A 115343-nucleotide genomic window follows, 5' to 3' on the forward strand; every position below is an offset into this window, starting at 1 on the left:
CAGAACCCAGCAACTGCACTGTACCTTTAGCGCCTTCCATGCTTTCCAGCTTGTAGATACCCTTACGGATACCTTCTTCAACGCCTGCTGGCATTGCCGGCATGTGATAGTTTTCGTTCAGGGTAGTGATGTAGTAATAGATGTTCTCTTGTTTCTCACCATACATGCGCTCCAAGCCGTCATGCATGATAACCGCCACTTCATAAGCAAATGCGGGATCATAAGAGATACAGTTAGGGATAGTCAGGGACTGAATATGGCTGTGGCCATCTTCATGCTGCAAACCTTCACCGTTCAGGGTAGTACGACCTGAAGTACCGCCGATCAGGAAGCCGCGAGCCTGTTGGTCACCTGCCGCCCAGCACAGATCACCAATACGCTGGAATCCGAACATGGAGTAGTAGATATAGAACGGGATCATTGGCAGGTTGTTGGTGCTGTAAGATGTTGCAGCCGCCAGCCAGGATGAAGCCGCACCCAGTTCGTTGATACCTTCTTGCAGGATCTGACCTTTAGCGTCTTCTTTATAGTATGCAACCTGCTCACGGTCTTGCGGAGTATACTGCTGACCATTCGGGCTGTAGATACCGATTTGACGGAACAGACCTTCCATACCGAAAGTACGTGCTTCGTCGGCAATAATTGGAACCAGACGATCTTTGATCGACTTGTTTTTCAACATCACGTTCAATGCACGAACGAAAGCGATAGTGGTAGAAATTTCTTTGGATTGTTCTTCCAGCAGAGAGCTGAAATCTTCCAGAGCTGGGATTTCCAGTTTGTCGTCGAAGTTCACACGACGGCTTGGCAAATAACCACCCAGTGCATTACGACGCTCGTGCAGATATTTGGATTCTTCAGAATCTTTATCGAAAGTCACGTATGGCAGGTTTTCAACTTGCTCATCAGAGACAGGTACATTGAAACGATCACGGAATTGGCGAACCCCTTCCATGTTCATTTTCTTGACCTGATGGGCAATGTTTTTACCTTCAGCGGTATCACCCATACCGTAACCTTTGACGGTCTGAGCCAGGATTACCGTTGGTTTACCCGTCGTGTCCTGTGCTTTTTTCAGTGCAGCGTAAACTTTCTTCGGATCATGACCACCACGGTTCAGGGCCCAAATTTCGTCATCAGTCATATCTTTGACCAATGCCGCAGTTTCTGGGTAACGACCGAAGAAGTGCTCACGAACATAAGCACCATCTTTGGACTTGAATGTCTGATAGTCGCCGTCCAGCGTTTCGTTCATCAATTGAACCAGTTTACCGCTGGTGTCTTTACGCAGCAGAGCGTCCCAACGCTCACCCCACAGAACTTTCAATACCTGCCAGCCAGCGCCGTCAAAGATCCCTTCCAGTTCGTTAACGATTTTGCCGTTACCGGTTACCGGGCCATCCAGACGCTGCAAGTTACAGTTGATGATAAATACCAGGTTATCCAATTTTTCACGGGTTGCGATGGTGATCGCACCTTTGGATTCTGGTTCATCCATTTCACCGTCGCCCAAGAAAGCGTAAACAGTTTGTTTAGAGGTATCTTTCAGACCACGGTGTTCCAGATATTTCAGGAACTTCGCTTGATAAATGGCAGAGATTGGCCCCAGACCCATTGAAACCGTCGGGAACTGCCAGAAGTCAGGCATCAGTTTAGGATGCGGATAAGAAGACAGACCATTACCACCGATTTCCTGACGGAAGTTATTCATCTGCTCTTCAGTCAGACGACCTTCAAGGAATGCACGCGCGTAAACGCCCGGAGAAATGTGGCCCTGGAAGTAAACCAAGTCACCGCCATCATTTTCGCTACGAGCGCGGAAGAAATGGTTGAAACAAACGTCATAAACAGTAGCAGAAGACTGGAATGAAGCCATGTGCCCACCCAGTTCCAGATCTTTCTTGGACGCACGCAGAACGGTCATCACGGCATTCCAACGAATAGCAGAGCGGATACGGCGCTCCAAATCCATGTTGCCAGGGTAAGCAGGCTCATCCTCAACAGGAATAGTGTTGATGTAATCACGGCTTGCAGTACCTGCAGCAACGTTAATGCCACCTTTACGAGCTTCATTCAAAACCTGATCAATCAGGAACTGAGCACGCTCAACACCTTCTTCACGGATGACCGATTCGATCGCCTGTAACCAATCGCGAGTTTCGATCGGATCCACGTCATTTTTCAAAATATCTGACATGGTGTATTCCTTATCTGTTATCTATTTCTAATGATTGTTGGAGCCTATCTTCTGGTCATACCCTTTGACTAACCGCCCGTTATGACCGGAAGATAGGCCCTGCTATATATTGCCGCTAAAACTCTTGGATAAAGAGTTGACGAACTGTACAAACGCAGCAGTCAGGATCTGTACAGTCAAGTTTAGAACCTATCCATTCGGGAATTTGATTTGTCAATGACGTCCCCAAGGGACAGGCTCTTATTCCTGATGTTGCTGGAGCCGCCTCAATGAACGCTCACGACGAGTATGTTCACGAGTCAGATCCAATAAAACTTCTTCAATAAAGGCCAAATGGCGATGAGAAGCCTCTCGGGCTTTTTCCGGTTCTCTCGCCATGATAGCGTGAAAAATCTCAGCCCTGTGGTCACTCACGGCTGCCAACATTTCTTTTCGGGTATAGATGAATTCGAAATTGCGCCTGATATTTTGTTCTAACATTGGGATCATACAGCGCAATAAATGTAGCAATACCACGTTATGGGCAGCTTCCGTGACAACAAGCTGATATTGCAGGACAGCCTCAGATTCCGCATTCACATTCCCGCTCTGCTGGGCTTCTTGAATTGCAAGATGGCTCTGCTCAATGCGTTTGAAATCTTCATCGGTTCCCCTAAGGGCTGCATAGTAAGCGGCAATACCCTCTAACGCATGACGCGCTTCCAGGAGATCGAACTGGGATTCTTGATTCTCTGCAATAAGTTGGACAAGCGGGTCGCTGAAACTTTGCCACAGATTGTTCTGTACGAAATTTCCTCCCCCTTGACGACGGAAAAGAAAGCCTTTGGCTTCCAGTTTTTGAATGGCTTCGCGTAACGAAGGACGTGATACCTCAAACTGTTTCGCCAGCTCACGCTCAGGCAGCAGCTTTTCTCCCGGGCGTAGCGAGCCTTCGAGAATGAGCTGTTCAAGACGCTGCTCAATCACATCTGATAACTTTGGTTGGCGGATCTTGCTATAGGCCATATCTGCTGTAAGCCATTCAATGAGTAAATGTTGCTTCGGACTGTACCCTGGCTAACTCAACCTTAACGATTGAGCCTTACCTATCGGGGCTAAAGTCAATTGGTAATACCAATTTAGAATACAGGGTCTTAAAGTAACAAAGTATTCACTAGCTGTCTATAAAGACCTTGAGCTAAATCATAAAAATCTGCAAATTTTAACAAATTATTTTAAATTTTATTGGAAAATTATAACCAAAAGGGATTTTAAGGCGGGAAAACCAAGGATAATTTAACGTTTTCTAAACGTAATAAATAGGCTGGCTGAAACGTTATAGCCAAAAGATATGTGCATAAAAAATTAACAAAAATGAACTAAAATTCAAAACAGAACAGCCCGAAACAGCGGTATAGACAAAAGCGTGTCAATGAACCAATGTGACTTAACCCGTGTAACCAAAGCCAAAGAATCATCCCCAATAGATTTCAATTTGTAACAGCCCGGTAAGCAAACACAATCCGCAAAGCCACCACTTGAAAAATAGAGGGGATAAAAATGAAAGTGGGTTAACCAAATCCACTATGGTTAAATGATTGCCCCATAAATCGTTAACAATGCAACAACAATCAAAATAGTAAAGGTCGCCTTTTTAGCTAATGTTACCGCCGCAACAGGGGTTTCTAGCGGGTTAAGGTGAGGCTCTTTACTTAATGCGAATTGGGCCAGTTGGCTGATTACCCTATATTGTGATGTCCGAAAATCACTGAGAGAAGCGATCCAGGCCGGCAAAGCCTTTTCACCATGCCCCAACAAAGCATAAGCAATACCGGCCAAACGAGCCGGCAGCCAATCCAACCAATGCAGTATGCCATCAACCCCCGATTGCGCCCGCTGCACCGCCGTTGCATGCTGTGCCAGCCATCCCTGATAAGCCCTGAGGCAACCATATCCCATCAACATGGCAGGCCCAAATTTCCCCAACACGACCAACCAAAAAATCGGGGCGAGATAATAACGGAAATTGATCCAAATTAAGGCATTCTGTATCTCACGCAACCGCCCATCCTTTATTGTCTCGGATAATGCATTAACAGGTGCTAGCGTATTAACAGGGATTGCCGTATCTGGTAATTTTCCTTGAATCATCATCAAACGGGCAAGATAGATATTCTGCTGTTCAATGTCATCATGACGCACAGCCTGAAGATAGCCACGATAGTCATGACGCAGCTCTCCCGCCCCAATACATAACAGGCTGATGATAATACCCAATAAAATCGCGGGAATACTAAAAGCAATAGAGTCAGAAATATCAATCAGTTTCCAAGTCAATAAAGCGACCAGAACAGTCATGATCAAACTGCCCCATAATGAATATGATTTTATTCTGGCAAAAAGCGGGGATAAGTAGCGTTCCAACTGCCAACGGTCACCCATCTTAAACACACGTTCCCATGCCAGTATTAACAAAAGAATAAAGAGAGTCATCCAACTCACTCCTTCAATAGTTGTCGATAATAATCCCAATAAAAATAGGGTCCGGGATCCGTTTTTCTACCCGGTGCGATATCACTGTGCCCCGTGATATTATCGCGGATATCGGGATATTGGCGGATAAGCAACTCAGTTATTTCTGCCAGTTTAGTGTACTGAGTCTCAGTAAACGCCTCATAATCCGTGCCTTCCAACTCAATGCCTATCGAAAAATCATTGCATTTCTCACGCTCACAGTAACAGGAAACACCTGCATGCCAAGCTCTTTTATTGAAAGGCACATATTGAACAACTTCCCCGTCACGGCGGATTAAACAATGAGCAGAAACACGCAGGTGGACGATCTCATTAAAAAAAGGGTCATCCTTTGGATTCAGTGTCCCCATAAATAACTGATCGATATAAGGACCGCCAAATTTCCCCGGAGGTAAACTAATGTTATGAATAACCAGTAATGATGGCACTTCACCTTCTGGACGCAGATCACAATGTGGAGAAACCACTTTTCTTGCAATATCAATCCAACCTTCATGCAACTTCACTCTTTTGTCCCTTCCTTAAATTTCAATATCACACGGTTGTCACGCGGCTATTCCGACATCCATAGCCTGCCCATACCAAGTAAAACGTGAACATTTAAAGTGTAACAGGTTAGCATGTCACTACCTCTCATTGAGCAATGTTTGTGGCGTTTTTTTTATTTACGGGCAAGCTCGAAAAGTTTCTGCAAAAAAATGTAACACCTAATTATTTTTTCAGGCCAGCTCCATAAATATAGCTAAAGCTATTTTATTTCTCTCTGTTTACTTCATGCTTATTCACCTCAGCATTGACCTGCAAGCAAATTTAATAGCCCGACTCAATACGCACCAATACACATAAGGAAGAAAAATGAATCAGCAAGGATTTACATTAATAGAGTTGATGGTTGTTATGGCGATTGTGTCCATCCTCGGCGCGATTGGTATTCCCAGCTATCAGGGATATATCCAAAAAGCCGCATTGACCGATATGCTACAAGCCATTGTGCCTTATAAATCGGGCATAGAGCTTTGTCGCTTTGAAACTGAAAACTATGGAGACTGCCATTCGGGTCAGGCATCCATTCCATCAGGCCACAATAGTCGTTATATCAGTTCCATCACAGTAAAAAATGGCGAAATAACGGTCGCAGGGCAACAAAACCTTAGCGGACTCAATGCTATTTTAAAACCGACTCAAGATACGAAAACCGGGATCACCCAATGGAAAACCATTTGTGAATCGAAAAATGAATCATTAAAACTAAAATGTCAGGAAACCTTAAAATTCTAAAAACACGCTTCGCAATCGCTATTTTCAAAAATAAGATGATTAAGTCACTGCCATATTAATGTTAAAGGAAGATCATTAATGAAAAATAAGGAATACCTCTTAATGGAAAGAGAAATAAGGGATTTATGCCAACGAAACCAAGTTATTATTATAAAAAGAGATCCCAACACGATTACTATTGCCAGTAGTCAATCACCCAATGAGGATTTCATAGCCGCATTGCGCTTTATTTCCGGATTAAGCGTTAATATAGATATCTGGCCACAAGCAAAAATAGAATCGCTGTTGATACAGGAAAACCCAGTGATATCAGAGGAAAACCACTGTGCAGAAAGTGATCGGATGGAATCTTATCGTATTCATAGTCTGGATAGTCATTATTCCCATCATCATACGATACAAAAAGACGACATCCAGAACGAAGACCTCGATATCCCGGTTATTCAATTAATTAATCAAACGATATTAACCTCAATCCAGAGAAGGGCTTCGGATATTCACTTTGAACCTTCCCAACAGGGTTATCAAATACGCATTCGAGTGGATGGGATCTTACATACCATGCAGACGCCACCGCCTGAAATGAATACCAGTATTCCCGCTCGCTTAAAAATCATGGCAAAACTCAATATTGCTGAAAAACGCCAACCTCAGGATGGGCAATTTGACTGGGGTGAGAGTAAAAACAGCTATGCAATACGCATATCAACCCTACCGACATTGCATGGGGAAAAAATAGTCCTGCGCATTTTGAATACGATACATCAATTGTCCTTAGAGCAACTGGGTCTGCCTGAATCACAGTTACTGCTGTTAAAACAGAAGATCCGTTTACCGCAAGGAATGATTCTGGTGACAGGCCCGACGGGTAGCGGAAAAACCGTCACACTCTATAGCTGCCTGCAATATTTAAATCAGGCTAAAAAGAATATTTGTAGTGTCGAAGATCCGGTTGAAATCCCATTGAATGGCATTAACCAAACACCGGTAAACAACAAGATTGGTTTAGACTTTGCCAAAGTTCTCAGGGCATTATTACGGCAAGATCCCGATATCATCATGGTGGGTGAAATTCGCGATAATGAAACCGCCGAAATATCGATGAAAGCGGCGCAAACAGGCCATTTGGTTTTATCAACGCTGCATACCAATTCCACCATTGATACCTTATCCCGCCTGAAAAGTTTGGGAATTTCTGGCTATACTACAGCTTCATGTGTGAAGTTGATTATTGCACAGCGACTGGTTCGCAAACTCTGCCCCCATTGTCGCCAGCAAGACAAAATACCCACCATCATACCTGATAGTATCCATGAGATAGACGTCACCCCATCGGTAAAAAAACACGCTGCGACAGAAAAATCTATTTCCATCAAACAGCCGATCTCTGTCAGAAAGTGGAATGCCGTTGGCTGTGACTACTGTTTTTCTGGTTATTACGGCAGGACTGCCATTTATGAATTCCTTGAAATAAAACCAGAATTCCAGCAAGCCCTGTCTGAACATGCAAGTAATAACATTTCACATTTACTTGCCTCACAGCAGGATGCAACACTTTTCTCGGCAGGGTTGTCATTAGTGGAAAAAGGGATCACCACTCTTGAAGAGATTTATCAGATCACAGGCCATGAAACAGCATGAAAATAGAATATCTTTATGAATGGCAGGCAATTAACGGTAATGGGAAAGCCATAAAAGGAGAAACCATTGGCCACAGTAAAAAAAGTGTATTCCAACGCTTAAGCTATCTCGACTTGCAACCCTATTCGATTAAATGCAAAAAACTTATTCATTACAGTGAAAAAGAAATGGCTTATCGCCTGCATTTCATTCACCAGCTAAGTACATTGCTGACGTCAGGTATTCCTCTACTCCGGGGATTAATTATCTTATTGCAAGAGTGTAAGCATGATCTTTGGCGATGTGTATTAACTGATATGATTCAAAAGATTAGTCAAGGTGAATCATTCTCCGCAACGTTGGAATATTATCCGAAATTATTTCCCCCCTTACTCTGCCAGATTATCGCGGTAGGAGAACAAACCGGCCAGCTTGAAAACTGCTGTCAATTAATTCTTCATCGATTGGAACAGCAAGATATGTTGCAGAAGAAAATTCAGAAGGCTTATCGTTACCCCTTGATTGTCGCTTTTGTGACCTTTCTGGTTATTATTCTTATGCTGACTTTTGTCCTGCCGGAATTCCGACAAGTTTATTCTTCCTTTAATGCCGCCTTACCTCTGTTAACTCAGGGCGTTTTATTATGCTCTGATTTCTTGATTAATCATGGGGGGCTATTGCTAATCGTAATATTGACATCGCTGATGAGTTATCTATGGCTACGCCATCATTTTCCCATAGTGAAAACAAAGGAAAAAATGTTTCTGTTGAAAATCCCCCTGTTTAAGCAACTCACGATTTACCAACAAACCCATCAAATATTCCACATTCTGTTTATGACACAGAAAGCCGGATTAACATTAACGACCGGGCTAGAGTGCGCACTAAATGCCACTCATCATCCGGTTTTTATCACCGGAGTACAGTATTTGCATCGGCAAATCCAACAAGGAATTCCGATGAGTGATGCGTTAAAAAAAGCAAAATATTTTCCTTCATTGTGTCAACAATTTGTCACAATAGGTGAAGAATCCGGGGAATTAGAATTATTTTTATTTAACCTTGCAAAATGGTATCAAGAAAAATTCATCAACCTTGCTGATGGTTTAACCCAATTACTTGAACCCCTATTAATGCTGATAATGGCATTCGTGGTGGGTTTATTATTGCTGGCTATGTATTTGCCTATTTTTCAATTAGGCACAATATTGTCCTGACCATATTTTTATACCCAAAGGATTTCAAGATGCAACGCGGCGGCAAGGGAGTGAGCCAACAAAGAGGCAACTTGAAGTGTGACGGGTATACGTGTTTGTTTATAGCCCATACGGCTCCCTTGAGTTACAATTTAATTATGCTATCAGAAATATTTTAAGGGATAGAATGACTTATATTGTTGCACTCACAGGTGGAATTGGTAGCGGTAAAACGACTATCTCTAATGTATTTTCATCCCTTGGTGTCCCGCTTGTTGATGCTGATATTATTGCCAGAGAAGTTGTTGCTCCCGGCACTCCCGCATTACAAGCAATTACAGAGCACTTTGGTTCTGACGTATTACTGGCCGATAACAGTCTTAATCGCGCGCGGCTGCGTCAGAAAATTTTTGCGGCCCCGGAAGAAAAACAGTGGATCAATGCGCTCTTACATCCTCTGATACAAACAGAAACACAGCGACAACTCAACCAAGTGACTGCTCCCTATGTTATTTGGGTCGTTCCTCTATTAATTGAAAATAATTTAAGCCATCTGGCAGACCGTATTTTAGTGGTTGATGTTCCAGAAGAAATACAGATAAACCGAACAATGGCCCGCGATGGCGTGAGCCGTGAGCAAGTCGAAAATATTCTGGCTGCACAAGCCAGCCGTCATGCCAGACTGGAAAAGGCAGATGACGTCATCTTGAACCACAACAGTGAGCAAAATATTACCTCCCGTGTGGTCGAATTACATCAACAGTATTTACAACAAGCAAAATCAGTCAGACAGGAAAACCACAATGAGTGATGCAACCTCCTCTATTATTTTTGAACATCCACTCAATGAAAAAATGCGTTCATGGTTGAGGATTGAGTCTTCACTGCAACAGTTGGAAAAACAGCGTCACTTGGACTCTCAGGCAAGTAGCCTCGCATTTTTCCGTACCATTGCCGAATTGATTGAGATCTTAGAACGCGGCGAAGTCCGCTCTGAACTATTAAAAGAGCTAGATCGCCAGCAGGCAAAATTGAAACAATGGATCGGTGCTCCCAATGCTGATGCGGCCATGATCCACAACCTGGCAGAACAGCTTAAGGAACGCAGTGTTGCTTTGAATCAAGCCCCCCGGCTCAGTCAATATATCAAAGAAGACCGCATTATCAGCATGGTGCGCCAACGACTCAGTATCCCCGGAGGATGTTGTAGCTTCGATTTGCCGACATTACATCTGTGGTTACATTTACCGCAATCTGTCAGGGATGAGGCCGTCAAAACCTGGTTAGACAGCCTTCGTCCATTGCAACAGGCATTGGAAAGTATTCTGGGACTGATACGCCACTCAGCAGTATTCACGCCTAAAGCGAGTCATAACGGGTTTTATCAGGGAAATGCTGATGAGGCAGACCTATTGAGATTAAAATTAGATGTCGTATTAAGTACATTGGTTTATCCACAAGTCTCTGGCTATAAGACACGTTTCGCTATCCGTTTCTTGCCAATGGACAGTGAAAATGGCGTGGTACCCGCCCATTTGTCATTTGAATTAGCCTGCTGTTAACATAGAATTCAAATCAAGCAGGAGAAAGTAAGATGTCTGAAGTATTGACTGTCGAATGCCCGACATGCAGCAACACAGTAATATGGGGAGAAATCAGCCCATATCGTCCATTTTGCAGTAAACGTTGCCAATTGATCGATTTAGGTGAGTGGGCCAGCGAAGAAAAGAAAATACCGAGTCAAAGCGACTGTTCAGAAAATGATAGCTGGAGCGAAGATCCCGATTTTTATCAGTAATAGGGTTTAACTTTTGTGATCGATGTATAGCTGCGCCAGTTTTATTTGGCGCGGCTATACATCACCTCCAATAAACATCGCATCCAATAAACATCACATCCAATAATTTAAATAAATACGTTTTCATCATAGTGACACACTGAAATTCCTTACTCCCGCAGTGCGGGGAGTAAGGAAATGTCCTACAATTTTGAAATTTCATTTATAACTAATATTTCAATATAACCAATAAATAGTTAATTCGAGTCACCTCTTGTCAGAAAATCCACAATAGTACGGTTTGCCGGAGGAAATTCATCCGCAATTAATTCTGATTGTACAACCCAGCGAGAGGGTTGCCCTTCTTTACCAAATGGCTCATCTTTCCACTCATCAACCAGAAAAAAGTAAAGTGTGATATTTCTGTCAGGAAAATCGTATGTGATGGTATCCATCACTTCACAATGAGTGACCGTGATCCCAACTTCTTCCTTTAACTCCCGAATCAATGCCTGTTCCGGCGTTTCTCCCTGTTCAAGTTTTCCACCGGGAAACTCCCAAAAGCCGCCCATATGTGAATCAGCACTGCGCTGTGTGATAAAAATTTCATCATTGCTATTTTTAATAATACCTGCTGCAATATACAGATGTTTTTTTTCCATAATCGTTTTTCTTGCTGTTGATTATTTAACTTGGGTGATTATCTCTTGCAGACTACATTAAAATTAGCTTAAATCGCAAACGGGTATTTCCTTTAATCGATTCCTATTGCCAACAACCTCACCATATCCAACATATCATGTAAAAACAGACTGCAAACAGTGTAAGAAATTAGCCGACAAATAGCTTCAACCTACTATTTTTACTATTTGAAAAATTTAGGAAGCAACGTTATGCAGAATGATGTTCAATCATTGATCGAAGCAAAACAGATCGCCCATCAATTTTCTGGTGACGCGAAGCCCCTGTTTTCTGATATTGATATGTTCTTAAATGCAGAGCAACACGCGTTAGTGGGGCGTAATGGAATAGGTAAATCCTGGCTGGCATCAATACTGGCAAAACAGATACCTTCCTCAGCAGGTAGTGTGAAACATTTCTGTGATGTGGGTTACTTGTCACAGGGTTTGCTCCCTTTCTCCGGTAATACCGCAGATATGCTGGGATTAACCAACATCATGAGTGCCAACAAGCGTGTTCTGGCGGGAGTGGGTGATGCAGCAGATTTTGATATCATGGAAGGTCACTGGGATTGGCAATTTCAGGCCGAATCTCTGCTTGCCGAAGGTGAACTCAATCCAACCATCTTAGAGCAGCCTTTTGATTCCCTCAGCGGTGGTGAACAGACACGGGTCCGGCTATTGGCGCTAAAACGGCAAGGGGCGGGTTTTATGATTCTGGATGAACCCAGTAATCACCTTGACCGACAAGGGCGTCTTTGGTTGGCTCAATGGCTCGGGACTTTCAGTGGGGGTATTTTGCTGGTCACCCATGATAGCCAACTTTTACAACATGTATCGATTGTTTACGAACTCAGTGGATTGGGATTATCCCGCAGTATCGGTGGGTGGGATACTTGGCTGGAAAGTAAAGAGCAACTCAGGCTGGGTGTTCAACGCGAAGTCGATCAAACGCGAAAAAACCTGAAACAAGTTTTGCGTGATAAGCAAAAAGACCTTGAAAAAACCAGTAAAAGGCAGAGTCAAGGCAAGCATAAACGAGAAAATGCCAATCAGGCCAAAATCCTCCTTGATCGTCAACTTGGGCGTTCAGAAGCCACATTGTCACGGCAGGCAATACAACACAAAGAGCGAATTCAAAGACATTCATCACTCGCTACAGATGCCAGGGAGAAACTGGAAATCATCGATCCATTGTCAATTGCGGTTGCCACCCCACAAGCAGCCACCTCCCCCTTGCTTTACTTACAGGATGTCATTTTACCTTTTGGTTCAAGTTCTCCGATTAGCTTGACCATCAATAATGGTGAACGTCTTGCGGTCGTTGGAAAGAACGGTAGCGGAAAATCGACCTTATTAAAAGTGATAACAGGAGACATCCCTCCCAAACAGGGTCGTTATCGGATAACACCTTCGTATCGTCTGATGGATCAACATTTTTCATTCCTCGATAAAACCCAATCCGCGCTCTATAACTTCCAATTGCAATCACCGGGCTGGACTGAGGATCGTTACCGTACTCGATTGGCACAATTACGTATTCGCGGCGAAGAGGCGTTGAAGCCGGTTGGTTATCTGAGTGGAGGAGAACAACTTAAGGTCGCATTAGCGTGCTTGTTCTGTGGGCCATATGCCCCCGCCCTGCTGTTATTGGATGAACCGGATAATCATCTGGATATTGAATCACGCGAATTACTTCAGCAAGCATTGCATGATTATGCCGGAGCTATGGTTCTCATTTCCCATGATGATCAATTCATTGAAAATATAGGCAATATGCAGGTATCGGTATTGAATGATGGAGAAAATACTTTTTATTAATCAATTTATTAGCTATCAATACTTGTACTCTCGCCCACCTTGGGCGAGAGTTTAGCGGATAAGTTTAATTATAAGCGGCCATGACAATGCTTATATTTTTTACCAGAGCCACATGGGCAAGGATCATTGCGGCCCGCTTTACGCTCTCCGCTTGCCATCTGAGCCTCAGCTTCTGACATCAATGCACCTTGCTCAACTTCATGGCTCAAGTGCTGCTGTCTTGCCAAACGTTCAGCTTCTTCACGACGCTGTAGTTCAAGCGCTTCGACTTCTTCCGGCATTCTGACCTGAACTTTGCTCAAGGTACTGATCACTTCATATTTCAGTGATTCCAGCATATTGGCAAACATGGCAAAAGATTCACGCTTGTATTCCTGTTTCGGATCTTTCTGTGCATAGCCGCGCAGGTGAATACCCTGACGCAGGTAATCCATTGCTGCCAAATGCTCTTTCCACAGTGTATCCAAGGTTTGCAGCATGATACCTTTTTCAAAGTTACGCATCATTTCTGCACTGACAATTTCTTCTTTCTGTTTATAAACTTCAATCGCCTTCTCAAAAATGCGTTCACGCAGCGTTTCTTCATGCAATTCCGGCTCTTTGTCCAGCCATTCTTTGATTGGAAGATCCAGATCGAAGTCGTTGATTAAACGTTCCTGCAACCCTTCAATATCCCACATTTCTTCCAGCGATTGTGGCGGAATATAAGCATCAATCGTGACTTTGAAGACATCTTCACGGATGCTGGCAATAGTTTCACTGACGTCACTCACATCAAGCAAATCATTGCGTTGAGCATAAATCGCCCGGCGCTGATCGTTGGCAACATCATCATATTCCAGCAATTGCTTACGGATATCGAAGTTACGGCTTTCAACCTTACGTTGAGCATTGGCAATCGCTTTAGTCACCCACGGATGTTCAATCGCTTCCCCTGGCTGCATACCCAGTTTACGCATCATGCCTGTAACGCGGTCAGAAGCGAAAATACGCATCAAAGAGTCTTCCATTGAGAGATAGAAGCGCGAAGAACCCGCATCTCCCTGACGTCCCGCACGACCCCGTAACTGGTTATCAATACGGCGGGATTCATGGCGCTCTGTGCCGACAATATGTAACCCCCCTGCCGCCAGGACTGCATCATGGCGTGCTTGCCATGCCGCCTTGATTTTCTCGATTTCTGCTTCGCTTGGTTCTTCCAGTTTAGCGACTTCGGTTTGCCAACTTCCGCCCAACACGATATCAGTACCACGACCCGCCATGTTAGTCGCAATCGTCACTGTGCCGGCCTGACCGGCCTGAGCGATAATGTCAGCTTCCATTGCATGGAATTTCGCGTTCAAGACGTTATGTGCAATGCCGGCTTGAGTTAATGCCTTAGAAACCAGTTCAGATTTCTCAATGGAAATGGTTCCCACCAAAACAGGCTGGCCGCTGTTTGTGCGTTCTTTGATATCTTGAATGATTGCCTCGATTTTTTCCTCTTCTGTCATGTAAACCAGATCGGGTAAATCTTGCCGGACCATTGGGCGGTTTGTTGGAATGACGATGGTATCCAGTTTATAAATGGAGCTGAATTCGAAGGCTTCTGTATCCGCCGTACCCGTCATTCCAGCCAATTTTTCATATATACGGAAATAGTTCTGGAATGTGATCGAAGCCAGCGTCTGGTTTTCATTCTGAATTTCGACGCTTTCTTTAGCTTCCACCGCCTGATGAAGGCCATCAGACCAGCGACGCCCCTGCATGGTACGCCCTGTATGTTCATCAACAATGATGACTTCACCCTCTTTGACGATATAGTCCACATCACGGGTAAACAAAACGTGGGCACGCAGGGCTGCGGTCACATGGTGCATCAGCATGATGTTGGTCGGGGAATACAGGGATTCACCTTCCTCCATCATTTTGGCTTCCACCAGTAATTCTTCAACCCGTACCAGACCACGTTCTGTCAAATGGACTTGACGTGTTTTTTCATCAACAGAAAAGTGCCCTTCACCTTGGAATGTGTCTGAATCTTCTTTTTCTTGCCGGATCAGTTGCGGGATCAGCTTATCCACTTTGATATAAAGTTCAGAGCTATCTTCCGCCGGCCCGGAAATAATCAATGGGGTGCGAGCCTCATCGATCAGGATGGAGTCAACCTCATCCACCAGTGCATAGTGCAGTTTGCGTTGGACTCGTTCTTCCGGACTAAACGCCATGTTGTCACGCAGATAGTCGAAGCCATACTCATTGTTGGTGCCATAAGTGATGTCGGCGGCATAGGCTTCACGTTTCGCAGGCGCTGGCATCCCGGGCAAGTTAATGCCCACGCTCAGGCCAAGAAACTCAAAAAGTGGACGGTTGTTTTCAGCATCACGCTGTGCCAGATAGTCGTTCACGGTAACAACGTGGACGCCTCGTCCACTTAAGGCGTTAAGATAAGCGGGCAGCGTTGCGGTCAGCGTTTTACCTTCACCAGTACGCATCTCCGCTATGCAGCGTTCATTCAATACCATCCCGCCCAGCAATTGCACATCAAAGTGACGCATACCAAAAACACGTTTACTGGCTTCACGCACGGTAGCAAAGGCTTCCGGCAGAATTTTTTCCAGTGACTCTCCTGCCTTCAGACGAGCACGAAATTGATCCGTTTTCGCTTTCAGTTCTTCATCAGAGAGTTTTTCAAAATCCGGTTCCATATGGTTGATGACATCAACCACTTTGCGCAAACGGCGCAGAGTACGGTCATTACGGCTACCAAAAATTTTCGTCAGTAATTTAATCAACATAGTGAGTACTTCTCAGATAAGGCCACTTTTGTAGCCAATCAATCATTTCCTAAAAACTGTCTTATTAATTAAAAGAAAAGTAAGACAGAGGCATTAAAGTAAAGATGATTGGATGGTGATTGGCCCTGCCCTGATGCCCTGAATTTTGGCTACCCAGAGTGCCGGGGTATAGGTATCAGGATGTACAACCTGCGCCATTGCTATACTTGAGATAGTTTCATCAAAAATAGTTTCATCAAATGGCATTGGTGTCTGAGTCAGCATCGCATGCAGCGTATCCAGCATCAGTTGCTGCATGGATGGGGATGAGATCTGGCGACTTTCTTTTGCGGCTTCGTGCCTGACAGGTTCTGTCACCGAAAAAGCAAAAGAAAGTTGACGGATCACATTACGAACAGCATGTTGCTGCCAGTAATTTAAATAATTAGCGGGTTGACGTTGAACACTTTTTAATTGAAATAAATGTAATTGGAACAACTGCTCGAACGAGGAAAATGCTTGGTTCTGGTTTTCCTGAGTAGAGGAAGTATTTGTATGGGAAAGATTTTCTGTCACCCCGGCAAAAACAGTAGGAACACCAATTCCTGTAGCAACCATGCCCAGTAAAAGGTGAGACCAAAAATAACGCCTACCAAATTGTCGCCAAAGATTTAAAATACTCATTAATCCTTCATTAATAAATACTGGAACTGCCTGTATTATGCGAGATAGCCGCCCACAATCACTGGATACGCTGTTTGAAGATGCGGCGACTGTCGGAAAAAGCCCACTTCAAGTTATTCAAAGACATGCCATCGCATTATTGAAACTCAACCGTGCCGTTCTCAGTTTGCTTCCTGCCCAATTGCACCCGTGGTGTCGGGTCGCCAATTATCGCAAACAAATTCTGGTACTGGAAGCAGGAAATGCCAGTTGGATGACTCGGCTGCGTTATGAAATTCCGGTTTTGCTCTCTACTTTGAGACGCGAAATTCTACCATCTTTATCCTCAATCGACATCAGGATTAATCCATCATTAATGGTTAAGTGTGATAATAATGCGCAGGATGTCTCAAAATCGTCAATAAAGGCATTCAATAATGATAATCAGGAATTACCAAAGCGCCAGCTCACTCATGAAAGCGCCGAAACATTAATGATGTTGGCTGAACGTAGCCCTGAAAAATTGAAAAGAAGATTGGAACGATTGGCTGCACTGGCCGGAGAGGGTACCAGTACAGCCAAGAAGAAGCGCTAACGCTGGATAAAAAACATCAGCGAAAGGAGCGTAATAGATAACATAACCCACTGGTGCATCATAGGAATGATCTCAACACTCTTTAGTTAACACGCATGAGTTAATAAGCATGTTAACAGTGCGTACATGAGCCATTACGCCAACACCAAGGATGGAGCACGGAAAGCCAGTGGCATTTCAGCTTCATCTTCAAATGTGACAAACTCCCAAGCGCTTTCCTTCGCCAGAACAGTTTGCAGCAACTTGTTGTTCAACGCATGGCCTGATTTGAACGCCGTAAAGGCGCCAATGATGTTGTAGCCACACATAAACAGATCGCCGATGGCATCCAGCATTTTATGGCGAACGAATTCATCTTCAAAGCGCAGACCATCTTCATTGAGTACGCGGTAATCATCGACCACAATCGCACAATCGAAGCTGCCGCCAAGACACAAGCCTTTAGATTGCAGGTATTCAATATCGCGCATGAATCCGAAAGTACGTGCCCGACTAATCTGGCGAACAAATGAATCTGCGGAGAAGTCCAAACTATAACGCTGTGAACCGGAGTCAATCGCCGGATGGTTAAAATCGATGGTAAAATCCAGGCTAAAACCGTGATAAGGCGCCAGTTCGGCCCATTTATCGCCCTCTTCCACACGAACGCTTTCTTTCATGCGCACGAATTTTTTCGCCACATTCAGATCTTCGATACCTGCGTCCAATAGCAAGAAAACGAACGGGCTGGCACTACCATCCATAATCGGGATCTCTGGCGCATCAACTTCAACCACAATGTTATCAATGCCCAAGCCAGCTAACGCGGCATTCAAATGCTCAACGGTTGAAATCCGCACATTATGCTCGTTAACCAGACAAGTACAGAGCATAGTGTCACGCACAGATTTGGCGTCTGCCGGAAAATCTACCGGGGGATTCAAGTCAGTACGACGATAGATGACCCCGGTATTGGCCGGCGCTGGACGCATTGTCAGCGTGACTTTCTTCCCGGTGTGCAAACCGACGCCGGTCGCTTGAACAATACGTTTTAATGTCCTTTGTTTGATCATCGTTTATATCTCGCAATGTTACTTATCCTGCCAACCACTATAAAACATGACTGGCAGGATAGTTTAGCACAAAAAGCGGAGAAACCAATTTTTTGGCTATCAATCAGCCTGCTTACGCAAGAACGCAGGAATGTCCAGATAGTCAGGTTCTTTGCTCGTATGCGCATTTTGGTCATTGACGACTTTTGCTGCTGTTTTGTTCTCATCAGACAAAGCAGGAATTCCACCGGGCATCTGCGGGTAACGGCGCTCCATCGTGTTTGCCTGAGGTGCTTTGTTATTGGTCACCAACGTAATTTCCGGACGCTTATCCATCCCAATGCCGGTGGCGACGACCGTCACACGCAATTCATCGTTCATATCCGGGTCCAGTGACGTACCGATAACAACCGTGGCATTATCAGAAGCGAATGCACGGATGGTGTTACCCACCGTTTCAAATTCATCCAGACGCAAGTCGAAGCCCGCTGTAATGTTAACCAGAACGCCACGGGCACCAGAAAGATCAATATCTTCCAGCAATGGACTGGAGATAGCCATTTCCGCAGCTTCTTCCGCTCTATCTTCACCTTGTGCGATACCCGAACCCATCATGGCGTAACCCATTTCAGACATCACGGTACGAACGTCAGCGAAGTCAACATTCATCAATCCTGGACGGGTAATCAGCTCTGCAATACCTTGCACCGCCCCTTTCAGGACATCATTGGCTGCACCGAATGCATCCAGCAAGGAAATACCGCGACCCAGAACTTTCAATAACTTGTCATTTGGAATGGTAATCAATGAATCCACATGCTTGGAAAGTTCAGTGATCCCTTGTTCCGCGAAGGCCATACGTTTTTTGCCTTCGAAATTAAATGGCTTAGTGACAACAGCAACAGTCAAAATGCCAAGTTCTTTGGCAATTTCAGCCACAACAGGCGCCGCCCCTGTTCCTGTACCACCGCCCATACCGGCAGCGATGAATACCATGTCAGCACCTTCCAGTGCGGTACGCAGTGATTCACGATCTTCTTCCGCAGCAGTACGGCCAACTTCAGGGTTTGCTCCGGCGCCCAATCCTTTCGTAATGCCGTTGCCAATCTGGATAGTCTGACCAACAGCCGTCTTACGCAGAGCCTGAGCATCGGTGTTGATCGCAAAGAAGTCTACACCTTCAATACGCTCACGCACCATGTGCTCCACAGCATTACCGCCGCCGCCGCCGACGCCGATGACTTTAATCACCGCGTCATTGGTTAATTCCAGTGGTTCAAACATAATTTCTCTCCGTTTTGTGCCTTTATATCGAGGCCGGCGATATTGTCGTAGCCTCTGTATAAAAAATCAAAATTCTTTTTTCAGCCAGTTGCTGATTTTCTTAAACCAGCCGCTCACTGACGTTCTTTTATCGGCATCAGAATCTCCGCCAAGGTGGGATTCTTTGCCATAATGCAGAAGCCCGACCGCTGTTGAGTAGCAAGGCTCCTGCACATAATCTGTCAGTCCAGTGATGTTCAGCGGCCGACCAATGCGCACCTGGGTATGGAATACCCGCTGGGCACAATCGGCAAGACCATCAATCTGGGCTCCTCCCCCTGTCAGGACAATCCCTGCTGCCAGGTGGTGCTTGACTCCCTGCTGACGCAATTGCTCCTGCAATCGCAAAATTTCATCATTCACTAAATTCAGCAGTTCCGTATAACGAGGCTCGATCACCTCAGCCAATGTCTGGCGTTGCAAGCTACGGGGAGGACGCCCTCCCACGCTTGGGACTTCGACACTTTCGTCCTTGCTGACGATTGAACCCAATGCACAGCCGTGGCGAACCTTGATGGTTTCCGCATCACTTGGCGGCGTACCAAATGCATAAGCGATATCGCTGGTCACGACATTGCCGGCATAAGGGATAACCTTGGTATGGCGCAATGCACCGCCAGTGTATACCGCGATATCCATCGTCCCGCCGCCAATATCAACGACGCAGACTCCCAGTTCACGTTCATCTTCCGTGAGCACAGCGTAACTGGCTGCCAGTCCGGCAAAAATAAGTTGGTCAACTTTCAGGCCACAACGCTCAACCGCTTTTACGATATTTTTCGCCATGTCGTTATGGCAGGTAATCAAATGGACTTTCGCCTGCATACGCACGCCGGATAGCCCTACTGGATTTTTGATCCCTTCCTGATAGTCAATCGCGTATTCCTGTGGGATCACATGCAAAATACGGTGCTCATCACGAACACGAACCGATTTAGCCGTATGGACAACGCTGTCCACATCATCCTGCGTGACTTCTTCTTCCGAAATAGGCACCATGCCGATTTCGTTCTGACAACTGATATGCTTGCCGGAAAGCGCCAGATAGACTGAAGAGATTTGACAATCCGCCATGAGTTCAGCCTGATCGATGGCACGCTGTACGCATTTAACGACCGATTCAAGATCGTTGACACCGCCTTTATCCATGCCACGGGATGGGCAACTTCCTACTCCGATAATATTAACCATACCATCGGGCAGAATTTCACCAACCAGGGCAGAGACCTTTGCTGTCCCGATTTCAAGGCCAACCACCAATTTTCTGTCCGTTGATTTGATCATCGTTATTCTGCCTGTCTCTGTTTTATTACCAGTCACTGTTTGTTTTCTTGCCCGTTCATTGAAACCGGAGCGTCAGTTAATAAAGGAGCCCAACCTACCGCAGCACCACTGTCATAACGTAAGTCAACATAATCCACACGTTTCTCCGTGTTCTTCAGCAACAAGGGAGAAAGTTCAATAAAACGTTTCACTCGTTCCTTTTGATATCGACTTCCTACCTCTAATTGGATATTGTTATCCAATACCAATCGCCAGGAGTTACGCGCTGTGATGCTCAATGCTTTCAATTTAATGTGATGTTTTTCAAGCAAAGCTGACATTGTGCGGTATCCATCTAATACATCATTTTCTCTGCCTTCTGGCCCGAAAAGCATTGGATATGACCCACTTGCACTGCGTTCCATCGGTAAACTGAATACCCGGCCTTCTGCATCCAGCATTTGGGTATTATTCCAGCGCGCATAGGGCACGTATTCTACCAGATGTATTTTCAGTTCATCGGGCCATTGTTTCCGCACAGTGACTTGCCGAATCCATGGCAACTGTTCAATCTTTTCTTGAATGACGTTAACATCCTGGGTCATAAATGTTCTGGGGGCACCCAGAGACAAAATAGACTGTCTGACATCATCATTCGTGGTGTAATGACGTGTCCCTGTCAACACCAGTTTTGAGAGCGGTAACCTGTTCGAATCCTTCATCCAGTCCAGCGTCATCCAGCCTCCCCATATGATGGTGCCAATCACCATCAGGAAGAAGATCATCCCTAGCAGATAATAACCATTACTGGGACGGACTCCCTGAGCTTCACTCTCCCGCTCCCGGATCTTCCGGGCTGCCTGTGACATATCAATCAGCCAATTCCAAAATTCTCGCGACGAGTTGAGAAAAATTGAGTCCGGCCTGACGTGCTGCAATGGGCACCAGACTATGGCTGGTCATGCCTGGAGAGGTATTCGCCTCCAACAGGTAGAAATTGCCATTGCCATCATCCATGATATCAACCCGTCCCCAACCACGACATCCCAGCGTTTTATACGCCCTTGATGCGATATCTACCAATTCCTGCTCTTTTTCCACACTCAAGCCACTTGGACAGAAGTATTTTGTTTCGTTGGAAAGATATTTCGCATTGTAATCATAAAACACATCCGAGACCTGAATGCGGATAGAAGGAAGCGCCTCATCCCCCAAAAAACCCACAGTATATTCAGGGCCAAACAACCATTTTTCAACCAATACATTCGTGTCATACTGGAAAGCCAGTTCCAATGCACCACGCAGGTCAGCATAATCATTCACTTTGGTCATCCCGACACTGGAACCTTCCAGATTGGGTTTAACCATGAGCGGTAACCCTAATTCTTGAACATATTCTTTGATTTGAGAATCATTAACTTGTTCAAATTTTTGCGAATTAATGACGACATAAGGAGAAACAGGCAGTTTTGCCCCTTGCCATAGATGTTTTGTGCGCAATTTATCCATTGACAACGCAGAGGCCATCACGCCACTGCCGGTATAAGGGAGCTGCAGAAATTCCAGTAAACCTTGCAGGGTGCCATCCTCACCGCCACGACCATGTAGTGCGATAAAGACTTTATTGAATCCTTCTTCTTTGAGTTTAGTCACATCAAAGTCTTTTGTATCGACCGGATGAGCATTAATGCCCGCTTCTTTCAATCCAGCCACAACAGCCTGCCCTGATTGTAATGAAACCTCACGTTCAGCAGATGTTCCACCCAACAGAACCGCGACCTTATCAACCATGATGTTCTCCCTCATTAAAAGATGGCTGTAATTTTGTTTCAGCCAGATTGCGCGCTATTTTACCGATATTACCGGCACCCTGTACCAATATTAAGTCATTGTTTTCTATTACTTGTGATAGCAGAAGCTGAATGTGTTCGGGATCTGACACAAAAATCGGTTCCAATTTTCCACGGCTACGGATAGTGCGGCATAAAGAGCGGCTATCCGCCCCCGGAATGGGCGTTTCACCTGCGGCATACACATCCAGTATCAACAAAACATCTACCTGACCCAGCACATTGGCAAAATCATCATATAAATCACGCGTTCTTGTATAACGATGCGGCTGAAATACCATCACTATACGTTTATCGGTCCAGCCAGCCCGTGCAGCTTTAATCGTGGCATCAACTTCGGTTGGATGATGACCATAATCATCGACCAACATCACACTGCCTTCTTTGCCATTGACATGCTTAAGGGAAAACTCCCCCAGAAAATCAAACCGACGCCCGGTTCCCTGAAATTCGGCCAGTGATGCCAGAATGTCCGCATCATTGATGCCCTCTTCGGTCGCAACAGCCACGGCAGCCGTCGCATTCAGGGCGTTGTGGCGTCCGGGCGCATTTAACACCACATGCAGGTCTGGCAGATCATGCCGACGAATGGTGAAAAAACCCTGTGCTCCTTTCTGCTCATAGTGGGTAATGCGAACGTCCGCTGCCTCACTAAAACCGTAGGTCGTGATATAGCGCCCGATCCGGGGAATGAGTTCTTGCACCACAGGGTCATCACCGCACATTACCGCCCGACCATAAAATGGCAGGTTATGCAGGAAGTTCACGAACGTCTGTTTCAGATTTTCGAAATCGCCCTGATAGGTATCCATATGATCGGCTTCAATATTAGTGACAACTGCCATCATCGGTTGCAAGTGCAAAAATGACGCATCACTTTCATCGGCTTCTGCAATCAGGTAACGGCTGCTGCCTAACCGGGCGTGAGTGCCCGCAGCCTTCACCAGCCCACCATTAACAAAGGTCGGGTCAAGCCCCGCCTGCGCATAAATGCCGGCAATCATGGCGGTTGTGGTCGTTTTTCCATGCGTGCCCGCAATGGCAATACCGTGGCGGTAACGCATGAGTTCTGCCAGCATTTCCGCACGGCGGATCACAGGGATGCGAGCCTCACGAGCCGCTATAATCTCTGGGTTATCCGCAGAAATGGCAGTGGATGCAACCACTACGCTGGCATCCCGTACATTTTCCGGGCGGTGATTAAAATAAATCGTTGCACCCAGTGCAATCAGTTGCTGTGTGACAGGATTGGGTGCCAGATCAGAACCACTTATCTGATAACCTTCATTAGCCAACACCTCGGCGATGCCACCCATGCCAGCACCACCAATGCCGACAAAGTGGATATGCCTGACTTTTCTCATTTCAGGCACTGAAACTCTTAATTTCGCCAATTGTTGTGTATTCACGTTTTAATCTTCACTCGTTATGTTTACATCACCGTTCTACTTGGAACGGCCTGAATGCTTTTCAACAGCATTTATCAGCGCTGCTGACACGCGCTCGGTTGCATTGATGATAGCTATTGAGCGCGCTTTTTCTGCCATTTCCAGCAATTGTGGGCGTTGCCACTGCGTTAACAACTCTGCCACCGCTTCCACCGTAAATGCGGGTTGTTCGAGTATCTTGGCTGCCCCGACGTTTTCCAATGGCAAAGCATTCCAATATTGCTGGCGATCTTTATGCTGGAATGGAACAAAAATCGCGGGTAAACCGGCGGCAGAAATTTCGCTGACCGTCAACGCCCCAGAACGACACACAACAACATCTGCCCACGCATAAGCCTGCGCCATATCATCAATAAATTCAGTCACCTTAAATTCAGATTTGACCAAATTTTCATATTTTTTCTGGGTTTCTTCCTGAGCGCCCTTACCCGCCTGATGCCATAATGTTATTTTATCGCCCAAGCGAGCGGCGACTTCTGGCAGGGTTTGGTTCAGAATCCTCGCGCCCTGGCTGCCACCAACAACCAATACCCGCACCGGGCCTTCACGCCCAGCCAAACGCTGCGCAGGCAGAGGTAATGCCAGTACATCTTCCCTTACCGGGTTACCGACAACCGGTGCGTTAGGAAATGCCCCCGGAAATGCCTGTAAAACCGTTCTGGCGATTTTCGCCAGCCAGCGATTAGTCAGCCCCGCAATACCATTCTGTTCATGCAGGACAACCGGGATGCCACAGAGCCATGCCGCGATCCCACCCGGCCCAGAGACATATCCTCCCATCCCCAGTACCACATCCGGCTGATAACGGCGCATAATCGCTTTTGCCTGCCGAATCGCTTTAAAAATTCTAATCGGGGCAGCAAGCAGTGCTTTTATCCCTTTGCCCCGCAATCCTGAAATCTGAATAAATTCGATATCAATGCCATGCTTCGGCACCAAATCAGCTTCCATGCGATCAGCCGTTCCCAACCAGCGAATATCCCACCCCTGCTCTTTCAAATGATGAGCAACCGCCAGCCCCGGAAACACATGACCGCCAGTCCCCCCTGCCATCACCATTAAACGCCGGTTTTTGCCACTCATTTAGGGCTCCTTACGAACGCCTGTGCTTTTGTCAGGCGCACTTCATAATCAATTCGCAATAACAAAACGATGGCGGTTGACATCACAATCAGACTCGAACCACCATAACTTACGAGAGGTAATGTCAATCCTTTCGTTGGCAGCATACCTGCCGCTGCGCCAACATTGATGAAAGCCTGAAAGCTGAACCATATACCAATGGCGCAAGCCAGAAAGCCTGAAAACCGTTGGTTAAGTTGTAATGCCCTGCGGCCAATCATCATTGCGCGGAAAGCGACGAAGAATACCATTGCCAACACTAAAACCACACCGAAATAACCTAATTCCTCAGCCAGAATGGAGAAAATAAAGTCAGTGTGAGCTTCTGGCAGATACTCCAGTTTTTGGACTGAATTTCCCAACCCCTGCCCAAAGAAACTGCCCCGGCCAAATGCCATTAATGACTGGGTTAGCTGATAGCCACTGCCGAAAGGATCCTCCCACGGATTCAGAAAAGAGGTTACCCGACGTATGCGATAAGGTTCAGCGACAATCAACACGCAGACGGCAAAGATCCCACAGCCAATGATGGCAAGGAATTGCCACAATTTGGCCCCCGCCAGAAACAGCAATGCCAATGTGGTCACAAACAACACGATCACGGTTCCCAAATCCGGCTGTGCCAACAGCAAGATAGCCAATGCAATCATGACGCCCATCGGCTTGCCGAATCCCCAGAAATTATTTCTGACTTCCTCGACCTTTCTGACCAGATAACTGGAGAGGTAGCAAAAAAGCGACAATTTCGACAATTCGGCAGGCTGGATACGCAGCGGACCCACCGCCACCCAACGTGATGCACCATTGACCGAACTGCCGACAAATAGCACCAAAACCAACATGATAATGGTGACCAACAACATGACATTGCTATAACGCAGCCAGAATTCCATCGGAATGCGCAGTGTGATCAGCGATAAGCAAAAACACAGCAGCAAATAAATCGCATCACGTTGCGCAAAAATAAACGGATTGTTAGTGAGGCGCTGACCCACTGGCATTGAGGCTGACGTCACCATGACAAAACCAATAACAACCAACCCCAATATCATCCAGACCAGGGTACGATCATACATGACGATATCTGTGGTATCTGCTTCCACATTTCCCGCCAGCCAATGTTTAAATTTACCAAGGCCCGGAATGGTCATCAGCCTAACTCCTCTGCCAGACGGGCAAATTCATGACCACGATGTTCAAAACCATTGAATTGATCGAAACTCGCACAGGCGGGTGACAGCAGTACCATGTCGCCAACAACCAGTCTGGGTGCAATGTCTCTCATCGCCTGTTCCATCGTTTCTGTCAGTATTGAGATTTCAGGACACAATCGTGCCAACTGATCCCCATCACGACCAAAACAGTAAAGACGCATATTACTGCCAGATAAATAAGGCTTCAGCGGGGTAAAATCTGCCGCTTTTCCATCTCCACCCAATAAAAGATAGAGTGTGCCTTCCAGTTTCAATCCACTCAGTGCCGCTTGGGTGCTGCCAACATTGGTGGCTTTAGAATCATTCACCCAGCGAACGCCATTTCTCGTATGAATCACCTGAAAGCGGTGTTCCAGCCCGGAGTAAGTCCGTAATGCCTGAAGACTGGCTGCACGGGGGATACCAACAGCATCCGCCAACGCCAGTGCTGCCAGTCCATTAGTGTAGTTATGTTGCCCGGCCAATCGCATGTCACGGGTTGACAACACCGGGGCGTGATTAACCCTCAGTTGTTGGTGTCTGCTATCCAGTTGATATTCACCGCTATCCACACCCACATTATCCACACCAAAACTGACACAACGGCTATCTTTGCCTGATTCCGGTAACGTCAATACATCTTGTTCATTCACGACACACACTTTGGCTTGATCGTAAATGCGCAATTTCGCCGCACGGTATTGTGACACCCCTTGCGGATAACGTACCATGTGGTCTTCGGTGACATTCAGCACTGTCGCGGCGGCAGCTTTCAGGCTGTAAGTCGTTTCAAGCTGAAAGCTGGAAAGCTCCAACACATACAACTGACAAGGCTTTTTCAGTAATTCCAAAGCCGGAATACCAATATTCCCCCCGACGCCAACCTGCCATCCGGCCTCTTTTGCCATCTCGCCAACCAGAGTCGTCACGGTGCTTTTACCGTTTGAGCCGGTAATGGCAACTATCGGGGCGATGGCTTCACGACAAAACAGTTCAATGTCTCCCACAATTTCAATGCCTGCATCCGCCGCCGCCTGCAATTCAGGCGTTGCCAACGCAATGCCCGGACTGGCAACGATTAAATCGGCATCAAGCAGCCATTGTTCATTTAGGCTGCCGGTGTGACATTCAACGCCATCAGGCAGCTTATCGCTGCCCGGTGGCACGGTACGGGTATCCATCACTCGCGGAGTCACGCCGCGAGTGATGAAAAAGTCAACGCAGGAAAGACCGGTCAGCCCTAACCCGACAATGACGACTTTTTTACCCCCGTATACCGTCATGAGTTGTTCAGCCATAATTAACGTACCTTCAGAGTTGCCAGGCCAATCAATACCAACATCAGGGAAATAATCCAGAAACGCACGATAACCCGCGGTTCTGGCCAGCCTTTCAATTCATAGTGGTGGTGAATCGGTGCCATGCGGAAAATGCGTTGCCCACGCAGCTTGAACGAACCCACCTGCAAAATGACAGAGAGGGTTTCCACCACAAATACCCCCCCCATGATGACCAACAGGAATTCCTGACGCAGCAATACCGCAATGGTGCCCAGCGCACCGCCCAAAGCCAGTGAACCCACATCGCCCATGAACACTTGTGCCGGATAGGTGTTGAACCACAAGAAGCCCAATCCGGCGCCGACTATTGCAGTACAGACAATCACCAACTCACCCGCATGGCTCAAGTAAGGGATATGCAGATAGTTGGCAAAATTCACGTTACCCGTAGCCCATGCCACCAAAGAGAAACCGGCGGCAACCAGTACCGTTGGCATGATCGCCAGACCATCCAGCCCATCGGTCAAATTCACTGCGTTACTGGTGCCTACAATGACGAAATAGGCCAGCAGAATGTAAAGCATTCCCAGTTGTGGCATCACTTCTTTGAAGAAGGGCACGACCAATTGGGTTGCTGATGTCTCTTTGCCGATACTGTACATTGCAAATGCCACACCCAGAGCCAGCACGGACTGCCAGAAATATTTCCAACGGGCAATCAACCCCTTGGTATCTTTGCGAACCACTTTGCGATAATCGTCCACAAACCCGACAATGCCGTAGCCCAGCAACACAGCCAGTACGCACCAGACATAGGGGTTATCCAAACGCGCCCACAACAAAACAGAGAGCGTGATGGAGAACAGAATCAGCAATCCCCCCATCGTTGGTGTCCCACGTTTGCTGAAGTGAGATTCCGGGCCGTCATTACGTACAACTTGACCAATCTGTAGTTTTTGCAGGTAAGCAATCAGGGTTGGCCCCATCCATAACGCAATGAACAGTGCTGTCAGCAAGCCGACAATGGCCCTGAACGTCAGATAAGAAAAGACGTTAAAGCCTGTGTGATACTTAACCAAATATTCGGCCAGCCAAACTAACATTGGAAATTCTCCTTCAGTGAGTTCACTACCTCTTCCATCGCGGCACTGCGTGAACCTTTAATTAATATGGAAATCATTGCATGTTGTTCCAGTAAGGAAAGCAGCGCGGCCACTAAATCAGCCTTGTTCGCAAAATGCTGCCCCCGGCCACTCGCGTCACTGATATGGGTACTCAGAATGCCAACACTCAAGACGTTATCTATGTCTGCAGATGCGATGGCCTCTCCCACCTCACGGTGACACTGAATTGCCTGTTCGCCCAGTTCACCCATATCGCCGACCACCATGACCCGATAGCCGGGCATCTGCGATAACACATTCGCCGCTGCAATCATTGAGCCGGGATTGGCGTTATACGTGTCATCCAAGACCACTTTTTCCCCGGTGAGGTGAATGGGGAACAGGCGACCTGAAACGGCTTTTAATTCCGCTAATCCGACACGAATATTTTCTAACGATGCCCCAACCGAAATTGCGAGGGCACTGGCTGCCAGCGCGTTGGCAATATTGTGTTTACCCGGCAATGGTAATGTCAGTTCCACATTGCCGATTGGGGTATGAAGGCAAAAATGGGTTGCCAGTGGTTGCTCAACAATATTTGTCGCGTAAAAGTCGGCCCCTGCCATTGATGAAACAGAAAAACGCCATACTGTCTGTGGATCACGGATGCTGTGCTGCCAATGTTCCCAATCATGGCTATCGAGATTGATAATGGCCGTTCCGGTTGAGGCAAGCCCTTCAAAGATCTCACCTTTTGCTTTAGCAACTCCGGCCAGAGAACCGAATCCTTCCAGATGGGCAGAAAACAGATTATTGACCAGAGCACTTTCAGGGCGCGTCATGTCAGTGGTATAGGCAATTTCACCGATATGGTTGGCACCCAGTTCAATCACGGCAAATTGGTGTTCGGCCGTGAGCCTGAACAGCGTCAATGGCACACCGATGTCATTGTTGAAGTTACCTGCCGTATACAGGGTATGTCCACATTGGCGCAGGATCGCCGCCGTCATCTCTTTGACGGAGGTTTTGCCCGAAGAACCCGTCAGGGCCACGATCCGCGCTTGACTTTGCTGACGAACCCAACCCGCGAGTTTTCCCATCGCCAGACGTGTATCTTCAACGATCACCTGAGGACAATTCACATCCAGCCGACGATTGACCAATAAAGCCCCTGCGCCCGACTGCACAACATCCGCAGCAAAATCGTGGGCGTCAAATTTTTCACCTTTCAGGGCAATAAACAGGCCGCCGCGCACGATCTTGCGGCTATCGGTTTCTACGGCATGAATCTTGAGGATCTCTGCCTGCTGTGCAGTTATCTGATCTAACGTTCCACCCGTTATCTGAGCCAATTGCCGGAGAGTCAGAGGGATCATGCGATTACCCCCAGCAAACGGGCAACGGTCAGGCGATCTGAATAATCCAGACGACGGTTGCCAACCAGTTGATAATCTTCGTGGCCTTTCCCTGCCACAAGCACAACATCTTCTGCAGTTGCCTGCATAATGGCGCTAGTGACGGCTTCAACGCGCCCATGAATCGCCATCGCCCGGCCTGGATCGATAAATCCGCCCAGAATATCAGCCACAATGGCCTGAGGTTCTTCACTGCGGGGATTGTCATCCGTTACTATCACGCGATCCGCGCCCTGTTCCGCAACACCGCCCATCAGTGGGCGTTTACCTTTGTCACGATCACCACCACAGCCAAATACGCACCAGAGTTGCCCCTTACAATGCAGGCGAGCCGCAGACAGCGCCTTTTCCAAGGCATCTGGCGTATGGGCGTAATCGACGACAACGGTAGGACGGCCAGCCGCAGAAAAGACTTCCATGCGCCCGCAAACGGGTGCCAAACAAGAAGCGGCTGCCAGCAATTTTTCCAAGGGATATTCCAGTGACAGCAAAGTCGCAAGAGCCAATAACAGATTACTGACATTGAATGCCCCCATCAGGGGGCTGTTGAGCGTTCCCTTTCCCCAACTTGAAGTAAACGCAATAGAGGCGCCTTTGTCGTGATAATGGACTTCACCGGCCGATAACCAGCGCCCCGGCCAATTTTCCGGCAAGCGATCCTCCATCGTGACAGCCACCGCATCCGGTAGGCGAGACAACCATTTCTGACCCACAGCATCATCAGCATTGATGATTTTTTGTTTCACATCATGGCTGCTGAACAACATCCATTTGGCCTGTTCGTAATTTTCCATATCACCATGATAATCAAGGTGGTCACGGCTCAAATTAGTAAAAACGGCCGCCTGGAACGGCAACGCCGCCACTCTTCCCTGAATCAAGCCATGTGAAGAGACTTCCATCGCAGCAAACGTGGCGTGCTGATGAATAAGCTGCTGTAAATCAAGCTGAATATCAACGGCTGATCCGGTGGTATTTTCGCCGGGTACGACCATGCCCAACAAACCATTGCCTACCGTCCCCATCACCGCACTGGTTTCGCCAAGCCCTTGGCTCCATTGTGCCAGCAATTGTGTTGTGGTCGTTTTTCCATTGGTTCCGGTAACACCGACCAATTTCAGCTTATTACCGGGATGTTGGTAAAACTCACCCGCCAGTTTTGATAATTTATTATTTAAATCATCCAGATAGATAACCGGGATACCGTGTATTTTTTGTATCGTGCCGTTATCCGCTTTTCCCTTCGCTTCTGCAATCACCGCAGCGACGCCCTGAGCGATGGCTTGAGGAATATACTTTCGACCATCCGTTTGATGCCCTTGAACGGCAACAAACAGATCTCCGGCAGCCGCCTTGCGGCTGTCCAATGTCATTTCACGCAGCGGAAGCTCCGGTGTATCAACACCCCAGGGAGCCAATAAATCGCGTAAATTACGATCTGCCACTTTCATCCTCTTTATTTATCAATCACAAATTCGTTTTTATCGCCCACAGGCAATGCATCAGGTTCAACATTCATGGTACGCAGAACACTACTCATGATGGCACCGAAGACCGGCGCGGCAACCGCACCGCCATAATATTTACCAGCCTGTGGATCATTGATGATCACAACCAATGAAAACCGTGGATGACTCGCAGGAGCAATCCCCGCAGTATAAGAAATATGCTTATTATTGAGGTAGTTGCCATCCTGCCCGACGATCCTTGCCGTACCTGTTTTAATCGCAATGCGATAACCTTTTATCGCCGCCCGTACACCGCCGCCGCCCGGTAATGCCACGCTCTCCATCATGTGCACCACGGTTCGCATGATAGGTTCAGGAAATACCCTGGTTCCTGATACGGGGGGATCGACCTTGGTAATTGACAGAGGGCGATAAATGCCCAAACTGCCTATCGTTGCATAGACTCGCGCTAATTGTAGCGGTGTGACCATTAGCCCGTAGCCGAAAGAAAAGGTGGCCCTATCAAGATCCGACCACCGTTGTTTATTTTTTGGAAATAAGCCACTGCTTTCTCCGACCAGCCCCAAATTGGTCGGTCTTCCCATTCCGAAGCGTAAGTAAACATCTACCAGCTCGGAAGCGGGCATCGCTAACGCCAGTTTGGAAACACCAACGTTACTCGACTTCTGTAAAATTCCGGTGATGGTTAATTCAGGGCGGGCGGCGACGTCTTTGATTTCATGCCCGCGCGAACCATACGTTAATCGATATGGCCGGGTATCCAACACCGTATTTTCTTTGACTATGCCACTGTTCAGCGCACTCATCACCACCAACGGTTTCACCGTCGATCCCGGCTCAAAAATATCGGTGATGGCACGGTTGCGCATCGCATCTTTCGGCGTTCCAGCCAAATTATTCGGGTTATAAGAGGGGCTGTTTGCCATTGCCAGGACTTCACCTGTATTCACATCAACCAGTACGGCGGTACCGGATTCCGCTTTGTTCAGTGAGACGGCTTTAGTCAGTTCCCGATACACCAAAGTTTGCAGGCGCTCATCAATACTGAGTGTCAGATCGTGAGCAGCCCGGCTATCCGTAGAGGCGATATCTTCAATGACACGCCCTTTGCGATCTTTGCGTACCGTCCGGCTTCCCGGCATACCGGTCAGCCAACTGTCAAAACTTTTTTCCACCCCTTCAATGCCCTTGCCATCAATATTGGTTACCCCAATAATGTGCGCGGTCACCTGCCCTGCCGGATAATAACGGCGAGATTCCTGACGCAAATGGATGCCAGGCAGTCTCAATTTCTCGACATAATCACCGATGGAAGAATTGACTTGACGGGCAAGGTAAACAAACCGCCCATTAGGATAGTCACTGATTTTATTGGTCAATTGTTCAAGCGGAATGGATAACGCATCGGCCAATGCCTTCCAGCGGGTATCATCGGTGATGCCACCTTTCTCAAACACTTCTTTGGGGTCTGCCCAAATCGCATCAACCGGCACACTGACGGCCAGAGGACGCCCATTGCGATCATTTATCATGCCACGGGCGGTCGGGATAGCCTGAACGCGCAGGGAGCGCGAATCCCCTTCTTTTACCAAATGGTCGGGATTGATTATCTGCAAATAAGCAACACGAATCAAAAGCCCGATCAAAGCAAACCCAATGCCCCCACACAGCAAGGCAAAACGCCAGCTTACAAAACTTGCTTTATCTTCTTGCTTTTTCAACTTTAAAGAGCGTGCAGCTTTCATCGCCTACCTTTTGATTGTCAACTGGACTCATTGAGTTATCACAATATTCTCTTTACCTGGATCAACGTGTTGCATATGCAATTCGTCAGTCGCAATCCGTTCAACCCGACTGTGATCACCGAGAGCATTTTCTTCAAGGAGCAGGTTACGCCATTCAATATCCTTAGCATCAATCTGAATCACTTGACGCTCTTTCTCCGCAGTCAATAAGCGGGTCTGATGAGTGACCGTCACAACGCTAATGGCTGAAACCACAACAGCTACCAGCAAAATCAGTGGGATTTTGGCATTGCGGATGATATCCCCGCCAATCACCCCGACTAACCCATGACGTTCACCCGCCATTACTCACCCGCCTTTTCAGCAAATCGCAAAACCGAGCTTCGCGCTCTTGGATTTGTGGCCACTTCATCCCCTGAAGGCTTCATTTTGCCAATGGATTTCAGACTTCTTCCCCCCAGTGCTTTTAATTGCACTTCTGTGAGAGGCAAACCGGCTGGAACCTGTGGCCCTTGGCTGTGTAGTCGGATAAAGCGTTTCACTATGCGATCTTCCAACGAATGGAAACTGATGACAGATAATCGCCCTTGTGGTGCAAGAACGCGCAATGCGCCATCCAATGCACGTTCTATCTCTTCCAGTTCACTGTTAATGTAAATCCTGATAGCCTGAAAGCTGCGTGTGGCCGGATGTTTATGTTTTTCCTTCACTGGACTTGCCTGAGCAATGAGTTCTGCCAGCTCCCGGGTGCGGGTCATCGGCTGCTCCTGATTGCGGGTCACAATGGCTTTTGCAATACGCTTGGCGAAGCGTTCCTCACCAAATGTTCTCAGGACCCATGCGATGTCATCGGCTTCCGCTTTCATCAACCACTCTGCGGCAGACAGTCCACGCGTCGGGTCCATCCGCATATCCAGAGGCCCGTCACGCATAAATGAAAAACCCCGTTCCGGATCATCCAATTGTGGGGATGAAACCCCTAAATCCAGCAATACACCATCAATTTTCCCAAGCAGACCGGCCTCTTCTACATAGGCGGCCAATTCAGAAAATGGCCCATGGGTGATAGAAAAACGCTTGTCAGCAATCGATTTTGACGCTTCAATGGCTTGTGGATCACGATCAATCGCCATTAAACGTCCGTCAGGCCCTAACTTTGACAAAATCAGGCGAGAGTGTCCTCCCCGCCCGAATGTCCCATCGATGTAAACTCCATCTTCTCGAATGTTCAGTCCATTGACCGCTTCATCCAGTAATACACTGGTATGTTTAAAATGACTGTTTGCCATGTTTATAGTGATAAATCCTGTAGCCGTGCTGATAAAGGTTCTTGCGCGGACTGTTCAGCGGCAATGTCATTCTGTACCTGCTGATACCAAACTTGCTCGTCCCACAATTCAAATTTATTAAATTGCCCAACCAACATGACCTCTTTTGTTAGCCCTGCGTGCTGACGCAGTGTATTGGCTAATAAAAGACGCCCTGCATTGTCCATTTGACATTCACTGGCGTGTCCCAATAACAAACGTTGAACGCGACGTTCGGCTGGATTCATGCTGGATAAGCGAGATAACTTTTCTTCGATGATTTCCCATTCGGGTAATGTATAAAGCAACAGGCACGGCTGATGGAGATCAATGGTACAAACCATTTGACCTGTTGATTCCTCATTCAGCGTTTCTCTATATCGGGCTGGTACAGTGAGCCGCCCTTTACTATCGAGATTAACCAGTGTTGCTCCACGAAACATACTCAGGTTACCCCTTGATGGCCCAAATCTCCACATTATCCCACAAATCACCACAATTAAGAGTTTACGGATGGTATGAAAACCTTGTCAAGCCAGAGCCTGTGCGCTTTAGCCAGATTTACAGAAAGATTGGGAAGAGAAAAAGCAGGATTTTTGAGATTTGGCTATATTAATAATAGATAACACCATGATAATTTTGAATAAATTAATAAACATATCGAGAGCCAATTTAAGAATGGGATTTATAGCAAATACTTACCACTTAAATTAATTTATGTAACTTATATCTCATTGTTGCCCAATTGTTAATCAACACAAACCTATCAATAATAAAAGTATATTTAAGTTATAATAGTGTAAAAAATAATAACCCAATGAAATGCAATCTTCCTCAAAAGATAAAAATTTATTATATATCAATCAAATAATAAAAATACCCACAAGAAAAAGATAACCCACATAAATATTGTGGCTTAAGGGAAGGAATTATTCATTCTGTCAACTTAAATAACCCATTATCGTTTTTACCTATCATAAAATGAGGTTCAAAGGCATTTTAGTCAGAATAGTCCTAAAGTGACGCGAAAAAGTCTATTTCGCTGATTTTGGCAGAACAAACAGTACCCTCATCTTCAATGAGGGCACTCAATCAGGCTTTTCGACTCAGTTTACCGCGACGACATAAATGACGGCGCATTCGGGTTATTCCGGGAACCGGCCGTTGTTTCTCATCTAAACTGGCCAATACCAATCCCAAAGCACATTCCGCAACATCACGATGGCGCTGTGCCACAGACAAAACAGGGCATTCAAGGAAATCAAGCAACTCATGATCGCCAAATGTGGCAATGACCCACTGATCCGGCAAACGGCCACTGCGCTTGAGAATGGTGTCCATGACTCCCTGAAGCAAGGCAAACGAAGTGGTATACAGTGCCTGGGGAACGGGGTTGGTTTCCAGCCACGACGCAAAGACTTCAGCGGCGGCTTCACGCTCATAGCTATTGGCATACAGGTAGTTGACTTCCCGTGGATCATTTTCCCACGCTTCACGAAAACCCTGCTCACGCAAAAAACTTACCGATAATTCAGGCAGTGCCCCTAAATAAAGAACAGAATCTGCTGTGAATTGACGTAATTCCTGTGCCAACATCTTGGCGTCTTCAAAATCATCCCCAACAACGCTGATAAAATGCTCACTATCCAGCGCACGGTCAAGTGCAATGATCGGCAATGAGCGATTGGCCCAACGCTGGTAAAAAGGATGTTCAGGAGGCAAAGCCGTGGAAACAATGATGGCATCAACCTGACGTTGCAGAAGATGCTCAACACAGCGCATTTCATTATCAGGCTGATCTTCAGAACATGCGATCAATAGCTGGTATCCGCGCTGCCGCGCCTGACGTTCAAGATAATTGGCAATGCGAGTGTAACTCGTATTTTCCAAATCGGGTATGACTAAACCAATTGAACGGGTACGCCCCGCCCGAAGACCAGCGGCAACAGCATTAGGATGGTAGTTATGCTCCCTGACCACTGCCATCACTTTTTCAACTGTTTTATCACTGACCCGATACTGCTTGGCTTTGCCATTGATGACATAACTGGCCGTAGTACGTGAAACACCTGCTAAGCGGGCGATCTCATCCAGTTTCACATTAACCCCTCAGTAAGATGATAAAAAACCCTACCTTACAGTAGGGCTGAATGAATATCTGTATTTTAACCCGCAGATTACGATTTTTCATCGCATAATTTTATCTCCGCGAGAGATGCCAACAATGCCTGAACGCACGACCTCCACAATTTCAGCCGCCTCTCTCACGGCATGAATAAAAGCATCCAGCTTTTCGCTGGTTCCCGCCAATTGGACGGTATACAGCGTTGAGGTAACATCAACAATCTGCCCGCGAAAAATATCCACGCTACGCTTGATCTCTTCCCGACCATATCCGCTGGCTTGTAATTTCACCAACATAATTTCACGCTCAACATGAGGGCCGGCGGTTAATTCACTGACCCGCAGCACATCCACCAATTTATGCAGTTGCTTTTCGATTTGTTCCAGCACCTTGGCATCACCCTTGGTCTGAATGGTCATGCGCGACAATGTAGGATCGTCGGTCGGCGCGACGGTCAGGCTTTCGATGTTATAACCCCGCTGGGAGAATAAGCCCACCACGCGGGATAAGGCTCCCGATTCATTTTCAAGTAATACAGACAAAATCCGGCGCATGATCAGGTCCTCTCTGTTTTGCTTAACCACATTTCATCCATTGCCCCGCCACGGATCTGCATTGGATAAACATGTTCTGTTTCATCAACGATAACATCCACGAAAACCAGACGCTGATTTTCAGTGACTTCATGCAGAGCCTGAGCCAGCTTCGTCTCCAGCTCATCGTAAGTCTGGATGGCTATGCCAATATGACCATAAGCCTCAGCCAGTTTGACGAAATCAGGCAAGGATTCCATGTAGGATTGGGAATGACGGCCAGCGTATATCATGTCCTGCCATTGTTTGACCATTCCCAGGAAACGGTTGTTCAGATTCAGCACCAGAACAGGCAAACCATACTGTAAGGCGGTGGACAATTCCTGGATATTCATCTGAATACTGCCATCCCCCGTGACACATACGACCGTTGCCTCCGGTTTTGCCAACTTCACGCCAAGCGCTGCGGGCAGGCCAAATCCCATCGTGCCCAATCCACCAGAATTGATCCAATGCCTCGGCTTATCAAATGGATAATGCAGGGCAGCAAACATTTGGTGCTGACCCACATCCGATGCAAGATACGCATTCCCTTCGGTTAGGCGGTACAGGGTTTCAATGACGGCCTGTGGTTTGATCTTCACGGTCGTGTGATCATAATCAAGGCACTTGCGGCTGCGCCACTGTTCGATGGACAGCCACCAATCTTTCAGGGCATCAGGATCTTGAGTCTCTTCCGTAGAGTCCAACAGTTCCAGCATCTGCCCCAGTACCTGTTTGGCATCCCCAACGATAGGGATATCTGCCGCCACCGTTTTTGAAATCGAAGTCGGGTCAATATCAATATGCAATATGGTTGCTTCTGGACAATACTTTGCCAAATTATTGGTGGTGCGATCATCAAAGCGCACTCCAACAGCGAAAATCACATCAGAATTGTGGATCGCTTTGTTGGCTTCGAACGTGCCATGCATTCCCAACATGCCCAGACTTTGCCGATGCGTGGCAGGAAATGCCCCCAATCCCATCAGCGAACTCACGACCGGAGCATGCAAACTTTCCGCCAGCGTCAATAACTCCGCAGAACATTCTGAATTGATGGCACCGCCACCGACATAAATCACCGGTTTCTTCGCACCCAGCAGGGTTTTCAGTACCCGCTTGATCTGCCCTTTGTGCCCCTGAATGGTGGGGTTGTAAGAACGCAGCTTAATTTTTTCAGGGTACACATACTGAAATTTCAGGGCGGGATTGACGGTATCTTTGGGGAAATCGATAACAACCGGCCCGGGGCGGCCACTGGCTGCCAGATAAAACGCTTTTTTAATTGTATTTGGGATATCTTCTGCTTTTTTCACCAGAAAACTATGTTTCACGATGGGGCGGGAAATCCCCACCATATCGCACTCCTGAAAAGCATCATTACCTATCAGGGAACTGGCGACCTGACCTGACAGAACCACCATGGGAATGGAATCCATATAGGCCGTTGCAATTCCCGTGATGGCATTCGTTGCTCCCGGCCCGGATGTCACCAAAACAACCCCGACTTTTCCCGTAGACCGGGTATATCCATCCGCCATATGAACAGCCCCTTGTTCATGGCGAACCAGGATATGTTCAATTCCTCCCACCGTATGCAGGGCATCGTAGATATCCAATACCGCCCCGCCCGGATAACCGAACACATGTTCAACGCCTTGGTCAATTAACGATTTAACGACCATTTCGGCTCCTGACAACATCTCCATCGAGTTTGCCTCCAGGCTCTGTTTGCAAGTTATAAGTTAATCATCGGAATTTCATACGGCTACGGTAAATAGCCCTATTTACTCCATTTTTATTGATATAAAGTGAATTACGGCTTAACGCTATCCTGTAACGCTAAGTTAACTAACATAACGTTAGACACCAACGTTATCAAACATCAATTCACATCTTGGAAACATTTATTGAATGAGAGCCTGTTTTTTTACCCGTTATCGATCCCGATACATGGATTCAATTTCGTGCTGATAATGTTGGGAAATAATCTTACGGCGCAATTTCAATGTCGGTGTTAATTCTCCTTTTTCCATGGAGAATGCGTCAGGCAGGAGAATGAACCGTTTGACCTGATGAAACTTGACGATATTTTTCTGCATTTTTTGCAAACGCTGTTCAAATAACGCAATAATTTGATGGTGTCGCAGTAATTCAAGACGATCACGATAATGAAGATTGATCGATTTTGCATATTCCTCAATGGCTTCATAACTGGGGACAATCAGGGCGGAAACAAATTGGCGGGCATCCGCAATCACCGCAATATGCTCAATAAAGCGATCCTGACCCAACATGCCTTCAATCATTTGGGGCGCAATATATTTGCCTGTTGATGTTTTCATCAAATCTTTCAGGCGCTCAGTGATAAACAAGTGACCATGATCATCTAACCCACCAGCATCACCGGTTTTCAACCAACCATCCTCAGTAAAAGCATGTACAGTTTCCTCTGGCCGGTTGAAATAGCCTTTCATCACAATCGGCCCACGCACTTGGATCTCGCTCTCAGTACTGATACGAACTTCAATACCGGGCAATGGCGTACCAATCGAACCCAAAAGATAGTTTTTTTCTTCCCAGCAAGACACGGTTGCACAGGTTTCTGTCATTCCGTAACCATATTTGATATTGAGGCCGATAGACAGGAAGAAACGGGTGATGGCATCATCAAGGCGGGCGCCCGCTACGGGCAGAAAACGGACTCGCCCCCCCAACAGATTGCGCAGTTTGTTTAACACCAGTCTGTCAGCCAGTTGGTCGCTACAACGTGTGAATGGGCAACCTTTTTTATTCTGTTGTTGGCGCATCCGGCGGTTGTCTCCACGCTTTAATGCCCAATTAAAAATCATCCTGCGCCAAATCGGGGCTTTGGAGACTTTCTCCAGAATTGCGCTATGGACTTTTTCATAAAAACGGGGCACTGAACACATGACCGTTGGGCGCACATCAACCATCGCCTCCCGGACAAGATTTGTATCGGTTAAATAGACATTCAGGGCGCCAGTATGCATGACATAATAGCTCCATGCCCGCTCGAAGATATGAGATAACGGTAGAAAACTGAGGGAAACATCCTGTTGAGTCAGTGTCAATCTTTGGTCATGCAGGTAAAGCTGTGCAGCAATATTGCGATAATCCAACATCACACCCTTTGGCTCTCCCGTTGTACCGGAGGTATAAATGAGAGTGAAGAGATCATTCAAATTTTGATCGGCAATGCGGCTATCAAGTTCGGCTTGATATTGTGCATAATCATGGTCAATGAAAGTGGATAAATACAACGCTTGCGGGCATCCATTCAAGTCCACGGACTCATCCATGACAATCAGATGAGTCAGTGCAGGGCACGATTCAATCAATGCCATGGCAATATCATATTGCTCCTGCCCACCAACGAACAAGACTTGTGCACCGGCATCATTGAGAATAAATGCCGCCTGATCACGGGTATTGGTGGCATAAAGCGGCACGGTCACCGCCCTGAGCTTAAGAATAGCCAAATCAGCCAATGACCATTTCAGGCTATTTTGTGCAAAAATACCGACTTTTCCCTGCACTTTCACCCCCAATGACAGCAACGCTTTTGCCATGGATTCCGTTGTGCGTTCAACCTCACGCCAACTCATTTCGAATTGTTCTGAGGGTGACCATTGTCGAAAGGCAATTTTTTCCGGAAACTGATTGGCTTGCTGCTGTAATCGATTGATCAAGTGATAGGAATGCAGAGAGTCTGTTATCACAATATATACCTGTATAAATATTTTGTTCAGCGTATTCAGTCAGCATAATGCCCACTTTTCAGCTTACAGATGTTAGCTATTTTATCGCAGTCTACCTATTCCTAGTAAAAGGGGAAAGGGTATTTTTAATATCTTCTCCCTTTGAAGGACGAAATGTTTGCAGGATTTATCGAATAACGATGGATAAACAGAGATAAATGTTGTGAGGGACCCATCCGGTGAAAAGAGTCAAAAATCCTAAGCAAGAGCCTTATGCCAGTCATCATTTACCAGAATAAGGCGCTTCGGGTATGTTATTTTATTCCTGTTCGCCAAGATGACTCAGCAATGATTTCATCCACTGGTGGCCTTTATCCCGATCTGTTGCACCATGCCATATCAAATAGCAAGGGCGAGAAATTCGACCATTGGGCAAAGGTACTGAACAAATATTTAACTGTTCGGAATAATGCTCAACCATCCATTTTGGCACGATGGCAACTAAATAAGTCTGGGATACGATATTAAGAACACTATTTAAATCCGTTCCCTGATAAGAAACAGACCGCAATAATTCATTACTTTCATAGTAAGGCTTACTAAATGAATCTGCATTATCCAGTGCAACAATAGCATGTCTTTCATCCTGCAATTGCTGCTGGGTAATTCGTTTGCCAATTCTAGGATGATTTTTGGAAACGGCCAGAACCAATTCGTCATTAAACAAAGGGGAATTATGAAAATCAGCGGTATCTAATTTGGTATAACTGATGACAAATTCTATTTCCTGATATTTTAACTGCTTCTCGATATCATCACTAATTTGTGTTTTAATGACAACTTCAATATTCGACGAGTGTTTTTTTATTTGCCCGACAATTTGGGCAGCCAGACGAATATCAAGCGGGCTACAAATAGAGAGGTTAAATACCCTGGTACTATTATCGGGATCAAACCCCACGCCGGGCAGTTCATTATGCACTATTTGCAGTGCTTGCCTGAGTGGTCCGAAGAGCTGTTTTGCCCTGGCCGTCGGCTGAATACCTCGTCCATAACGGACAAATAATTCATCATCAAACATGGTCTTCAAACGTGCTACCGCATTACTGACAGCCGGTTGTGACATTCCCAATATCTGGGCTGCACGTGTAATATTCTGCATTTGCATTACAGCATCAAAAACAGTAAGCAAATTGAGATCTACGCTGCGCAATTGAACATCGCATGATTCTTTTTTTTCTGTAGTTACTGAGTTGTATTCAGTCATTATTTCACTCCACTAAACTTATGGCAGTGATCTCACTAAATAATGGAATACTGGCGGCATTTTCAATGCAACATTTCGACATCGTAAACCACCTTCCATTTAATAAGATCTACTCTCCCAATTTGTTGAAAAGTAAATTGAGATCCGTCCTTGTACAAAAAACAAATAAGCATAACCAATACATTCTTATCTACGTAGCCGTAATGTTTTTATAATCATGAATATTAATGCGTTATATATGAATAGAAATAACTCAACTTACACTAACGACTTACGCTCGAAACGACCAGCCAATAATGACAGAATGAAGAGTAGAGATAATTCATAATAAAATGACTGTATTCCAACGAGTTATCAGAACTTTCTATTAAGATCTTCTATCAGGGAAATAACCCGAAGCATTAATCAAAAATTAGTTCCTCTAATATATCGAGACACAATTTATTAATATTCTATATGGTTATGATTTATTAACCTAGAAATACCATACCTATAAGTACCATTACCTATAAATACCATGCTCAAAATCCATCTTATCTTTGTTCCTTCAAATCCATCAGTGCATACTCGCATTCACACCGTCACATTTAAACGATTGTATGAAAAAATCACATGAAAGTGACTGTATAAAATAACAGGTTACACATTTATCATCCATCAGTGCCGGATTTTACTCCATATATAGATATGAAAAATAGATAAAAACATCGCTAAAAATGTAAAAAATAGTCACTAAGCCCAAATGGTGCTCAACAAACAATCAACAGCGGACAGAATTAACGTTGAATTTATTTTTATCCTGCTTGACATTATTTTTCAGATAACGTATCTATAAATACACCGACAGTTAAAACTCGATTAACAAATTTATAAAGGTTAGCTCACATGATCCACGCTATTCGCCTACTAAGCCTACTCCTAATCGCCTTTAATGTGCGCGGTACGCTGGTAGGTGAAAGAAGAAAAAGTTGAGCTGACTTCATCTCCACCAGATAAAAAAAACCCGCGCATAGCGCGGGTTTTTTTTATCTGTACGACATCCAAAAATAAAATACCATCGCCTATTTGACAGGAGCACAACATGAGCCAGCAAGTTATTATCTTCGATACCACACTGCGTGATGGGGAGCAGGCATTGCAAGCCAGTCTGAGTGTAAAAGAGAAACTGCAAATCGCTTATGCCCTGGAAAGGCTGGGGGTAGATATCATTGAGGCTGGTTTTCCCGTTTCTTCCCCGGGCGATTTTGAATCCGTCCAAACTATTGCCCGTGAAATCAAAAATAGCCGTATCTGTGCTTTATCCCGTTGTGTTGATAATGATATTGATGTTGCTGCCGAAGCCCTGAAAGTGGCGGAAGCCTTCCGTCTGCACATGGTTCTGGCGACTTCCAATCTGCATGTCGAACAAAAATTGAAAAGAACGTTCGATGATGTTGTCGAAATGGCAGTTCGCTCTATCAAACGGGCACGTAAATATACCGATGACATTGAGTTTTCCTGTGAAGATGCAGGCCGCACCGATATCGACAACCTGTGCAGGATTGTTGAGCAAGCAATCAAAGCCGGCGCAACCACCGTCAACATTCCCGACACCGTGGGTTACACCACTCCTTACCAATTTGGCGGGATTATCAGCACATTATTTGATCGCGTCCCCAATATTGATAAAGCAATTATTTCTGTCCATTGCCATGACGATTTGGGCATGTCTGTCGCTAACTCCATCACCGCTGTTCAAGCCGGTGCACGGCAGATAGAAGGCACCATCAACGGATTGGGGGAACGCGCGGGTAATTGTTCACTGGAAGAAGTGATCATGACTATCAAGACACGCCAGAAAATGTTGGGGGTTCACACCAATATCAACCATCAGGAAATTTACCGTACCAGCCAATTAGTTAGCCAAATCTGCAATACGCCAATCCCCGCTCATAAGGCCGTTGTTGGCAGTAACGCATTCGCTCATTCATCCGGTATTCACCAAGATGGTGTCCTGAAAAACCGCGAAACTTACGAAATCATGACGCCAGAATCCATTGGCCTGAAAGATACCCAGTTGAACCTGACTTCACGCTCCGGCCGTGCCGCCGTAAAACATCGCATGACGGAAATGGGTTATCAGGAACACGACTACAATTTGGATGCGTTATATCAGGCATTCTTGAAATTGGCAGACAAAAAAGGACAAGTGTTTGATTACGATTTGGAAGCACTGGTGTTCATCAATCAGCAACAGCAAGAACATGAACATTTCCGGCTGGATTATTTCAGCATCCAATCCGGCACCAATGTCGTTCCCACAGCAACCGTGCGTCTGGCCTGCGGGGATGAGATCAAATCTGAAGCCTCTACCGGCAACGGTACAGTCGATGCCATCTATCAGGCCATCAACCGAATTACAGGTTATCCGCTTGAATTAATCTCCTATCAATTATCCGGTAAAGGACATGGGAAAGATGCCCTCGGTCAGGTTGATATTATTGTGGAATGTTTTGGCCGTCGTTTCCACGGAATGGGATTGACAACCGACATCATTGAATCCTCCGCCAGAGCCATGATCCACGTGCTGAATAGCATTTGGCAGGCTGAACAAGTAGAAAAAGAGAAGCAACGTATCTCCCAGGCGAATCCTTTGGACAACAACACAAAGGAGACAGCATAATCATGTCTGCAACTCGATCTATTTCAAATCAATCTATTTCAAACCAACCTGTTTCAAACCAGGCGATTTCCAGCAAGCAGGAGGCAATCCACCACCATATTGCTGTCTTGCCCGGTGATGGCATCGGTCCCGAAGTGATGCAGCAAGCCTATAAGGTGTTGGATGCGATCCGTCGTCGTTTCAATATTCGTATCACGACCAGTGAATATGATATAGGTGGGATAGCCATTGATCGGCATGGTTGCCCCCTGCCTAAAGAAACCATTTCCGGTTGTGAAAAAGCTGACGCGATCCTATTTGGTTCCGTCGGTGGCCCTGAATGGGAGCATTTACCTCCCGACGAACAGCCAGAGCGGGGGGCATTATTGCCATTGCGCAAACATTTCAAATTATTCAGCAATTTAAGACCCGCGCGTTTATACCCGGCTTTAACGTCATTTTGCCCGCTGCGCCATGATATTGCCGCAAAAGGCTTTGATATATTGTGTATCCGTGAATTGACGGGCGGCATCTATTTTGGACAGCCAAAAGGACGTGAAGGCAAAGGAAAATATGAACGTGCTTTTGATACTGAGGTTTATCACCGCTTCGAAATAGAACGGATCGCCCGCATTGCATTTGAATCAGCCCGCGAGCGCCGCCATAAAGTCACCTCGATTGATAAAGCCAATGTTTTGCAAAGCTCCGTATTATGGCGTGAGGTCGTCAGTGAAATCGCCAAAGATTATCCTGATGTTGAAATCAACCACATGTATATTGATAATGCCACCATGCAGTTGATCAAAGATCCGGCACAGTTTGATGTCCTGTTGTGTTCCAATATTTTCGGCGATATTTTATCCGATGAATGTGCCATGATCACAGGTTCAATGGGCATGTTGCCTTCTGCCAGCCTGAATGAGCAAGGTTTTGGTTTATATGAACCCGCAGGCGGTTCAGCGCCCGACATTGCCGGCAAAAACATCGCCAATCCGATTGCCCAAATATTATCCACGGCGCTGTTATTGCGTTATAGCCTTAAACGCAGCGATGCCGCAGAGACGATTGAACAAGCTATCAACCACGTTTTGGAACAGGGCTATCGTACCGCAGACTTAGCCGGTCATGGCAAAACCATCACGACGGATGAAATGGGTGATATCATTGCCCGTTATATCACCGGGGGAAATATTCAATAAAACACCATGGCAATAGTTTTTAAAAGGCAATCGTTTTTAAAAAGCAATAATTTCTAAAAAGCAATAGTTTTTAAAAAAATAGCCTCCTAAAAAAATCACTGCCCGAATAAACAATTTCATTCGGGCAGTCAGTGATTATTTTACTGGGGTCAGGGAAAAGGTTAACGTCTCCAATGGCTGGAGGATAATCAGCGCTGCTTTATTGATAACTTTCGGTACCGAGGAGTTTTCGCCATAGTCTATCTTAACGTCATATACCAAAGGCTGATTATCCGGCAATTCAAGATCGGTTTGCAGATCCAGATAATAGTGTGTGACTTCATCAGCCGGGTTGCGCAACGTAATAATCGACTTTTTCGGACTCCAGGCTGCCCAGCCATACACCTCTGACTCTTTGGGATCTTTACCAATCCAATGCGTATCAAACAGCACATCTTTATTTTTCTCCGACCATTTCGCCGCGTTTGCCAGCGTATCCCAATCCGCTATAGTCAACAGTTCAGGCGTAATATACATTTCCTGTAACTGAGTCCCGCTACCAAAATAGCTCCAAACCTGATCGGCAAAATCTTTGAGTAACTGTTTGTCCAGATGTTCAGCCTGCTTAGCGTAAACAATACCATGCAGCGTCAACGAATTCAGTGGGAACAGCGGCCCCTTTCTTACGACATTATGATAAGTTTCCGCATCACGATAGGTCAGCCACTGCTGCACTTTGGAACCCGCACCGTAAAATCCCACATCATGACCATCACGCCAAATAGAATCGGCGAAAAATAGCCAGGAAGGCGTGGCTTGCGGGCCTATCGTCAAGTTGATAAACAGATCCTTTCCGGTACTGCGCATATCTTCCATAAGATGAATAACGGCATCAGAATCACGGCTGAATGAACTCCCTTTAATCACGCGTTCAGTGTTATCGATTCCATCCAGCTTAAACATGGAGACGTTCTGTTGTTGAATCAGGTTGAGTACCCGGTTATGGAAATTGGCGTAGTAATTAGGGCCTGACAGCGCAAATCGGCCATTTATCACTTCATAACCAAATTCCGCCGCATGAGAAACACGTTGCTCAGCAGGTTCACTGTATCCCCCCCAAGGCGAAAGCCAAATACCTAAACCAACGTGATATTGATCGGCGGCCTGTTTAAGATTTTTGAACTCATAAGGAAACTCCTGACTAAAACCCCAGTCTCCTTTGAGGTTATCCCAACCATCATCAAACAGATAACCACTCAACGTCACACCGCGCTTAGTCACCAGCTCCTGCCCGAACTGTTTGATACGGGTCAACGCCTCTTGTTCGGTATAAAGATTGAGGAAACCAATATCGAACCAAGAATTGTAATGTAGATAAGGACTATACTTACGCGGACGTGCATTGTTCAAAAACTCATTGACGTTGCGCCGCAATTGCCTTTCCTGATAAACGCCAACATACGTCTTATAATTTAACGTCTTCCCCGGTTCTAACGGGATAGAGAGTGCCATTTTTTGCGAAGTGCTCCCTTTGTTAACCTCAGTGTTAATCAATGGATTACCGGGAACAATAAAAAAACTATCGCTGATAATCGGTGAACTGACGATAGTCCCGTCAACAAAAGGGTTTTTAGTGCGAAATGGCATCAACGAAACGGAGCTGAGTGCCAACGCCTTTTCCTGTGGTGTAATGGTGATTTCAAACGAACCGTACTTAGCTTTATCCCCCACAGTTATTATATTTTTTACCTGAATGTCGTCATATTTCAGGGAGACAACTATCCGATTGTGCTTTTTGCTGATATCAGTCACCTGAAAATCTTGAGCCGCGAGCTTTTCTCCTGATTTCAGGGTAATTTCAAACAGATTGTCAGTGATGATTTGATCGTGGTTTTTAGTATTTTCAAACTTTAATTGCGTCACCTTACCGTGTTCGTCGCTCACTGTTACACGATAATGGTTCCCCTCCAACCGCCAGCTATCAGCCCAGACCGGAGCATGGTACAGCACGGAACTCGCTAATAAACTCAACGTGATTTTCTTTAACGTTTTTATTTTCATCGCAGTTTCCTCATAGTCAAAATGAAAAAACAAAACCTTCACGCATACAGCTTGCCTGCACTACCTCAAATTCAGGATCTTCTCTTCGACTACGGCCTACATAGCCTGTTTCCCCGGCACGATATGTTAGCCTCTCAAAATCCAGATGCGGTTCACCATGATACACACCATGCGTAGAACCAAGCGCGACCACCTGAACCGTTTCCAGATTATGAACGTTAAAAGCAGGAACCGCATGGCCTTCACGCAGGGCTTTTTAAACACTTTATGACTATAAATCATAGATATACAAGATACTTAAATGCCATCCAGATTCGGGCTGTCATACCTTTTTTTCTGCTGTTCATGCCACAGGCTGGTTAATCCCCGCCGTCCACATTCCAGCGCCCTATCACGAAATGTTTCCAAGGTTCTATCTTCACGATCCAGTATCATCTCTACCGCCAATTGCATATTCGTACCGGCAATCACTTCATAACACGGCTTCGCTATTGCCAGTTGTGCCGCCTGCCGGAACGGTGATCCCCCCAGTAAGTCACTGAGAATAACCACCCCCTTACCACTATCACAGGCGGTGCAGGCTGCCTCTAACCACACCAATAATTGTTGCGTGCTGATCCCTTCAGAAAAATCAACCGCGCAGCACTGGGGTTGTCGTCCGACGATTTGTTCCACTGCCTGCAACAATCCACTGGCGAAATATCCATGACCGGTGATGACAATACCTAACATTCCCTCTCCTCAGTGCCGTTGATTAAAGAAAACCCAAAAATTTCCCTACAAGACCGAACACAACGGTCAAACCAATTAACTTGACCGGGGAAAATCCTTTTTTCATCAACCAAAACACCAATAGGGTGAAACACAACGGCAATAAATTAGGCATCAGTTTGTCCAGTACATCCTTCTGCAACGCCACACTGGCCTTACCCGCATTGACCACTATTGGCGTCGAGAGATGGACATAGGAAGCCACCAACGCCCCGATTACCGTCATTCCCACAATTGAAGCCGCATGGGAGATCTTTTTGGTGTGCTTTTTCAATAAGGTCAACGCACGGGTCCCTGTTCGATAGCCATAATGCGCCAGACCAAAGCGCAAGCCGAAATGCACCACATTGAACAGCAACAGGAATATGATGGGGCCGAACAGACTGCCCTGTAGCGCCAGAGAGACCCCGATACCCGCGCAGATGGGCAGCAGAGTAAACCAGAACAAGGCATCACCAATGCCACCTAACGGCCCCATTAACGCCACTTTCACGGCCCGGATCGTAGAAATTTTCTCCTTATTCCGCTCCATTGCCAGCACCAATCCAGACAAGAAAGTGACGTCAAACGGGTGCACATTGATAAATTCCATATGCATCTTCATTGAATTCGCCAAATCTTGCGGATGCTTGTGGATCTTGCGCAGACCCGGGATCACGGTGTACAACCAGCCCCCCGCTTGCATACGCTCATAGTTAAACGATGCCTGTAGCAACAAAGAGCGCCACGCCATCCGGTTCAAATCGCCTTTGGTCAGATCCTCACCCGGCATACTGTCCTGATAATCATCTTGTTCAACCTGACGGGTTGCCGGTGCCTGCGCCATCCTGTTCTCAGCTTTGGCTGCCATAGCCTCATCGGTGTCGTTAAATGCCATCTTCCATCTCCTTAGATTGGGTGGTAGGTACGCTGCGTTCAGCGGCTTCCTCCATACGGGAACGGTTAAAGAAATCGATCAATGCAATCGCGAAAGCGCCAAGCGCTACAGCAATAATCGGCATATTAAGGAACGTGACTGAAATGAACCCCAGAATGAAATAAGCGATATAAGTCTTTTTCATCATGATTTTCATCAACATAGAAAAACCGATAGCAGGCATCATGTCACCCGCAACCGCCAGACCTTCCAACAACCATTGCGGCGCTTTCTGTACCATGGCGCTGGCGGCGTCAGCACCGAAATAGACCGGCATAAATGCCACAATAAAGTAGAAACAAAACAGAATGGTGATCCCCAGATAGTTCACCCGTTCCACACCACGCCAGTTCAACGCTTTCACCATCTGATCGCACTTATGCATCATGGGTGAAAACACGGTAAACAGCAGGGTAATACAGCCTTGTACCGCAATGGAAAATGGCACCGCGATACCAATCGCGACCTTAGGATCAGCATGCGTTAAAATGGCAAATGCCGTACCAATCACCCCGCCAATCACCACATTTGGCGGCTGGGCACCTGCCAGTGGCACCATTCCCATCCAGACCAGTTCCAGTGTCCCGCCCACCAACAAACCCGTCTGTACATCCCCTAAAATCAGCCCGACCAACGGCCCAATCACCACTGGACGATGAAAATGAGTCAACCCATCGAACAGATCCACCCCCGCCAATCCGGCCAGTAATCCAATCAATATCGCATCAGTCAGCATAACTCCCCCCTAAAACCAGCAACTTGGCGATAGGTTCTCCCGCTTCATCCGGAACTCGCCGTATTTCGCAAGTGACGCCCAGTTGTTCCAGTTCACGAAACACCACCACATCACTGTCATCTACCGAAACCGTCTTATGGATTTGACGCTTTCCTTCAGCAAAATGCATGTTACCCACATTCACGAAGCGGATCGGTACTCCTCCTTTTACTAACGTCAGTACATCCTGCGGCGTTTTACAGACAATAAAAATCTTCTGGCGCTCTGCCGCCTTATAAATCACATCAATGGTTTTTTGCAGGGTGAAATAGCGAGTCTGAACCCCATCGGAAACCACCATATCCATCAAATCTTGCTGTATCACATCACCGGCAGCTTGATCGTTAGCGACCAATACCAGGTTGGCCCCCAGTGAATTAGTCCAGGTCACACCGACTTGACCATGCACCAACCGGTTATCAATTCGGGTCATTAAAATATTCGGTATCGACATCATCACTCCTGCTACATTTTTATTCTTTGTGAAGACGGTGGAAGATAGGGATAAATTTCGACCCCCTTCACCACACGGTTGACTTCCCCTGTCGGGCATGGATTGTCTGGCGTTATACCCAGAGCCAGCGAGGTTTCAAACGCTAACATCTGCAAAAATATCAAATAGGGGAACAACAGCCAGATATCGTCTTGCTCACTGTTAACCACCGTGAACCCTTTCCCCGGTGTGCCACTGAGTGCCACGATGTGACACGCCAATCCGTCATGATCCAGTTCATGCCACAGATCGAGATCATAGCGACGACAATACGGATCAGCGGAGAGCATCATCACCACCAGCGTATCCCGTTCGATAATAAACTTCGGCCCATGACGCACCCCCATTGACGAATCGTAATGGGTAGTGACATGCCCGGCGGTCAACTCCAGCATTTTGAGCGCCCCCTCCTCTGCTACCCCAGTAAAACAACTGGAACCCAGACACATCATGCGGTTAAAACCGCTACAGGCCAGTCGCTTAATCTGGTCCTGCCACTGCCTCCTTTCCCGCTCACACAACGCGATCATCGCCATCAATGGCGCATCACACTGTTCCAACGTCAACGGCCCCAGCAGCAGGACAGTGGCTAGCGTCATACAACTAAAACTGGAGGTCATAGCAAAACTCTGGTCATGAGAACCCGGCGGCATATTCAACGAACAGACGTGAGGGCACCCTTCGGCATAATGCGCTAATGCACCATCAGGATTACACGTCAGCATCAGGTGATAACAGCGTGGCAGGAGCTGATCCGCCAGTTTTACCGCCGCCACACTTTCCGGGCTATTGCCCGATCGCCCATAAGAAATCAGCAAGGTTAAACGCATTGGATTAAGATATTGCAAAGGAGAAGGCACAATGTCTGTCGTGCTGTACGCGACCGCATTCAATCCACACTCCCCACGCAACCAAGGTGCCAGTGTGCGCCCGATAAACGCAGAGGAACCGGCACCACACAACACTATCTGCAACTCTGGATCGGCTAACAAAGGCAGCAAAAAAGGTTGCCACCCCTCTTCCTCACGTTGCAGATTTTGATATAACTGACGCCAAAGCTCAGGCTGTTGATGGATCTCTGTGGCAGTATGCAACGCATGATGATCACGCAACCAGACTTCGGTATAGGAAAACAGCTCATTCATACAAAAGCTCCTTGTACCTCAGGCTGACAAGCCGGCGCATAAATCAAGAGCACAGAACGAATTTTATCCAACTTTCCGGCATTCACGGCCTGCGCCTGCTCCGGCAGATACTGACTCAACGGTGAAAGCGAAACCGGGCGACAACGCAGGTTATCTATTAAGGTATTCACAACCCTTCCGTGAGATCCCTGACTCCCCGCGCTACGGGGGAATCAGCGATCTTCAGGAGTTAAGCGCCTTACTATTATGAAAAGATATTTAAATGAAATTGTGATCAGCATTACAGTCTATTAAATAGACAAAAACAGGTATAAATGATTTCCACCAGAAACCAAACGAAAAAAAGAGTAAATCTTCTGATTACTAACGGATTACCCAACAATCCGTTTTCAATCATCAGTTACAAGGTTTTATTTCGTCAGGTGATAAGGATCACAAATTGAGTATTGGATGTGAAAACACTGAATTGTCTTCTGATTGTGATCCATTTTTGTTGACCACAGCAACCTTTGGAGGGTTTGATTTTAAATCTGCCTGATTTACGCCCCCAGAAGGATAATTCACAGGAAAAGCTAAAGTTATAAACATTTATTGTCTGGCAACAACCATTTTATTCACTTTTTCTGTGGATATGTTTGTGAAAAAGTGAGGGGTAAGGCGGGTATACTTTTATTGTCTGTTTTCTAACGCTCAATAAGCGATAATAAATACCCATTATTTTTCATTATGTTAATCTATTTCACCCCCCTTTTTGCGACGCAGATCACTCGATAAAATGTCCATCTTTGCTCACACTGGGCAAATATCAACCAATGGTGATTTTATCCACAGGATATGCCTTTTAGTTAAACAAAAATCGCCTATTTTTGCAGAAAACCCCCTTCATTAGCGCTGTAAATCAAACCAGTGATCGTACTTTTTATCACTTATCCCATAAATCTGTGGATAACATGGTGTAAGATCCTGTTTATTATTACTGGGAATCCGTGAACAATCATAACAAGTTTATTTTTAATCCAGAGAACATAAATTAAAAGATCTTTTATATCATGCTATTATCAAAATAATGATCATAACGATAAATTAGCAATGACTTTCAATCATCAACAAGAACATTTTTTAACCAGAAAAAAATATACTTTATAACATGTACTTTACACCTCCGACACCACCTGAAAACGAGCAACAATTATTCGAACGCGCCCATTGTCTGGCCGGTTTATCCATGGGTGAACTCGCTACACAAGCCAATCTCGCCATTCCTCCCGATTTAAAGCGTGACAAAGGCTGGGTTGGTATGTTGCTGGAATATTATTTGGGAGCGAGTGCCGGCAGTAAACCCGAGCAGGATTTTGAACACATCGGTATCGAATTGAAAACGATCCCGGTGGATAGCAAAGGCTCCCCATTGGAAACAACCTTTGTCTGCGTTGCCCCTTTAACGGGTAACAGCGGCATTACCTGGGAAAATTGTCACGTCAGGCGGAAATTATCCCGTGTCCTGTGGATACCCGTTGAGGGGGAAAGAAGTATTCCACTTTCTGAGCGCCGCGTGGGTTCCCCGTTACTCTGGAGTCCGAATGTCATTGAAGAAGCGTTGCTGCGTCATGATTGGGAAGAGCTGATGGACCTCATTGTATTGGGTAAAGTCGAGAGCATCACCGCCCGTCATGGTGAAGTGTTGCAATTGCGCCCGAAAGCCGCCAATAGCCGGGCAGTGACAGAAGCCATAGGAGAATACGGTCAGCCAATCATGACGTTGCCCAGAGGTTTTTATTTGAAGAAAAACTTTACCGCACCGTTATTGGCTCGCCATTTCTTCTATGAGTAACTACTTGTAAACCTTAATGGGCGCAAGCCCCCTATTATTTTAGTACACAAATAGATTTAAAATTGCAGCTAATCCCTGAATTTCCTAAACGAGAATTGTAATGGTTTGCTACGCCAGTTTATTCCCAAAGGGACGGACTTACAGAAAGTCAGTGATGAAGAGATACAGAGAGTGGTTGTCTCCATCAATTATCGGCCGAAGAAACGTCTGGGTTTTAGGCAACCCAAGTGGTTTTTGACGAACTACGGCAGGTAGCATAGGTGGCGATTGCACTTGAAAGTTGAATCCGCCAATTCATCCCAGATCTATTGGCCGCCCTTTGATAAATTCAGCTCCATTAGTGATCACCTTCCCCTTGAATAGCCTCATCTGCTAAACCAACAGTATTACTTAAAGGAGATTTTTACTCAGCTAGAAGCAGAACGATAGCCACGCAATGCGCGTTTCCAAACTAATCGTGACACGATAAAGAAAAAGGTAGCTATTCCTAGCGAGCCCAGTGCTAGAGGTAAGGTCAATCCCCCTAACAGCGCCATAACTGGTGCACTGGTCATGACACCAATGGGGATCAGAAAACTAAAGATTATCCGCCAAGGCATACCAAATAGGTGGATAGGCCAGCGAGCAAAACCCAATAACGAAGAGATAACATTGGTCAAGTTTTGTATGCGAATTAATGTAAAAGAGGTAGCAATCGCCAGAACAAACAATGCGTAAGCTGTGGCAAGTCCACCGATTGATAAAATGATAGCCATAGTGACGTTAATAAATGATGGTTGAATATCGAGCTGTATAAAAGCATAAATAATCAGGCCAAGCCCAAAGAAAAAATCGATCACTTTCCATAGCCTGATATCAATAAGTGAACAGAGGAAAAGCGAATCAACCGGGCGGATTAAAATATAATCAAACAAACCTGTTCGAATGCCTGAAATGGCAGAGGAAAGACTGGGAGCAATTAAGCCTTCGACGGTAGCAGTTAACATCATATACCAGCCCATTAATACCAGCATTTGCTCAAATGACCAACCTGCAACAGAACCTCGTTCGTTAAACAACACGAACAACGGTAAGAGTTGCAATACCGCCATGGTAAGTGAGAGTAAACCGTCTATTATAAAATCCCACCGGTATTGCATTGAACGTTTTACACTTAAGAGAAACGCCATACGAATGACTGAAAGAGAATATCTCATTATCCAAACGCCAAATAACGGCGGACGCCTTGCCGCCAGACAAAAAGTGCAGTAGCGCACAGCAGTGCTACTAGTATGAATTGTAAAGTTACCCATTGGGCAGCAATAAGCAGGGAATGTTTTCCGGTTATTATCTCTACTGGCAGAGAAATCACAAATCGGAACGGTAGCCAAGTGGCAATCTTTTCTACCCATTCTGGTAATAAGGCCAAAGGAAACATATAACCTGATAGAACACTACTGGCAGCCACATACATTTTATGTATAACCAATGAACGCTCGATCCAAAAAGTCAAACTCCCGATCAGCAAATGGATACTTTGATTGATTAAGAAAGCCCCCAATAATGCTAATATAAATAAACCAAATTGAGGTAAAGTGAATGGTTGGCTCAGGAAACTCATCACCAGAGCCAGTATCAAAATAGGTATCGCAACAATCAGGCTTAATATCAATTCGGCAATGGTAATTGCCAGGTAGTTGATAAAAGGATGAATAGGCCGCATTAACCAAAATGAAAGTTCACCAAGACGGATATTTTCGTTAATTTCCCAGACACTATTACAACTGGTTAATATGGTGGTAACAAGGACGGCAATGTAGTAAAGATTAAAATCCTCAGAGCTATAGCTCTGAAAAGGACCATTTTGAGTTACCGATCTCCAAAAAATTAACATTATTAAAGGCATACTGAGTGTTACTAGCCAGAGTAAAAACTCGGCTCGAAAGGAGAAGGTTTCAAATAATCGGGTTTTTATAAGAGCAAAAATCATGTTAGTTCACCTTGATTAGTCAATATATTGTTTTCGATTTTATTTTGACTAGGATGACCAAAAATCTGGCGCAATATTTCTTCCAGTGGAGGATCTTCTATGGTGAGATCAATTGCCAGTTGCTGTTCAATCAGAAAATGTATAAGTTTGGGGACATGGTCACGATGAATCCGAATTTGAGAACGCTCTTCTGTTTGTGAGATAAGTACGCCAAAACGTGCAAAATCGGGAATATTGATCTGACGATTCATAGAGAAAGATATTATTTTTTCAGGGGATTGTTTCGCCGTGAAGGTTCGCAGGTCTCCATCATAGAAAATCGTACCGTGGTCAACAATAATAATTCTTTGACATAATACTCGTACATCTTCCATATAGTGTGAAGTCAGCAGAATAGTGGCGTTATGGCGGTGATTATATTCAGCAACAAAATCACGCAAAGCGGCTTGCATGGCGACATCAAGTCCAATAGTTGGCTCATCAAGAAAGAGCACCTTAGGTTGATGTATCAATGAGGCCGCCACTTCACATCGCATACGTTCCCCTAATGAAAGCTGACGGGTAGGTTTGGTCATGATGGTACTTAGTTGCAGTAATTCGCCCAATTCTTTCAGCGTTTTTTTATGTACAGGTAAGGGAATTTCGAACAGTACTCGGATCATTTCAAACGTATCAATGGGCGGCAAATCCCAGATTAATTGTCCCTTATTACCCATAACAAGACCAATGCTATGCAAAAAAGTTTTTTCACGCAGATAGGGTGTGTGTCCCTCGACGGTGATTTGTCCACTGCTGGGATGTAATAACCCACTGAGTAACTTTACTAATGTGGTTTTGCCTGCACCATTGGGACCTAGTATTCCCACTCTCTCGCCATCTTCTATCTGGAAGCTGACATTTTTTAGCGCAGCAACTGTTTCATACTTCCTTTGCCAGAGTGAACGTAGTGCAGAATGGAAACTTTCGTTACGTTGATGCACTTGATAAATCCTAGAAACTTCTTCTGCTCGGATCATATTCAGTCAACTCCAACAACATGTTGTGCAACACGTAATGCATTTGCTTGAATAGTGAGAGTGGGATTTAATCCACCGGGAAAAGGCATAAAGCTGCCATCCACAACATAAAGATTTTCGAGTTCGTGGACTCGACAGTTAGGATCTAAAACCGAGCGGGTCGGATCTGTACCACTGCGGCATGTGCCATGCAGATGGGTACTTCCTTCTTCAGAACGTGTGCGCTTAGAATGAATTTGCGTGGCACCTGCTGCATGGAGTATATCTGCACTGCGTTCTGCCATATAGGCTATGCGCGCCAGATCACAAGGTGCAGCTTTATAGTCGATCATGATTTTAGGGATACCCCAAGCGTCACGATGGGAAGAGAGTTTTACTCGATTTTCATAGGCAGGCGTATCAGCAATGATGGCTTCGAGTTCTAATGGTATCTGCTCAGGAAATTTTGTGGCAGCAGGGAAAGTGCGTGCCTCGTATATTAATCCTCCCATTCTACTTGGGCAATGAGCATCAAGGTAGTGATCCAAAATAGCCATCGTGGAAAATGGGCCGCGTAGCCCAACCCCATGATCACACATAGCATGAGTCACTGGTACCATGCCACGTATACGCTGACTGAGCTTCATACACAATCCACGTCCAACGAGGTCATGTCGATTTCCAATGCCGTTGGGTGCAAAAGGCGTTGTTGATCGTAATAAAAGCGCTGCACTCTGTATTGCGTTACAGGCCACAAAAAAATAACGAGCTTTCACATTACGAATGTTGCCATCTTCCAGATCTAGGCATCGTAGCGCACTGATTTGTTCGGAGCGTTCTTGTTCCAGTGCGACTCCTCGGACACCAGACAGGAGAATAAAATTGTTGTGAGTGATCAGTTGATTGATATAAATGTTGAGAACATCACTTTTGGCACCGCTGGGACATTGGAAGTCAATACAGCGTTTTTCCTGTGTACAACGTTTAGGATCAATTGCCATCGGTGTCGGGAAAGGATGATAGCCTAGTTGTTTTGCCGCTGTTGCCATGATATCAGCCGGTAACGACATTGGCAGGGCATTACCCCCTTCTTTCACAGAAGCGGCATGTGGCCCGCCACAGATATGTAGCTGCTTTTCGATAATGGCATAGTATTTTTCTAAATCTTTAAGATGAATTGGCCAGGCAATATCAAGGCCTATTCCTGATAACCAAGGTCGAGCATCGAAATCACAATCCTGATAACGAAAAGAAGCACCACCATAAAAGAGCGTTCCCCCACCTACGTTTCGTGTACTCCAAGGCCACCCTCTCTCTTCCCAGCCATTTTTGCCCTTAATCTCTGCCATCGGAGAAGAACTATCTACCTCTTCTTGTGTTACTTGAGGTGCAAGTAGGTTTCCTTCTTCTATCATAATTACCGACCAGCCACATTTTTGCAGTGCATTAGCGACTACTGCACCACTGGCACCACTACCTATCACACAAGCATCGGAAATTAACTCATCAGGTGCATGTTTGAATCCATGAAAATGGTGTGCCCCTAATAGTAATTTTTCTTGAGTTGACATTTTGTTGTTTTCTCCATGATCCGTTATCACTACCAATGTTCATTTCGGTTGAGTAAGCTGTTTTCATTGGTATTGTGCTGCTATGTTGTTTAGCAATTGGCTATAAGCAACCCCCACGTCATTCCATGACCAGTCAGATCGTGGAACTGGAGTCAGCCTTTTAATACCGTCTTCTTTCAACCAATCAAGTAAAGCGTTGTTATCTTCAGCAAGATGAGCCGCAAAACGACGAGTCGCGCCCGAATGGCTATAGGCCACAACGGGTATGCCTAGTTGTACGGCTTCGGCGGACAGAAAATTGAAAGTCTCGTAATAATCACTTAATACCAGTGCGGCGCAAGTTCCACCAAAGATGCGTTTATGGTCTTGTTCCAGATCGTAATAATCAAAAATCTTGTGCCGTTCATCCAACTTTAAGCGATTAAAATAGCGTTTGGCTTCTTTACCTCGCTTCGACCAGTTGTTAAATAGGATATGCAGATGCATCCCTTTCGCCAGACACGCCTCAATAATCGGAGAGAGCTTCTCAAGCCCCACTTTGCCTGCCAGTAAAACAACCGGGCCGCTGGGAGAATGATAATTATGAGCGGGGATATGATTAGCTGCCCAAGGGATGTAATGGCGTTTGGGGAAGCAATATGTCCAAGGGGCTTCATAAAAAAAGATATCAGCAGCATAAGCATCTGGGGATACGGCACTTGCTAAGCAATCTGCGGAATTTGCTCTGGGCTGATGAGCATGACAGGCAGACAAACTGACATGAGAATGGGTGAGGAACGAAACATCATGCCAGATTCGGATTGTACGCTGTCTCAGAAATTCTGGCGCTTGTTGGCCAGCGCGAAATAGCTCACTTTCCATTAAAGGAAATAGGGCAGTGATATTTTGGAGTGAGACTTGCTCTGCTAACTTATTAAGTGTGTTGTATTCTTGAGCAGAATACCAGATAACCTCAATACCATAGAGAGGTAATATATGCCCAAGATTCCAATAAGCTGTTTCTATTCCTCCCCATCCACGGCGATCAAAATTATCTGGATACCGCTCTATCAATACCGTATGTTGTGGTGTTTTTTTAAAGGACATAATCGAACGCCTCACTTTTTTGATGTGAGCGATTATTGCAACGACGGCAAATTTCCGTTGCATTTCGATTTCCACATGAGAGTGCTTCACGAGCCTGACGGAATTGAGGTGAATTCCAGATTTCCATGATAGGGCTGTCAAAGATATTGCCGAGAACTACTTCCTCTTTGTTATCCTCATAGCAAAGCACGACATTCCCTGTGATAGTGATAATCAACATGTCTGAGGGAGCAAAACAGGGAAGATTTGAGACAATTTCTGGTCCGGCGATCACATTGCCCGCACGATTGGTTAGCTATAACTGATCAGGAATAAGCCAGATAAGATCAGGTTTGGGTGCGCCGGGTTTGCTGTCGTGCTGAGTGATAATAAACTGTTTAATGCCATTTTTATGTAACAGTTGATATTTTTCATCCGTCAGATAATCACCATTACTATACAGGATTTGTCTGACTTCCGGCAGCCGTTCAGTGACTCGGGAGACAAATTGCGGTAACTTAGGATGTAGTAGCGGTTCATTATAAAAATGGTAAGAAAGTCTCCCGGTAAAATTCGCTTCTTCCAGTCTGTCGATAACACGCTCAAATTGCTCGGGTTTCATTCTGTTAGGAGCATCCCGTGGTGCTATGACATTAGGACAATACACACAACGTCGGTTACATCGTGAATTGATTTCAATCTCTACCATAGAAAACATATACTTTATCCTTACGAGAGTTATTTGGTAACAGATTGCTCTACTAGCTCTTGATAGATATTTTTTAATCGAGGCAGTACAGTGTCTGGTGCAAAGATTTCTATCGGATTTTTATTGTCATCACTATCGTTGATGATGGGAGAGCGCTGAGGTTGAGTCAGTACACGGTTAATACAGTTAACTAATTGGTTTATATCTCCGGCAGGAGCGAGCAGTTCAGGTGAAATTTTTCCCAGTATTTCGTTAATACCGCCAACAGCATAGGCCACCACCGGTACTCCTACCGAAGTTGCTTCAATGGAAACACCACCAAACTCTTCGTGTTCTGACGGCATAACAATGACATGACATGCAGCAATTGCGGTTGCCACTTGATCATTGGGGATAAATCCCGTGATAGTAAATTGGGACTCTAGATGATGTTGAGCAATAGCCTCTTCGAGTCTATGTCGTTGTGGGCCATCCCCCACGACTAAAAAATGTAGATCAAGATGACGCAGCCGATCAGCCACAGCAACAAAATGTGTCCAACCTTTTTCTTTTGCTATACGCCCAATAAATCCAATGTTTTTTGATTTTAATCCATATTCTTGCCGAAACGCCTGTATTGCTGATTCACCTGGATGTCGGAACTGTTTGGGATCGACAACGTCAGGAATGATCTCTACACGACGAGCATAGGGACGAATGACATCAGTAGTGCGTTCAGGTCGTTGTTGCAAGTTTTACCGCTTTACGCTCCAGAAAACGAGCCAATTTATGTGTCATGCGATCCCAGATTGACATCGGTTGATAAACGGAAAGCCGTGAACAGTGGATTGTCAGTATCAGTGGACAAGGTAACAATTTAGGAACTAGATAAGCGACCAACAATGCAGGGATTTGCCCATCAAGATGGAGATGAATCAGATCAAAGGGTTTTTGTCGTGCTTTCTTGCGGATCGTAAATAACGTCGCCAGTGCCCAGGATAGAGTGAGTCCCTTTAACCCAGATAATTCTGAACGGAATTCGGGTAACTGGATATAAGTCCGCTCTACACAGAGTTCGGGGTGTAAATGGCGTTCGCGTGGTAGTCCAGGAAAACCGATGGTCATTACATGCTGTTGTACCCCTTGTTGAGCCATCCACATTGCTTGTCGCCAAATTTGGATCTGCATTCCCCCTACGGAGTCATATTTAGCGGGCCAGTTCTTGACATCGGGGTGGTGAAAAAAAGGTGTTAACCGCAATACACGCATTACTATTTCCTCTCTAGCCATTTAATCATACAGAGCCATACGGTCACGTTGGTTATTAAATTCCTGATGAGAAAGACAAGTACCACATGGGAAGTTGTTGTATTCTCGTTCGTCCTGTAATCCTTCAATTTCTAAATGACTGGGAACGGGGGAGTAACAATCACACTTCACCATGGAGATATTTTCACCCTCTATGTAATAGTTGAAACCATTGCGGATCTGGTCACAGATGAAATCACCACGGCGCCCATGTTGATAAATATGATCCCAGCGATCGAAAAATGCCTTACGCTCCAAAAAGGGCGCTTTATGGAGTTGTTCGTAATTGAGATGTACAGTGAGTGGCCGGCCTTTAGTTGCTAATAGGGGTAAAAAATGCAGACGACCAGTGAAATTACGAGCCTGTAAGGTATCTATAAATTCATTGATCTCTTCAATGGATTGACCGTGATAGACGCATTGTAGTTCAGCAGAAAGGCTAATGGCATGGTCTAAAATAATATCGATTTGTTTTTGTTTTAAGCCACGAGCCTTATTCATCTGCTCAGTATGTCCGTCAACAGAAATGACCCAGAGCAAATCAGGACGCAGACAGGCAGGAAAACGCGTGCCATTTGTGAGCACTTCGATGAAATATCCTTTTTCCACACATTCTGCCAGAAAATCGAGTATTTTTGGGTAAAGTGTAATCTCTCCATCCGCTTCAACCCGAAAGAGCGTATCACTCGGATTAAAACGTGCCATAATTCGTGTTATTGAATTAATAACCGCTTCCGTGTTCACTTTAGCTCGCTTTACCTCACAATAGCTGCAACGTAAATTACAGGAGGTTTTAATCACAATATTACGATAACGGCGTACCCTGCGGGTTACGGGAGGCCAAGCTGAAGGTGGTTGAATACTATGTATTACATTAGTTATATCTGACATAACATCCCCTAAGAATCTGGTTACTGCGTATAGAACACATTTGTAATAACCTCTAGAACGGGAGAACGCTAATATGGTACTGATCAGTTTTAACTTCTTTTCTGCGCGTTTCGTTGAACAAGTGCCGGACAGACTGTAATCAGATTACGATTAAACTTTCAGATTACTTAAAAATATGCTGCCGCAACATTGATTCAACTAAATCAACAGGCACAAGCGTTAAGGGATGCCCTTCATTACTCCAAAGGGGGACCCCTAATTCATTTAACAAAATCATCGGAATTTCATTGGGATTAGCGTGTAAATAGCCACGTTTATTATCAGATTGCAGTATCTGCATAATAGCTTCTGGTGTTGTTCCTACTGGTGCCTTGATATCGACGCCGTTAAGGTGAATCAGACGGTAGTGCATATCGCGGGCTTGTGATGTCAACAAACCAAAGGCGTGAGAAATTTCGGCGGCAACTATCATGCCAAGTGCCACGGACTCACCATGAGTCAGTCTTCCATTACAGCTTAATTCGATAGCATGCCCCACCGTATGGCCATATTCGAATATAAGAGCATGATGCTTTTCCCTCTTATCGTTAATCATGGCTTTTTGTTTGGTGAGAACACCCGCTTGAACGATGTGAGCAAGTGTTTGTTCGTCGTAATGCGCTTCTGCATTCAGAGTGCGGATTAAAAATGGGATATTTTCGGTTTCTAATATCAACACATTTTTAATGATTTCGCATAATCCTGACCGCAAGTGTTGGGACGGTAAAGTCAGCAGAAAAGCAGTATCGGCAAAAACGGCTTCGGGTGTATGAAAACAGCCCATAAGGTTTTTGCCTTGTGGCATGTTCACTGCTTGTTTAAGTGAAATAACAGAATCGCTCATTGCAATCAGGCTAGTGGGAATATGCACGAAGCGAATACCACGGAAGAGTAGCGCAGCCAGCAATCCTGCTATATTTCCGATGACCCCCCCTCCCATCGCGATAATCACACTTTTGCGGTCAATACCGGCGTTAAGCAATTTATTTGCAAGATAATCTAATGTGTTTAGTGATTTGTTGGCTTCTCCTTCTGGAATTGACCAGACCCAAACCGGCACCTTTGTTTTTAGTGTTAGCCGTTTTGCGAAAGGTGTAGCATGAAGCTGGTTGACGGTATCGTCAGTAATGATATGCAGAGAAGATGCCTCCATTTCAGCTAAATATGCTGAGATCTCCTCTGTGCAGTGCCCCCCTATCCAGAAAGGGTAAACAGCATCTTCAAAGTGCAATTCAATTTTATTCATAGAATGCGCATTATCTTGAGATGAACAGGATAATATATTGCTTTTGTCATTTGGCTTATGAGTATTAATGGATATGGTAATGCAATTTTTTTCATTATTTATCATGTTATTACCTGTGATTAAGGTGATAATGGCATAAGGTCATCAGATGATTGTGCATTAAGTTTCTTGTTTATTATTTCCGCGAGGTGATTAATTTCCATTGATAGATGTTCGTATTTCGACCAGCCCAGAGTGCAGTCAAGGAGGGCTTCCAGACGTACCATAAATTCAATGGCATCCCGTGCAGGGATCTCTAACCGTCCTCGCTCGATTAATACTTCTGCATCATCTCCCGTTGTTTCACAGGCGATTTTTATAATTAATCGACGAATATAACCTACTGATATTGACATATTTTCTCCCAAAATCTTTCTGCATGGTGAACGGTTTTCCCTGTATGGAAATACATCTGTGCCAGACGCTGTGCATGAGCAATGATTGCATTAATCGTTTCCTGATCGGTTTGGCTAGCATAATTAGATAGTGCTGTGTACTTATCCGCTAATGTTTGATCAATACTGATGGTTTCTAGTACTCTTAATTTTCGTTCCGTCAGCTGCTTTTCCAAAATATCCAGTGTAAATTCATATGCATAGGGTAGATCTTCATAAAAAACGAGTTGCCATTGATTATTCTGTAATGAGCAAATAGCATGATGGACAATCTGGTGGTCGATATGATGACCAATGGCGGCTGGCGCAATCACAATATCAGGTCTAGACTCCGCTAAGACTTGATGTAGCTTCTCCAATACGATTGAAGTTCGTATGTCATCAGTAAGTTGTCCCTGAGTAAATTCCAATTGGCGTTCATTTCCATCGTCATAGCCAGACAAGCTGGAATCGGATAGCCCAAGAGGGTATAACTTCATCTTAAAATTTTGACAAAAAGTCTGCTCTTCTTTTACCCGTACTTTACTAATAATAGCGGCCCCCGAATTGCGCAGTGATTTAGGAAGCGCCCATCGGCTTTGGGTAAATACGGTCACAACCTCTAATGTAGATACAGCCGCAAGTTGTGAGACGAAGCCGCCTATCGAATAAGCAATATCATCGGGATGTGGAGCAATTAGGGTCAGGCGTTTACCATACCAGTCTTTTATTCTGCTCATATTGCATTCCTTTGTAACCAATGGATAGCATCGGCAGCAGGCATAACATCACTGGCACCATCGATCATATTGAATGCAGCTTCCATTTGCCGTTCAATAGAGACATGGATTTGATTATGCATAGAAAAGTGCTGAGCAAGTTCTGAAAATACCTGCTTGAAACGTATCTCCAATTCAGTTAAAACGGCTTCAGTTGCCAGCGATATAGCCTGATTATCAAACTTATACAGTAATAGCCGGTGCTTAGCGCAAGCCATATAGAAAGCTTCATCCAATTCTGGCGTTGCACAAATAAATTGTAGTAATGGCCCATCTCCCATCACTTTTATTGGCAATTTTGCCTGTGCAATCAGTGTGCGTAATGTGTTTGCCAGCATTGACCCACATGTCGCTAGACGTTTATAACCTTGTTCGTTATGCATATATTTCAATGTGGCTAAAGCTGCAACAATAGGTACGGTGTCAAAGTAGGCGGTATAAGTCATGTGTTTAGTTTTTTGCATCATGTCAGAAGGTCCGACGAGACAAGATAAACGTTGCCCATTGCATAGCCCTTTGGCAAAGGTATAAAAATCAGCCTGTTCACCAAGAACCAGTGATAACGCAGAACCCGCCACTGAACGATAACCATTCTTGACTTCATCACTGCAAAATAGAACTCCATATTCACGGGCAAGATAGGCTATTTTCTTTAATGTTTCTGGTTTGAGATGTACATAATCAGGAGAAATCATCACCATTGCGACTTCGCCATGATAGTTTTCTAACACATCTGCCAGTAATTCGGGTATGAAGTAGAAATCGATAATGCCGCTTTCATTTGGTTGCAAAAAATGGGAAGACGAAGACCATAAATCTCCCCAACCGTGGTAACCTGCGCTGACGATGATTTTTTTTCCTGTTATCTTCCGGGCACACTGGACAGCGGCACGGCAGGCTTCAGTTCCTGAACTGAAAAAAGCAACTTGCCCATTGGGGATACCACTGTCAGCAATAATAATCTCTGCGAGAGCTTCAAAAGACTCTGACCAGCAGGTGGAAGATCCCAGTTTATTATTTAAACTAGCGATGATTGCTTCTGTGACTGCCGGATGATGGTGTCCCAACGTGATGCTACCTTTGCCATTCATTAGGTCAATATAGTCTCTTCCATCACTCAGTCTGACAGTAGCGCCACTTGCAGATAAAGCATGTAAGTTTGGTGCTGGAACGGCGACATCAGAAGCGATTTTTTCAGATTTACTCATAGGCACTCCTCAATATTTCAGTCGGTTGCATACTTTCGATAATCAAGTCGTGATACTGGGTCAAAGTTTGAAATAATAAGGTGATATCTTCACATAACCGTATCTTACCTATAGGGCTAAATTGACGTACATCCCGGCGGAAACCGTCGAGTAGTAAAAGCAGTGCAACAGGTAAGGAGGTATATATCACGGGTGAATTATCATTCTCTGCCTTGTTATCGCTGTACAGCAGCTGTAACGTGGTGGGCGGTAGCTGATATACCAATAGAAAAACTGCCATCTCCAGTTCTGGCCAGCTTATACCTCCCCAATTAGCCTCTTGCTGAAAACGGTAGAGATGCCCGTCATTATCAATTTGCCAATGCCAATCACCAAAGGCATGACTAAGGGAAGAGCGTCTTGGTCGGGTACTTCCTGCAAAAAGAGGAATATTGAGCGAATTTAGCCAGATAGGTAAGTCAGGTAATTTGTATTCACCTATTTTGTGTTGTAAGCGTTCCCATGCATGACGAATGGCTGCGCCTATTGGAATCTGAGGTAGCTGGCCGGAAATAACCATCAATGGTGATTGGCTAGTAGACTGAATAACAGTGTTGCACTGTGTAAACCAAACCTGCTGATTTTCATGAGATGTTTCAGCTATCAGATCACGTAATGGACGTAATCCCGGAAGATGTTGAGATATATGATAACCATCAAAAAACCACGCCTTAGGATGGGCAGTGTTGGCTTGCTTTATTCGATTGAATTCAGTCAGCCCATAGATACTTTCTCCTATAAACCTCAAGTGCAACAAGGGTTTTTCATGTCTGTCCGTAACTAACAAGGGAGTTTTTTTGGGGTTAATCAGCCTTCTTGCATATTTTTCCATTGCGGACGAATTCCAGGGCAACCAAGCCTCACCCAAGCCATATCTCTTTTCCATTGTTGGACAATGGATAAATATTTGTGTATCAGTGTCGTTTATTACTGCCGGATTCAGTAAATCAGATGGAGGTATTGTGGACGCTAGCGTAGAAAGAAAGTGGCAGTGATCATTTTTTAACAAGAGTTGCCAAAGTGGGCGCTGTTCACGTACCATCAGCGGTGATCGCGAAAAAACGGTTGACCATGAAGCGGATTTTGTGATTTTTCTCACATGCCCAATGCTAGCAAACCAGATGTTTTCAGCTTTAAAGGCTAACGATTGCGCAAGTATTTTAACAGTACTGCCGGTATCGGGTTGATCATCAACAATCACAACGTCTGGACGTTCCGATTGCGTGTCAAGAAGACGAAATAGAGAATCCAGCTCCGAATGGTGATATTGACAATAAGCATTAATATTCCTTAAAGGGCGTAATGTTAGCCATTCAGGGGACACTCCATTAATCTGCGTTAATCCTGCAACCCAACGTGGAGTGAGAAAACTCCCACCACTGCGGAGGCCGACAACCACGATGGGGCGCCCGGAGGCAAATTGGTGGGCGAAACGAATTGCATCATCCACACAAACTTCAGTATCCCCTAAATCATAGCCATAACACTCTGGCAAAGGGAGAGCTAAAATACGGGTTAGCAAGTCCATCCAAGGAGAAAACTGCCCCTGCAATACAAGGCTTATTTGTTGGGAACACGTCGTTTCTGCCGTGATTTTGTGGCCACAAGCGATAGATAAAGCAGCCTGTTGCGCATGTATAGCAGAAAATTTGGTTTGATGGCGGATTGATGACGACTGTTGACTCGCTTCAGCAAGAAGATTCAGATCACTCCATATTTGTCCTAGGGCGCAAGCTGATACATAACCATCGCCATTTTGAGCATATTCGGTGGTGAATAATTTCGCCACTAATTCTGAGGGGGTAATCTGTATTCTGGCGATATTGTCAGGATGTTTGGTCATTTTGCCCTCATTTTGTGCGTATCGCACTAATAATCGCAATCGGATCAACTTCAGACAATTTAAAACGACCTTTCTCCTCTACAGCAATATGAATCAAAGCTTGTTGAATACACATCTCAATTTCTTCTGTTACGCCATAGGGGACAAGATTGAGTTGCCTGACAAACTGTTGACGCTGACTCTCAGTAAGTACATTCGCATGATAGGCAAGTAAATACTCCTTGCAGCGTTTAAATTGACTTTGCCAGATAGCTATTTCATCTGCGATAGCAGCGGCTGAGTTAGCATTCACTGCAACATAAGGAACGTGATGCAAGACTAAATTACGCAATCCCGTATTTTCTGGTGCGGTAATTAACTGTTGTAACGTGATCACCAAATCACGACGATGTAACAGACTGACAGCAATGCGTTCAGCAGCAACAAGAGATAAGGGTTCCTGTACCATCCGCATAAGGGTTTGCTCTGGCCATTTTGCTGAAAAGAGCAATCCTATTTGTCCGGCGGTGGTATGAAGACACTCCCACTGTTCCTGATCATCTTCTGTTTTTTCCAATTGCTCAATAATACGGTGAAAAATCTCCCAGGCACGGTCAAAACCAGCAAGGTAAGCGCGAGTGACCTCATCACGAACAAATTCATTCAAGCAGAGTGCAGCGAGCATTGACGCAAAGGGCAATGAATAGACTGTGATACGTTGGACAGAGAAATCAATCACAGATCGATAATCGACATAAGTCTGGAACAATTCACGCCAGGGAGAATGACCCAGCATTTCATGCACATGTAAAACTTCATCGTTAGGTACATAGGAGAAATCATAAGCGGTATCGAACAATACCCGCAGCCAAAGCACCAATTGTTCCAGATCGTTGTCCTGCCAATGCAAACCATCAAAACGCTTTAAGCGCAGGAAAAGTGTCCAGGTGCCGAACTGACAGACCTGATTTGATGATATCTGCCATTGAGGATTCCATTCTGCGATGCGTGACGCTAAGGCATTGAAGACATGTAAACGACCAATATCCTCTTCCGGTGCATTTGGAAGTTCGCAAAATTCCACAACCAATTCTTTCTGATTAAAGAGAAAGCCAGCTTTGTGTACGACAAAGGGGAGTGAAATCTCAAAGAGATTATTGGATAACCTTAACAGGCAAGAACGAGCATCACCAAAACCATCTGCGATACTGATCAATTTGCGCAAGCGAGTAGGTAACTCAGGTCCTGATTCAGCCCGGAAACGAACTAGCATCCATTGATGTAATAAATTATGCAACTGGTGCGCATTTTCTATCGGTAGTTGTTCCGGTGTCATATTACCTGCAATGGGTATTAAGGACTGCCAACGTAAGAAATCATCCCCCAAAAGTTCCACAGTATCTTCTTTTAATTCAAGGTAAAAGGTGTCAGGCACTGGAAAATGACGCGCATGTTCTATCCAGTTTTGAAAAGAATATAGTGCTGCTTTTTCAGTGACAGAAAGTGTTGATAGCCGGGCAAATGCCATCCAACCACTGAGTAAATCCAGATAATTTTGATACGTTTTCACATCGCGTCTATCAACCAAATCGGCTAACACTGCCTTGAGCACCTGATCATAAGTATCCACTAAACCTATACGGCAAAGTGCTCTCAAAGTGGATAATTTCGCTTGATATAGCGTTTTCATCATACGGTCTGTGGATTGTAGTAAATCGGCAGCTTCACTTGCTTCAGCCAGTGCAGCGGCGGCTTTAAAACGTCTGAGTGGTGCCAGAAAAGCAACATAATCAGCAAATGCTTTGGGGGTACAGACCAAATTAGCCAGTGCGGTAGGTGGTAGCTGACCATGATGAATGACTTCAAGCAGTTCGTGAACAGAAAGTGAGGATCCCACTTTATCAGCTAACGCGTGTAAAATGTTTACTCGGTCAGTATCTTCATAAATGGGAAGAATCTCTGTATCTGCAAGCACATGAAGCATACATTCCAGTAATAGAGGTCCATCCCCATTTGGGGACATTATTGCCGCATCAACCCATTGTGCTAATGGTAGAACAGGTATTTTCTCAATCCATGCTTCGGTTTTGATGAATAACATAAGCAGACGCAGATCATTTAGTTGATTAACCTTCTCTGCTAACATAGGGATCGCCTTGCATAAATGCGGTAATGTCGATTGAGGAGCTGTTTTGGCTCTGAAAGCACAGAGATAATAGGTTGTTTCTTCCGTTGCTGACCAATAAGAAGGGTAAAGCGTCATCACTTCCTCGCCCATTTTTGCGAGCAGCCAACCCGTTAAACTTGGACTGCGGACAGTATCACCATGATGTATCCAAGCGTCCGTTGGGAAAAGGCTACGTTGTCTGAGTTCAAGACCTACTTTTTCCTTTAAAACTGGCAATCCCGCCAGCGTATTTTGTAAGACATCAGAAAGATATTGAGAAGTCAGCTCTGTAATAGGTGGTAAGGACTCACTATCGTCAAATATACGCTGCACAGAAGCAGGCAAATTAACCGTTTCAGTGGATTCTGTTTTCAATTCGATAAGCGGTTTTTGTGTACTGAAGTAGGCTTGCTCTCCCACACTATCAATGACAACCCATGAAACCGATGGGATATTGGCTAACTGGGTAAGAAAAACCGGTAATTTTTGCTGGCGGAACATGATACCGGCATGTTCACTGGCAACACCGGATTCAACGAAGACAGCAACAAGCGTGGATTGTACTGACGGGGAAAGACTCAGGTAACGCGACCATGCATCGTCTAATGTTGATGTTGAAAGAAAAGCGCCTAAAGCGGGCTTGGTAGGATGCAGTAATGCTGCCACAGGAAATACTTGCATACAGCGTGCCAGATCCGTTTTTATTTCAGAGGTTAATTGTTCAACCTGACGTTCAAGTGCATATCCCGGTGCGGGGCGAACCTGCACTAACCAAATCTTATCCACATGAACCTGGCGTAATTGCGTACCATGCCACAGGGGAGAGGTTAAAGTTGGCCAATGATAAGCAACAGAATTAACTCTCGAGCCGGGAGATTGTGCAGACGCAAAACCAAAACCGAAGGCCAATTCTCCCCGGACTCCTTCAACGCCATTTAACGTTAATCCGGTCACGGATACCAGACCATGATCTGTTTCCAATACCCACTCAGTATCTAATGCTGTTTCAGAAAAATATTGATGTAATTTATTGATAATTTTATATAAATTATGACATTCATTAGCTATAAGATAAGGAGCCTGTAAGGAATCCATGATAGGCGGAATATCTTCTGACGGTGCATCTTCAATCAATTTTTGAACGAAACAACTGATAGGTTGTGGTTGATAATCAGGATCACTTAATCTCTGTTGTTCAATGGACTGAGATTCAAATCCACTGAAAGTTACCGCAGAAAGTGTATCGCTAAAATCTGCCGAGCAATGACAGATGATACTGGCATAACCTCCGGCATTGACGAAGGTATTACCATCTTCCAAACCGGCACTACGAATAATCCAGGGGGGAGGGCCACAAACTTCCTCTACCTGTTTAATCCAGTCAAGGTGTTCAGCGATGTCATTACTGTAGAGAGTGCGTAACAACATGTTATCAACATGTGGGTGACTTTCTACAATGGCAAGCGCTTTATCAGCTATAAATCCCACTAAAGGTGGAATAAATGTTGAAAAATCAGGGTGCCGGGAAAGTTGTTGTAATCGTTCAAATTTAACCGTCATACGTTTCTCTTCTTACCCTTAAAGCCATAATCTCAAGTGATTTTTCGCGTTAGTAAGTACGAGCCGCGATTTTCCACCTATCTCTTCATTCTCTATAATATGCAAGGCACTATTACTGATGCGTATACGCCAATGGCGCAGCAGAGAGACTTCTAATCCCAGCAACACAAAAATTGCCAGTTCTATAGTGAATGCATGGGAAACGATCACAGTGACTTTTTCCTTGCCGCGCTCTTGGTGTCGTTGGCATAAAAAATCAGTCACCCGTGCTTTTTGTTCAGCGACAGTTTCTACTTCGGGCCTTACATTAATTGTAGGGTTATCTAAACGCTCTTGTAGCATTGCATCCCATTCAGACAGAGTTAATGCTGGTGTCAGTGAGGGTTCTATGCGTACTTCTTCCAAACGCTCATCAGAGACCAACGGTAAATTATGTCGTGTTGTGAGGAAGTTGGCAGTTTGCATTGCTCGGGTCATTGGGCTACTAAATATCTTTCCTCCAATTAATTCCTTGGGGATACTATTGGCCAATAACTGTGCTTGTTGCTGACCAACCGTAGTCAACGAAGAGTCCGGCATTACTGAACTGATTAATACATGTTCATCCTGTAGATTACATGTTGCTTCTGCATGCCGGATGAAGACAAAACGATGGTTCTTTGTTGAAGCCATGTTGGCTGATGACTCACAATTGCTCAGCATGGTGCATGACCTTATTCAGAGCACGTTGTACATCAAGCATGTCTGGTTCTTCAGCAAGCAAAAAGCGATGTGGTAATGTAATATGGCTGTGAGCAAATGCTTCCGCTATTGGCAAACTAAAACGCTGCGGCTGAACAGCTGACTGAAAGTCTTGGTTTAATGCGAAACGCCGTCTACTCGAAGGTTGGTATAAAGAACATTGAGTTAGTGATGCATACATCGGTTTACAGGGGAGATGAAGCTCTGCTGATAGAGCTTCTGCCAGTTTTTCCACTGAGGATTTCGCTAAGACCGATTCAGGTAACCTAATGGCATAGTTATAATAAACACGCTCTGTGGTTCCCGGAGTAGTTTGCTGAGGAACACAGCCAATCTGCTGCATTAATCCATCCAAATATTCGGCATTGCGACGCCGGGTTATATTTTCTGCATCAAGCTTTTCTAACTGAGCGAGTAAAATGGCGGCATGAAATTCAGACAGGCAATAGTTTGAACCCATCAGTTCAGCTGTTTCTAATAGCTCCATATGATCTAACGGAGGTGGCACATTGCTAATGTGTGCGTCCATCTGCACGCAGGTGGGCTAATCGTCTAGCAATTTGTTCATCATTAGTCAGAACTGCACCTCCTTCACCACTTGTCAACAACTTGCTGTGTTGCATGCTGAACGTTCCAGCTATCCCAAAAGTACCAACATGTTGACCAGCAAAACGAGCCCCATGCGCCTGAGCGCAATCCTCAATGAGTGGCAGATTGTATTTTTCTGCGATATGTAACAGGGCATTTAAGTCAGCAACTGCCGAACCGAGATGCACAACGGTAATAGCACGGCAGCGAGGAGTGATAGATTTTTCAACAGCATTTGCATCTAAGCAACCCGTCATCGGATTCACATCAGTGAGCACGGGAATAGCATTAATGCTAAGGACGGCTGATGCTGAAGCAACCCAAGATAACCCTGGTACAATCACTTCGTCACCAGCACCAACACCAATGGCTTCTAGAGCTATAGCTAGACTAGCAGTTCCGCTGGAGGCCGGAATACAATAATGAGAATTGGTATAACGAGCATACATTTTTGCAAAACGTTGTTCAAAAGAAGGTGTTCCGCGATAAGGGCCACTTATTGACCAACGTTGACTGTCTAAAACAGAAAGTAAGTTATCTACAGTCTGGGGAGTACTTATAGGCCACCCTGGCCAGGACATTGTTCGAGTAGAAGAACCGCCATGTATTGCAAGTTGGGACACCATAAATAATCTCCTTTTTAATTAAGGCGATGATTAATTAGTTTATGTTATATGAGAAGGACTAATTATTTAAAAAGTGACAAAGTTAAATACTTTACTAATTAAAACAAACATAATTTTGTTCTGATTTATACTATATACTCAAGAGAAATAAACAACATGTTAATTATTTAATGTTGAATATTGTGATTTTCATCATAATAACTGATGAAATTGATTAACATAAATTATAAAGTGTTTTGCAATATAGACACCAAAAGGAGTAAATTTCATGAGTGGATCATCCAGTCATCAGGAAGCAAAAAGTTCCTGCTTTTAAGGACTATAAAGTCGGAAATTTGTGAGGATCAACGCCTCATCTCACAATTACGGCACTGTGCCAAGGGCTAATTTGTTGAGATACGTTCATTACATTCGCCCGCAAGGGGATGCATTGTAATGTGATACATCTGTGCACTTTTGGAAGCAGATATCGTCGAATATTTAACCCACCGTCTGGCAATGAAAGTCCTCCAATGTTACTCATAATCGGCTTATCCACGTAATAGAGACAGAGCACACACCACTCTGTCTCACGCTGGGCGGCCAACGTCCAGAACACGTCCGCACAGGTTTTACGAACCATTGGATCCACGCCTTACTCAAAATAACCCATTGTCTCGGGCATTTTTCTGCTGATCCATTTTATTCCGTTTGCTCTTAAACCCTCCCCCCTTCAACAGGCTGATGCAGTAAAAAAAGAAATCACACGCTGGATTAACACAATAAGTGCAGCATACAATCTTTTTTCTTTCAGGCATTAATAATATTAGTTATTTTAACTTTATTGATATTTGTGATTATTAAGATCCACTTATTTTATTTATATAGGAAATACTAATGCTTTATAAGTATGCAAAAAAATTAATTAAGTTTTTTAGTGTATTTCTAATTTCAGGAACGAGTTTGTCCACATGGGCTATCACTAGCTTAGACAAAAATGGGAGCGAATTAGAAGAAAATGTAATAAAAGTAGGTATTACCGAATTTGGGGGAGCCCGTAGACTTATGCAAGATCAAACGGAAGCACTTCGTACTGCATTGAATAATAAAAAAGCTCAGAATGTTATTTTGTTCATTGGTGATGGTATGGGGGATTCTGAAATAACTCTAGCACGTAATTATGCTAAAGGAGCAAGGGGAAGATTCAAAGGAATTGACGCACTACCTTTTACAGGACAATATACTCATTGTTCTCTGGATAAAGAAAACAAAAAAATAAATTATGTTTCGGATTCTGCATCCTCAGCTACTTCCTGGGCGACAGGGATAAAAACTTATAATGGTGCACTATCGATTGATGTTTTTGGTCGGCCTCATCAGACTTTATTTGAGTTAGCAAAAAAGAATGGAAAAGCAACCGGTAATGTCACTACAGCTGAAGTTCAAGATGCCACACCTGCAGCATTATATGCTCATGTCACAGAGCGTGGATGTTATGGGCCAATAGAAACATCAGAAATATGTCCCAATGATGCTCTCGAAAAAGGTGGTAAAGGTTCTATTACGGAACAACTTCTGGCTATACGTGCAGATGTTACATTAGGAGGGGGAATTGATATCTTTTCCCAGCGGTCAATGGCTGGCATTAATACAGGAAAGACTCTGAAACAACAAGCGTTGGAACAAGGATATCAATGGGTAACAGATGTCGCATCATTGAACATGGTTAAAGGTGTAAATCAAAACAGCCCATTATTGGGATTATTTAATGAGGAAGTTTTGCACGAAATGTGGGTGGGACCAAAAGCGATTTATCATGGAAATATTAACGAAGCTCCTGTGAAATGCAAACTGAATTCGAAAAGAAGTCCACAGCAGCCGACACTAGTACAGATGACTGAAAAAGCGATTGAACTACTAAAGACCAATAAAAATGGCTTCTTTTTGCAAGTAGAAAGCGCGTTGATTGATGATTATGAGCACTCGGCAAACCCGTGCGCACAAATTGGTGAAGTAATTGCTTTGGATGAGGCAATACAAGCTGGTTTGAAATTTGCAAAACAACATGGGGACACATTAGTGATTGTCGCTGCAGATCATGGACATTCTAGTCAGATTATTGAACCTAATGTTAAAGCTCCTGGTTTGACCCGTTCACTGATTACTAAAGATGAAGCCGTTATCACAGTCAGTTATGGTAATTCAGAAACAACTTCTCAGAAACATACTGGTACACAATTACGTGTAGCAGCTTATGGTCCACACGCTGCAAATATTGTTGGATTAACCGACCAGACTGATCTGTTTTTTACCATACGGGATGCCATGGGTTTGAAATAATATAGATATAACAGTTTGTTATATAATCAACTCGCACAACATTCATGCTGCAATAGTGATCTTATTTACCCCGAATTCTGCCTAAGCCATCACTGGAAAATCTTCTTCTGAGCAGAAAAATTTCAGTGATGGTTTTTTCCATTTAAGGTATTAAGCAATTACACCATCTAGAACGGCCAATAAAAATCCTTTTAATGTGTATTAGTTCAGATTAGATCTGACACTTTGTTGTGGCACGACCTTGAAAACGTTAAAAAGCGCCTACTGGCACTTGAAAAACATGTTGCTTAAAGCGGGTCATTTCCATTCGGATAGGAGGAATCAATACGCCAGTCATCATTATCACAACAAAATGAAATATAACGCATTAATCTGTTCAATAAGAGGGGAAGGTTGTTGTGATGACAATGCGGCGATGGAAAGCGTCTACCACACGCTGAAAACGGAGTTGATGCGGGGTAAAAATTTTATCCGACATTCCGCAGCTATATCTGTAATTCATTGATCTTAAAATGATTGAATGTATTTTGACCGTGCATTAATTCTTAATAAAAACAATAAACTATGAATAAGGTGCGGAATGACGGTTTTATCAGCAGAGAACAGGCGATGAGTGCAATATTCAATTATATCGAAATGTCTTACAATCGCCGCAGTAAACACTCGACTCTAGGCTATCTGACACCAGTGGATTATGAGATAGCGGCCTAAATTAGGTGAGAATAATTTCAGGAACAGATCAATTTTTCCTACTATTGAGATATTTCTTTACTTTTTTCAGAGCCATCTGCCTTTTCAGTGGTGACAAATAATCGATAAAAATAATGCCCTGTAAATGATCGATTTCATGCTGCATCACTATCGATAGAAAATCCTCACGCTCTATCGTTATCGGCTTACCATACCGATCCCATGCCTCTACCTTCACTTTTTCAAACCGTTCAACATCGGCATAATATCCCGGTACTGACAGACAACCCTCTTGATTCAACACCCGGCGCTCTTGTTCAACAATCTTAGGATTGACCAAAACTAACGGCTGATCGCGGTCTGGCGAAAGATCAATGACCAAAATGGCTTCTTTCCGCCCAACCTGTGGCGCTGCCAGCCCAATACCATTATCGGTGTGATACATCGTCTCCAACATATCATCAATCAGCGTCTGAACTTTATCAACATCAGTGACATCAACGCATTTTTGCCTCAGCCTTTCATCCGGAATGGTGAGAATATCTAAAATTGCCATAACTGATTATCCTCTTTTGGAAGTTGAACATATCTTATTCGCAATAAAAATGCCAAACGAAAATATCACGTTTGGCATAATGTCTTTGGTTATACTCTTTTTACTGTTATACGTTCGCTTTCTCAAACGCCTGAGATAAATCCGCAATCAAATCATCAGCATTTTCAATGCCTACGGAAATACGGATCAACTGCGGCGTAATACCGGCCGCCAGACGTTTTTCCAACGGAATGGACGCATGGGTCATGGTAAATGGCTGACCAATCAAACTTTCCACTCCCCCCAAACTTTCCGCCAATATGAATAATTGCAATGCCTTAATGACCCGGCGCGTGTAATCCTCATCACCTTTCAAAACAATGGAAATCATGCCGCCAAAACCCCGCATCTGACGTTTCGCCAGTTCATGCTGAGGATGGGAAATAAGGCCAGGATAATAGACTTTTTCAACCTGTGGCTGCTGCTCTAACCAATGCGCAATCTTCCCTGCACTGTCAATATGGCGTTCCATACGCAGTGCCAGTGTCCGAATGCCACGCAGGACAAGGAAGCTGCTAAACGGATCAAGGATGCCACCAATGGAGTTTTGCAGGAATGCAACCTGCTCTGCCAATTCTGTGTTGTTACCCACGACAGCAAGGCCCGCAACAACATCAGAATGTCCGTTAAGGTATTTGGTTGCAGAATGAACAACAATGTCAAAACCCAAATCGAGTGGACGCTGAATGTAAGGGGAAGCGAAAGTATTGTCTGCGACACTGATAATGTTGTGACGCTGCGCAATCTGTGCGACAGCTTCCAGATCAACCAATTTCAACAGTGGATTGGTTGGCGTTTCCACCCAAATCATTTTCGTATCGGGCTGAATCGCGGCTTCCAGAGCTGCAGTATCTCCGGCTGCAACGTAAGTGACCCGTAAACCCGCTGTCCGGCGACGCACTTTCTCCAAAAGTCGATAAGTCCCCCCGTAAAGATCATCCACGGCAATGATATGGCTATCTTTATCCAGTAACTCAAGAATGGTTGAACTGGCCGCCAGGCCAGAACCAAAAGCATAACCACGAGTTCCATTCTCCAGTTCAGCAATCGCTCGTTCCAATGCATCGCGCGTCGGGTTTCCACTGCGGGAATACTCATACCCGGTATGCTCGCCGGGGGCGGGTTGGGCATAAGTCGATGTTGCATAGATAGCCGGCATTACGGCTCCCGTATGATCAGGAACATAGCCTGCATGAACGCTTTTTGTATCAAACTTAATCTGATTAAACTGAGTCTTATTAAACTTAGTCATTAATTTATTCCTGAAAGAGAAATGGTTCAATTGAGTTGTTGACGCCATGCGTTCAGCACATCGGTACGAGTTACAAGGCCAAGGAAGCGATTGTCATCATCAACAATCAAAGCGACATGACCCGCATCAAAAGTCGCAATCAACTGCGCCAAGGGTGCTTTTTTATGCAGAGTCTGAATCTGACTGGTCATCGCTTGAGTCACAGGCAGGGAAAAATGGCGGGAATTAGCCTGAATGGTATGCATGAGATCCCATTCATCAATAATGCCGACAACCTGATCGTTTTCGATCACCGGCAGTTGTGAGATGTCATAAAGACGCATGCGGCTATGGGCGAGTTGCAGAGTGTCCTGCGGTGCAACTGAAACCGTTGCCCCATCCCGATAACGATAGGTGATGTAATCACTTAAGTTATTTTCTTGTGGCAGTGAACGTAGCCCCTGCTCCAATAACCAGTAATCATTAAACATCTTCGACAGATATTTGTTGCCGCTGTCACAAGCCAGCGTGACCACCCGTTTCGGCGTTGTCTGTGCACGGCAATAACGCAGTGCCGCCGCCAGCAATGTCCCCGAAGAAGAGCCAGCCAAGACACCTTCCTTCAGTAATAAATCCCGCGCACTGGAAAATGCCTCTGCATCGGTAATGCTATAGGCGTGATTAACCTGAGAAAAATCACCAAGGGGAGGAACAAAATCCTCTCCGATACCTTCCACAAACCAACTGCCCGCTTCGTCATAACGACCATGTTCAACATAATCGACCAGAATGGAACCCTTGGGGTCTGCGAGGACAAACTCAGTCTGGGGGGAAACGTCCTTAAAATACTGACTCAAGCCACCCAGCGTCCCCCCCGAACCCACACCAACGACTATCGCATCTACATGCTGTTCCATCTGCTGCCAGATTTCCGGGCCTGTCGTTGCAGCATGAGCGGAGGAATTCGCAGGATTGTTGAATTGATCAATATAATAAGACCCGCTGATTTCTTTCGATAAGCGCAGCGCATAATCCTGATAATATTCTGGATGCCCTTTCCCCACATCAGAGCGTGTCAGGCGCACATCCGTTCCCAGTGCCCGCAGGTGATAAATTTTCTCCCGACTCATTTTATCCGGCACGACCAAAATCAACTTATAACCTTTCATTGCGGCGACCAATGCCAGCCCGATACCGGTATTACCCGCCGTGGCTTCAATGATAGTCCCCCCCGGTTTCAACAAACCCTGATTTTCGGCCTGTTCAATCATTGAAAGCGCAACACGATCTTTAATCGATCCACCCGGATTTTGGTTCTCTAACTTAATGAACAACCGGCATGGACCGGTATCCAGATGAGTAAGTTCTAGTAACGGTGTATTCCCTATAAGTTCAAGAACCGAACGTGGTACTGCCATTATTAGCCTCTTGAGAATCGGTAAAATTTGCAAATAAAACGTTTAGATTGGGGGAGAATAACGCCGCATGGCAATTAATATGAAAGAACAAATACAAACTACATATAACAAAAGGTAATTAACTAATTCGATATTGGTAGATAAAAATCGCTTTGGCGACAGACTTGCCCTAGTACTACAGTCGTAATTGCTCTGTCATCATAGGGTTATTCCGACGACGATAATGACATTGTTGTGCATAGTATTGGTGTCGTCGCCACCAGTCTGACCAATGTAAAATCGGTTCGACTGCCTCTCCCGTTTTTTTCCTCAATTTTGACAACAGCTTACGTAGTTTCGGGATACCCAGGGCTACCAACCCCGCCGGTGTTTTTTTCTCCTGTATTCGCAAGACGCCAGAACCGCATGAGCCAATAGCGATAAGGTAATGTGCCGATACCAACTGTGCCATTGCCGCACTTCATCATGATCCAAGCCACATTCCCCTTTCGTTTCCTCAAAACCACTTCCAATTTCCCAGCGACACCCTGCCACCTGAACCAGGGTTTTCAGGTCAGCCTGTTCTCTGCGGGCATAGACGATATAATAAGCCCGCTCCTGTTTCTCATCCCGGCGGCACCCAAACCCAGTCGTACCAACGTTCTCCCTTGGTCCCCGATCCCGCAGAGTGTTTTTCCCAACACGGGAAAGGCAAACTGTCCACAATCCTGTCGGCTCGGGTATACATAGGTCCTTGCCACCACACGCTTTCATTTTGGTGATTGCCGATAAAGGGTATGATAGTGAAGCACTAAGAAAAACGATCAGAAAACAAGGTGCTGCTCCCGTGATCCCGTATCGAAAAAACACCCGCGAAAAGAACAAAAATATCGATAAAGGATTATATCTCTATCGGCATTGGGTAGAAAATGTCTTTGGCAGAATTAAACTTTTTCGAGCAATAGCAACAAGATACGATAAATTAGAACGAAACTATGCCAGTCAGGTAGCACTGGCATTTATAGTAGTTTGGCTACCAATGTGGGCTGTGTAAATGATGAACGAAAAACGTCAACAGCCCCTAGTATTCATTGGTTAGTTCCCCATCAACGCACGTAACGCAAGAAAAACCAGATAACCCACTAAAATGATGCCGAAGAAGTTTTTCATCCGCGTCGCAATGACAACAGTTATCAGAGTCGCCAGCATAAAGGCATTACCCAAAGAAAGGTTCAATGTTTCTGTCTGAGTGTCCATCATCACGCCGTTGGCGATAATAACGGTTAGGATGGCTGGTGGCAGTAGTTCAAATGCATCCTTAATTACCGATGGCAGCGTAATATAATTAGCAAAAATAAACGCTACGCTGCGCACAGCAAACACTGTTACGCCCATGGCTAGGATCACCATCATAGTATCACTCATTACTTCTCCTTCTTTATTATCTGCCGTTGACGCTGGCGCAAATTTTGTACCAATTTAACAATAATCACCGAAGCAGCACAGGCAACCAAGATGCCAAGGTTATAAGGCAGATGAGCGCACAACATCCACACCACTAGCGCAACCAGCGAAACTGCAAAATTGCGGGGTATCCTCAGATAGGGAACTAACATGGCGACAAACGTGGCGTAGGCAATAAACTCTAGTCCCCAAGCAGACGCAAAAGCCGACAACATATCACCGAGAAACAGACCGATAGCAGTGCCTATAATCCAGTTAAAATAAAAAATCAGCACACAACTCATAAAATAGATATTCTTATCAGCCTGCTGCCCTGATTCACTAAAGCGTTCTTTCGCCATCACAAATACAGCATCGATCAGGCCAAATGCCAGTATAATGCGCCAGCTGAGAGGGATCGCCTTCACTTCATCAACCAACGAGATGGCATAAAGAAAAAAGCGCAAACTCAGAAGCAAAGTAGTGATCAGTGCTACCGTCAGTTCGGTATGAGATAGAATCAGTTGAAGTCCGACAAACTGGGCTGCCCCGGAATAGATAAACCCAGACATTACCAGGCCGTCTTTGATAGTGAGACCACCGGCGATCACCAAAGCTCCAAACACTACTCCGGAAAGAGTTGAAGAAATCAGAAGGGGTGAGGAGCGCCTAAAAGCCAGCATTACTTCACGTTTAATCACATTACTCATGTATCGATCAACTCCCGCTATATGCGTCAGGGAAAAAGTCATAAATGCATACTTTATCCTCAGTATTGAGAGTCTCCAGTAATTGTTGCGCTACAGCCAGATCGAGAATCCCCATACCAAACGGCGAGAATATACGTGGTCGGCTGTTATCTGGAGCAACACGTCGTTCAATTAAATCAGCGATTCCTCCCGCCATAAAATCATGATGACCTACTTGCAGGCTGGCGAGATGGGGTGAAGTCTGTGCCTTCAGGCAGTGGCTGACATCATCCGCTATGTTCTGCCCTACCAGAATGATTTCCGGTGCCAGATCACGCAACGACATATGCAGCACGGTCGGCGCATGGCTGAACCAAGCGGGAGAAGTAATATAGGGCTGGGTTGCTGAAGTAGCAATCAGCACCATATCTGATTCACGGATGGTGGATTCCAGAGGCGCACTGTAACTGGTGCCGGTCCAACCAACAGACTTGTCGCGAAACATCTGACTACGGGTTTCACTGAGATCGCACATACAGAGTGTATCGATTTCCCATCCCAGCTTTACTAGCAGTTCCAAGGTACGGTACGCAATAGGTCCGCAACCTACCACGCCCAGCTGTTTAATTTTTTTCGGTGTCGGATGCAAATAACTGGCTCCGAGTATCGCCGAGGCGGCGGTACGCGCCGCGCTGATCAGACTACCTTCAAGACAAGCGCGGGGATAACCAGTGTGTCGGTCATTTACAATCAACACTGTCGAAGCACGATCCAATCCCTTATCAATATTTTCTGGGAAGCTGGATATCCACTTAATGCCCGTAATCGGATTGTCGCTTTCAATAGAAGCAGGTAGAGCGATAATTCTCTGTCGTGGGTGATCTGGAAAACGCAGGAAATAGCTGTCTGGGTTGATAGTATTATCATGTGCGTGTTGCAGGTAAGCCTGTTTAACTGCCTTCACAAGTGCATCAGGGTTCGCATCCAGCCAAGGGGCGATTTGTGCAGCACCAATTACCGTAAAAGAAGGTGTAGTATTTGCCATAATTACTCTTTATTTGTGTGTTATTCAAAATGTCTCAGGTAGATTCTGCGACTGGCGACAGAGTAGGAAAGTGAGTTTTGACCCAATTAGGGTTATAAATGGTATCAATACAACGATCGCCCATGTCCGGTAAGATTGCCACTACACATGCTCCTAAGGGCAGCATCGGTGTATATTGTTCAACACCCGCCAGTACCGTACCTGACGATCCACCTAACAGCAGACCACGTTGAGCTAACCGATGACACATAGCCACGGCATCAATTCCTGGAATCATCAGCAATTCATCAAAGTTGGAGTGGACACGGATTGCAGGAGGATTGCTAGTGCCAAGACCTGGAATAAGACGTTTTCCTGCTGGTTGACCAAAAGTGACGGAGCCTTTACTATCCACCGCGATTATACGGGCACTGGGCGCATGTTCCCGAAGATAGCGTGATACCCCGCCTAATGTGCCGGTTGTACCGGCACCGATAAAAACATAATCTGGTGTGGGAAAAACGCTCAGAATCTCCGGTCCGGTTGACAGGTAGTGGGCTCTGACATTTTCCTCGTTTTCATATTGGTTAACCCAGAGCAATTGTTCATCCTGCGCAAGCATGGATTTGATCAGGTTGATACGGGTAGCAAGAAAACCGCCATTTTCATCCCGTTTCTGAACTATAATCAACTCTGCGCCGTAGGCCTCAATAATGCGTGCGGTCTGCGGTGAAATGTTCGGGTCGCTGATACAAGTAAATTTGTAGCCTTTAGCGGCACAAATCATTGATAATGCTAAACCCAGGTTTCCCGAAGAGCTCTCAATAATTCGCATACCCGGAAGTAGTTTTCCTTCATTTTCCAGTTGCGTTATCATATGCAGTGCTGACTTAAATTTTATCGATCCAGTGGCCGAAAATCCTTCTAGCTTCAGGTTTACATTAATTCCGTCAGCAATATCTATCTTTATAAAAGCCTTTGAAAACAGTAAATCGTACGGGTTGTCAACAATCATTTATTCTTTCCCATTCACTATTTTTCTACACACCTGGATGATGTGAAGCATGTTAAAGATAAAATAGAAACATGTGATATTTATTAAAATATTATTAAAATAAATGACACTTTTTTACCATGTATTCTGAAGATAAAAAACAGAATATAAAAAAAACAAAATATTTTTTAATACAGGAATAATACCTTGGAAAAGACCAAATGATGGGTCACGTATTCAACCCGTTGATGTTTGTACATAATCGCCATTTTTTCGGAGAAATGAAATGGCGACGGTTGAAGTAAGATATCGATTTTGTCAGCAAATTGAATGCGTCAAAAAGCATGGCAAAGGCGATTCGGGGTATCAACACTATCGCTGTTTCTCCTGCAAACGAACCTTTCAACTTGATTACGCCTATCGGGCGTGCCAGGCAGGTATAAAAGAGCAAGTCGTTGATTTTGCCATAAACAACGCCGGTATCCGTGATACTACCCGTGCATTACATATCAGTATTAGTGCCCTTGTCCGTGTTTTAAAAAACTTAAACCGCAATGCGTAACGCCGCTCCCCCTGGATAATGTAAACGTTCAGCTTATTTGTGAAGTTGATGATGCGTGGTTATTCGTCGGGAATAAAAAATGCCAACGCTGATTATGGTATGCTTGCGAGCCTCATCCGGAACGGATCATTGCTCATATGTTTGGAGCGAGAAGCAAAAAACACTCAGGAAACTTCTCAAAAGCTCGCCTCGTTCAATGTTGTTTTCTGGTGTACAGATAATTTCAAGGCTTACAATCTATTACCAAAAAGCCAGTACTTTGTCGGAAAAACCTTCATGCAGCGTATCGAGTGGGAGAATTTGACATTACGCAACCGACTTAAGCGACTCAATCGTAAGATACTGGGGTATTCTAAGTCGCCGGAAATAATGGATGGATGTTCTCATTCAGCAGTCGGCATCAATGTGCCAAAATGGCAGAGTTAAACATAGTCATTTGATTACGGGAGCGTCCAGGTAGATGAAGCTCGTAATTTAGGGATCAACTTATCAGCGACACTAGACAAACTGTTGTCCTATGTTGTTCATGAGAAAAGAAGACAGCAATGGAAAGCTGAAAATAAAGTTGGTATCGACGTTTTCAATGAATTTTAGCGTGATGCAAGGCTATTTACCGATGATGATGAATATGGGGTTATTTGATGACTCGGTACGCTGTTTACCGTAACAAATATTAGTCGATTATGATTCACGGGTAATAATGCCGATTGCTTTACTGTCAGATAAAAATACACGCGTCAAAATGTTAACACTAGTACTACAGTCGTAATTGCTCTGTCATCATAGGGTTATTCCGACGACGATAATGGCATTGTTGTGCATAGTATTGGTGTCGTCGCCACCAGTCTGACCAATGTAAAATCGGTTCGACTGCCTCTCCTGTTTTTTCCCTCAATTTTGACAACAGCTTACGCAGTTCCGGGATACTCAGGGCTACCAACCCCGCCGGTGTTTTTTTCTCCTGTATTCGCAAGACCGCCAGAACCGCATGAGCCAATAGCGATAAGGTAATGTGCCGATACCAACTGTGCCATTGCCGCACTTCATCATGATCCAAGCCACATTCCCCCTTCGTTTCCTCAAAACCACTTTCAATTTCCCAGCGACACCCTGCCACTTGAACCAGGGTTTTCAGGTCAGCCTGTTCTCTGCGGGCATAGACGATATAATAAGCCCGCTCCTGTTTCTCATCCCGGCTGCGCCGAACCCGCAGATAATGACCATAATTCCGTTCTTCCTCACTGAGTTGCAAACGCCAAAGCGGCACCCAAACCCAGTCGTACCAACGTTCTCCCTTGGTCCCCGATCCCGCAGAGTGTTTTTCCCAACACGGGGAAGGCAAACTGTCCACAATCCTGTCGGCTCGGGTATACGTAGGTCCTTGCCACCACACGCTTTCATTTTTGAGGCTCGCCAGTACAAACTGTTGATATCGGGATTCCAACCCGCACCGTAGGCGACGATCTTGACCATAAACCGTATCGGCGGTCACCCAGCCACAAGGAACGCCGGCATCTAATGCACGTTCCAGCATCTGTTGGGCAAGTTGGGGTTTGGTGGCAAAGGTGACCGCGTCAGGAATGCCGGCGGCTTTACAGCGGGGCCGGTCATCTGTCCATCGTTCAGGCAGGTATAAGGCCCGGTCAATAAAAGCATGGCCGCCCTGACTGGCATAACAGAGAAAGACGCCTGTCTGACTGTTTTCTACCCGTCCGGCGGTACCGCTATATTGGCGTTGGACGCCAGCAGAATGGGTGCTTTTTTGATAAAACCGGTTTTATCAACGATAAGGATCCCTTGCTCATCACCGAGATGGTCAGTCACATAGTCGCATAAGATATCGCGGGCCGCCTCGACATCCCAATGGGCCCGTTCCAGAAAATACTGAATGCCATCAGGCGAGGCTGCGTTGCTGTGGACTGGCATGGTGAAATAACGGTATCAGACGCGTATGTAATGAGAGCTGTTCTTGTTCCCAAAGGTTGATAGGTGAGTGTATTGAACACCTCCCCCTATTTTCAGGAAAAATATATCATGAGCGATCATGCCACAATGGAGCGTACGACTGTAGTACCAGGCAGGAGTTTACGACGATTTTCGTTAAACAGAACGTCACTCAATCTGTTTTATCGCCTTTACCACCCGCAAAACGCCCAGAGAAATCTACAATTAAATGACAAAAACAAAACAATCACACAGCAATGACACAACTATAAGAATAAAAGGATCATGATATGTATACAGAAAAAGAAGCCGCCGAACTTGCATCGTTAGTGTTATACGCATCGGATATGAACGCTCAATACTACAATGATCCGACTCCCCCTCCTGATCCGCGCATTGAAGAAGATGAATGGGAACTCAAGGGGTATATTTGGGGGAATGATCTGACGACCAAAACAGATCCGGAAACGCATGAGAAAACACTTTTCCATCTGCCGACAAATGTCTGTTACGGATACGTTGCAGAGATGAAGCGGGGCAAAGGAAGATATGTCGTTGTTATCCGTGGGACAGACCCGACAAACTTATTAGAGATCATCCAAAGTCTGGATAGCAAGTTGGTTTCACCGTGGATTAACGTTCCAAACCAAAAAGTGCATGCGGGTTTTTTTAAGGCATACAGGAAGTTAAAATTCAAGCCACGAGAAGCCATGCCCGGTTATGATTACAATCTGGTGGATTTACCCAATGGACTTGCTGGTTTTATCAGCTTAAAGGGGGGATACACAGTAACGATCATCGGCCATAGCCTTGGGGCAGCAATCGCCTCTTACCTCATGTATGATATCGCCCCCCTGTTCCGCCGTCGTTTTGCCTGTTTGTTTGCCTGCCCACGGCCAGGGAACCAAACATTTGCTAACAGCATTCAGGAATGTTTTTTCAACAATGCAGCCAATTATGAAGTAATTAATTATACAGAAGACCTCGTTCCTCATTACCCGCCAGAGGTTTCAGGTTACGCTTCACTATCACATACCACCCATCTCTCTACACCGGATAATGTGAATATTCCTGATGGACTGGTATGTAACCATATTTTAGCCAGTTACATTGCCCGATTGGATTTTGATAAATATAAAAAGATCATGGCAAGCAGCCATACCAAAATACGAGATTCTTGCGTGCGCCTTTAGTCAAAAAGCAAGTAGTTAAAAAGCAAGTAGTCAAAAAGCAGGCAGTCAATAACAACACCATAAATAATGAATGGAATCTTGATTTTTCTCCCGACTGCTGCGATACCTATTTGATGTTAGAAAGGGTGAGAACCTCATAAATAGGAGCATAAAGATGAATTGGCGTGGTTACACATGCAATGCAATGTTATTGGCAAGCAGCCTGTTTACTCCGGCATTATGGGCAAAAGGGGAAGCTCATTTGCTGTTTCACATGGGGTTGGGTGCCAATGGTCAGTTCTTTGTAGGGGGTACATTGCAAAATAAAGGCGATCAACCTGTGGCGGGTGGATATCTGGCCGTTTTGCCGCTCAATGCTAAATGTGAACCCGGGACACTGGCCGTGCACGCATTTGAGCCATTGGCTGTGGGGGAGAAAAAAGAGTTTCGTGTCCCAGTCAATTCCCCGTTAAGTGGTTATCGTTTAATCGGTTTTGGGGCTTATGATGATATGGGCTTTCCACTTCCCACCGTAGATGAAACAGCAAAAATCATTCAAGAGCGTGAACCCGGCGAGCGTAAAGCGTGTCAGTCAGCCCGGAAATCTACACCGGCAAATAAAGCCGAATCCCAAAAACCAGAATAGGTTTTTTTGCATCATCTCAGGATGGTTTACTGCTTAAATCATCCTTTTTGTTACCCATTATTTTCTGTCACTCATTATTTTCTGTCACTTAAAAAAATAATTGGGTAAAGCCAGTTGGCCGGCCCCTTTTACTGCCTGACATCGATAGAGGGTGGCTTTCAGACCTGTTTTCGCTTCGTAGTGCTGTTCGATCGCTTTTCTCACGTTTTCCACTAAATCAGGGGCAACCAATGCGACGACACAACCGCCAAAACCGCCCCCCGTCATGCGAACACCCCCACGATCACGAATGACGTTTTTCACAATATCAACCAGCAGATCAATTTCACTGACCGTAATTTCAAAGTCATCACGCATGGAAATATGGGATTCCGCCATAAGCTGGCCCAGGCGAAATAAATCGCCGGCTCTCAAAGCCTCTGCTGCTGCTTCAGTGCGCGCATTTTCTGTAATCACATGACGGGCACGTCTGGCGAGTAGCGCATCGAGCCGCCCCCGTTTAGCATTAAAATCATCAAGGGAGATATCACGCAGTGCCTTCACTCCCAGAAGACGGGCGGCCTCTTCACATTGCTGCCGGCGAATGTTGTATTCGCTACCCACCAGACCACGCCGTTTATTGGAATTAATGATCATCACCATCATATTATCCGGCATGTGCACAGCCTGAGTTGCCAACGTGCGGCAATCAATCAACAAAGCGTGGTTTTCTTCTCCACAAGCGGAAATTAATTGATCCATAATACCGGAATGGCAGCCCACAAATTGGTTTTCTGCCTGCTGCCCATTTAATGCAATCATTTTGGCGTTGATATCGAGCTGATAAAGCGATTTGATCGCTTGCCCAATGGCAACCTCCAACGACGCTGACGAACTCAAACCGGCCCCCTGTGGAATATTGCCACTGACGGCAATATCCATGCCACCAAATGAATAGCCGCGCTCCCGCAAATATTTCACGACACCACGGATATAGTTCGCCCACATTTTTTCTGGTTGGAACAAAATCGGCCGGGAGAGATCAAATTCATCGCGCGCATTGTAATAATCAACGGCAATAACCCGAATCCATGTATCCTCACGTTTCGCTGCGGCAACGACTGTCCGGAAATCAATGGCACAAGGTAAAACGAAACCCTCGTTATAATCGGTATGTTCACCGATAAGATTCACCCGCCCCGGAGCCTGACAAAAGTGCGTGGGGGAATAATCAAAGCACGCCTTAAAAGATTCAGTGACGTTTTGGATTAACGTTTTCATGCTATTGTTTTTTATCTTTTTATTTTTCATAACATCACTTTTCCTCCCAAAACGGGCTTTATCAAGGACTAGCGCATTTTAAAATGGATATCACTGACATCACGCAACCGCTCCGCCGCTTGTTCCGGTGTCAGGTCACGCTGAGGTTCCGCCAACATTTCATAACCCACCACGAATTTGCGGACAGAGGCTGAACGCAATAACGGCGGATAAAACAGTGCATGTAATTGCCAGTGATCGATATCGTGTTTTTGGGTCTTGAGAGGGGGATCGCACTGATGTTCGAAGAAAGGCGCAAAATGCCACCCCATCGAATAGGGAAAAGCACATGCAAACAGATTGTCATATCGGCTGGTCAATTTTTTAATCGCCACCGCCAAATCATCACGTTGTGCTGCTGTCAGTTCATTCATGCGACGGACATGGCTTTTCGGCAATAGCATGGTTTCAAAAGGCCACATCGCCCAATAAGGCACAACCGCCAGCCAGTGTTCGGTTTCCACAACGGAACGTGAACCCTCTTTCCGCTCTGCCTCGACGTAATCCATCAATAAGTTAGAACCTTGTTGGCGATAATAGTGTTGTAACAATTCATCTTTACGTACCAGCTCATCGGGCAGGAAATCACTGGCCCAAATCTGGCCGTGGGGATGCGGCTGAGAACAGCCCATCATTTCCCCTTTGTTCTCAAAAACCTGAACCCAGGTATAACGCTGGCTCAGTTCTTCAATCTGCGCATTCCACGCATCAATGACATGGCGGATCTGCGCCAATGGCAGTTCCGGCAATGTCTTGCTGTGATCGGGAGAAAAACAGAGTACCCGGCAAACGCCGCTCGCGGGTTCAGCTTTAAACAGCGGGTTATCGCCAGATGCAATGCCAAAGGCTTCGGGTAACAAGGCAGAATAATCATTCTGGAAGACATAAATACCCGGATAATCTGGATTGCGGTCACCAGAAACCCGGAGGTTATTCGGGCATAAAAAACAATTTTCATCATAACTTGGCACGACCGCGTGGAGTGGTTTTTCATCAATGCCACTCCACGGCCGTTTAGCCCGGTGGGGTGAGACAATAATCCATTTCCCTGTCAAAGGGTTATATCGCCTATGTGGACAATCAACCGGGTTGAACGACATCTTTGACTTTGACATAGTGGGTTTCTCTTGATCTTCATCAAATCGGGTCTTCACCCAACCGAAAACCGGGACTTTTTATTATTTCACGCTATAACCATTGGGATTCTGGGACTGCCAGCGCCACGCATCGGCGGTCATGTCCACGATGGTGCGATTGGCTTTCCAGCCCAACTCACGCTCGGCTTTTTCCGGGCTTGACCAGCACTCGGCAATGTCCCCCGGGCGACGCGGACAAATTTCATAGGCAACGGGCTTGCCACAGGCATTGCTGAAGGCTTCGACCATCTCCAGAACGCTGGTGCCTTTTCCGGTGCCCAAATTGTAGATATGTAAACCCGATTTTTCCCCCACCGCATTCAGTGCAGCAATATGTCCGTCAGCCAAATCCATAACATGAATATAATCGCGAACCCCAGTACCATCAGGGGTCGGATAATCATCGCCATAAACGGACAGTTTTTCCCGGCGGCCTACCGCGACTTGGGCAATATACGGCATCAGGTTGTTAGGGATACCCTGTGGATCTTCCCCCATCGTGCCCGAAGGATGAGCACCAACCGGATTAAAATAACGCAATAACACCACAGACCAATCATTTTCTGCGTGATGAAGATCAGATAAGCAGCGTTCCACCATATATTTGCTGGTGCCATAAGGGTTAGTGGTATTGCCCACCGTGGATTGTTCGGTAATCGGCACGACATCCGGATCGCCATATACCGTTGCGGATGAACTGAAAATGAGGCTTTTTACCCCGGCTTTATGCATACTGCGCACCAGCACCAGCGTTCCATTGACATTGTTGTCATAATATTCGACAGGTTTAGCGACAGACTCCCCAACGGCTTTCAGGCCGGCAAAATGAATCACGGACTGAATTTGATGGCGGGCGAAAATGGCATCAAGGAATGATTCATCACGAATATCCCCTTCATAAAACAGAGGCTGCACCCCCGTCAATGCCTCGATTCGGGCCAACACTTCACGATTGGCATTGCACAGATTATCGACGATGATCGGCGTCATCCCTGCTGCAAGCATTTGAACACAAGTATGGCTACCGATATATCCCATCCCACCTGTCACTAATATTTCCACATTGACCTCTTTTTTAAAATGATAACAGGCAAAGTATAAAAAGAATCAGAGCACTAGTGAACAAAAACCAAAATCAGGCAATAATCATTTTCACATGCTCTACTACCGATAATCACAACTCATAATAAAAGCCAATGATGAAAAAAATTACGTTTACCCCTGCCCAGATGACCACCACTAATGACAATTTTTTCAATGAAATACAAACAGGGATACTGTCAGGGTGTCCTGATATTCCAATCATGCTGACCTACTTTGATCCGGTTTGCTATCGGGATAGCTTATTTGATGAATATGGCATTGCCTACCCAGACAAATTACAGAATGCCGTCAATAAACGGCGGGCGGAATATCTGGCCGCCCGCTATTGCACTCAACACGTTTTAAACCATCTGGGTTACCCCGGCTTTCAGGTCACCAATGCTCAAGATCGTTCCCCAATCTGGCCTGATAATATTTGTGGTTCCATCTCCCATTCCACCCACTGCGCCATTGCATTTGCCGCTTCCTGCGATCAATACCGAATGATCGGCGTGGATATCGAACAAGAGATTAAATCAGAGACCATCGAGAGCATTGCAGGCAGCATCATCAATGACCATGAAGCGGCATTACTGACTGAATGTGCATTACCTTTCGAACAGGCATTTACCCTTGCGTTCTCCCTCAAAGAAAGTCTGTTTAAAGCACTGTATCCCCATGTCAAATGCTTCTTTGATTTCCACGCGGCTGAGATAACGTCAATCGATGGTGATGATCGCACAATGAAGATTAAGCTGTTGAAAACATTATCTGATGAGTCTCGGGCGGGGGCGCAATTTTCTGGCAACTTTGCCCTGATGCCCCGGCAACAAGTGCTGACGTATATTGTCGGCTGATATGCTTCGCCCGCAAGAATTTGAATTTTCACAAGGGAAGCGATGTTTCATGCAGATGACGCCATATCACCTGATTCTCTTTCCCTAATTCAAACACGACGGTCGAAAAGCGCAATGTCGCATCCTGATCAGGAAGCTGCTGTCGCTCCTGATAAGTCACCGTGGCTCCTACTGAACTTGCGGAAATCACTTGCATGTTTTCGATTTCAATTTCCAACCCAGCTTTTGCGCCACACTGAGTGCTGAAGAATGCCCTGAGCGCCTTGTAGTCTAGCTGACCTCCACCTGGCGTCACCATAGAATACGCCGGACTAAAACGAGCCAGTAAGTTTTCACACACGTCTTTGGACGTGCTGGCATCTCCTAACCAGCGGCGAATCAGTTCATGCGCATCTAATACTTCCTGAAAATAACGATTCATTACTTCTCCTGATTTAGCGTAAGGATCACGTTGCGGTTGGCTATCCGAAGACAAATTAAAACGGGAATGATGACGCTGCTGGCAGCGAATACAAAGCACAGGTGATAGGCTTGATTTTGGGGAATGCCCGAACTATTAAGTAGTACGTTGAGTAATAGACTGATCAGCGTGACCCCGAAACAAAAACTCACCTGGCGGTTAATGTTCCATAACGCGCTGGCATCAGCCAGTTCGGGATTTTTTATATATATAAAGGCTGAGCTTTGTGCTGTACTACTGCATAGACTCCCCCCGAAACCCATCAAGGCGTATGCAGATACTGTCAATATGACGTCACTCGCGCTGCTAATCAGGACCAATAGTCCAATCCCCACGCCTTGTACCAGACAGCCTGTGATAAATAGAGGCCGGGGCCCTAAGCGATTGAACGTCTTGCCAGTCAGGCTGATAGCCGTAAAGGATGCCAGAGCCCAAGGTATCATCATTGCGCCAACGTGGGTTGCGTGCATACCAAGCTGGTTCTGTAGATAAAGCATGGCAACCAGACTGACCCCGGTAAAAATGCCGGGGATGAATTGATAGATTAGCATTGCCGTTCTCAGCATCGGCTCCTTAACTAACCGAAGGTTGAGTAACGGCTCTGTTTTACGTAAAGAGCGGCGCACATACCACATCATCAATGCGATGCCAGCAACGAACATCAACGTACCTTGACTCAAATATTGGGTTTCACCCATGTATGTCAGTCCCAACAGAATGAGGGTTAACGCTGAACAGGCGGTAATTAGGCCGCTTACATCAAGTCGTTCTGTGGATGTTGTTTGAATGTCTTGTTTCAACCAGCAACCGGCCAGTATCAATGCCACGAATGCCAGGGGCAAGCTGGCCCAAAATACCCAGCGCCAGTTGACACTGTCAACAAGAATACCGCCGATGACCGGGGACAACGCTGGCGCCATCAGACCTACTAACATCACTGCAGCAGACAGCCTCGCCCTTTCGTGGCGACGGTAGAGCAAATAGGTCATTGTCTGCCCAATCGGAATCAATAATCCTCCCCCCAATCCCTGCACCCATCTCCAGCCAATGAGGTTTTCCACTGAAGAGGCACTGCCAACCCCAAATGTGCCGATGATGAAAATGACGAGTGAAAGCATAAATAGACGCTTTGATCCGAGGCGTTTTGCTAGCCAGCTACTCATTGGAATGACCAGAGTAAGCCCTAGAATATAACCGCTACTCACCCATGCCAGTTGACTAACCGGCACATTGAAGTGCCGACCAATGTCAGGATAGGCAACATTGGCGATGAACATGTTGATCAGATCGATAAAGAATCCCAGCAGATAAACGCTGGCTACACGCATCCTATAAGTCATCATTTTTCCATTAAAAATAGTCTAGAGCGCGCAGCCTAACGTAATAAAAGTAAAGTATAAATCGACGTTTATCCGTTATACTGTCAAAATAATTTTGACAATTATTGTCTCCAATAAAGGAACGCCCATGTTAAACATGCAGCGACTTGAGATATTTGTGGCGGTTGTAGAAGCCAGAAGTTTTACCGTTGCAGCTCAGACGCTGGGGCTGACCAAAGCTGTTGTGAGTTTTAATATTAAGCAACTTGAGGAACAGTTGGGAGTTTCATTGCTCACCCGCAGCACCAGACAAGTTACCGTAACCGATACTGGCGAGCGTTTTTATCAGCGATGTTTACAGCTTCTTCAACATGCCGAGAAAGTTCTGGACGATGTTCGCAGTGACCATTCCGGTCTCGATGGTATTCTCCGAATTACCACTACCCCGGAATATGGATCGCGTGTAGTCGTTCCCGCCCTCTCTGCGTTCGCTGCCATTCATTCGAAATTACGCATTCAACACGTTGCCTCATCAAAAAATGATGACCTGATTTCTGGACGTTTTGATGTGGCAATTCGCTTAGGTCATCTAACCGATTCTACTCACCATGCAAAGCTCATTGACCGGTTCAACATTTTACCTGTTGCCTCTAAAGACTATCTAAAGCGACATCATGGCAATGCGATCGTTGATTTAGAGCAACTTCAATGCGCGCGATGGATCGCACACAGCCGCCTCACGACGCCTTTAAGTTGGCAAGTTCTGACGCCTGAGGGGAATCACATACTTTTCAAAGCGAACACTTCCCCCATGCTAATGGCGGATAGCGCCGCTTCGCTTTTAGCATTTGCTCTTAGTGGTGCAGGCGTAGCCTTGCTACCGGCCTGGTTGGTGCGGGAAGATATCGTCAATGGGCGTTTAATCCAATTACTTCCCCATTACCGCTTTCCCCGACAAGGAATTTATGCTCTCTATCCCAATACCCGCCATGTACCCGAGAAAGTACGTACATTTATCGACTTTTTACAACAACGGCTTGAAACATCAGGGACTATTTGATCTTTCAGGAATTATCGGGTTTTTCACCATACCCCTCACCCGCGCTGGGCGAAGGGTGACGGCGGTTTTTGCTAAACCTCTTTCTTAGAAGCCTGCAAATACAGCAATTCCAGCCCAATCGTGGCGGCGGCCAGCGCCGTAATTTCGGATTGATCATAAGCCGGAGCCACTTCCACCACGTCCATTCCGACGATATTCAGCGGTTGCAAGCCACGCACGATTTTCAATGCGCGATCAGAGGTCAATCCACCCATCACCGGCGTCCCCGTCCCCGGTGCAAATGCCGGATCAAGGCAATCAATATCGAATGTCAGGTAAATCGGCAAGTCACCCACCACCGTTTTGATTTGCTCAATCACCTCATCCACACCGAGATCATTGACCTGCCCTGCATCCAACACCGTGAAACCATTACCCGTATCATGTTCAGTGCGGATACCAATTTGTACTGAATGATGGGGATCTATCAGCCCTTCATTTGGCGCATGGTAAAACATCGTACCATGATCAAATTGACTGCCATTGGGATACGTATCCGTATGGGCATCAAAATGGATCAGCGCCATTTTGCCGAAATGTTTCGCATGGGCACGCAACAGCGGCAAAGTGACGAAATGATCACCACCGAAAGACAACATGCGCTTGCCCGATGCCAGCACCTTTTCAGCATGTGCCTGCAACTTATCGCTCATGTCCTGGGCATCACCGAAGTTAAACACCAGATCACCGCAATCCACCACATTCAGGCGCTTGCGCAAACTAAAGTTCCACGGCCAACGGCTGCTTTCCCACGCCAGATGAGTCGATACCTGACGAATGGCCGCAGGCCCGTGGCGACTGCCCGCGCGTCCCGAAGTGGCCATATCAAAAGGAACGCCGGTAATGACCCATTCCGCATCACTGGCATAGGGTTGGAAGTTTAATGGAAAACGCAGGAAACCGAAGGCATTTGAAACCAACGAGTTATCAATTTGGTTTCCTAAAGAGCTAATACTCATGATATATCCTCAAAAGTCCCATACCGGCTTATTACCCCTGTCCAAGATTGACAAGATTCAATCATTGGCGGTAACAAGGCGGTAACAAGTAGTACGGGGGCTTGTTTATTTAGGTTAATGACTAATCAGAATGACTCATCTTCCAAATAGGTGTAACCATACAGCCCATTTTCAAACTCTTGCAGGAATTGTTCCTGTAGATTTTCATCCAGATCCGTCGATTTCACCTGATCACGGAAGCGGGTCAGCAATACCTGCGGCTCCAGTTTGACATATTGGAGCATATTGGCGACAGAATCACCTTCTTCGCTCTGCTGATAGGTTGCTTCGCCTTTCTCTGAAACATACACATCAATGGCGGCCGTATCACCAAACAAGTTATGCATGTTGCCCAGAATTTCCTGATACGCCCCAATCATAAAGAAACCAATCAATGGCGGGCTTTCGGGATCATAAGCCGGCATTGGCATGGTGGTCGCCACCCCATCGCCATCAACATAATGATCAATCGTACCATCAGAATCACAGGTGATATCCAACAGAACAGCACGACGATCCAGCGGCTTATCCAAACCCTCAATCGGCAGGACCGGAAAGAGCTGATCGATCCCCCACGCATCCGGCATCGACTGAAACAACGAGAAATTCACGTAAAGTTTGTCTGCCATGCGCTCCTGCAATTCATCAATGATCGGACGATGGGCCCGGTTGCTGGGGTCAAGATCCTGCTGAATGTGGCGGCAGATATTTAAATACAGTTCTTCCGCCCATGCCCGCTCCGATAAATTCAACATACCGTGGGCATATTGAGTATGGACATCATGCAGGTCAAACTGGCTGTCATGCAGCGACTCACGCAGGGAGCGGCGGCTGCCGTCAGATTGCATCTCCAACCATGTTTCCCACAGGCTGGTCAGCGGGCGGGTGGCATTTTCTGCCGGCGGTGTTGTGCCAGTAAATTCATTACGTTCCACCCCAATCACATTGGAGACCAGAACGGTATGGTGGGCGGTCAGTGCGCGACCAGACTCCGTAATGACGGTTGGGTGAGGCAAGCCATGCTCGGCACACGCATCACCAATCCCCCAAATAACGTTATTCGCGTATTCATTCAAGCCATAGTTAACCGAGCATTCTGACTGAGAGCGGGTGCCTTCATAATCAACCCCCAAACCACCGCCAACATCGAAGCACTGGATATTGACGCCCAATTTAGAAAGTTCGACATAAAAACGGGCTGATTCACGCACGCCGGTGGCAACATCACGGATATTCGCCAATTGGGAACCCAAATGGAAATGCAGGAGCTGCAAACTGTCCAGATGCCCTGCCGAACGCAGAATTTCAACCAGTTGCAATACCTGTGCCGCCGCCAAACCAAACTTGGATTTTTCACCGCCACTGGCCTGCCATTTGCCCGACCCCTGAGAGGCCAGGCGCGCCCGTACTCCCAAACGAGGGATGACATTGAGACGCTTGGCTTCTTCCAGCACCATCTCAATTTCAGACATCTTCTCGATAACCAGATACACTTTGTGCCCCAGCTTTTCACCGATCAGTGCCAGACGAACATATTCACGATCTTTGTAACCATTACAGACAATCACCGTGCCGGTCATGCCCGCGTGCGCCAATACTGCCATTAATTCCGCTTTGGAGCCGGCCTCCAATCCAACAGGTTCATCCGCGTTTGCCAGTGTTTCAATCACACGGCGTTGCTGATTGACCTTGATCGGATACACCAGAAAATAATCCCCTTGATAACCATAAGATTCACGCGCACGTTTGAAGGCTGCATTAATCGAACGCAAACGATGCTGCAAAATCTGGGGAAAACAAAACAGTGCGGGTAAGCGCAATTGTTCTTTTTCTTCCTGAACTCTCTTCACCAAATCGGCGAGGTCAATGTTGGCTTCCGGTAAATCAGGGTTTGGACAAACACTGACATTGCCCAGATCATTGACATAGTAATAGCTGCCGCCCCAGTATGCGATGTTGTAGGTTTGTCGCATTTTGCGAGCGATATTATCATTCATGGCAGTCTCCTTTATGGAGTCGAGATTTGCCTTCACCCGTCAATCACCCAAGACACTATTTTATCGTGCGTATCTTGCGCATTAAACAATGTCAGGGAACAGCATGCTCTAAAATTATAGGAACGTTTAGAAGGAACTAAACAATATATTTACTGTGTGACGATATGATGCCAACCCGATATTGCCTGTTTGCCTATAGGCTGCGGGTAACATCGAAATGAATTCGTATCTGAAAGGAAAGAACAGGATGTGGATACATCAATGGCATAATGTGGCTGTTGGCCGTTCGTTATCAGCAAATAATGGTTCATAACCCCATTCACCCCACATGGCTCACCCAACGGAAGCCGTTTCTCAATTGAGAAGCAGGACACACGCATATCTCCTGCAAACGCCCGTAACTTCAAGTGTAAAAATCACTCATGTTACGCGCGCAGTTTATACCTGTAATCCAATAAAATTGCAAAATGAAATTGATGTGGCCGGGTTCCGATAAATCCATCGTTTTCAGTCACGAGAAGTAAAATGTCACACCATGAAAGACATTTAAAATTAAAAAAACTGGTATCCTTAACCATAGTGCCTTAACATAGCCATCTAGATGGTAAAACATCCGCCCTTAATCCAAGATTATATTTAAGGTAATCAAATATAATGACTACACATCTTTTTACTTCTGAATCTGTTTCAGAAGGACATCCAGACAAAATTGCCGATCAAATTTCCGATGCCGTCCTTGATGCGATCTTAGAACAAGATCCCAAGGCACGTGTCGCTTGCGAAACTTATGTTAAAACCGGCATGGTCATGGTTGGTGGCGAAATTACTACCAGCGCTTGGGTTGATATTGAAGAAATTACTCGCCGTACAGTACGTGAAATCGGTTATACCAGCTCAGATATGGGCTTTGATGCCAACTCCTGTGCCGTGATCAGTGCAATTGGTAAACAATCGCCTGATATCAATCAGGGGGTTGACCGAGCCGATCCGCTGGAACAAGGTGCCGGTGATCAGGGTTTGATGTTTGGTTATGCGACCAATGAAACTGATGTTCTCATGCCCGCACCGATCACTTATGCACACCGTTTGGTTGAGCGTCAGGCTGAAGTCCGTAAAAACGGCACCCTGCCGTGGCTACGCCCTGATGCCAAAAGTCAGGTCACATTCCAGTACGATAACGGCAAAATCGTCGGTATTGATGCGGTAGTGCTTTCTACCCAGCACGCCGAAGATATCGATCAAAAAGTGCTGCAAGAAGCCGTGATGGATGAAATTATCAAGCCTGTACTGCCGGCTGAATGGCTGACGTCAATGACCAAATATTTCATCAATCCAACAGGTCGTTTCGTGATTGGTGGCCCAATGGGTGACTGTGGTCTGACTGGCCGCAAGATCATTGTAGATACCTACGGTGGTATGGCGCGTCATGGTGGTGGGGCATTCTCAGGTAAAGATCCCTCCAAAGTTGACCGCTCTGCTGCCTATGCCGCGCGTTATGTTGCTAAAAACATTGTTGCCGCCGGTCTGGCTGATCGCTGTGAAATTCAGGTGTCTTATGCCATCGGTGTTGCAGAGCCAACCTCCATCATGGTGGAAACATTTGGTACAGAGAAAGTCTCCACTGCAACGCTGACCCAATTAGTGCGTGAATTCTTTGACCTGCGTCCTTACGGTCTGATTAAGATGCTGGATCTTCTGCATCCAATTTATCGTGACACGGCGGCATACGGTCATTTTGGTCGTGAACAATTCCCGTGGGAAGCGACGGATAAAGCAGAACTTCTCCGTTCAGCCGCAGGATTGAAATAACGCTTTGCTCATTGGTGAAACCCGCAAATATCATGCGGGTTTTTATAGATAGCTATCTACTTATCAAAACTTGAAAGCTGGATTAACACAATAAGTGCAATCAAATCGCTATTGAAGATCCATTCAATATTGAAAATAGACTATGTAGCCGTGATGAAATCCGTTAGCGTACCCCTTTCCTTACAGCAAGCTGTTATGCGTACCCTGCGACACAAATTGGCACTGGCCAGTGATTTTCTACAACAAACGTTTCCTGAACCTGACGTAACCTATCGGCAGCGAGGCACAATTGCAGGCTGCGCCCGACTGCAAGATTGGGAAATTCGCCTGAATCCGATTTTGTTGATCGAAAACCAGCAAGCCTTCATTGATGAAGTGATCCCCCATGAACTTGCTCACTTATTGGCTTATCATCAGTTTGGCAAGGTGGCGCCACACGGAAAAGAGTGGCGTTTCCTTATGGAAAGGGTGTTTAAAATACCCGCCAACCGAACACATCAATTTTCTGTGAATTCTGTCCGCAGTAAAATATTCATTTACTCTTGTCACTGCCAGCAACATGAATTGACAATAAGGCAACACAATAAAGTCCTTCGAGGAAAAAGTTGCTACGTTTGTCGGCAATGTGGGGAGAAATTAGCGCTGTTGGATAAATATAGCTAAAAAGTGCCCCTGAATCCGAGCACCTTATTTAAAAAATTCTAATCAATATCACCCTGTGGGGGCGACGTAATACCATTATCTATTGATTATGTTAGTTGCTTTAATCTTTTCGGCTTCTTCAATGATCTGATCGGCAGTTTTACCATGCAGGGATTGATAAAATTTCTGCTCTAACTTTTGCATATCCCCATATTTTATATTGCCATTTTCGTTATCCTTGAATAGCTCATCAAAATCGATACTCTTACTCATGGCAGTATTCAATGAATCATCAAATTGTAATTTTTTATCTTCTGATAGCGTATCTCTGATTTTCTCAATGGATGTTTTTACCGCAATTTCGTTGGTGCCATCAATTTTGAGCTGATTATCACACCCAACCAATGCAACACTAAACAAACAAGTAATTAACAATTTTCTCATGCTCAACCCCGCTTATTACCGATGGGGTAATAATAGCAGATAGAGAACCAGTAAGTTGTTTTAATAAAATTTTTATTATTAAATCAGGAATATTTATCATTTTTTTGTTGATTACCTTGCCATATTAGCGATAAGTCGATGTCAAAAAATAAGTCTCTGGATTCTGTTTTTATGTTATATCAGGGAGCCGTCTTTATTCATTCCTCATCAACAGATGGAAATGAAGATAAATTATGAAAAAGGAGAAAAGATGCCTTCGATTCATTATGCCGTAAAATATTTTCTGTCCATATTATTAATATCATTACCGATATATGCTCAGGCAGAGGAAATTACCGTCAAAGATGTTGCCGGGCGCACCGTTACCGTCAATGCGCCCATTGAACGCGCTATGCTGGCGGATAGTCGGGTGCTTATAGCCCTAAATATTTTGCATCCCTCAGAACCCCTTAAAGGTATTGTCGCGTGGGATAACGCGCTGGAGAAAAAGGCACCTGATCTGGCCACCGCCTATGAAAAGAAGTTCCCTCAGTTAAGGAAAATACCGATCTTCCTTAATCCTTATACCAGTGATTTCAGTGTCGAAAAAGCCATGACTTATCATCCCGACTTGGTTATTTTCGATATTGGTTTGAAGCCCAAACTGGATAGCAGTAATACGATTAACTTATTGGAAAAAACCGGTATTCCGGTTATTTTCATCGACTTCCGCCAACGTCCTCTATCCAATACGGTTCCCAGCATGAAATTATTGGGGAAAGTCTTCAAACAAGAAGAAAATGCCAATAAGTTCATTCAGTTTTATGAAAACCGCCTGTCCATGATTAATAAGCGTATTGCCACCTTATCCGCTAAACAAATTCCTGACGTTTTTATTGAGCGTCATGCCGGTATGTTAGGTGAAGATTGTTGCAATACCTTTGGCACCAATAGTTTTGGCGAGTTTGTTGCTACTGCGGGTGGCAATAATATGGGTAGCACATGGTTTTCGGGTATGGGAGGAAAAATTAATGAGGAACAATTACTGACGACCAATCCCGATTATTATCTGATGACAGCGGCAGATTGGGATACTGTCCATTCAAACAGCCAATCTGTTCCATTAGGTTATACCGGAGAACCGGCAACAGCCGAGAAACGTTTCCAGAAATTGCTGTCCCGCCCAAAACTGAAAGTGCTGAAATCGTATCAAGAGAAACATGTCATGGCGGTTTATCATCAATATTATGACACGCCATTCAATATTATTGCGCTAGAGGCGATTGCGAAATGGTTACATCCTAATCTCTTTAAGGATATTGATCCTCACGCAGATAATATTTATGTTCATCAGACATTCACGGCACTTGATGGCGGCGGTGTTTTCTGGATAACAGCCAAATAATATCTTCTTCATTCAAAACCCACGGAATTTCTCTGTGGGTTTTTCTTAATAGCTATACCAAAGCGCGTATAGCCTGAGTTGCTGACATTACCGCTAATACCCCCAATATCACAAGGACAAGCCTGCGGAAATGCAGCGGGCTAATCCGGGTTCTCAAACGAGTGCCAATAATGAGAGACAGCAGTGATAACGCCGTTAATACGAGTATTATCCATAAGTATTCCGAAGAAAACAGTTGGAAGGCTTCTTGATGCAGCACCGCTAATTGACTGATTTTACCCAGCAAAAAACACAAATTTGCTGCCCGTGCAATTTCATGATGATTTTGACTCATTGCCAACAGGCACATGATCAATATCGGTGACATAGCATTGGTCGCCCCGCCAATAATGCCTGCCACCAAACCCAATGATGCCAGAACGATTGCATTCTCTGGCAAGCGCTGATGGCTGCGACGAAGACTACTGATGATATAAAAAGCAATAACCCCACTCATCAGTAACTGCAAATAAGCCGGATTAACCAAGAACAAAAGTTTGGCGCCGATAAAGCTACCTAACAATGAAAACAGGGCCAGTAAACTGTATTTACGCAAGAGAAAACCGATTTTTCCGCCAGAAGCCACACTCCAGACATTGATCAGCAGTGTTGGCCATAATGCCAGGATCACCGCTTCTTTTAATGGCATAAACAAACTGAGCGAAGCGGTACTGGCAATAGGAAAACCAATACCGCTGATGCCGTGCAACAACGCAGCCATGATAAATAACAATGCTAATACCGTCGTATTCAAGATAGTGACCTTTTAGAGAAATTTATTCTTCATTTTAAATATTTTCATTCAATCCAAATGGCGTTTTTTTATTGGTCAACTCATTAAAAAAAGTGGTTAATTACAAGTACCTATTTAATTTAAAGGGATAATTAACATCTAAAACTGTAATTTGCATTTATTATCGCAATATATTTAGGATGTTTTATTAAACCGCTCCCTCTTCTTTGCTGACTTATTGTTTCAATAAGGAATTAATTTTTATCTCTCTCATTTGTTAACACAGATATTTTATATTTCGTTTCAATTTTGTTAGAAAATCAAGAGGTAATCTAATAATAACGTGGAAATTTATGTCCTAGCATACAAAAACCAACGTACCCGGAGAAAATAGAATGAAAAAGCTACATGATATTGCGAAAGAATTGTTGCCGGCTAAATCTTATAAGATGTTGATTAATGGAGAGTGGGTCGACAGTGTTTCAAAAAATACGCTGCAAAGCTATAACCCCGCAACCGGTGAATGGTTAACAGAATATGCCGCAGGTAATGCCGAAGATGTCGGGCTTGCCGTCAACGCTGCCCAAAAAGCCCTGCCAACATGGGGTAAAACCTCTGCCGCAGAACGGCAATCTCTGTTACTGAAAATTGCGGATTTACTGGAAGCAGAAGCGGAGCGCTTTAGCGTTCTTGAAACATTAGATGCAGGTAAGACTCTGGCACTATGCCGCAATTTTGATATTCCTTTTTCCATTGATCATTTCCGCTATTTTGCCGGGGTTATCCGTGCCCACTCTGATACCAGCGATGTTATCGATAACGAGACGCTCAGTTTAGTGATCAGGGAACCAATTGGCGTAATCGGGCAGATTATTCCGTGGAATTTCCCGTTATTGATGGCGGCCTGGAAAATCGCCCCTGCCCTTGCGGCCGGAAATACGATTGTCATCAATCCTGCCAGCCTGACCCCAATCACTCTGCTTGAACTAGGGCGCATCATGAATCAAGTTTTGCCCCCGGGTGTTGTCAATATTGTCACGGGACGTGGCTCCATCGTCGGACAAGCGATCCTTGACCATCAAGGCATTAACAAGGTGGCTTTTACCGGCTCAACAGAAATCGGTTACAACGTCGCCGCCGCCGCAGCGAAAAGACTTATTCCTGCAACACTGGAATTAGGCGGTAAATCTGCCAATATCGTTTTCCCTGATGCCAATCTGAAAAAGGCCGTCAAATACGCGGCCAACGCCATTTTGCTCAATCAAGGACAAGCCTGTGAATCCGGTGCCCGCCTGTTCCTGCACAAAGAGATCCACGATGAGTTCCTGCAATCACTGAAAAGGGTATTTGAATCCGTCAACGTGGGTGATCCGATGCTGATTGAAACGGAGATGGGCAGCCAGGTCAGTGAAGAGCAGATGAATACCATTTTAGGTTATATCGATCTGGCAAAACAGGAAGGCGCAACCATTTTAACGGGCGGAAAACGCATGACAGGCGAAGGATACGATGATGGATTCTTCATCCAGCCGACGATCCTGACCCATGTCACCAATAACATGCGGGTTGCACAGGAAGAAATTTTCGGGCCAGTGCTGTGTGTCATTCCATTCAGCCATGAAGAAGACGTCGTCGAAATGGCCAATGATTCCGAATATGGCTTGGCGGGGGCTGTCTGGACCCAGGATATTAACCGCGCCCTTCGTGTCGCCAAGGCGGTAAAAACGGGCCGGATGTGGATTAATACCTACCACGAGCTACCTGCTCATGCGCCTTTCGGTGGCTATAAGAAATCCGGGCTTGGGCGTGAAACCCACAAGATGATGCTGGATGCTTACACTGAAGTGAAAAACATTTATATCAGTACCAAAGAAGAGTAAAAACAATCGCCACCCTGACAGGTGGCGATTTTCATCATTTTTATCCCATCATTACAGCCAGAAAAACCACGCAACCGCCGAAATAATGGCAATACAGGCCAGATTCAGCACGATACCGACTCTGACCATTTCTACTTGTTTGATATAACCAGAACCATAGACAATCGCATTAGGAGGTGTTGCCACAGGCAGCATAAATGCACAGGATGCGCCGATACCAATGATCATGGTTAAGACCATGACGGGCATTCCCAATGCTTCTGCAACCGTGGCAAAAATAGGCACCAATAATGCTGCACTCGCCGTGTTACTGGTGAACTCAGTCAGGAAGATAATAAACGCTGCAATCGCAATGATGATCACAAACCAAGGGCTGGTGCCAAACGTCGCCGCCATGCCATTCGCCATCACTTCACTGGCACCGGAATTTTTCAGGACAGCACTCAATGTCAGCCCCCCACCGAACAGCATCAACACGCCCCATTCCGTGTTGTTTTGAATCTGTGACCATGTTGATACGCCCGTAATACCAATCAGAATCGCAGCACTCACCGCAATAATCGTATCCAGATCTTTTACACCGCCAAGTGCATCACTGATCACTGAACTAAAAAGCCAGCACATTACGGTTAACAGGAAAATAATCATGGCAATCAATCGCTTACCATTCCATTCCAAATACTCAAGTTCCAGATCAAACTTGTGATTGAGATTGGGGCGCAGCATGATGTACATCACTCCCACCATGACAGGCAACAGGATGATCACCATCGGCACGCCATATTTCATCCATGTGATGAAATCCATGCCCAATTGAGCCGCTGCGATGGCATTCGGAGGACTCCCCACCAACGTACCCAAACCCCCAATACTGGCACTATATGCCACTCCCAGCAGTACGAATACAAAGGTATTACGCTCAGAGCGGACATCCAGATTAGCCAGAATACCGAGAACCAGTGGCAACATCATTGCGGCAGTCGCCGTATTGCTGATCCACATAGAAAGTAGTGCAGTAATACCAAATATCAGCAATACCGCCACAGACAAACGCCCACGGGCAATCACCAGAAGACGGTTAGCGATTAATCTGTCCAGACCTTGGATATGTAGCGCTGTCGCCAGTGCAAAGCCACCGAAAAACAAAAAGATAATCGGGTTCGCAAAAGATTTCAGCGCGTCACCGGTATTCATTAACCCCATTCCAACCGCCAGAATGGGAATACACAGTGCAGTGATCGTAACGTGAATGGCTTCGGTCAACCATAACACACCAACAAATGCCATCAGTGCCAGACCCGCGTTGGCTTTTTCTCCATAAGGCAAAAACTTAAGCAGTACCACAAGCAAGATGATATCCAGCGCAAGAATAATTAAGCCTCTTTTATTTGAGGGTGTAGGCCCAATCGCTGGGGTTAAAGATTCAGAAGCGTCCATGAAGACTCCATAAAACAATGAAACATAAATCTGTAATGTAAAAAGAATTATTGATGAATCATTGCCATAAATGTTAAAGAATTACATTACATGTGAAATAATAAGGAGTATCAACGAGGAAGAAAATACGAGTTATGTAATTTTGGGATCTACTACGCGGGATTTGATTAATTATTGAGTGGTCGCTCGGAATTTATACTTAAATTCTGTTGCCACATCACATTTTCAGATTGTAACCGTTTGAATAATCACCATAGTAAATAAATTTAATGACATTAAAAATGGCGAAAGAGTTTAACCCCTTTCGCCAAAACATAAATATTATTTACTTTTTATCCGGATCAACCGGCAATTATGCCTGACCTTTGACTTCTTTCAGACCGTTGAAAGGCGCACGGTTACCCAGCGCTTCTTCGATACGGATCAGCTGATTGTATTTAGCAACACGGTCAGAGCGGCTCATAGAACCCGTTTTGATTTGACCCGCTGCAGTACCCACCGCCAAATCAGCAATGGTTGCATCTTCGGTTTCACCAGAACGGTGAGAAATAACCGCAGTGTAACCTGCATCTTTTGCCATCTTAATCGCAGCCAGAGTTTCAGTCAGAGAACCGATCTGGTTGAATTTGATCAGGATGGAGTTTGCAATGCCTTTTTCGATGCCTTCTTTCAGGATCTTGGTGTTGGTGACGAACAGGTCGTCACCGACTAACTGGATTTTGTTACCCAATACTTTCGTCTGGTAAGCAAAACCGTCCCAATCAGATTCGTTCAGGCCATCTTCGATGGAAACGATTGGATACTCTTTGGTCAGACCTTCCAGATAGTGGGTGAATTCCTGAGAGGTAAAGGTCTTGCCTTCGCCTTTCAGTTCATAATTGCCGGTTTCTTCGTTATAGAATTCGGAAGCGGCGCAGTCCATAGCCAGAGTCACGTCTTTACCCAGTACGTAACCCGCTTTTTCAACGGCTTCTTTGATAGCGGCCAGTGCTGCTGCGTTGGATTCCAGGTTTGGCGCATAGCCACCTTCATCACCTACCGCCGTACTCATGCCTTTGGCTTTCAGCACTTTTGCCAGATTGTGGAAGACTTCAGAACCGATGCGCACGGCTTCTTTCAGGGTGCCTGCGCCAATTGGCTGGATCATGAATTCCTGAATATCGACGTTGTTGTCAGCATGCTCACCACCGTTGATGATGTTCATCATTGGCAGCGGCATAGAGAATTGACCCGGAGTCCCATTCAGCTCCGCAATGTGCTCGTACAGAGGCATACCTTTCGCTGCCGCTGCTGCTTTGGCGCTCGCGAGGGAAACCGCCAAAATCGCGTTAGCACCGAAGTTAGATTTGTTTTCAGTGCCATCCAGCTCGATCATGATCTTATCAATATTAGCCTGATCTTTCGCATCCTGACCAGCCAGAGCCTGTGCGATTGGGCCATTAACGGCAGAAATGGCTTTCAGTACACCTTTACCCATAAAGCGGGATTTATCACCATCACGCAGTTCCAGCGCTTCGCGGGAACCGGTTGATGCACCTGATGGCGCAGCCGCCAGACCGACAAAGCCCCCTTCCAAATGGACTTCTGCTTCTACAGTCGGGTTGCCACGGGAGTCGATGATTTCACGGCCAAGCACTTTGACGATTTTGGACATTAGGTTTTCCTCAGTACAAGTTAAATTCCGGGCAACGGATTGAAAAAAAGCCAATACTTAAAAATCAACCCATTGCCCCATATCTTATTTCAACTGGCCTTTCTGATATTTACCAGCGGCTTCGACAAAACCGGCAAATAGCGGATGACCATCGCGCGGTGTTGAAGTGAATTCCGGGTGGAACTGACATGCCACGAACCAAGGATGTGCCGGGTTCTCAATGATTTCCACCAACTTGTTATCAATTGAACGGCCAGCAATACGCAAGCCTGCATCTTCAATGCGTTTCAACAATAAATTGTTCACTTCATAACGATGGCGATGACGCTCAACGATGTCATCCTGACCATAAAGGTTACGTACCAGACTATCTTCGGTCAGATGGCACAACTGGCCACCAACACGCATTGTTCCGCCGAGATCGCTCTCTTCGCTACGGACTTCTAAGTTGCCGTTCTCATCACGCCATTCGGTGATCAGAGCAACAATCGGTAATTGACATTCAGGATCAAATTCAGTCGAGTTAGCCCCTGCCAGACCCGCAACGTTACGGGCAAATTCGATCAGAGCCACCTGCATCCCCAGACAAATACCCAAATAAGGGATTTTGTTCTCACGGGCATAACGCGCAGTCATGATCTTGCCTTCGATACCACGACCACCGAAACCACCCGGTACGAGAATCGCATCCAGATCTTTCAGCACTTCAACACCGCGTGTTTCGACATCTTGTGAATCGATCAGCTTAATGTTGACCGTCAGGCGTTTTTTCAGCCCGCCATGTTTCAGTGCTTCAATCACTGATTTATAAGCATCCGGCAGTTCAACATATTTGCCCACCATGCCAATGGTCACTTCACCCGATGGATTGGCTTCTTCATAAATAACCTGTTCCCATTCGGACAGATCCGCTTCCGGGCGTTCAAGGCTGAATCGTTTACAAATATAATCATCTAAGCCCTGAGATTTCAAGAGGCCAGGGATTTTATAAATGGAATCAACATCTTTTAAGGAGATAACCGCTTTCTCTGGTACGTTACAGAAAAGCGCGATTTTTGCACGTTCATTGGCAGGAATGACGCGATCTGAACGGCAGATCAGCACGTCCGGCTGAATACCAATGGACAGCAATTCTTTCACGGAATGCTGGGTCGGCTTAGTTTTCACTTCGCCCGCTGCGGCCATATAAGGCACTAAAGTCAGGTGCATGAACAGCGTGTTTTCACGGCCGACTTCCACCGCCATCTGACGAATGGCTTCGAGGAATGGCAGGGATTCGATATCACCGACAGTACCGCCGATTTCCACCAGCACAACATCATGGCCTTCTGCGCCACGGATGATGCGGTCTTTGATTTCATTGGTGATGTGAGGGATAACCTGAATGGTTGCCCCCAAATAATCGCCACGGCGTTCTTTGCGCAACACTTCAGAATAGACACGGCCAGTGGTGAAATTATTGCGGCGTGTCATTTTGGTTCGGATGAAACGTTCGTAATGACCTAAATCGAGATCAGTTTCAGCGCCGTCCTCGGTAACGAAAACTTCCCCGTGTTGGGTTGGGCTCATTGTGCCTGGATCAACGTTGATGTACGGGTCCAGTTTCATAATGGTGACATTGAGTCCACGGGCTTCGAGTATAGCCGCCAAAGAGGCTGCGGCAATGCCTTTACCCAGAGAGGATACGACCCCGCCGGTCACAAAAATATAATTAGTTTTCATGCTGAACCTGAAAGTTTAGGTTTAAAAGGATGATGAATATAACAGGACGGGAAAGCAGTATACCCTAACCTTAATTTCGCTACAAACCATCTAAACAGTTTAAAGTGCCACACCCTCAGTCATACGGCGAAACAATCGCCCTGCTTTCTCTTTAAATTCATCAAGTTATTAGGGTAAAATTTTTTCACCCGATTCAGGTTATTCAGCCATCGATGCGACATCCTTTTCGCTGTTTCTACGCTGTTTTTTGTTATCGTTGCCTTGCCGCTACGGCTTTTTCACTTGTTGCCACAGGGCTTCCATCTCGTCCAGTGTAGCCGTTTCCAGTGACAAACCTTTGTCGAGGATCAGTTTTTCGACGTTGCGGAAACGATTTTCAAATTTCTGGCAGGCTTTTTGGAGTGCCATCTCCGGTTTATGCCCTAAATGGCGGGATAAGTTAACCACCGAAAACAGCAAATCGCCCAATTCTTCTTCCACGCGGGTGTCATCGACGACCGCCTGTTGCGCTTCATCCATGACTTCATCAATTTCTTCATAGACTTTATCCAATACCGGCCCAAGGGTATCCCAATCAAAACCCACTGAAGCACAGCGTTTCTGGATTTTATCGGCTTTCATCAGTGCCGGCAGGCTGGCAGGAATATCATCCAACACAGAGTGTTGATCTTTTTCTGCCCTTTCTGCGGTTTTACGCTGTTCCCAGCTACCGATCGCTTCTTCACTGCTGATCCCCGCTTGTTGATTGAAGATATGCGGGTGGCGGCGCTCCAGTTTGTCACACACCGCCTCACAGATATCGTCAAAGTCAAATTGTTGCTGCTCCTCGGCCATCCGGGCGTAAAACACGATATGAAACAGCAAATCCCCCAACTCTTCTTTCAGGGCATTGGCATCATTGCGCTCAATCGCATCCAGCACTTCATAAGTTTCTTCCAGCGTGTAAGGCGCAATTGTGGCAGAAGTCTGTACTTTGTCCCAGGGACAACCCTTTTGGGGATGGCGCAATTGCGCCATAATCCCCTTAAGTCGTTCAATAGAAATCGGTTTCATGGTATCCCTCTTTAATCAATTACCGTGCAAACGTCTGGCTTCAATCACATCAGGTAATTGATTGAGCTTCGCCAATACCCGCCCAAGCACTTGTAGGTTGTAAATTTCAATGTTCATATCAATGGTAGCAAGCTGTTGCTTAACATCACTGCGGCTGCTGACCCCCAATACATTCACTTTTTCGTTGGCGAGGATGGTTGTGATATCACGTAATAATCCGCTGCGATCATTGGCGATGACCCGCACCACAAGGGAGTAGCCGCTGGAATAACTTTCCCCCCACACCGCATCAACAATCCGCTCCGGTGAACTGGCTTCCAATTCAGCCAACTGATCACAATCAGCCTGATGGATGGAAATACCGCGCCCGCGTGTAATAAATCCAATGATTTCATCGCCCGGAATCGGCTGGCAGCAACGGGCAATGTGATGCATTAAGTTACCGACACCTTCAACAACGATACGGCCATTATCTCTGGCGGTATTACGTGGTGCATAGGTTTTGTTCTCAAGGGTGCGAAGCGCCTCGCGATCTTCTTCTTCCGCCGTCGTTTTATTGAATTTGCCTTGCAGGAAATTCACCAATTGGTGGATGCGGATATCCCCGACCCCAATGCCCGCCAGCACTTCTTCCAACGAATGAACGTTGTAACGGGCAATCAGCTCTTTCTCGGCTTCCTTGAGGGTGATCCCCAAGTGCGCCAGCTCGTTATCCAGCATTTGGCGACCGGCAATGATGTTTTTATCGCGATCCTGCTTGCGGAACCAATTGTGAATTTTCGCGCGGCCACGGCTGGTCGTCACATAACCCAGGTTAGGATTTAGCCAGTCGCGGCTTGGATTAGGCTGTTTCTGGGTGATGATTTCAATTTGGTCGCCCATCTGGAGCTGATAGCTGAATGGTACGATGCGCCCGCCAATTTTCGCCCCAATGCAGCGATGCCCGACATCACTGTGGATATGATAGGCAAAATCCAACGGCGTGGAGCCGATTGGCAGGTCAATGACATCCCCTTTTGGCGTAAAGACATAAACGCGATCATCAAATACCTGACTGCGGACTTCATCCAGCATTTCGCCGGTATCCGCCATTTCTTCCTGCCATGCAATCAGCTTACGCAGCCATGCAATGCGGCTTTCATAACTGCCGGATTTACCGCCCATGGCGGTGCCTTCTTTGTATTTCCAATGCGCCGCCACCCCAAGCTCAGAGTCATCATGCATCTGACGGGTGCGGATCTGGATTTCAAGGGTTTTGCCATTCGGCCCCAGAACGACAGTATGAATGGACTGATAACCGTTCGGTTTCGGGTTGGCAACATAATCATCAAATTCATCCGGCAAATGACGATAGTGAGTATGCACAATCCCCAACGCCGCGTAGCAATCCTGTAACCGATCGACCACAATCCTCACGGCGCGCACGTCAAACAACTCGTCAAAGCCAAGGGATTTCTTCCGCATTTTGCGCCAGATACTGTAGATATGTTTGGGACGACCGTAAATTTCGGCTCTGACCCCTTCTTTCAGCATGTACTTACGCAGGGTGGTAACGAATTTCTCGATATATTGTTCACGATCAATCCGGCGCTCATGCAGCAGTTTGGCAATTTGCTTATATTCATCAGGATGCAGATAACGGAAGCAGAAATCCTCCAGCTCCCACTTTAACTGCCCGATCCCCAGCCGATTGGCGAGCGGGGCATAGATATTGGAACACTCTTTGGCCGCCAGAACCCGCTCATCTTCACTGGCATCCTTCACTTCCCGCAAATGGGCGATGCGCTCCGCCAGTTTGATGATCACACAGCGAAAATCTTCCACCATCGCCAGTAGCATCCGGCGAACATTATCGACCTGTACCGAACAGGTAGAATCCGTATGAGTGGCTTTCAGTTGGCGAATGGCATCCATTTCCAGTACGCCATTGACCAGATTGGTGATGGACTTGCCAAACGTTTCTGTCACGGTTTCGCTATCGAGTAGCCGGGAATTAAGGATGGGAAAGAGCAGCGCAGCGCGCATACTGTCATTATCCATACTCAATGTGGACAGGATTTCCACCATTTCCACACCGCGCCATAGCAACCGTTCTGCATCGGGGTGATCTTGGACTTTTGCGTGACAGTAATGCCATGTGCCAGCCAGTTTTTCACTGGATTGAGGGTTAGTGATGTTTAAACTCGCGATCCACTTTTCGACAGCAAATTCACCTGCCGGCGTGAGATGCGCACTTCTTACCGCAACCATAATTTCTCCCTACTCGATAGTCATCGGCTCACGGCTGAACAGGGCCATGGATTCCAGATGACGGGTGTGCGGAAACATATCCAGCATCCGCACACTAACAAGATGATAACCAGCCTCCAGCAAAACTTTGCTGTCCCGTGCCAGTGTCGTGGGGTTACAGGAAACGTAAACCACTTTTTCGGGGGCCAGTTTTACAATATGTGCCATAACACCCGCCGCACCTGCGCGGGCGGGGTCCAGCAGCACTTTATTGAACCCTTGCACGGCCCAAGGCTGCTGATGAATATCCGCTTCCAGATTTTCATGAAAAAAATCGACGTTATTGAGTTGATTGAGCCGGGCGTTATATTGCCCGCTCGCCACCAGCGCAGCAACCCCTTCCACACCAACGGCGGCCTGCACTTTATTGGCTATCGGCAAAGTAAAGTTCCCCATACCACAAAACAGATCCAATACCCTGTCTGTCGGCTGCAAATCCAGCCATGCCAGCGCTTGGGATACCATTTGTTGGTTAACTTCATCATTGACCTGAATAAAATCTCGCGGGCTGAACACCAATTTTACCCCAGCGACCTGATACCATGGCTCAGGCTGCTCTGCCAGCAAAGGCGCAAGAGATTTTTCATCACCCGCCAAATAAACTGCCACACTCTGCTGCACAGAGAAAGTGCGCAGTGTTTCCCGATCCTCAGGCTTCAATGGATCAAGATGGCGTAACACGATAAGCGGGCCATTATCTGCCAACACCAACTCAACATGTCCCAACCGCTTAACCGCATTCAGGCTGTTCAAACATTGAGACAACGGCTGCAATAATCGTTCCAGTTCAGGGCGCATGACAGAACAATGCCTAATGTTGACCACATCGTTGGTTTGGCTCTGCCGAAATCCCATCAACAATGTGCGTTGCTTGGCGTGATATTGCAGGCCAAGCCGGGCACGGCGCCGATAGCCATATTCCGGGCTGTGAATAATGGGATGTGCGCTGATATCAATACCGGTTTCCCGCTGGATAAGGTGTTCCAGCACATCGGCCTTGGTGTTGGCTTGCAGCTCACTGGCAACGTGTTGCTGCTGGCATCCACCACAAACTTTAACATGTGGGCAGCGGGGGGCTACGCGATAGGGACTGTCTGATAGTCGTTTCACCACTTTGGCTTTCGCAAACTGGCGTTTTTCTTCTGTCAGTTGGATCTGAGCCTGCTCTCCCGGCAATAGCCCTGAGATAAAGATAGTTTTTCCCTGATGGCGGGCAATGCCCTGCCCTTGGGCATCAAGGTTATCTGCAGTAACGGAAATAATGCCTCGGTTTACGGAACGACGATTTGGGGAGTAAAATTGCACCATGATTCTGACTGACTTTGAAAAATTGAGTTTTGATTTTCCCACAATGGACGCCTATGACCAAATATAGCCTACGCACCCGAATGATGAGCCTGATATTGGTCCCTGTTTTACTGGTCGGAACGCTGGTGAGTATA

At 45.7% G+C, this 115343-nt stretch carries 98 protein-coding genes and 7 pseudogenes (2 of these 105 cut by a window edge); 27 read left to right on the forward strand and 78 right to left on the reverse strand.

What is annotated here, in order from left to right; all coding sequences use genetic code 11:
* The 4 genes from aceE to ampD all read right to left on the reverse strand — a co-directional run.
* Positions 1-2197, reverse strand: the 5' portion of a protein-coding gene (gene aceE, locus Xbed_RS00255) for a pyruvate dehydrogenase (acetyl-transferring), homodimeric type (RefSeq protein WP_086110955.1). The gene continues 467 nt to the left of window position 1, outside the view; 2197 of the gene's 2664 nt are visible here — the first part of the coding sequence; the start codon lies at positions 2195-2197; its stop codon lies off the left edge, out of view.
* A 240-nt stretch (positions 2198-2437) separates the two neighbouring features.
* The gene (pdhR, locus tag Xbed_RS00260; RefSeq protein ID WP_086110956.1) at positions 2438-3202 is read right to left on the reverse strand and encodes a pyruvate dehydrogenase complex transcriptional repressor PdhR; all 765 of its coding nucleotides are present in this window, start codon (positions 3200-3202) and stop codon (positions 2438-2440) included.
* A gap of 564 nt (positions 3203-3766) precedes the next feature.
* Positions 3767-4669 carry a beta-lactamase regulator AmpE gene (gene ampE, locus Xbed_RS00265; protein ID WP_086110957.1) on the reverse strand — a complete coding sequence of 301 codons (903 nt, stop codon included), beginning with the start codon at positions 4667-4669 and terminating at the stop codon, positions 3767-3769.
* 5 nt (positions 4670-4674) lie between these two features.
* Positions 4675-5217: a 1,6-anhydro-N-acetylmuramyl-L-alanine amidase AmpD gene (ampD, locus tag Xbed_RS00270; protein WP_086110958.1), complete on the reverse strand. Its 543-nt coding sequence runs from the start codon at positions 5215-5217 to the stop codon at positions 4675-4677.
* Positions 5218-5566: 349 nt separating this feature from the next.
* Between ampD and ppdD the strand changes: the two genes are divergently transcribed.
* From ppdD to yacG, 6 genes are all read left to right on the forward strand, one after another.
* Positions 5567-5989 carry a prepilin peptidase-dependent pilin gene (gene ppdD, locus Xbed_RS00275; protein ID WP_086110959.1) on the forward strand — a complete coding sequence of 141 codons (423 nt, stop codon included), beginning with the start codon at positions 5567-5569 and terminating at the stop codon, positions 5987-5989.
* A 78-nt stretch (positions 5990-6067) separates the two neighbouring features.
* On the forward strand, positions 6068-7630 hold the full coding sequence (gene gspE, locus Xbed_RS00280; protein ID WP_086110960.1) for a type II secretion system protein GspE: 1563 nt from the start codon (positions 6068-6070) through the stop codon (positions 7628-7630).
* Positions 7627-8826: a protein transport protein HofC gene (gene hofC, locus Xbed_RS00285; protein ID WP_086110961.1), complete on the forward strand. Its 1200-nt coding sequence runs from the start codon at positions 7627-7629 to the stop codon at positions 8824-8826. The genes gspE and hofC overlap by 4 nt, the downstream gene beginning before the upstream one ends.
* A gap of 166 nt (positions 8827-8992) precedes the next feature.
* Complete coding sequence (gene coaE, locus Xbed_RS00290) at positions 8993-9616, forward strand: dephospho-CoA kinase (RefSeq protein ID WP_086110962.1); 624 nt, start codon at positions 8993-8995, stop codon at positions 9614-9616.
* Positions 9609-10367 carry a cell division protein ZapD gene (zapD, locus tag Xbed_RS00295; protein WP_086110963.1) on the forward strand — a complete coding sequence of 253 codons (759 nt, stop codon included), beginning with the start codon at positions 9609-9611 and terminating at the stop codon, positions 10365-10367. The genes coaE and zapD overlap by 8 nt, the downstream gene beginning before the upstream one ends.
* Positions 10368-10399: 32 nt before the next feature.
* Complete coding sequence (gene yacG / locus Xbed_RS00300) at positions 10400-10603, forward strand: DNA gyrase inhibitor YacG (protein ID WP_086110964.1); 204 nt, start codon at positions 10400-10402, stop codon at positions 10601-10603.
* 236 nt (positions 10604-10839) lie between these two features.
* On the opposite strand, the gene mutT is transcribed toward yacG, so the two are convergent.
* A complete protein-coding gene (mutT, locus tag Xbed_RS00305; protein WP_086110965.1) occupies positions 10840-11244 on the reverse strand; it encodes an 8-oxo-dGTP diphosphatase MutT in 405 nt (134 codons plus the stop codon).
* A gap of 231 nt (positions 11245-11475) precedes the next feature.
* Here mutT and Xbed_RS00310 point away from each other — a divergent pair, with 231 nt between their 5' ends.
* Positions 11476-13083 carry an ATP-binding cassette domain-containing protein gene (locus tag Xbed_RS00310; RefSeq protein ID WP_086110966.1) on the forward strand — a complete coding sequence of 536 codons (1608 nt, stop codon included), beginning with the start codon at positions 11476-11478 and terminating at the stop codon, positions 13081-13083.
* A 68-nt stretch (positions 13084-13151) separates the two neighbouring features.
* Here the strand turns inward: Xbed_RS00310 and secA are convergent, their stop codons facing one another.
* Entirely contained in the window at positions 13152-15860 is a 2709-nt protein-coding gene (secA, locus tag Xbed_RS00315; RefSeq protein WP_086110967.1) for a preprotein translocase subunit SecA, read from the reverse strand.
* Between the two features lie 93 nt (positions 15861-15953).
* Positions 15954-16523: a secA translation cis-regulator SecM gene (gene secM / locus Xbed_RS00320; protein WP_086110968.1), complete on the reverse strand. Its 570-nt coding sequence runs from the start codon at positions 16521-16523 to the stop codon at positions 15954-15956.
* 37 nt (positions 16524-16560) lie between these two features.
* Between secM and Xbed_RS00325 the strand changes: the two genes are divergently transcribed.
* Positions 16561-17097 (forward strand): DUF721 domain-containing protein, encoded by a 537-nt coding sequence (locus tag Xbed_RS00325; RefSeq protein ID WP_086110969.1) that lies wholly within the window; start codon positions 16561-16563, stop codon positions 17095-17097.
* A 134-nt stretch (positions 17098-17231) separates the two neighbouring features.
* On the opposite strand, the gene lpxC is transcribed toward Xbed_RS00325, so the two are convergent.
* The 21 genes and pseudogenes from lpxC to leuO form a co-directional block, all read right to left on the reverse strand.
* Positions 17232-18149: a UDP-3-O-acyl-N-acetylglucosamine deacetylase gene (lpxC, locus tag Xbed_RS00330; protein ID WP_086110970.1), complete on the reverse strand. Its 918-nt coding sequence runs from the start codon at positions 18147-18149 to the stop codon at positions 17232-17234.
* Between the two features lie 99 nt (positions 18150-18248).
* The gene (gene ftsZ / locus Xbed_RS00335) at positions 18249-19412 is read right to left on the reverse strand and encodes a cell division protein FtsZ (RefSeq protein WP_086110971.1); all 1164 of its coding nucleotides are present in this window, start codon (positions 19410-19412) and stop codon (positions 18249-18251) included.
* A 66-nt stretch (positions 19413-19478) separates the two neighbouring features.
* The gene (gene ftsA, locus Xbed_RS00340; RefSeq protein ID WP_086110972.1) at positions 19479-20735 is read right to left on the reverse strand and encodes a cell division protein FtsA; all 1257 of its coding nucleotides are present in this window, start codon (positions 20733-20735) and stop codon (positions 19479-19481) included.
* A 32-nt stretch (positions 20736-20767) separates the two neighbouring features.
* A complete protein-coding gene (gene ftsQ, locus Xbed_RS00345) occupies positions 20768-21583 on the reverse strand; it encodes a cell division protein FtsQ (protein WP_086110973.1) in 816 nt (271 codons plus the stop codon).
* Between the two features lies 1 nt (position 21584).
* A complete protein-coding gene (locus Xbed_RS00350) occupies positions 21585-22505 on the reverse strand; it encodes a D-alanine--D-alanine ligase (protein WP_086110974.1) in 921 nt (306 codons plus the stop codon).
* On the reverse strand, positions 22498-23973 hold the full coding sequence (gene murC / locus Xbed_RS00355) for a UDP-N-acetylmuramate--L-alanine ligase (protein ID WP_086110975.1): 1476 nt from the start codon (positions 23971-23973) through the stop codon (positions 22498-22500). The genes Xbed_RS00350 and murC overlap by 8 nt, the downstream gene beginning before the upstream one ends.
* Before the next feature lie 36 nt (positions 23974-24009).
* Positions 24010-25095 (reverse strand): undecaprenyldiphospho-muramoylpentapeptide beta-N-acetylglucosaminyltransferase, encoded by a 1086-nt coding sequence (murG, locus tag Xbed_RS00360; protein WP_086110976.1) that lies wholly within the window; start codon positions 25093-25095, stop codon positions 24010-24012.
* Positions 25092-26285 carry a cell division protein FtsW gene (gene ftsW, locus Xbed_RS00365; protein ID WP_086110977.1) on the reverse strand — a complete coding sequence of 398 codons (1194 nt, stop codon included), beginning with the start codon at positions 26283-26285 and terminating at the stop codon, positions 25092-25094. Before ftsW ends, murG begins: the two co-directional genes overlap by 4 nt.
* The gene (gene murD, locus Xbed_RS00370) at positions 26285-27610 is read right to left on the reverse strand and encodes a UDP-N-acetylmuramoyl-L-alanine--D-glutamate ligase (RefSeq protein ID WP_208612166.1); all 1326 of its coding nucleotides are present in this window, start codon (positions 27608-27610) and stop codon (positions 26285-26287) included. The genes ftsW and murD overlap by 1 nt, the downstream gene beginning before the upstream one ends.
* Positions 27611-27627: 17 nt before the next feature.
* Positions 27628-28710, reverse strand: coding sequence for a phospho-N-acetylmuramoyl-pentapeptide-transferase (gene mraY / locus Xbed_RS00375; RefSeq protein ID WP_086110979.1), 1083 nt, complete (start codon positions 28708-28710; stop codon positions 27628-27630).
* Positions 28704-30086: a UDP-N-acetylmuramoyl-tripeptide--D-alanyl-D-alanine ligase gene (gene murF, locus Xbed_RS00380; protein ID WP_086110980.1), complete on the reverse strand. Its 1383-nt coding sequence runs from the start codon at positions 30084-30086 to the stop codon at positions 28704-28706. The genes mraY and murF overlap by 7 nt, the downstream gene beginning before the upstream one ends.
* Positions 30083-31570, reverse strand: coding sequence for a UDP-N-acetylmuramoyl-L-alanyl-D-glutamate--2,6-diaminopimelate ligase (gene murE, locus Xbed_RS00385; protein ID WP_086111116.1), 1488 nt, complete (start codon positions 31568-31570; stop codon positions 30083-30085). Before murE ends, murF begins: the two co-directional genes overlap by 4 nt.
* Positions 31557-33339, reverse strand: a pseudogene (locus Xbed_RS00390) (peptidoglycan glycosyltransferase FtsI). The gene murE and the pseudogene Xbed_RS00390 overlap by 14 nt, the downstream one beginning before the upstream one ends.
* A gap of 27 nt (positions 33340-33366) precedes the next feature.
* Positions 33367-33684, reverse strand: a complete 318-nt coding sequence (ftsL, locus tag Xbed_RS00395; RefSeq protein WP_086110982.1) for a cell division protein FtsL — start codon at positions 33682-33684, stop codon at positions 33367-33369.
* Positions 33684-34628, reverse strand: coding sequence for a 16S rRNA (cytosine(1402)-N(4))-methyltransferase RsmH (rsmH, locus tag Xbed_RS00400; protein ID WP_086110983.1), 945 nt, complete (start codon positions 34626-34628; stop codon positions 33684-33686). The genes ftsL and rsmH overlap by 1 nt, the downstream gene beginning before the upstream one ends.
* A 2-nt stretch (positions 34629-34630) precedes the next feature.
* Positions 34631-35089 (reverse strand): division/cell wall cluster transcriptional repressor MraZ, encoded by a 459-nt coding sequence (gene mraZ, locus Xbed_RS00405; protein ID WP_086110984.1) that lies wholly within the window; start codon positions 35087-35089, stop codon positions 34631-34633.
* Between the two features lie 649 nt (positions 35090-35738).
* Entirely contained in the window at positions 35739-36746 is a 1008-nt protein-coding gene (gene cra, locus Xbed_RS00410) for a catabolite repressor/activator (protein WP_086110985.1), read from the reverse strand.
* 87 nt (positions 36747-36833) lie between these two features.
* Positions 36834-37325, reverse strand: a complete 492-nt coding sequence (gene ilvN / locus Xbed_RS00415; RefSeq protein WP_167371840.1) for an acetolactate synthase small subunit — start codon at positions 37323-37325, stop codon at positions 36834-36836.
* Positions 37326-37327: 2 nt separating this feature from the next.
* A complete protein-coding gene (ilvI, locus tag Xbed_RS00420; RefSeq protein WP_086110986.1) occupies positions 37328-39055 on the reverse strand; it encodes an acetolactate synthase 3 large subunit in 1728 nt (575 codons plus the stop codon).
* Between the two features lie 228 nt (positions 39056-39283).
* A complete protein-coding gene (locus Xbed_RS00425) occupies positions 39284-41086 on the reverse strand; it encodes an AMP-dependent synthetase/ligase (RefSeq protein WP_422641346.1) in 1803 nt (600 codons plus the stop codon).
* A gap of 301 nt (positions 41087-41387) precedes the next feature.
* Positions 41388-42335 (reverse strand): transcriptional regulator LeuO, encoded by a 948-nt coding sequence (leuO, locus tag Xbed_RS00430; protein WP_086110988.1) that lies wholly within the window; start codon positions 42333-42335, stop codon positions 41388-41390.
* A 1081-nt stretch (positions 42336-43416) separates the two neighbouring features.
* On the opposite strand from leuO, the gene leuA reads away from it, so the two are divergent.
* Entirely contained in the window at positions 43417-44997 is a 1581-nt protein-coding gene (leuA, locus tag Xbed_RS00435; RefSeq protein ID WP_086110989.1) for a 2-isopropylmalate synthase, read from the forward strand.
* A 2-nt stretch (positions 44998-44999) separates the two neighbouring features.
* A complete protein-coding gene (gene leuB, locus Xbed_RS00440; protein ID WP_086110990.1) occupies positions 45000-46175 on the forward strand; it encodes a 3-isopropylmalate dehydrogenase in 1176 nt (391 codons plus the stop codon).
* 135 nt (positions 46176-46310) lie between these two features.
* On the opposite strand, the gene Xbed_RS00445 is transcribed toward leuB, so the two are convergent.
* The 7 genes from Xbed_RS00445 to Xbed_RS00475 all read right to left on the reverse strand — a co-directional run bounded on the left by Xbed_RS00445 (position 46311) and on the right by Xbed_RS00475 (position 52485).
* Complete coding sequence (locus tag Xbed_RS00445) at positions 46311-48215, reverse strand: enterotoxin (protein ID WP_086110991.1); 1905 nt, start codon at positions 48213-48215, stop codon at positions 46311-46313.
* Positions 48216-48512: 297 nt separating this feature from the next.
* On the reverse strand, positions 48513-48947 hold the full coding sequence (gene agaF, locus Xbed_RS00450) for a PTS galactosamine/N-acetylgalactosamine transporter subunit IIA (RefSeq protein WP_086110992.1): 435 nt from the start codon (positions 48945-48947) through the stop codon (positions 48513-48515).
* Between the two features lie 22 nt (positions 48948-48969).
* Complete coding sequence (locus Xbed_RS00455) at positions 48970-49863, reverse strand: PTS system mannose/fructose/sorbose family transporter subunit IID (RefSeq protein ID WP_086110993.1); 894 nt, start codon at positions 49861-49863, stop codon at positions 48970-48972.
* Positions 49853-50638 (reverse strand): PTS N-acetylgalactosamine transporter subunit IIC, encoded by a 786-nt coding sequence (gene agaW, locus Xbed_RS00460; RefSeq protein ID WP_086110994.1) that lies wholly within the window; start codon positions 50636-50638, stop codon positions 49853-49855. The genes Xbed_RS00455 and agaW overlap by 11 nt, the downstream gene beginning before the upstream one ends.
* Entirely contained in the window at positions 50628-51131 is a 504-nt protein-coding gene (gene agaV / locus Xbed_RS00465) for a PTS N-acetylgalactosamine transporter subunit IIB (RefSeq protein ID WP_208612159.1), read from the reverse strand. The genes agaW and agaV overlap by 11 nt, the downstream gene beginning before the upstream one ends.
* An 11-nt stretch (positions 51132-51142) precedes the next feature.
* Entirely contained in the window at positions 51143-52315 is a 1173-nt protein-coding gene (locus Xbed_RS00470) for an AgaS family sugar isomerase (protein WP_086110995.1), read from the reverse strand.
* Positions 52312-52485, reverse strand: a complete 174-nt coding sequence (locus Xbed_RS00475; RefSeq protein WP_422641345.1) for a hypothetical protein — start codon at positions 52483-52485, stop codon at positions 52312-52314. The genes Xbed_RS00470 and Xbed_RS00475 overlap by 4 nt, the downstream gene beginning before the upstream one ends.
* A 977-nt stretch (positions 52486-53462) precedes the next feature.
* Here Xbed_RS00475 and mutH point away from each other — a divergent pair.
* A complete protein-coding gene (gene mutH, locus Xbed_RS00480) occupies positions 53463-54146 on the forward strand; it encodes a DNA mismatch repair endonuclease MutH (RefSeq protein WP_086110996.1) in 684 nt (227 codons plus the stop codon).
* Positions 54147-54230: 84 nt separating this feature from the next.
* Positions 54231-54406: pseudogene (locus Xbed_RS00485) on the forward strand (IS30 family transposase); the annotation flags it as partial.
* A gap of 147 nt (positions 54407-54553) precedes the next feature.
* Here Xbed_RS00485 and Xbed_RS00490 read toward each other — a convergent pair.
* The 19 genes from Xbed_RS00490 to Xbed_RS20465 form a co-directional block, all read right to left on the reverse strand.
* On the reverse strand, positions 54554-55342 hold the full coding sequence (locus Xbed_RS00490) for an ABC transporter permease (protein ID WP_167371841.1): 789 nt from the start codon (positions 55340-55342) through the stop codon (positions 54554-54556).
* Positions 55342-56115, reverse strand: coding sequence for an ABC transporter permease (locus Xbed_RS00495; protein ID WP_086110998.1), 774 nt, complete (start codon positions 56113-56115; stop codon positions 55342-55344). Before Xbed_RS00495 ends, Xbed_RS00490 begins: the two co-directional genes overlap by 1 nt.
* On the reverse strand, positions 56112-57131 hold the full coding sequence (locus Xbed_RS00500; RefSeq protein WP_086110999.1) for an ABC transporter ATP-binding protein: 1020 nt from the start codon (positions 57129-57131) through the stop codon (positions 56112-56114). Before Xbed_RS00500 ends, Xbed_RS00495 begins: the two co-directional genes overlap by 4 nt.
* 2 nt (positions 57132-57133) lie before the next feature.
* Entirely contained in the window at positions 57134-58681 is a 1548-nt protein-coding gene (locus Xbed_RS00505; RefSeq protein WP_086111000.1) for a GMC oxidoreductase, read from the reverse strand.
* Positions 58682-58744: 63 nt separating this feature from the next.
* Complete coding sequence (locus tag Xbed_RS00510; protein ID WP_086111001.1) at positions 58745-59767, reverse strand: glycosyltransferase; 1023 nt, start codon at positions 59765-59767, stop codon at positions 58745-58747.
* Positions 59757-60041: an SPASM domain-containing protein gene (locus Xbed_RS00515; RefSeq protein WP_139837437.1), complete on the reverse strand. Its 285-nt coding sequence runs from the start codon at positions 60039-60041 to the stop codon at positions 59757-59759. The genes Xbed_RS00510 and Xbed_RS00515 overlap by 11 nt, the downstream gene beginning before the upstream one ends.
* Positions 60042-60062: 21 nt before the next feature.
* On the reverse strand, positions 60063-60464 hold the full coding sequence (locus tag Xbed_RS00520; RefSeq protein ID WP_086111003.1) for a radical SAM protein: 402 nt from the start codon (positions 60462-60464) through the stop codon (positions 60063-60065).
* A gap of 20 nt (positions 60465-60484) precedes the next feature.
* Entirely contained in the window at positions 60485-61186 is a 702-nt protein-coding gene (locus Xbed_RS00525) for a glycosyltransferase (protein WP_086111004.1), read from the reverse strand.
* Positions 61170-61703, reverse strand: a complete 534-nt coding sequence (locus Xbed_RS00530) for a glycosyltransferase (RefSeq protein WP_167371842.1) — start codon at positions 61701-61703, stop codon at positions 61170-61172. Before Xbed_RS00530 ends, Xbed_RS00525 begins: the two co-directional genes overlap by 17 nt.
* 21 nt (positions 61704-61724) lie before the next feature.
* On the reverse strand, positions 61725-62633 hold the full coding sequence (locus tag Xbed_RS00535) for a radical SAM protein (protein WP_086111006.1): 909 nt from the start codon (positions 62631-62633) through the stop codon (positions 61725-61727).
* 163 nt (positions 62634-62796) lie between these two features.
* Positions 62797-63918 (reverse strand): 2-deoxy-scyllo-inosose synthase, encoded by a 1122-nt coding sequence (locus tag Xbed_RS00540; RefSeq protein WP_167371843.1) that lies wholly within the window; start codon positions 63916-63918, stop codon positions 62797-62799.
* 119 nt (positions 63919-64037) lie between these two features.
* Positions 64038-64313 carry a DUF6137 domain-containing protein gene (locus Xbed_RS00545; RefSeq protein ID WP_086111008.1) on the reverse strand — a complete coding sequence of 92 codons (276 nt, stop codon included), beginning with the start codon at positions 64311-64313 and terminating at the stop codon, positions 64038-64040.
* The gene (locus Xbed_RS00550) at positions 64298-65071 is read right to left on the reverse strand and encodes a PIG-L deacetylase family protein (protein ID WP_086111009.1); all 774 of its coding nucleotides are present in this window, start codon (positions 65069-65071) and stop codon (positions 64298-64300) included. Before Xbed_RS00550 ends, Xbed_RS00545 begins: the two co-directional genes overlap by 16 nt.
* Positions 65068-66318, reverse strand: coding sequence for an aminotransferase class III-fold pyridoxal phosphate-dependent enzyme (locus Xbed_RS00555; RefSeq protein WP_086111010.1), 1251 nt, complete (start codon positions 66316-66318; stop codon positions 65068-65070). The genes Xbed_RS00550 and Xbed_RS00555 overlap by 4 nt, the downstream gene beginning before the upstream one ends.
* Positions 66311-68200 (reverse strand): hypothetical protein, encoded by a 1890-nt coding sequence (locus Xbed_RS00560; RefSeq protein WP_086111011.1) that lies wholly within the window; start codon positions 68198-68200, stop codon positions 66311-66313. The genes Xbed_RS00555 and Xbed_RS00560 overlap by 8 nt, the downstream gene beginning before the upstream one ends.
* Before the next feature lie 7 nt (positions 68201-68207).
* Entirely contained in the window at positions 68208-71906 is a 3699-nt protein-coding gene (locus Xbed_RS00565; RefSeq protein ID WP_086111012.1) for a hypothetical protein, read from the reverse strand.
* Positions 71907-71924: 18 nt separating this feature from the next.
* Positions 71925-72578 (reverse strand): histidine phosphatase family protein, encoded by a 654-nt coding sequence (locus tag Xbed_RS00570; protein WP_208612160.1) that lies wholly within the window; start codon positions 72576-72578, stop codon positions 71925-71927.
* A gap of 13 nt (positions 72579-72591) precedes the next feature.
* Entirely contained in the window at positions 72592-73176 is a 585-nt protein-coding gene (locus Xbed_RS20460; protein WP_208612161.1) for a DegT/DnrJ/EryC1/StrS family aminotransferase, read from the reverse strand.
* Entirely contained in the window at positions 73160-73861 is a 702-nt protein-coding gene (locus Xbed_RS20465; RefSeq protein ID WP_208612162.1) for an aminotransferase class I/II-fold pyridoxal phosphate-dependent enzyme, read from the reverse strand. Before Xbed_RS20465 ends, Xbed_RS20460 begins: the two co-directional genes overlap by 17 nt.
* Before the next feature lie 876 nt (positions 73862-74737).
* Here Xbed_RS20465 and phoA point away from each other — a divergent pair.
* Both phoA and Xbed_RS00585 read left to right on the forward strand, forming a co-directional pair.
* Positions 74738-76180 (forward strand): alkaline phosphatase, encoded by a 1443-nt coding sequence (phoA, locus tag Xbed_RS00580; protein WP_086111014.1) that lies wholly within the window; start codon positions 74738-74740, stop codon positions 76178-76180.
* 588 nt (positions 76181-76768) lie between these two features.
* Positions 76769-76891, forward strand: a pseudogene (locus tag Xbed_RS00585) (IS3 family transposase); the annotation flags it as partial.
* 28 nt (positions 76892-76919) lie between these two features.
* On the opposite strand, the gene def reads toward Xbed_RS00585, so the two are convergent.
* From def to Xbed_RS00605, 4 genes and pseudogenes are all read right to left on the reverse strand, one after another.
* Positions 76920-77426 (reverse strand): peptide deformylase, encoded by a 507-nt coding sequence (gene def, locus Xbed_RS00590; RefSeq protein ID WP_086111016.1) that lies wholly within the window; start codon positions 77424-77426, stop codon positions 76920-76922.
* 106 nt (positions 77427-77532) lie between these two features.
* Positions 77533-78717 (reverse strand): trans-sulfuration enzyme family protein, encoded by a 1185-nt coding sequence (locus tag Xbed_RS00595; protein WP_086111017.1) that lies wholly within the window; start codon positions 78715-78717, stop codon positions 77533-77535.
* A 26-nt stretch (positions 78718-78743) separates the two neighbouring features.
* Complete coding sequence (locus Xbed_RS00600; RefSeq protein ID WP_086111018.1) at positions 78744-80114, reverse strand: pyridoxal-phosphate dependent enzyme; 1371 nt, start codon at positions 80112-80114, stop codon at positions 78744-78746.
* Positions 80115-80472: 358 nt separating this feature from the next.
* A pseudogene (locus tag Xbed_RS00605) lies at positions 80473-80871 on the reverse strand (IS701 family transposase); the annotation flags it as partial.
* Between Xbed_RS00605 and Xbed_RS00610 the strand changes: the two are divergent.
* A pseudogene (locus Xbed_RS00610) lies at positions 80872-81147 on the forward strand (transposase); the annotation flags it as partial. It lies immediately after the preceding pseudogene.
* Between the two features lie 41 nt (positions 81148-81188).
* Here the strand turns inward: Xbed_RS00610 and Xbed_RS00615 are convergent.
* From Xbed_RS00615 to sbnA, 4 genes are read right to left on the reverse strand one after another with little or no spacing between them, the layout of a single operon-like run.
* Entirely contained in the window at positions 81189-81518 is a 330-nt protein-coding gene (locus Xbed_RS00615; protein WP_086111020.1) for an AzlD domain-containing protein, read from the reverse strand.
* Complete coding sequence (locus Xbed_RS00620) at positions 81518-82246, reverse strand: AzlC family ABC transporter permease (protein ID WP_167371844.1); 729 nt, start codon at positions 82244-82246, stop codon at positions 81518-81520. The genes Xbed_RS00615 and Xbed_RS00620 overlap by 1 nt, the downstream gene beginning before the upstream one ends.
* Positions 82247-82253: 7 nt before the next feature.
* Positions 82254-83270, reverse strand: coding sequence for a 2,3-diaminopropionate biosynthesis protein SbnB (gene sbnB, locus Xbed_RS00625; protein WP_086111022.1), 1017 nt, complete (start codon positions 83268-83270; stop codon positions 82254-82256).
* Positions 83271-83304: 34 nt separating this feature from the next.
* Positions 83305-84264, reverse strand: coding sequence for a 2,3-diaminopropionate biosynthesis protein SbnA (sbnA, locus tag Xbed_RS00630; RefSeq protein ID WP_086111023.1), 960 nt, complete (start codon positions 84262-84264; stop codon positions 83305-83307).
* A gap of 265 nt (positions 84265-84529) precedes the next feature.
* Between sbnA and Xbed_RS20470 the strand changes: the two genes are divergently transcribed.
* The 3 genes and pseudogenes from Xbed_RS20470 to Xbed_RS00640 form a co-directional block, all read left to right on the forward strand.
* Entirely contained in the window at positions 84530-84805 is a 276-nt protein-coding gene (locus tag Xbed_RS20470) for an IS1-like element transposase (protein ID WP_279625499.1), read from the forward strand.
* A 48-nt stretch (positions 84806-84853) separates the two neighbouring features.
* Complete coding sequence (locus tag Xbed_RS20475) at positions 84854-85231, forward strand: IS1 family transposase (protein ID WP_279625500.1); 378 nt, start codon at positions 84854-84856, stop codon at positions 85229-85231.
* Between the two features lie 42 nt (positions 85232-85273).
* Positions 85274-85399, forward strand: a pseudogene (locus tag Xbed_RS00640) (type II toxin-antitoxin system CcdA family antitoxin); the annotation flags it as partial.
* A 358-nt stretch (positions 85400-85757) separates the two neighbouring features.
* Here Xbed_RS00640 and Xbed_RS00645 read toward each other — a convergent pair.
* Positions 85758-86710: pseudogene (locus tag Xbed_RS00645) on the reverse strand (IS701 family transposase); the annotation flags it as partial.
* Between the two features lie 329 nt (positions 86711-87039).
* Between Xbed_RS00645 and Xbed_RS00650 the strand changes: the two are divergent.
* Positions 87040-87942, forward strand: a complete 903-nt coding sequence (locus Xbed_RS00650) for a lipase family protein (RefSeq protein ID WP_086111025.1) — start codon at positions 87040-87042, stop codon at positions 87940-87942.
* Between the two features lie 154 nt (positions 87943-88096).
* Positions 88097-88567, forward strand: coding sequence for a membrane-associated Zn-dependent protease 1 (locus Xbed_RS00655; RefSeq protein ID WP_086111026.1), 471 nt, complete (start codon positions 88097-88099; stop codon positions 88565-88567).
* Positions 88568-88651: 84 nt separating this feature from the next.
* On the opposite strand, the gene galK is transcribed toward Xbed_RS00655, so the two are convergent.
* The 3 genes from galK to galE form a co-directional block, all read right to left on the reverse strand.
* Entirely contained in the window at positions 88652-89827 is a 1176-nt protein-coding gene (gene galK / locus Xbed_RS00660; RefSeq protein ID WP_086111119.1) for a galactokinase, read from the reverse strand.
* A gap of 68 nt (positions 89828-89895) precedes the next feature.
* Complete coding sequence (locus Xbed_RS00665; protein WP_086111027.1) at positions 89896-90981, reverse strand: UDP-glucose--hexose-1-phosphate uridylyltransferase; 1086 nt, start codon at positions 90979-90981, stop codon at positions 89896-89898.
* 63 nt (positions 90982-91044) lie between these two features.
* Positions 91045-92064, reverse strand: coding sequence for a UDP-glucose 4-epimerase GalE (gene galE / locus Xbed_RS00670; protein ID WP_086111028.1), 1020 nt, complete (start codon positions 92062-92064; stop codon positions 91045-91047).
* Between the two features lie 134 nt (positions 92065-92198).
* Between galE and Xbed_RS00675 the strand changes: the two genes are divergently transcribed.
* Complete coding sequence (locus Xbed_RS00675; protein WP_244182373.1) at positions 92199-92942, forward strand: 4'-phosphopantetheinyl transferase family protein; 744 nt, start codon at positions 92199-92201, stop codon at positions 92940-92942.
* A gap of 28 nt (positions 92943-92970) precedes the next feature.
* Here Xbed_RS00675 and Xbed_RS00680 read toward each other — a convergent pair whose 3' ends face one another.
* Positions 92971-93363, reverse strand: a complete 393-nt coding sequence (locus Xbed_RS00680; protein WP_086111030.1) for a nuclear transport factor 2 family protein — start codon at positions 93361-93363, stop codon at positions 92971-92973.
* Positions 93363-94742: an MFS transporter gene (locus tag Xbed_RS00685; protein ID WP_086111031.1), complete on the reverse strand. Its 1380-nt coding sequence runs from the start codon at positions 94740-94742 to the stop codon at positions 93363-93365. The genes Xbed_RS00680 and Xbed_RS00685 overlap by 1 nt, the downstream gene beginning before the upstream one ends.
* Before the next feature lie 127 nt (positions 94743-94869).
* Between Xbed_RS00685 and Xbed_RS00690 the strand changes: the two genes are divergently transcribed.
* Positions 94870-95781, forward strand: a complete 912-nt coding sequence (locus tag Xbed_RS00690; RefSeq protein WP_086111032.1) for a LysR family transcriptional regulator — start codon at positions 94870-94872, stop codon at positions 95779-95781.
* Between the two features lie 71 nt (positions 95782-95852).
* Here Xbed_RS00690 and speB read toward each other — a convergent pair whose 3' ends face one another.
* Positions 95853-96779 carry an agmatinase gene (speB, locus tag Xbed_RS00695; protein ID WP_086111033.1) on the reverse strand — a complete coding sequence of 309 codons (927 nt, stop codon included), beginning with the start codon at positions 96777-96779 and terminating at the stop codon, positions 95853-95855.
* A 125-nt stretch (positions 96780-96904) separates the two neighbouring features.
* Positions 96905-98815: a biosynthetic arginine decarboxylase gene (gene speA / locus Xbed_RS00700; protein ID WP_086111034.1), complete on the reverse strand. Its 1911-nt coding sequence runs from the start codon at positions 98813-98815 to the stop codon at positions 96905-96907.
* Positions 98816-99469: 654 nt separating this feature from the next.
* Here speA and metK point away from each other — a divergent pair.
* Together metK and Xbed_RS00710 are read left to right on the forward strand one after the other, a co-directional pair.
* Entirely contained in the window at positions 99470-100624 is a 1155-nt protein-coding gene (gene metK, locus Xbed_RS00705; protein ID WP_086111035.1) for a methionine adenosyltransferase, read from the forward strand.
* 153 nt (positions 100625-100777) lie between these two features.
* Positions 100778-101287, forward strand: coding sequence for a SprT family zinc-dependent metalloprotease (locus Xbed_RS00710; protein WP_086111036.1), 510 nt, complete (start codon positions 100778-100780; stop codon positions 101285-101287).
* Positions 101288-101362: 75 nt separating this feature from the next.
* Here the strand turns inward: Xbed_RS00710 and Xbed_RS00715 are convergent, their stop codons facing one another.
* Entirely contained in the window at positions 101363-101710 is a 348-nt protein-coding gene (locus tag Xbed_RS00715; RefSeq protein ID WP_086111037.1) for a DUF6694 family lipoprotein, read from the reverse strand.
* A gap of 250 nt (positions 101711-101960) precedes the next feature.
* Here Xbed_RS00715 and Xbed_RS00720 point away from each other — a divergent pair, with 250 nt between their 5' ends.
* Complete coding sequence (locus Xbed_RS00720; RefSeq protein WP_086111038.1) at positions 101961-103094, forward strand: ABC transporter substrate-binding protein; 1134 nt, start codon at positions 101961-101963, stop codon at positions 103092-103094.
* A 52-nt stretch (positions 103095-103146) separates the two neighbouring features.
* On the opposite strand, the gene Xbed_RS00725 is transcribed toward Xbed_RS00720, so the two are convergent.
* Positions 103147-103887 carry a sulfite exporter TauE/SafE family protein gene (locus Xbed_RS00725; RefSeq protein WP_086111039.1) on the reverse strand — a complete coding sequence of 247 codons (741 nt, stop codon included), beginning with the start codon at positions 103885-103887 and terminating at the stop codon, positions 103147-103149.
* 374 nt (positions 103888-104261) lie between these two features.
* Here Xbed_RS00725 and Xbed_RS00730 point away from each other — a divergent pair, with 374 nt between their 5' ends.
* Positions 104262-105746, forward strand: coding sequence for an aldehyde dehydrogenase family protein (locus Xbed_RS00730; RefSeq protein WP_086111040.1), 1485 nt, complete (start codon positions 104262-104264; stop codon positions 105744-105746).
* A gap of 51 nt (positions 105747-105797) precedes the next feature.
* On the opposite strand, the gene Xbed_RS00735 is transcribed toward Xbed_RS00730, so the two are convergent.
* The 6 genes from Xbed_RS00735 to rlmD all read right to left on the reverse strand — a co-directional run bounded on the left by Xbed_RS00735 (position 105798) and on the right by rlmD (position 115209).
* On the reverse strand, positions 105798-107183 hold the full coding sequence (locus Xbed_RS00735; RefSeq protein WP_086111041.1) for an SLC13 family permease: 1386 nt from the start codon (positions 107181-107183) through the stop codon (positions 105798-105800).
* Positions 107184-107535: 352 nt separating this feature from the next.
* Positions 107536-108837, reverse strand: a complete 1302-nt coding sequence (gene eno / locus Xbed_RS00740) for a phosphopyruvate hydratase (protein WP_086111042.1) — start codon at positions 108835-108837, stop codon at positions 107536-107538.
* Positions 108838-108921: 84 nt separating this feature from the next.
* Positions 108922-110559 carry a glutamine hydrolyzing CTP synthase gene (gene pyrG, locus Xbed_RS00745; protein ID WP_086111043.1) on the reverse strand — a complete coding sequence of 546 codons (1638 nt, stop codon included), beginning with the start codon at positions 110557-110559 and terminating at the stop codon, positions 108922-108924.
* 267 nt (positions 110560-110826) lie between these two features.
* The gene (gene mazG, locus Xbed_RS00750; protein WP_086111044.1) at positions 110827-111612 is read right to left on the reverse strand and encodes a nucleoside triphosphate pyrophosphohydrolase; all 786 of its coding nucleotides are present in this window, start codon (positions 111610-111612) and stop codon (positions 110827-110829) included.
* 15 nt (positions 111613-111627) lie between these two features.
* Positions 111628-113862: a GTP diphosphokinase gene (relA, locus tag Xbed_RS00755; RefSeq protein WP_086111045.1), complete on the reverse strand. Its 2235-nt coding sequence runs from the start codon at positions 113860-113862 to the stop codon at positions 111628-111630.
* 9 nt (positions 113863-113871) lie between these two features.
* A complete protein-coding gene (rlmD, locus tag Xbed_RS00760) occupies positions 113872-115209 on the reverse strand; it encodes a 23S rRNA (uracil(1939)-C(5))-methyltransferase RlmD (RefSeq protein WP_086111120.1) in 1338 nt (445 codons plus the stop codon).
* Positions 115210-115262: 53 nt separating this feature from the next.
* On the opposite strand from rlmD, the gene Xbed_RS00765 reads away from it, so the two are divergent.
* Positions 115263-115343 carry the 5' portion of an ATP-binding protein gene (locus Xbed_RS00765; RefSeq protein WP_086111046.1) on the forward strand. It continues 2253 nt past the right edge of the window, so only the first 81 of its 2334 coding nucleotides appear in the window; it begins with the start codon at positions 115263-115265; the stop codon falls past the right edge of the window.

Origin of the sequence: Xenorhabdus beddingii, from assembly GCF_002127545.1 — a bacterium.
Taxonomy (GTDB): domain Bacteria; phylum Pseudomonadota; class Gammaproteobacteria; order Enterobacterales; family Enterobacteriaceae; genus Xenorhabdus; species Xenorhabdus beddingii.

Excerpts from the sequence above, each read along its gene's own strand:
- mazG (WP_086111044.1), bottom strand. The coding sequence starts at position 111,612 with ATGAAACCGATTTCTATTGAACGACTTAAGGGGATTATGGCGCAATTG.
- phoA (WP_086111014.1), top strand. The coding sequence starts at position 74,738 with ATGCTTTATAAGTATGCAAAAAAATTAATTAAGTTTTTTAGTGTATTT.
- Xbed_RS00510 (WP_086111001.1), bottom strand. The coding sequence starts at position 59,767 with ATGTCCTTTAAAAAAACACCACAACATACGGTATTGATAGAGCGGTAT.
- murF (WP_086110980.1), bottom strand. The coding sequence starts at position 30,086 with ATGATCCCTCTGACTCTCCGGCAATTGGCTCAGATAACGGGTGGAACG.
- Xbed_RS00715 (WP_086111037.1), bottom strand. The coding sequence starts at position 101,710 with ATGAGAAAATTGTTAATTACTTGTTTGTTTAGTGTTGCATTGGTTGGG.
- coaE (WP_086110962.1), top strand. The coding sequence starts at position 8,993 with ATGACTTATATTGTTGCACTCACAGGTGGAATTGGTAGCGGTAAAACG.
- Xbed_RS00310 (WP_086110966.1), top strand. The coding sequence starts at position 11,476 with ATGCAGAATGATGTTCAATCATTGATCGAAGCAAAACAGATCGCCCAT.
- sbnA (WP_086111023.1), bottom strand. The coding sequence starts at position 84,264 with ATGATTGTTGACAACCCGTACGATTTACTGTTTTCAAAGGCTTTTATA.
- ilvN (WP_167371840.1), bottom strand. The coding sequence starts at position 37,325 with ATGCGCCGGATTTTGTCTGTATTACTTGAAAATGAATCGGGAGCCTTA.
- speA (WP_086111034.1), bottom strand. The coding sequence starts at position 98,815 with ATGAATGATAATATCGCTCGCAAAATGCGACAAACCTACAACATCGCA.
- agaV (WP_208612159.1), bottom strand. The coding sequence starts at position 51,131 with ATGTCGATACCGAATATTTTAATGACCCGAATTGATAACCGGTTGGTG.
- Xbed_RS20465 (WP_208612162.1), bottom strand. The coding sequence starts at position 73,861 with ATGGTGTCCCAACTTGCAATACATGGCGGTTCTTCTACTCGAACAATG.
- Xbed_RS00455 (WP_086110993.1), bottom strand. The coding sequence starts at position 49,863 with ATGGCATTTAACGACACCGATGAGGCTATGGCAGCCAAAGCTGAGAAC.
- pyrG (WP_086111043.1), bottom strand. The coding sequence starts at position 110,559 with ATGAAAACTAATTATATTTTTGTGACCGGCGGGGTCGTATCCTCTCTG.
- Xbed_RS00500 (WP_086110999.1), bottom strand. The coding sequence starts at position 57,131 with ATGATCCGAGCAGAAGAAGTTTCTAGGATTTATCAAGTGCATCAACGT.
- Xbed_RS00595 (WP_086111017.1), bottom strand. The coding sequence starts at position 78,717 with ATGACTAAGTTTAATAAGACTCAGTTTAATCAGATTAAGTTTGATACA.
- ftsQ (WP_086110973.1), bottom strand. The coding sequence starts at position 21,583 with ATGTCACAGGCAGCCCGGAAGATCCGGGAGCGGGAGAGTGAAGCTCAG.
- Xbed_RS00520 (WP_086111003.1), bottom strand. The coding sequence starts at position 60,464 with ATGTTTTCTATGGTAGAGATTGAAATCAATTCACGATGTAACCGACGT.
- Xbed_RS00720 (WP_086111038.1), top strand. The coding sequence starts at position 101,961 with ATGCCTTCGATTCATTATGCCGTAAAATATTTTCTGTCCATATTATTA.
- rsmH (WP_086110983.1), bottom strand. The coding sequence starts at position 34,628 with ATGGCAAACAGTCATTTTAAACATACCAGTGTATTACTGGATGAAGCG.
- pdhR (WP_086110956.1), bottom strand. The coding sequence starts at position 3,202 with ATGGCCTATAGCAAGATCCGCCAACCAAAGTTATCAGATGTGATTGAG.
- Xbed_RS00675 (WP_244182373.1), top strand. The coding sequence starts at position 92,199 with ATGATGAAAAAAATTACGTTTACCCCTGCCCAGATGACCACCACTAAT.
- Xbed_RS00565 (WP_086111012.1), bottom strand. The coding sequence starts at position 71,906 with ATGACGGTTAAATTTGAACGATTACAACAACTTTCCCGGCACCCTGAT.
- Xbed_RS00445 (WP_086110991.1), bottom strand. The coding sequence starts at position 48,215 with ATGAAAATAAAAACGTTAAAGAAAATCACGTTGAGTTTATTAGCGAGT.
- Xbed_RS00655 (WP_086111026.1), top strand. The coding sequence starts at position 88,097 with ATGAATTGGCGTGGTTACACATGCAATGCAATGTTATTGGCAAGCAGC.
- Xbed_RS00650 (WP_086111025.1), top strand. The coding sequence starts at position 87,040 with ATGTATACAGAAAAAGAAGCCGCCGAACTTGCATCGTTAGTGTTATAC.
- ilvI (WP_086110986.1), bottom strand. The coding sequence starts at position 39,055 with ATGGAGATGTTGTCAGGAGCCGAAATGGTCGTTAAATCGTTAATTGAC.
- Xbed_RS00545 (WP_086111008.1), bottom strand. The coding sequence starts at position 64,313 with ATGTCAATATCAGTAGGTTATATTCGTCGATTAATTATAAAAATCGCC.
- Xbed_RS00620 (WP_167371844.1), bottom strand. The coding sequence starts at position 82,246 with ATGAGTAATGTGATTAAACGTGAAGTAATGCTGGCTTTTAGGCGCTCC.
- Xbed_RS00495 (WP_086110998.1), bottom strand. The coding sequence starts at position 56,115 with ATGATTTTTGCTCTTATAAAAACCCGATTATTTGAAACCTTCTCCTTT.
- Xbed_RS00555 (WP_086111010.1), bottom strand. The coding sequence starts at position 66,318 with ATGAGTAAATCTGAAAAAATCGCTTCTGATGTCGCCGTTCCAGCACCA.
- Xbed_RS00325 (WP_086110969.1), top strand. The coding sequence starts at position 16,561 with ATGCGAGATAGCCGCCCACAATCACTGGATACGCTGTTTGAAGATGCG.
- agaW (WP_086110994.1), bottom strand. The coding sequence starts at position 50,638 with ATGCTGACTGATGCGATATTGATTGGATTACTGGCCGGATTGGCGGGG.
- Xbed_RS00690 (WP_086111032.1), top strand. The coding sequence starts at position 94,870 with ATGTTAAACATGCAGCGACTTGAGATATTTGTGGCGGTTGTAGAAGCC.
- mutH (WP_086110996.1), top strand. The coding sequence starts at position 53,463 with ATGTACTTTACACCTCCGACACCACCTGAAAACGAGCAACAATTATTC.
- Xbed_RS00680 (WP_086111030.1), bottom strand. The coding sequence starts at position 93,363 with ATGAATCGTTATTTTCAGGAAGTATTAGATGCGCATGAACTGATTCGC.
- mutT (WP_086110965.1), bottom strand. The coding sequence starts at position 11,244 with ATGGAAAAAAAACATCTGTATATTGCAGCAGGTATTATTAAAAATAGC.
- ftsW (WP_086110977.1), bottom strand. The coding sequence starts at position 26,285 with ATGACCATTCCGGGCCTTGGTAAATTTAAACATTGGCTGGCGGGAAAT.
- agaF (WP_086110992.1), bottom strand. The coding sequence starts at position 48,947 with ATGTTAGGTATTGTCATCACCGGTCATGGATATTTCGCCAGTGGATTG.
- ampE (WP_086110957.1), bottom strand. The coding sequence starts at position 4,669 with ATGACTCTCTTTATTCTTTTGTTAATACTGGCATGGGAACGTGTGTTT.
- Xbed_RS00535 (WP_086111006.1), bottom strand. The coding sequence starts at position 62,633 with ATGTCAGATATAACTAATGTAATACATAGTATTCAACCACCTTCAGCT.
- zapD (WP_086110963.1), top strand. The coding sequence starts at position 9,609 with ATGAGTGATGCAACCTCCTCTATTATTTTTGAACATCCACTCAATGAA.
- galK (WP_086111119.1), bottom strand. The coding sequence starts at position 89,827 with ATGAAAACGTTAATCCAAAACGTCACTGAATCTTTTAAGGCGTGCTTT.
- Xbed_RS00470 (WP_086110995.1), bottom strand. The coding sequence starts at position 52,315 with ATGAATGAGCTGTTTTCCTATACCGAAGTCTGGTTGCGTGATCATCAT.
- Xbed_RS00550 (WP_086111009.1), bottom strand. The coding sequence starts at position 65,071 with ATGAGCAGAATAAAAGACTGGTATGGTAAACGCCTGACCCTAATTGCT.
- Xbed_RS00570 (WP_208612160.1), bottom strand. The coding sequence starts at position 72,578 with ATGGCTTCAACAAAGAACCATCGTTTTGTCTTCATCCGGCATGCAGAA.
- Xbed_RS00600 (WP_086111018.1), bottom strand. The coding sequence starts at position 80,114 with ATGGCAGTACCACGTTCGGTTCTTGAACTTATAGGGAATACACCGTTA.
- metK (WP_086111035.1), top strand. The coding sequence starts at position 99,470 with ATGACTACACATCTTTTTACTTCTGAATCTGTTTCAGAAGGACATCCA.
- ftsL (WP_086110982.1), bottom strand. The coding sequence starts at position 33,684 with ATGGCGGGTGAACGTCATGGGTTAGTCGGGGTGATTGGCGGGGATATC.
- secM (WP_086110968.1), bottom strand. The coding sequence starts at position 16,523 with ATGAGTATTTTAAATCTTTGGCGACAATTTGGTAGGCGTTATTTTTGG.
- rlmD (WP_086111120.1), bottom strand. The coding sequence starts at position 115,209 with ATGGTGCAATTTTACTCCCCAAATCGTCGTTCCGTAAACCGAGGCATT.
- yacG (WP_086110964.1), top strand. The coding sequence starts at position 10,400 with ATGTCTGAAGTATTGACTGTCGAATGCCCGACATGCAGCAACACAGTA.
- leuA (WP_086110989.1), top strand. The coding sequence starts at position 43,417 with ATGAGCCAGCAAGTTATTATCTTCGATACCACACTGCGTGATGGGGAG.
- Xbed_RS00540 (WP_167371843.1), bottom strand. The coding sequence starts at position 63,918 with ATGAATAAAATTGAATTGCACTTTGAAGATGCTGTTTACCCTTTCTGG.
- Xbed_RS20470 (WP_279625499.1), top strand. The coding sequence starts at position 84,530 with ATGGCGACGGTTGAAGTAAGATATCGATTTTGTCAGCAAATTGAATGC.
- Xbed_RS00665 (WP_086111027.1), bottom strand. The coding sequence starts at position 90,981 with ATGTCAAAGTCAAAGATGTCGTTCAACCCGGTTGATTGTCCACATAGG.
- Xbed_RS20475 (WP_279625500.1), top strand. The coding sequence starts at position 84,854 with ATGATGCGTGGTTATTCGTCGGGAATAAAAAATGCCAACGCTGATTAT.
- murD (WP_208612166.1), bottom strand. The coding sequence starts at position 27,610 with ATGACGGTATACGGGGGTAAAAAAGTCGTCATTGTCGGGTTAGGGCTG.
- leuO (WP_086110988.1), bottom strand. The coding sequence starts at position 42,335 with ATGACTGAATACAACTCAGTAACTACAGAAAAAAAAGAATCATGCGAT.
- Xbed_RS00505 (WP_086111000.1), bottom strand. The coding sequence starts at position 58,681 with ATGTCAACTCAAGAAAAATTACTATTAGGGGCACACCATTTTCATGGA.
- ftsA (WP_086110972.1), bottom strand. The coding sequence starts at position 20,735 with ATGATCAAATCAACGGACAGAAAATTGGTGGTTGGCCTTGAAATCGGG.
- lpxC (WP_086110970.1), bottom strand. The coding sequence starts at position 18,149 with ATGATCAAACAAAGGACATTAAAACGTATTGTTCAAGCGACCGGCGTC.
- speB (WP_086111033.1), bottom strand. The coding sequence starts at position 96,779 with ATGAGTATTAGCTCTTTAGGAAACCAAATTGATAACTCGTTGGTTTCA.
- eno (WP_086111042.1), bottom strand. The coding sequence starts at position 108,837 with ATGTCCAAAATCGTCAAAGTGCTTGGCCGTGAAATCATCGACTCCCGT.
- mraZ (WP_086110984.1), bottom strand. The coding sequence starts at position 35,089 with ATGTTTCGTGGAGCAACACTGGTTAATCTCGATAGTAAAGGGCGGCTC.
- Xbed_RS00530 (WP_167371842.1), bottom strand. The coding sequence starts at position 61,703 with ATGCGTGTATTGCGGTTAACACCTTTTTTTCACCACCCCGATGTCAAG.
- ftsZ (WP_086110971.1), bottom strand. The coding sequence starts at position 19,412 with ATGTTTGAACCACTGGAATTAACCAATGACGCGGTGATTAAAGTCATC.
- ppdD (WP_086110959.1), top strand. The coding sequence starts at position 5,567 with ATGAATCAGCAAGGATTTACATTAATAGAGTTGATGGTTGTTATGGCG.
- Xbed_RS00735 (WP_086111041.1), bottom strand. The coding sequence starts at position 107,183 with ATGGACGCTTCTGAATCTTTAACCCCAGCGATTGGGCCTACACCCTCA.
- Xbed_RS00730 (WP_086111040.1), top strand. The coding sequence starts at position 104,262 with ATGAAAAAGCTACATGATATTGCGAAAGAATTGTTGCCGGCTAAATCT.
- mraY (WP_086110979.1), bottom strand. The coding sequence starts at position 28,710 with ATGTTAGTTTGGCTGGCCGAATATTTGGTTAAGTATCACACAGGCTTT.
- Xbed_RS00710 (WP_086111036.1), top strand. The coding sequence starts at position 100,778 with ATGAAATCCGTTAGCGTACCCCTTTCCTTACAGCAAGCTGTTATGCGT.
- Xbed_RS00350 (WP_086110974.1), bottom strand. The coding sequence starts at position 22,505 with ATGGTTGATAAGGTCGCGGTTCTGTTGGGTGGAACATCTGCTGAACGT.
- relA (WP_086111045.1), bottom strand. The coding sequence starts at position 113,862 with ATGGTTGCGGTAAGAAGTGCGCATCTCACGCCGGCAGGTGAATTTGCT.
- def (WP_086111016.1), bottom strand. The coding sequence starts at position 77,426 with ATGGCAATTTTAGATATTCTCACCATTCCGGATGAAAGGCTGAGGCAA.
- Xbed_RS00490 (WP_167371841.1), bottom strand. The coding sequence starts at position 55,342 with ATGAGATATTCTCTTTCAGTCATTCGTATGGCGTTTCTCTTAAGTGTA.
- hofC (WP_086110961.1), top strand. The coding sequence starts at position 7,627 with ATGAAAATAGAATATCTTTATGAATGGCAGGCAATTAACGGTAATGGG.
- gspE (WP_086110960.1), top strand. The coding sequence starts at position 6,068 with ATGAAAAATAAGGAATACCTCTTAATGGAAAGAGAAATAAGGGATTTA.
- secA (WP_086110967.1), bottom strand. The coding sequence starts at position 15,860 with ATGTTGATTAAATTACTGACGAAAATTTTTGGTAGCCGTAATGACCGT.
- Xbed_RS00615 (WP_086111020.1), bottom strand. The coding sequence starts at position 81,518 with ATGAGTGATACTATGATGGTGATCCTAGCCATGGGCGTAACAGTGTTT.
- leuB (WP_086110990.1), top strand. The coding sequence starts at position 45,000 with ATGTCTGCAACTCGATCTATTTCAAATCAATCTATTTCAAACCAACCT.
- sbnB (WP_086111022.1), bottom strand. The coding sequence starts at position 83,270 with ATGGCAAATACTACACCTTCTTTTACGGTAATTGGTGCTGCACAAATC.
- Xbed_RS00685 (WP_086111031.1), bottom strand. The coding sequence starts at position 94,742 with ATGACTTATAGGATGCGTGTAGCCAGCGTTTATCTGCTGGGATTCTTT.
- Xbed_RS00560 (WP_086111011.1), bottom strand. The coding sequence starts at position 68,200 with ATGACCAAACATCCTGACAATATCGCCAGAATACAGATTACCCCCTCA.
- murG (WP_086110976.1), bottom strand. The coding sequence starts at position 25,095 with ATGAGTGGCAAAAACCGGCGTTTAATGGTGATGGCAGGGGGGACTGGC.
- Xbed_RS20460 (WP_208612161.1), bottom strand. The coding sequence starts at position 73,176 with ATGGACGCACACATTAGCAATGTGCCACCTCCGTTAGATCATATGGAG.